Source organism: Aquimarina sp. TRL1, assembly GCF_013365535.1.
Taxonomy (GTDB): domain Bacteria; phylum Bacteroidota; class Bacteroidia; order Flavobacteriales; family Flavobacteriaceae; genus Aquimarina; species Aquimarina hainanensis.
In genome coordinates this window covers 3556073-3671415 of sequence record NZ_CP053590.1, presented here as the reverse complement: position 1 = coordinate 3671415, position 115343 = coordinate 3556073, and the positions used below count along the sequence as shown (strand labels likewise).

122 protein-coding genes (2 of these 122 running past the window's edge) are annotated in these 115343 nt (G+C 33.2%); 97 read left to right on the top strand and 25 right to left on the bottom strand.

Translation table 11 applies throughout. The features are described from left to right. From map to HN014_RS15055, 6 genes are all read left to right on the top strand, one after another. Positions 1–138, top strand: partial view of a type I methionyl aminopeptidase gene (gene map / locus HN014_RS15075; protein ID WP_176029679.1) — the end only. 627 nt of this gene lie to the left of the window's left edge; the window shows 138 of its 765 coding nt (coding positions 628–765); the start codon falls outside the window, past its left edge; its stop codon occupies positions 136–138. 68 nt (positions 139–206) lie between these two features. Then, on the top strand, positions 207–1187 hold the full coding sequence (locus HN014_RS15070) for a hypothetical protein (protein ID WP_176029678.1): 981 nt from the start codon (positions 207–209) through the stop codon (positions 1185–1187). A gap of 71 nt (positions 1188–1258) precedes the next feature. Further along, on the top strand, positions 1259–1654 hold the full coding sequence (locus HN014_RS15065; RefSeq protein WP_176029677.1) for a hypothetical protein: 396 nt from the start codon (positions 1259–1261) through the stop codon (positions 1652–1654). Between the two features lie 101 nt (positions 1655–1755). Continuing rightward, complete coding sequence (locus HN014_RS22740) at positions 1756–1878, top strand: hypothetical protein (RefSeq protein ID WP_303246383.1); 123 nt, start codon at positions 1756–1758, stop codon at positions 1876–1878. A 54-nt stretch (positions 1879–1932) separates the two neighbouring features. Further along, positions 1933–2094 carry a hypothetical protein gene (locus HN014_RS15060; protein ID WP_176029676.1) on the top strand — a complete coding sequence of 54 codons (162 nt, stop codon included), beginning with the start codon at positions 1933–1935 and terminating at the stop codon, positions 2092–2094. 264 nt (positions 2095–2358) lie between these two features. Next, on the top strand, positions 2359–2997 hold the full coding sequence (locus HN014_RS15055; RefSeq protein WP_176029675.1) for a hypothetical protein: 639 nt from the start codon (positions 2359–2361) through the stop codon (positions 2995–2997). Positions 2998–3292: 295 nt separating this feature from the next. On the opposite strand, the gene HN014_RS15050 is transcribed toward HN014_RS15055, so the two are convergent. After that, on the bottom strand, positions 3293–3922 hold the full coding sequence (locus tag HN014_RS15050) for a TetR/AcrR family transcriptional regulator (protein WP_176029674.1): 630 nt from the start codon (positions 3920–3922) through the stop codon (positions 3293–3295). Positions 3923–3976: 54 nt separating this feature from the next. Between HN014_RS15050 and HN014_RS15045 the strand changes: the two genes are divergently transcribed. From HN014_RS15045 to HN014_RS14785, 53 genes are all read left to right on the top strand, one after another. Beyond that, the gene (locus HN014_RS15045; protein WP_176029673.1) at positions 3977–4849 is read left to right on the top strand and encodes an alpha/beta fold hydrolase; all 873 of its coding nucleotides are present in this window, start codon (positions 3977–3979) and stop codon (positions 4847–4849) included. 182 nt (positions 4850–5031) lie between these two features. Further along, positions 5032–5616, top strand: a complete 585-nt coding sequence (locus HN014_RS15040) for a hypothetical protein (protein WP_176029672.1) — start codon at positions 5032–5034, stop codon at positions 5614–5616. 246 nt (positions 5617–5862) lie between these two features. Further along, positions 5863–6711, top strand: coding sequence for an AraC family transcriptional regulator (locus HN014_RS15035; RefSeq protein ID WP_176029671.1), 849 nt, complete (start codon positions 5863–5865; stop codon positions 6709–6711). Between the two features lie 149 nt (positions 6712–6860). Then, entirely contained in the window at positions 6861–7943 is a 1083-nt protein-coding gene (locus HN014_RS15030; protein ID WP_176029670.1) for a DUF4331 family protein, read from the top strand. A 152-nt stretch (positions 7944–8095) separates the two neighbouring features. After that, positions 8096–8536: a hypothetical protein gene (locus tag HN014_RS15025; RefSeq protein WP_176029669.1), complete on the top strand. Its 441-nt coding sequence runs from the start codon at positions 8096–8098 to the stop codon at positions 8534–8536. Positions 8537–8583: 47 nt separating this feature from the next. Then, positions 8584–9075, top strand: coding sequence for a hypothetical protein (locus HN014_RS15020; protein WP_176029668.1), 492 nt, complete (start codon positions 8584–8586; stop codon positions 9073–9075). A gap of 383 nt (positions 9076–9458) precedes the next feature. After that, complete coding sequence (locus HN014_RS15015; protein ID WP_176029667.1) at positions 9459–10268, top strand: AraC family transcriptional regulator; 810 nt, start codon at positions 9459–9461, stop codon at positions 10266–10268. Between the two features lie 55 nt (positions 10269–10323). After that, the gene (locus tag HN014_RS15010) at positions 10324–11424 is read left to right on the top strand and encodes a serine hydrolase (RefSeq protein ID WP_217704336.1); all 1101 of its coding nucleotides are present in this window, start codon (positions 10324–10326) and stop codon (positions 11422–11424) included. 87 nt (positions 11425–11511) lie between these two features. Further along, entirely contained in the window at positions 11512–12333 is an 822-nt protein-coding gene (locus HN014_RS15005) for a hypothetical protein (protein WP_176029666.1), read from the top strand. A gap of 404 nt (positions 12334–12737) precedes the next feature. Then, positions 12738–13460: a hypothetical protein gene (locus HN014_RS15000; RefSeq protein WP_176029665.1), complete on the top strand. Its 723-nt coding sequence runs from the start codon at positions 12738–12740 to the stop codon at positions 13458–13460. Continuing rightward, a complete protein-coding gene (locus HN014_RS14995; protein WP_176029664.1) occupies positions 13423–14523 on the top strand; it encodes a sensor histidine kinase in 1101 nt (366 codons plus the stop codon). Before HN014_RS15000 ends, HN014_RS14995 begins: the two co-directional genes overlap by 38 nt. Further along, entirely contained in the window at positions 14498–15259 is a 762-nt protein-coding gene (locus HN014_RS14990; RefSeq protein ID WP_176029663.1) for a LytTR family DNA-binding domain-containing protein, read from the top strand. The genes HN014_RS14995 and HN014_RS14990 overlap by 26 nt, the downstream gene beginning before the upstream one ends. Positions 15260–15415: 156 nt before the next feature. Further along, positions 15416–15964 (top strand): VOC family protein, encoded by a 549-nt coding sequence (locus HN014_RS14985; RefSeq protein ID WP_254884017.1) that lies wholly within the window; start codon positions 15416–15418, stop codon positions 15962–15964. Between the two features lie 394 nt (positions 15965–16358). After that, a complete protein-coding gene (locus HN014_RS22555; protein ID WP_217704335.1) occupies positions 16359–17396 on the top strand; it encodes a helix-turn-helix transcriptional regulator in 1038 nt (345 codons plus the stop codon). Positions 17397–17506: 110 nt separating this feature from the next. Continuing rightward, complete coding sequence (locus tag HN014_RS14975; protein ID WP_176029661.1) at positions 17507–18631, top strand: nuclear transport factor 2 family protein; 1125 nt, start codon at positions 17507–17509, stop codon at positions 18629–18631. 181 nt (positions 18632–18812) lie between these two features. Next, entirely contained in the window at positions 18813–19982 is a 1170-nt protein-coding gene (locus HN014_RS14970; RefSeq protein ID WP_176029660.1) for a hypothetical protein, read from the top strand. Positions 19983–20071: 89 nt separating this feature from the next. Further along, complete coding sequence (locus HN014_RS14965; RefSeq protein WP_176029659.1) at positions 20072–20650, top strand: Crp/Fnr family transcriptional regulator; 579 nt, start codon at positions 20072–20074, stop codon at positions 20648–20650. A gap of 61 nt (positions 20651–20711) precedes the next feature. Continuing rightward, a complete protein-coding gene (locus tag HN014_RS14960; RefSeq protein ID WP_176029658.1) occupies positions 20712–21482 on the top strand; it encodes an MBL fold metallo-hydrolase in 771 nt (256 codons plus the stop codon). Positions 21483–21649: 167 nt separating this feature from the next. Further along, positions 21650–22987, top strand: coding sequence for a serine hydrolase (locus HN014_RS14955; RefSeq protein ID WP_176029657.1), 1338 nt, complete (start codon positions 21650–21652; stop codon positions 22985–22987). Positions 22988–23288: 301 nt separating this feature from the next. After that, positions 23289–24401, top strand: coding sequence for a serine hydrolase (locus tag HN014_RS14950; protein WP_176029656.1), 1113 nt, complete (start codon positions 23289–23291; stop codon positions 24399–24401). Positions 24402–24514: 113 nt separating this feature from the next. Beyond that, entirely contained in the window at positions 24515–25516 is a 1002-nt protein-coding gene (locus tag HN014_RS14945; RefSeq protein WP_176029655.1) for a PQQ-binding-like beta-propeller repeat protein, read from the top strand. 20 nt (positions 25517–25536) lie between these two features. After that, a complete protein-coding gene (locus tag HN014_RS14940) occupies positions 25537–26364 on the top strand; it encodes a LytTR family DNA-binding domain-containing protein (protein ID WP_176029654.1) in 828 nt (275 codons plus the stop codon). Positions 26365–26480: 116 nt separating this feature from the next. Continuing rightward, complete coding sequence (locus HN014_RS14935) at positions 26481–27131, top strand: CPBP family intramembrane glutamic endopeptidase (protein WP_176029653.1); 651 nt, start codon at positions 26481–26483, stop codon at positions 27129–27131. A gap of 524 nt (positions 27132–27655) precedes the next feature. Continuing rightward, positions 27656–28561, top strand: coding sequence for a hypothetical protein (locus tag HN014_RS14930; RefSeq protein WP_176029652.1), 906 nt, complete (start codon positions 27656–27658; stop codon positions 28559–28561). Between the two features lie 68 nt (positions 28562–28629). Further along, positions 28630–29073, top strand: coding sequence for a DinB family protein (locus HN014_RS14925; protein WP_176029651.1), 444 nt, complete (start codon positions 28630–28632; stop codon positions 29071–29073). Positions 29074–29295: 222 nt separating this feature from the next. Next, positions 29296–29805: a DUF2975 domain-containing protein gene (locus HN014_RS22815; RefSeq protein WP_176029650.1), complete on the top strand. Its 510-nt coding sequence runs from the start codon at positions 29296–29298 to the stop codon at positions 29803–29805. Positions 29806–29808: 3 nt separating this feature from the next. Further along, entirely contained in the window at positions 29809–30012 is a 204-nt protein-coding gene (locus HN014_RS14915) for a helix-turn-helix transcriptional regulator (RefSeq protein ID WP_176029649.1), read from the top strand. A gap of 20 nt (positions 30013–30032) precedes the next feature. Continuing rightward, positions 30033–30896, top strand: coding sequence for an ABC transporter ATP-binding protein (locus HN014_RS14910; protein ID WP_176029648.1), 864 nt, complete (start codon positions 30033–30035; stop codon positions 30894–30896). Further along, positions 30893–34069: a M1 family aminopeptidase gene (locus HN014_RS14905; protein WP_176029647.1), complete on the top strand. Its 3177-nt coding sequence runs from the start codon at positions 30893–30895 to the stop codon at positions 34067–34069. The genes HN014_RS14910 and HN014_RS14905 overlap by 4 nt, the downstream gene beginning before the upstream one ends. 153 nt (positions 34070–34222) lie before the next feature. Continuing rightward, on the top strand, positions 34223–35329 hold the full coding sequence (locus HN014_RS14900) for an SMI1/KNR4 family protein (RefSeq protein ID WP_176029646.1): 1107 nt from the start codon (positions 34223–34225) through the stop codon (positions 35327–35329). Between the two features lie 40 nt (positions 35330–35369). Beyond that, positions 35370–36002, top strand: coding sequence for a LysE family translocator (locus HN014_RS14895; protein ID WP_176029645.1), 633 nt, complete (start codon positions 35370–35372; stop codon positions 36000–36002). A 120-nt stretch (positions 36003–36122) separates the two neighbouring features. Then, entirely contained in the window at positions 36123–36710 is a 588-nt protein-coding gene (locus tag HN014_RS14890; protein WP_176029644.1) for a hypothetical protein, read from the top strand. 181 nt (positions 36711–36891) lie between these two features. Next, complete coding sequence (locus tag HN014_RS14885; RefSeq protein WP_176029643.1) at positions 36892–37602, top strand: CPBP family intramembrane glutamic endopeptidase; 711 nt, start codon at positions 36892–36894, stop codon at positions 37600–37602. 133 nt (positions 37603–37735) lie between these two features. Continuing rightward, entirely contained in the window at positions 37736–38860 is a 1125-nt protein-coding gene (locus HN014_RS14880) for an alpha/beta hydrolase (protein WP_176029642.1), read from the top strand. A gap of 112 nt (positions 38861–38972) precedes the next feature. Continuing rightward, on the top strand, positions 38973–39515 hold the full coding sequence (locus HN014_RS14875; RefSeq protein WP_176029641.1) for a DUF1572 family protein: 543 nt from the start codon (positions 38973–38975) through the stop codon (positions 39513–39515). Between the two features lie 172 nt (positions 39516–39687). Continuing rightward, on the top strand, positions 39688–40179 hold the full coding sequence (locus tag HN014_RS14870; RefSeq protein ID WP_176029640.1) for a DUF1572 domain-containing protein: 492 nt from the start codon (positions 39688–39690) through the stop codon (positions 40177–40179). Between the two features lie 55 nt (positions 40180–40234). Continuing rightward, positions 40235–41434, top strand: a complete 1200-nt coding sequence (locus HN014_RS14865; RefSeq protein WP_176029639.1) for a C45 family peptidase — start codon at positions 40235–40237, stop codon at positions 41432–41434. Positions 41435–41512: 78 nt separating this feature from the next. Further along, positions 41513–41932 carry a GNAT family N-acetyltransferase gene (locus tag HN014_RS14860; RefSeq protein ID WP_176029638.1) on the top strand — a complete coding sequence of 140 codons (420 nt, stop codon included), beginning with the start codon at positions 41513–41515 and terminating at the stop codon, positions 41930–41932. A 5-nt stretch (positions 41933–41937) separates the two neighbouring features. After that, entirely contained in the window at positions 41938–42375 is a 438-nt protein-coding gene (locus HN014_RS14855) for a hypothetical protein (protein WP_176029637.1), read from the top strand. A 361-nt stretch (positions 42376–42736) separates the two neighbouring features. Beyond that, positions 42737–44146, top strand: a complete 1410-nt coding sequence (locus tag HN014_RS14850; protein WP_176029636.1) for an amidohydrolase family protein — start codon at positions 42737–42739, stop codon at positions 44144–44146. Between the two features lie 2 nt (positions 44147–44148). Continuing rightward, positions 44149–44625: a hypothetical protein gene (locus HN014_RS14845; RefSeq protein WP_176029635.1), complete on the top strand. Its 477-nt coding sequence runs from the start codon at positions 44149–44151 to the stop codon at positions 44623–44625. A gap of 49 nt (positions 44626–44674) precedes the next feature. Further along, complete coding sequence (locus HN014_RS14840) at positions 44675–45454, top strand: alpha/beta fold hydrolase (RefSeq protein WP_176029634.1); 780 nt, start codon at positions 44675–44677, stop codon at positions 45452–45454. 73 nt (positions 45455–45527) lie between these two features. After that, a complete protein-coding gene (locus HN014_RS14835; protein WP_176029633.1) occupies positions 45528–46064 on the top strand; it encodes a GNAT family N-acetyltransferase in 537 nt (178 codons plus the stop codon). Between the two features lie 339 nt (positions 46065–46403). Beyond that, positions 46404–47609, top strand: coding sequence for a GTP-binding protein (locus HN014_RS14830; protein ID WP_176029632.1), 1206 nt, complete (start codon positions 46404–46406; stop codon positions 47607–47609). Between the two features lie 39 nt (positions 47610–47648). Next, positions 47649–47870, top strand: a complete 222-nt coding sequence (locus HN014_RS14825; protein WP_176029631.1) for a hypothetical protein — start codon at positions 47649–47651, stop codon at positions 47868–47870. A 50-nt stretch (positions 47871–47920) separates the two neighbouring features. Further along, entirely contained in the window at positions 47921–48220 is a 300-nt protein-coding gene (locus HN014_RS14820; RefSeq protein ID WP_176029630.1) for a hypothetical protein, read from the top strand. Between the two features lie 56 nt (positions 48221–48276). After that, positions 48277–48654: a DUF2200 domain-containing protein gene (locus HN014_RS14815; protein ID WP_176029629.1), complete on the top strand. Its 378-nt coding sequence runs from the start codon at positions 48277–48279 to the stop codon at positions 48652–48654. A 133-nt stretch (positions 48655–48787) separates the two neighbouring features. Further along, a complete protein-coding gene (locus HN014_RS14810; RefSeq protein ID WP_176029628.1) occupies positions 48788–49243 on the top strand; it encodes a hypothetical protein in 456 nt (151 codons plus the stop codon). A gap of 75 nt (positions 49244–49318) precedes the next feature. Then, positions 49319–50323 (top strand): dienelactone hydrolase family protein, encoded by a 1005-nt coding sequence (locus HN014_RS14805; RefSeq protein ID WP_176029627.1) that lies wholly within the window; start codon positions 49319–49321, stop codon positions 50321–50323. Between the two features lie 10 nt (positions 50324–50333). Beyond that, a complete protein-coding gene (locus HN014_RS14800) occupies positions 50334–51425 on the top strand; it encodes a DUF4932 domain-containing protein (protein WP_176029626.1) in 1092 nt (363 codons plus the stop codon). A gap of 159 nt (positions 51426–51584) precedes the next feature. Next, positions 51585–52175 carry a Crp/Fnr family transcriptional regulator gene (locus HN014_RS14795; RefSeq protein WP_176029625.1) on the top strand — a complete coding sequence of 197 codons (591 nt, stop codon included), beginning with the start codon at positions 51585–51587 and terminating at the stop codon, positions 52173–52175. A 73-nt stretch (positions 52176–52248) separates the two neighbouring features. Next, positions 52249–53553, top strand: a complete 1305-nt coding sequence (locus HN014_RS14790; protein WP_176029624.1) for a M20 family metallopeptidase — start codon at positions 52249–52251, stop codon at positions 53551–53553. A gap of 156 nt (positions 53554–53709) precedes the next feature. After that, on the top strand, positions 53710–54732 hold the full coding sequence (locus tag HN014_RS14785; protein WP_176029623.1) for a DUF5684 domain-containing protein: 1023 nt from the start codon (positions 53710–53712) through the stop codon (positions 54730–54732). Positions 54733–54757: 25 nt separating this feature from the next. On the opposite strand, the gene HN014_RS14780 is transcribed toward HN014_RS14785, so the two are convergent. Together HN014_RS14780 and HN014_RS14775 are read right to left on the bottom strand one after the other, a co-directional pair. Then, a complete protein-coding gene (locus HN014_RS14780; protein WP_176029622.1) occupies positions 54758–58045 on the bottom strand; it encodes a M1 family aminopeptidase in 3288 nt (1095 codons plus the stop codon). A 10-nt stretch (positions 58046–58055) separates the two neighbouring features. Further along, positions 58056–58925 carry an ABC transporter ATP-binding protein gene (locus HN014_RS14775; protein ID WP_176029621.1) on the bottom strand — a complete coding sequence of 290 codons (870 nt, stop codon included), beginning with the start codon at positions 58923–58925 and terminating at the stop codon, positions 58056–58058. A 198-nt stretch (positions 58926–59123) separates the two neighbouring features. On the opposite strand from HN014_RS14775, the gene HN014_RS14770 reads away from it, so the two are divergent. The 4 genes from HN014_RS14770 to HN014_RS14755 all read left to right on the top strand — a co-directional run bounded on the left by HN014_RS14770 (position 59124) and on the right by HN014_RS14755 (position 62435). Beyond that, a complete protein-coding gene (locus HN014_RS14770; RefSeq protein ID WP_176029620.1) occupies positions 59124–59915 on the top strand; it encodes a sensor histidine kinase in 792 nt (263 codons plus the stop codon). After that, positions 59912–60604: a LytTR family DNA-binding domain-containing protein gene (locus HN014_RS14765; protein ID WP_176029619.1), complete on the top strand. Its 693-nt coding sequence runs from the start codon at positions 59912–59914 to the stop codon at positions 60602–60604. The genes HN014_RS14770 and HN014_RS14765 overlap by 4 nt, the downstream gene beginning before the upstream one ends. Positions 60605–60747: 143 nt before the next feature. Continuing rightward, on the top strand, positions 60748–61854 hold the full coding sequence (locus tag HN014_RS14760) for a hypothetical protein (RefSeq protein WP_176029618.1): 1107 nt from the start codon (positions 60748–60750) through the stop codon (positions 61852–61854). A 140-nt stretch (positions 61855–61994) separates the two neighbouring features. After that, entirely contained in the window at positions 61995–62435 is a 441-nt protein-coding gene (locus HN014_RS14755; RefSeq protein ID WP_176029617.1) for a hypothetical protein, read from the top strand. A 127-nt stretch (positions 62436–62562) separates the two neighbouring features. Here HN014_RS14755 and HN014_RS14750 read toward each other — a convergent pair whose 3' ends face one another. The 9 genes from HN014_RS14750 to HN014_RS14710 form a co-directional block, all read right to left on the bottom strand. Further along, positions 62563–62991 carry a M23 family metallopeptidase gene (locus tag HN014_RS14750; protein WP_176029616.1) on the bottom strand — a complete coding sequence of 143 codons (429 nt, stop codon included), beginning with the start codon at positions 62989–62991 and terminating at the stop codon, positions 62563–62565. Positions 62992–63087: 96 nt separating this feature from the next. After that, positions 63088–63660 (bottom strand): hypothetical protein, encoded by a 573-nt coding sequence (locus HN014_RS14745; RefSeq protein ID WP_176029615.1) that lies wholly within the window; start codon positions 63658–63660, stop codon positions 63088–63090. Positions 63661–63727: 67 nt separating this feature from the next. Next, positions 63728–66244, bottom strand: coding sequence for a LysM peptidoglycan-binding domain-containing M23 family metallopeptidase (locus tag HN014_RS14740; RefSeq protein ID WP_176029614.1), 2517 nt, complete (start codon positions 66242–66244; stop codon positions 63728–63730). A 32-nt stretch (positions 66245–66276) separates the two neighbouring features. Next, positions 66277–66867 (bottom strand): CHAP domain-containing protein, encoded by a 591-nt coding sequence (locus tag HN014_RS14735; protein ID WP_176029613.1) that lies wholly within the window; start codon positions 66865–66867, stop codon positions 66277–66279. Then, positions 66864–67391: a hypothetical protein gene (locus HN014_RS14730; RefSeq protein WP_176029612.1), complete on the bottom strand. Its 528-nt coding sequence runs from the start codon at positions 67389–67391 to the stop codon at positions 66864–66866. Before HN014_RS14730 ends, HN014_RS14735 begins: the two co-directional genes overlap by 4 nt. Next, on the bottom strand, positions 67388–68704 hold the full coding sequence (locus HN014_RS14725) for a hypothetical protein (protein ID WP_176029611.1): 1317 nt from the start codon (positions 68702–68704) through the stop codon (positions 67388–67390). The genes HN014_RS14730 and HN014_RS14725 overlap by 4 nt, the downstream gene beginning before the upstream one ends. After that, a complete protein-coding gene (locus tag HN014_RS14720) occupies positions 68697–69140 on the bottom strand; it encodes a DUF4280 domain-containing protein (RefSeq protein ID WP_176029610.1) in 444 nt (147 codons plus the stop codon). Before HN014_RS14720 ends, HN014_RS14725 begins: the two co-directional genes overlap by 8 nt. A gap of 2 nt (positions 69141–69142) precedes the next feature. Beyond that, positions 69143–69931, bottom strand: coding sequence for a hypothetical protein (locus HN014_RS14715; protein ID WP_176029609.1), 789 nt, complete (start codon positions 69929–69931; stop codon positions 69143–69145). Between the two features lie 5 nt (positions 69932–69936). Continuing rightward, a complete protein-coding gene (locus HN014_RS14710; RefSeq protein ID WP_176029608.1) occupies positions 69937–71706 on the bottom strand; it encodes a type VI secretion system Vgr family protein in 1770 nt (589 codons plus the stop codon). A gap of 491 nt (positions 71707–72197) precedes the next feature. On the opposite strand from HN014_RS14710, the gene HN014_RS14705 reads away from it, so the two are divergent. The 15 genes from HN014_RS14705 (at position 72198) to HN014_RS14635 (ending at position 86460) form a co-directional block, all read left to right on the top strand. Further along, entirely contained in the window at positions 72198–73091 is an 894-nt protein-coding gene (locus tag HN014_RS14705) for a 3-hydroxyacyl-CoA dehydrogenase (protein WP_176029607.1), read from the top strand. 94 nt (positions 73092–73185) lie between these two features. Further along, positions 73186–73719 carry a helix-turn-helix domain-containing protein gene (locus HN014_RS14700; protein WP_176029606.1) on the top strand — a complete coding sequence of 178 codons (534 nt, stop codon included), beginning with the start codon at positions 73186–73188 and terminating at the stop codon, positions 73717–73719. A 189-nt stretch (positions 73720–73908) separates the two neighbouring features. Continuing rightward, positions 73909–74463 (top strand): hypothetical protein, encoded by a 555-nt coding sequence (locus tag HN014_RS14695; RefSeq protein ID WP_176029605.1) that lies wholly within the window; start codon positions 73909–73911, stop codon positions 74461–74463. A 169-nt stretch (positions 74464–74632) separates the two neighbouring features. Beyond that, on the top strand, positions 74633–75763 hold the full coding sequence (locus tag HN014_RS14690) for an AraC family transcriptional regulator (protein ID WP_254884016.1): 1131 nt from the start codon (positions 74633–74635) through the stop codon (positions 75761–75763). A 104-nt stretch (positions 75764–75867) separates the two neighbouring features. Continuing rightward, on the top strand, positions 75868–76995 hold the full coding sequence (locus tag HN014_RS14685; RefSeq protein WP_176029604.1) for a serine hydrolase domain-containing protein: 1128 nt from the start codon (positions 75868–75870) through the stop codon (positions 76993–76995). Positions 76996–77485: 490 nt separating this feature from the next. Next, the gene (locus HN014_RS14680) at positions 77486–78097 is read left to right on the top strand and encodes a hypothetical protein (RefSeq protein WP_176029603.1); all 612 of its coding nucleotides are present in this window, start codon (positions 77486–77488) and stop codon (positions 78095–78097) included. A gap of 4 nt (positions 78098–78101) precedes the next feature. After that, positions 78102–79151: an alpha/beta fold hydrolase gene (locus HN014_RS14675; RefSeq protein WP_176029602.1), complete on the top strand. Its 1050-nt coding sequence runs from the start codon at positions 78102–78104 to the stop codon at positions 79149–79151. Between the two features lie 347 nt (positions 79152–79498). Next, positions 79499–80044 carry a GNAT family N-acetyltransferase gene (locus HN014_RS14670; protein WP_176029601.1) on the top strand — a complete coding sequence of 182 codons (546 nt, stop codon included), beginning with the start codon at positions 79499–79501 and terminating at the stop codon, positions 80042–80044. Positions 80045–80370: 326 nt separating this feature from the next. Beyond that, positions 80371–81207, top strand: a complete 837-nt coding sequence (locus HN014_RS14665) for a tetratricopeptide repeat protein (protein WP_176029600.1) — start codon at positions 80371–80373, stop codon at positions 81205–81207. 251 nt (positions 81208–81458) lie between these two features. After that, a complete protein-coding gene (locus HN014_RS14660) occupies positions 81459–82592 on the top strand; it encodes an FAD-dependent monooxygenase (RefSeq protein WP_176029599.1) in 1134 nt (377 codons plus the stop codon). Further along, positions 82589–83014 carry a DUF3995 domain-containing protein gene (locus HN014_RS14655; RefSeq protein WP_176029598.1) on the top strand — a complete coding sequence of 142 codons (426 nt, stop codon included), beginning with the start codon at positions 82589–82591 and terminating at the stop codon, positions 83012–83014. The genes HN014_RS14660 and HN014_RS14655 overlap by 4 nt, the downstream gene beginning before the upstream one ends. Positions 83015–83325: 311 nt before the next feature. Beyond that, positions 83326–83967 (top strand): Crp/Fnr family transcriptional regulator, encoded by a 642-nt coding sequence (locus tag HN014_RS14650; RefSeq protein ID WP_217704334.1) that lies wholly within the window; start codon positions 83326–83328, stop codon positions 83965–83967. Positions 83968–84077: 110 nt separating this feature from the next. Beyond that, positions 84078–84512, top strand: coding sequence for a hypothetical protein (locus HN014_RS14645; protein ID WP_176029597.1), 435 nt, complete (start codon positions 84078–84080; stop codon positions 84510–84512). Between the two features lie 214 nt (positions 84513–84726). After that, a complete protein-coding gene (locus HN014_RS14640; protein WP_176029596.1) occupies positions 84727–85491 on the top strand; it encodes an arylamine N-acetyltransferase in 765 nt (254 codons plus the stop codon). Between the two features lie 51 nt (positions 85492–85542). Further along, complete coding sequence (locus HN014_RS14635) at positions 85543–86460, top strand: GyrI-like domain-containing protein (protein ID WP_176029595.1); 918 nt, start codon at positions 85543–85545, stop codon at positions 86458–86460. A gap of 246 nt (positions 86461–86706) precedes the next feature. Here the strand turns inward: HN014_RS14635 and HN014_RS14630 are convergent, their stop codons facing one another. Further along, positions 86707–87381, bottom strand: coding sequence for a class I SAM-dependent methyltransferase (locus HN014_RS14630; RefSeq protein WP_176029594.1), 675 nt, complete (start codon positions 87379–87381; stop codon positions 86707–86709). Positions 87382–87598: 217 nt separating this feature from the next. Here HN014_RS14630 and HN014_RS14625 point away from each other — a divergent pair, with 217 nt between their 5' ends. From HN014_RS14625 to HN014_RS14575, 11 genes are all read left to right on the top strand, one after another. Next, positions 87599–88378 (top strand): M48 family metallopeptidase, encoded by a 780-nt coding sequence (locus HN014_RS14625; protein ID WP_176029593.1) that lies wholly within the window; start codon positions 87599–87601, stop codon positions 88376–88378. 282 nt (positions 88379–88660) lie between these two features. Beyond that, positions 88661–89626, top strand: coding sequence for an ornithine cyclodeaminase family protein (locus HN014_RS14620; protein WP_176029592.1), 966 nt, complete (start codon positions 88661–88663; stop codon positions 89624–89626). 1 nt (position 89627) lies between these two features. After that, a complete protein-coding gene (locus HN014_RS14615; RefSeq protein WP_176029591.1) occupies positions 89628–90746 on the top strand; it encodes an aminotransferase class I/II-fold pyridoxal phosphate-dependent enzyme in 1119 nt (372 codons plus the stop codon). 98 nt (positions 90747–90844) lie between these two features. Next, on the top strand, positions 90845–91333 hold the full coding sequence (locus HN014_RS14610; RefSeq protein ID WP_176029590.1) for a hypothetical protein: 489 nt from the start codon (positions 90845–90847) through the stop codon (positions 91331–91333). A 148-nt stretch (positions 91334–91481) separates the two neighbouring features. Next, positions 91482–91919 (top strand): cupin domain-containing protein, encoded by a 438-nt coding sequence (locus HN014_RS14605; RefSeq protein WP_176029589.1) that lies wholly within the window; start codon positions 91482–91484, stop codon positions 91917–91919. Between the two features lie 202 nt (positions 91920–92121). Next, positions 92122–93003, top strand: coding sequence for a pirin family protein (locus HN014_RS14600; protein ID WP_176029588.1), 882 nt, complete (start codon positions 92122–92124; stop codon positions 93001–93003). Positions 93004–93027: 24 nt separating this feature from the next. Further along, the gene (locus tag HN014_RS14595) at positions 93028–93774 is read left to right on the top strand and encodes an ion transporter (RefSeq protein WP_176029587.1); all 747 of its coding nucleotides are present in this window, start codon (positions 93028–93030) and stop codon (positions 93772–93774) included. Between the two features lie 220 nt (positions 93775–93994). Beyond that, a complete protein-coding gene (locus HN014_RS14590; RefSeq protein ID WP_176029586.1) occupies positions 93995–94576 on the top strand; it encodes a hypothetical protein in 582 nt (193 codons plus the stop codon). Positions 94577–94695: 119 nt separating this feature from the next. Next, on the top strand, positions 94696–95232 hold the full coding sequence (locus tag HN014_RS14585; protein WP_176029585.1) for a helix-turn-helix domain-containing protein: 537 nt from the start codon (positions 94696–94698) through the stop codon (positions 95230–95232). Positions 95233–95337: 105 nt separating this feature from the next. Further along, the gene (locus HN014_RS14580) at positions 95338–97014 is read left to right on the top strand and encodes a serine hydrolase (protein WP_176029584.1); all 1677 of its coding nucleotides are present in this window, start codon (positions 95338–95340) and stop codon (positions 97012–97014) included. Positions 97015–97081: 67 nt separating this feature from the next. Beyond that, the gene (locus tag HN014_RS14575; protein WP_176029583.1) at positions 97082–97804 is read left to right on the top strand and encodes a carbon-nitrogen hydrolase family protein; all 723 of its coding nucleotides are present in this window, start codon (positions 97082–97084) and stop codon (positions 97802–97804) included. An 84-nt stretch (positions 97805–97888) separates the two neighbouring features. Here the strand turns inward: HN014_RS14575 and HN014_RS14570 are convergent, their stop codons facing one another. Next, positions 97889–98581, bottom strand: a complete 693-nt coding sequence (locus HN014_RS14570) for a hypothetical protein (protein WP_176029582.1) — start codon at positions 98579–98581, stop codon at positions 97889–97891. 9 nt (positions 98582–98590) lie between these two features. Continuing rightward, positions 98591–98806, bottom strand: a complete 216-nt coding sequence (locus HN014_RS14565) for a hypothetical protein (RefSeq protein WP_176029581.1) — start codon at positions 98804–98806, stop codon at positions 98591–98593. Positions 98807–99142: 336 nt separating this feature from the next. Between HN014_RS14565 and HN014_RS14560 the strand changes: the two genes are divergently transcribed. The 7 genes from HN014_RS14560 (at position 99143) to HN014_RS14530 (ending at position 106783) form a co-directional block, all read left to right on the top strand. Further along, on the top strand, positions 99143–100027 hold the full coding sequence (locus tag HN014_RS14560) for a zinc-dependent peptidase (RefSeq protein ID WP_176029580.1): 885 nt from the start codon (positions 99143–99145) through the stop codon (positions 100025–100027). A 424-nt stretch (positions 100028–100451) separates the two neighbouring features. Then, positions 100452–101300, top strand: a complete 849-nt coding sequence (locus HN014_RS14555; protein ID WP_176029579.1) for a helix-turn-helix domain-containing protein — start codon at positions 100452–100454, stop codon at positions 101298–101300. A gap of 500 nt (positions 101301–101800) precedes the next feature. After that, complete coding sequence (locus HN014_RS14550; protein ID WP_254884014.1) at positions 101801–102547, top strand: DUF6882 domain-containing protein; 747 nt, start codon at positions 101801–101803, stop codon at positions 102545–102547. 25 nt (positions 102548–102572) lie between these two features. Further along, entirely contained in the window at positions 102573–103685 is a 1113-nt protein-coding gene (locus tag HN014_RS14545) for an AraC family transcriptional regulator (protein WP_176029578.1), read from the top strand. 85 nt (positions 103686–103770) lie between these two features. After that, entirely contained in the window at positions 103771–104604 is an 834-nt protein-coding gene (locus HN014_RS14540; protein WP_176029577.1) for a CPBP family intramembrane glutamic endopeptidase, read from the top strand. Positions 104605–104939: 335 nt separating this feature from the next. Then, positions 104940–105368 carry a DUF1801 domain-containing protein gene (locus HN014_RS14535; protein ID WP_176029576.1) on the top strand — a complete coding sequence of 143 codons (429 nt, stop codon included), beginning with the start codon at positions 104940–104942 and terminating at the stop codon, positions 105366–105368. Positions 105369–105514: 146 nt separating this feature from the next. After that, positions 105515–106783: an alpha/beta hydrolase-fold protein gene (locus HN014_RS14530; protein WP_176029575.1), complete on the top strand. Its 1269-nt coding sequence runs from the start codon at positions 105515–105517 to the stop codon at positions 106781–106783. Positions 106784–106955: 172 nt separating this feature from the next. Here HN014_RS14530 and HN014_RS14525 read toward each other — a convergent pair whose 3' ends face one another. From HN014_RS14525 to HN014_RS14500, 6 genes are all read right to left on the bottom strand, one after another. Continuing rightward, complete coding sequence (locus tag HN014_RS14525) at positions 106956–107741, bottom strand: carbonic anhydrase (protein WP_176029574.1); 786 nt, start codon at positions 107739–107741, stop codon at positions 106956–106958. A 286-nt stretch (positions 107742–108027) separates the two neighbouring features. Next, the gene (locus HN014_RS14520) at positions 108028–108336 is read right to left on the bottom strand and encodes a hypothetical protein (protein ID WP_176029573.1); all 309 of its coding nucleotides are present in this window, start codon (positions 108334–108336) and stop codon (positions 108028–108030) included. Between the two features lie 166 nt (positions 108337–108502). Next, complete coding sequence (locus tag HN014_RS14515; RefSeq protein WP_176029572.1) at positions 108503–109354, bottom strand: alpha/beta fold hydrolase; 852 nt, start codon at positions 109352–109354, stop codon at positions 108503–108505. A 137-nt stretch (positions 109355–109491) separates the two neighbouring features. Next, positions 109492–109956, bottom strand: coding sequence for a hypothetical protein (locus HN014_RS14510; protein WP_176029571.1), 465 nt, complete (start codon positions 109954–109956; stop codon positions 109492–109494). A gap of 195 nt (positions 109957–110151) precedes the next feature. Further along, a complete protein-coding gene (locus HN014_RS14505) occupies positions 110152–110955 on the bottom strand; it encodes a 1-acyl-sn-glycerol-3-phosphate acyltransferase (RefSeq protein WP_176029570.1) in 804 nt (267 codons plus the stop codon). 44 nt (positions 110956–110999) lie between these two features. Next, positions 111000–111641, bottom strand: coding sequence for a CoA pyrophosphatase (locus HN014_RS14500; RefSeq protein ID WP_176029569.1), 642 nt, complete (start codon positions 111639–111641; stop codon positions 111000–111002). Here HN014_RS14500 and HN014_RS14495 point away from each other — a divergent pair. After that, the gene (locus HN014_RS14495; RefSeq protein ID WP_176029568.1) at positions 111635–112375 is read left to right on the top strand and encodes a peptidylprolyl isomerase; all 741 of its coding nucleotides are present in this window, start codon (positions 111635–111637) and stop codon (positions 112373–112375) included. The genes HN014_RS14500 and HN014_RS14495 overlap by 7 nt on opposite strands. 49 nt (positions 112376–112424) lie before the next feature. Here the strand turns inward: HN014_RS14495 and HN014_RS14490 are convergent, their stop codons facing one another. The 4 genes in view from HN014_RS14490 to HN014_RS14475 are tightly spaced (at most 10 nt apart) and all read right to left on the bottom strand, a layout consistent with a single transcriptional unit that may run on beyond the window. Then, positions 112425–112943, bottom strand: coding sequence for a hypothetical protein (locus HN014_RS14490; RefSeq protein WP_176029567.1), 519 nt, complete (start codon positions 112941–112943; stop codon positions 112425–112427). A gap of 5 nt (positions 112944–112948) precedes the next feature. Continuing rightward, on the bottom strand, positions 112949–113275 hold the full coding sequence (locus tag HN014_RS14485) for a hypothetical protein (protein WP_176029566.1): 327 nt from the start codon (positions 113273–113275) through the stop codon (positions 112949–112951). Between the two features lie 10 nt (positions 113276–113285). After that, entirely contained in the window at positions 113286–114374 is a 1089-nt protein-coding gene (locus HN014_RS14480; protein WP_176029565.1) for a trypsin-like peptidase domain-containing protein, read from the bottom strand. A gap of 3 nt (positions 114375–114377) precedes the next feature. Continuing rightward, positions 114378–115343, bottom strand: the 3' portion of a protein-coding gene (locus tag HN014_RS14475) for a hypothetical protein (protein WP_176029564.1). The gene runs 240 nt beyond the window's last position; the window shows 966 of its 1206 coding nt (coding positions 241–1206); its start codon lies beyond the right edge, outside the window — the gene reads right to left on this strand; it ends in the stop codon at positions 114378–114380.

The following is a 115343-nucleotide window of genomic DNA, read 5'->3' as shown; positions in this document are numbered from 1 at the left end:
ACTGTTGCGGTGGAATTAAGTGATGGATGGACCTTAGTTGGTAATAAAGGTGGGTATGTAACGCAACACGAACAAACAATATTAATCACAGATTATAAACCTATAGTTTTAACCGAATCAAATGGAATTTGGGATTAAAATATATCTCCTTCGGAAAGCAAACACATCATCCAAGAAACCCTATACACAATTGAAAATAATCGATAATGAAAATATCGTTCAAATCATTCTTTTTCCTATTCTTTATCATTTTCAGTGTCAAGTCTTTTTCGCAGAAAATAATTGAAGAGTATGCACCCGCAAAAAAAGATAGTCTTAGAATCGGAACTGGAGAAAATGATTTTTTGCCTTTTATCCAAAAAGGATATACACTAATGCTTCCTGAAAATAAGAAAAGTAAAGGAGTGCTCATCTTCCTGGAGGATTCAACGTATGACAAAAAAAATATGAGCTCAAAACAGTTGTATAATCAAGCCTCTGAGAAAGGCTTTGCTGTATTGTCGGTCTCAACTGAAACCCCTCTTGATTTTTACTTTTCTAAAGAATCTATGAATTCTGTTCATAATCTGATTCAAAAAGTATTTGAAAAATATAATTTACCAAATGACAATATTTTCTTTTTAGGAGCCAGTTTAGTCGGTCATAGAGCAATGCGATATATTAAATTTATGACAGAGAGTGATTACGAGTTTCGACTCGACATAAAAGGTATTGTCATTTGCAACTTTACATTAGACTTTACAAGAAAATGGAAACAGCATAAACGAGATATAAGAATCAACCGAATTGACCTTTGGGAACCAAAATTTATAAATTATATGTTGGAAACCTATTTGAAAGGTACTCCCCTAACAAATCCAGAGAGTTATTATGATTTTTCACCCTACAGTTACTTTGATGAAAAGAATAGAAATATTAAGACTTATAAAGATTATGCTGTTAGAGCGTATGTAGAACCTGCAATAAAGTACAAGCTAAAAAATCAACTAAGGACTTTATATGAAAATAATGCGACCGATATGGTTGGTTTTTTAGCCGAATTGGAACTGATGGGTAATAAAAACACTGAATTAATTGTATTGCAACCACAAGATAATCAATCACAAAAAAAGAATACCCAGGCAACTTGGAATGCAATAAATAAAGATCAATTAATGATCTGGATCAATAATCAGGTAGAAAAGTAAACAAAATATAAACTGCATTAAAACACCATGTAATCAAAACATGAGGTATAATTCTCAGAAATAAAATACAATTGAAATCAATCCAAAATAAAGCAGACTTTTCCAAGCTCATTGAAACAGAAAATAAATGCATCGTTTTCTGCTTTTTTAATTGGTCTGGTTATTCTGTAATTTCAAAAAAGATTGTGGAGAAATGGGAAAAACAATACAAGCGGGAAATAATACTTATAGACTGTTCTGTTATTGGTCCTGAGAGTTACTATCCTGATTGGTTGCGTAAACAAGAGAATGGAGATTGGGCAAAAGAAGGAATTATGACTATCAAAAAGTTTAGCCCTAAAAACAGACTTCACGGATATGGAGAGATCTGCTGGATTCTAAATAAAAAAGTAGTCGGATTTGAAACGATTTATGATAACTTTGACCTTGAAACCCTGGAAAAAAGAACCAACACCTTATTTGAGTAGCTTTTTTATTTTAATAACCAGAAACATTGTAGAAAATAGTACGATTTGAACATATTAGTTCTTCAGATTATTTTTTGTTTCACATCTGTAATAAGTTAAAAATGAACCGCTGGCAATTCGATCATTTAACAATCGAAGAAAAGATTGTAAAATGGCAGAATCAAAACACTGAAAAAGCATTAATTATTAAGATCAATTCGGAAACTATTCTAAAAACAGATTAAAAAATTCAAATCCAGAAGCTCTTTCATCCTCTAATACAGAAATTCCTAAAGGATATGAAATTAGAATATTTCTTAATAGATGGATGTATCCCCTTTATTGTTAGAGCCCAAGAAGAAAGTAGTGCGGATAAAAAAAGCGTAACCCTGGAATCTGATGAAGAGTTCCGGAAAATTAGCATTGTTTTAAAGCCCTTGGAAAAGAAATGTCTGGTATAGATACTAGAAAAGTAAAATGACACACTTCATGGAGTATAATTAACATGGAGTTTGAGGGGGAATCCAAAGTTTAGTGTATTTTTATAGTATCCGCCGAATCGTTGATGTAGTTCGCAGAATGCCTGTTTTCAACAGTACTCATGAACTCATATTTGGCTTAAAAAAATAAAAACAACAGCAAAATTTTGGCTAACGCTAAACCAGAAATTAATTGTTTTTTAATTCCCGTACTAACCGTAACAGTTAGTAGTAAGAAAGTAAACTATGAGACGTACATTTATTGATTATTACAAAGAATACGGAAATGACCTGTTTAGTGAGTATGGAGAAGCTTTTGTTAATTGGACTAAGTTTAGTGGGTATATCCCCACAATATTTACAAACCATGTTTATTCCTTTGCTGAAAATGAATTAAAAACAACCAATGAATTATTGTATGAAAGGAGCTTCGAGAACAACGATATACATACGAAAACAAAGGAAATACTCGGTGAAATAAATACCGTCGGTTATCAAACTGAAATTTATCAAGACAACAAAGAATTGTTTAAAAATCGAGAAGATGAACTTGAAAGCTCTTTTAGCGCTAGGTTTTTAGAAATTTTATTTCCAGAGGCAACTTTTAATCCAGATTTAAAAAAAACGAATCCGGAGAATATCTGTCTAAAATTCAAAAAAATACTCCATGGAAACATGATGAGAGATAGAGTAGCTCTTCTTGATAATTTTATCGAGGATTTCAAATTATTTCTAACGAACATTCCTAATTGTGATATCGAAGAATTTGGCTTTTTCGAAATTGAAGATATAAATCATGACTTTAGAGATATTGGAATTTTAATTTATAGTAAAAGTTACCTGAGCGAAAGAATTCTTTTCTATCAAATTGGAGATAATAATTAACCAAAAAAAATCGCTATTAACAATTCCAAAGTATTATACGCTACTTGAAAAAATAATAACAGAAAAAATTGATACTGCGTTTTCTGAATTCAGAAAAGTAAACCCGGATGGTATTCTTTTTACAAAGAAAAATGCGTCATGGTATAAAAGCCTGCCAGGAAAACACGGGTAGGAAAAGATTTAGGGTTATACGGAATAGACAACGAACAAACATATTAATAAAACGACTGAATTTCGACGAAATATCTCCCTGATAACTCTATAACGAAATCACGGCTAAGACCGATATTGTATATCACTCAGAAAAATCAGGAAACAAAATATTATATTGACTTCTACCTAAATCTGTCAAATAAGGATAGAGCATCCCCAATAAATTTTCGGAAATAGATTCGATATAATCTTTATTTATTTGAACTTCATAAATGAAAGAATTGTAAAGCCAGGTATTACTATAGCCGAGCATTCTTTCAATTAAAAAATCACTTTCTTTCTCAAACTCAAAATTGCGCAAAACACCTTTTCCTTTTAAATCTTCAAATAAATATTTATATCCGTTAAATCGTTTTCTATAAACATTAAGGAAATGATTTCTTATTTTTTCATTTAACCTTACAAGGTAATATAAATCTGTCCAAAAAAAACGATTCTCAAACATTCTATTCAGACTTTCAACTACATCCTCTTTTATAGTTTGTAAGCTAATTTCTCTTGTTCCTAATTCTTTAACCCGGTTATCAAAATTTTCTACCATTTCAAAATACAAGGTTTCTAAAATATCCTCTCTTTTTTTAAAATGATAATTCAGATTCCCAGAACTCATATTAAGTTTTAATGCAATCATTCTTATTGTCACATTGCTAAACCCTTTTTCATTAAACAAATCTCTTGAAACAGATAATATTTTAGCTTTCGTATTACTCATTAGTAAACCTGTCCTATTTTATGTTTTTTAGTAAATTTGTCCTAAAAATATAAAATGAAATCATTATACAAAACAGAACAAGGCAAAACAGCTATTCTAAATCTATATAACGAAAAGTTGAAAGAACTAAATATTGAATACAAATACGAATATTTAACAACCAGTTTTGGGGAAACAAACCTGATTATTACAGGAGAAACTTCTAAGCCTCCAATTCTACTAATTCATGGTTCAAACGGCTGTTCACCTATTGCTCTTGAAACATATCCTAACTTAAGTAAACATTTCAGGGTTTATGCCATAGACGTTCTTGCCCAACCAAATAAAAGTGCAGAAAATAGACTTAGTATGAAAGATGAATCTTATGGAAAGTGGATGAACGAAATTATTGACAAATTAAAAATAGATCATGTAACAATGGCTGGTTTTTCTTTTGGAGGTTTAGTTATTCTAAAAACACTTGAATTTAATGAAAGTAAAATAAAAGAGGTGTTTTTATCTGCTCCTGCATACATTGTTAATGGAAACCCTTTTAAAGCCATGTTTAAAGTGTTTATTCCAATGAAACGATATATGAAAACTAAAAACATAAAATATGTTGAGAAGTTTTTATCTGAACTCTTTACCCAACGAGATGAATTCGCGATAAAATACCTTTCTAAAGTTTTCCTAGAATTTAATATGGATTTTACACCTCTTCCTGTTATTAGGTCTAAAAAGTCAAAAAACATAAAAACGCCTATTTCAATTTTTGGAGCAAAGAATGACATATTATTTCCCGGAAAGAAAATGATGAAACGAGCGACAAAAATATTCCCATCATTAAAGTATATCAAATTAATAGAAGATTCTAAACACGTTCAAAGCAGAAAACAAAATGAAATAATTGAACGTAAAATCATAAAAACGTGTCATAACAATATATAAGAAAACATAAAGCTTTTGATCCAAAAGAAAGTCTGTGTTTATCCCTAAAGTCTTTACTTATAAAGTTTTAGATATATCAAAAAAATGATAAAAGCAAAATATTTATATTTGACTTAATACCAACCCGGAACGTATTGCTTGTTACCAGTCTTACGTTTCTTATACATAACATTAACAGTAATATGAAACAAACAGACGAAGGACTAATAAAAAACTCTTACGAAGTAATCATTGGTGAATTACAAACCCTAATGTCGATAAGTTATATTATAACCGTTGGGATAGGAATGCTATTTTCATTTCAAAAATATCACCAATTTGGAATTAATATTTTCGATTATGCAGATATCTTTGATTTTTTAATCGCTCCGTTTTCTGACATAAAAGTGTTATTATTTTCCTTTGGTTCAATATTTTTTGGGTTCTCTTTAATCCGGTTTGATGTTTATTGGAAAAAAAAGAATCCAGAATCTTACTCAAAGATTAATATGGGAATGGATAAGAAAAAATGGTTTAACCCGGTTAGATATACCGTATACTCTATCATTCTTTTGAGCTACCTGTACATTGCCTCTGATGGATATGGGAATTCCATTAAAAAACAAATTGAAACTGAAGGCAAAACGATTGGAGTAAAATTTAATGATGGAGATATAAGAAAAGGAATACTTATTGGGAAAACCAGTGAATATCTCTTTTTGAAAACAAAAGAAAAGATCACAGCAATTCCTGTTAAGTCAATGGTAAAAGAAATTGACATAAAATAAAGCTATTAATAATTGAGTATGTAAGTGCCAATCGGAATATTCTTGCGAATATTCCTCGCTTTATTACTATTTTACTATCTTATAACTATAAGCAACTATTTATAGTCGAATCCTCGGTGGTCATAAAAAAACAAACAAAGCCCATAATTTGAAGCATTGACAAATAAATAGGTAAAACTGACAAACTAAGTTATACTAATTTAGGTGATATTATCCCCTTTATAGAACCGTACCAAAATAGCTAATATGATTTCGTCACATTACCAAACAGAGATAAATGAAGTGTTTACAATGCTAGAAGTTCAGTATCATGAGGTTGATGAATTGAATCACTTAACACAAGGGAGTTTCTGTATTGTATGGAACGTGGGAGAACCCGCTGCCTTTCATATAGATAATCAATTGGTTACCATTAAACAAAATTGTGTTCTATTCCTTACCGAAGCAAATGTAATAGAGCATACAAAATTTACTACATTACGCATCATGCATTTCAATCATGCTTTTTTTTGCAAAGACCAAAAACACTCAGAGCTTGGTTGTCAAGGCGTGTTGTTTTTTGGATCGGCTAATATTCCAAAGATTTCATTAACAAATGAAATGCTATCTTTCTGCGAATGGACATGGAATTGGTTATTTGAGGAATTGCAAAATAGAGATGCCTATAAATTACCTGTATTACAAAGTACGATTGACCTGATTATTGCAGTATCTACCAGAGCTTTCAAAGTTCAAAATATCGAATTCATTTCCACTAATTTTGAAGTAGATATCATTAAAGAGTATCATTTTTTAATTGAAAAACACTATAAAACGATTACAACTGTAGAAGCTTATGCAAAGATGCTTCATATTTCTCCAAAATCCCTTTCCAATCTTTTTAAAAAATACGATAACAGAACTCCTTTTGAAATCATAAAAGAAAGAAGACAATTGCAAGCGGTAAGACTACTAAAGCATACTTCTAAATCAATTAGTAAAATTGCCGAAGAATTGAGTTTTACAGACATTTATACATTCAGCAGATTTTTTAAAACAAATACAGGAATTTCCCCCTCACATTATAGGAAAAAGATAAAGCAATTAACAAAATAGAAAAAGCATCCCCCTCAATATCAATTACTTTTACTATCCTGCATCTCAAAACATTTTGAGATAATGCTAAATCAAAAGGGAAAAATGCTATCAACGAATCCTGCCCCCTAGCCTACCTTTACACCATTAATTCATAAAAATATTTTATCATGCTGTCTAAAATTCAAAAGTTAAGGTATATCCCGCTACTGGCATTAGGATTTATTATACTAACCGCAGGACATCACTTCGAAACCGAATTGGCTCAGAAGTACCCTATGTACGACTTAACAGATGTTTATTGCTTCCCTTCTTCCAATGAGGGCATGACCACATTTATTGTAGATTTCAACCCGCAGGCATCTACAGATTCTACATTTTATAAAAACTTTGGAGACAAAAACGGATATCGCCAACTACACATTGGCTTTGATGAAAATATGGATCGTGGTATTTCTTTCGGATTTAGTTTTTCTAATAACAATATCAGAATTTATGCCGCTCCAAGTCCCAATCCTCAATTAGGAGATAAAGGAAAAAGAATTGGCAAAGGTACTATCAATGAAACTATTCATTTAAAGAATGGGATGCGAGTATGGGCTGGTATTGTGAAAGATCCTTTTAATGGAAATGGAGAAGCATTATATGGAAAACTGAAGGCAACTGTTGAAAAAGGAGAATGGGATGAAACTGTATTTTCCTCAGACAAAGGAAATGACTTATTTAAAACGGCTAAAATTGCAACCATAGTGGTGGATGTACCAAATGAAATGTTGGGAAATAAAATTTACTACCATGCTTCTTCAGCAGCTAAAATAAAGGGGACTGAAAAAGGACATGACCACGCACACTGGCATCGAGTCAACAGAATTGGTCATGTACTATTGCCTCATCTGTATATGGAAACACAAGGAGATCGAGATAAACAAAATGCAGGGAATATACTGGATGATGATGAACGAAGAGAAAACTGTATTAGGGTAATAGAGACCTATGCGAGCTTATCAAAATCACAATCAGACCCAAAGGCTTATGCTAAAAAAATGGCAGAACTACTATTGCCGGATTATGTCCCCTATATTGTAGGTACACCTGCTTCCTATACGATGCCTGTTATAAACGGGAGAAACCTTACAGACAATGCAATGGATACTGCTCTGGAAATCCTGGTAGGTAAACCATTTCCTAACTATACTGATGTAAAAACAGCAAACTTTACCGATAGTTTCCCATATTTAGTATCAGCTGATTGACTTTCAAACTATGATGAGACCGTTGTGTCATGTTCGCTGGCACAACTTCTTTGAATAGCCAAAAGGTCAGTACATAATTTTAATTCACAAGTTATCTGCACAAAATGAAGCGACAAAGCATCATAATCACATTATGCATTTTTTTTATAAGCATGGGTAATCTGTCCTTTGCACAAGAGCATAAACATGAAAAAGAACAGGAAACAGGTGTTTACGAAATCATAACTTCCAGTATTTATGCCTATTCTTTTGAACATGACAAAGGAGTAATAGGTACAGAAATTCACTTTACTTACTGGTTTACTCATAAATGGGGAGCAGGCTTTTCTTATACTACAAAATTTGAAGAAGAGGAAACCTTGCACGATATAGCGTTACTTGGAGGTATAAATCCAGCCCCCTGGATTACTGTCAATGCAGGGGTAAACCTTGCTTTGTCAAGTGATCATAGGGATTTTAAACTTGGAGCCTATACCGAATCCGAGATCAATATCAGACCGACAGCCTGGTTTCATTTCGGTCCCGTAATCGGTACAGTTATCTCAGAGGAAGTAGAAGGAACAATGGGGTTTCATCTGGGGTTTGAATTTTAATAAATTCACCATATACATTCAATACTTGCAATAATTATATCAGTAAGATGAAAAAATCAACAACACAACACAATGAAATAAAAAGCTGGAAGTGGAATTTTGCAGCTGGTTTTATTCCTTTCATGGCAGGCTGGACAATGTTCATTACTTCGATGATGTCTAAAAGTAATCCGGACTCCACCTGGGATTTGGTTATCGCTAAGCTGGACTTTAGTTATAATGATATGATCAACGTGTCAGAGGATTCTGGTGATTTTCTTGACCTCATCTCCGCCCTAAGCTCTGTCAACATAATTATAGGGGCTTTCTCAATCATTATGATTAGTCGCTTTGCTTTAAGAGATGGTCATAAGTGGGCTTGGTGGTATATGTTGGTCGCCCTTATCTGGCTCGGTTTTCAGGATGCCTATAGTGTGTTTAGGTTTTTTACCGAGACGGGAGTACCATTCTTTATCTTCCCTTTTATGTTTTGCATATTGATGGCTATCGGTCTGGTCTTGACAAGAAAAGAAATGTTCAAGTCTGAGAAGGTACTCTAAAATTGTGCCGTACATAAATTCTACTAATACCCACAAAATATAAAATATTCATAGGAACTATGACCTCTCCTATACGTCTTATTAGTTAAAACTAGAAACGGTTAATTTATTTGAGCAGATATGTTAAGAAATGAAAAAAACTGAATTTGATTGAAGTAAAAATCTAATGTAAAATAAAAATAATATACTCTAACATCATTATTATATGTAATTATAGCAACTAAGGAATCAATCAAATGATTGCTGTATTTTTGATAAAGTACAATGTTTATTCAATGAAAATGCTAATAGCTACTGCATAGAAAAATAGAACCGTGCAGTAACATTTTGCATTACTACGATACATATAGGAAACCTTAGTATCAATTAGACCCCATCAAAAAATGATTAAACAATTAAAAGAAGGACAATATTTTGGAGAGTTAAATCATAAGCTGAGTTTTAATGGAATCACAGTAACTGATACAGAATACACACATGACTACGTGGACTGGCACTCACACGAAAACCCTTATTTTACATTTTTACTTCAGGGCAAACTAATTGAAGAAAATAAAAAAGAAAAGTATACCTTATCTCAAGGGGCTCTTTTATTTCACAACTGGCAGGATTTTCATCGAAATATAAAACCTCCCGAATTTACGAGAGGAGCTCATATAGAAATCAATAGAAATTGGGCTAAGAAGTTGAATTTTGACATCACCAATATTGAAGGGAGCATAAAAGTTCAAGATTCATACTCCAAGAATCTTGTTTTCAAAATTTTACTCGAATCAAAACAATCAGATAATTTTAATCAAGCTAGTATTGAATTGTTACTATTACAGCTATTATCAAGAATTAAGGAATCGAATGAAAAGACCGATAGAAAAAAGCCTCACTGGTTTAAAAAACTCGAAGAATTGATTTACGAAAATTCAGAAGAGAGAATCACTCTTGAGCAAATAAGCAATGAACTGAAATTACATCCAGTATATCTTTCCAGAACATTTCATAAGTTCTATGGAAAAACTTTTGGTCAATATTGCAGAGAGATTAGATTAAATAAAACACTGAATGCTATTCTTACCAAAAAACACACGCTAACAGACATTGCATATTTAATGAATTATTACGACCAAAGTCATATGATTTTAGAATTTAAAAAACACCTAAAATACACCCCGAAAGAGGTGATTAAAATTCTAGGTTAAGAATTTCCAATTTTTTACGAAATAGAATTGAGTTCTTTGCTAAAAAAACATCATAATGTACAACTTCAAGCTAACACTATTTATACTCATTTTCTCTCAAGTACTTCTTGGACAAGAAACCCCTTTCACTCCCAGACAACTAAAAGATGGCTGGAATACAAGTAATTCCTTAACTGGGAATAAGGTTTTAAAAAAAATGGATAGCCTTATCGCTTCCAGTCATTTTAAACAAATCACCAGTATTGTTATTGCCCACCAAGGAAATTTAGTGTTCGAAAAATATTATAACGGGGCTAAAGATTCAACGCTTCACAATACCCGTTCTGCTACCAAAACGATTGCCGGAACTCTAATTGGTTGTTTAATTGATGATAAGAAACTGACATCCGAAAAGGAATTTGCTTCGAAGTATTCAAAAAGAAAAAACATCTATTACCCTGATGTCAGAAAAGATAGTATTACCATCGAAGATTTGCTTACAATGTCGTCATCATTAGAATGTGATGACTGGAATCAACTATCAAGAGGAAATGAAGAACGGATGTATTTAGTAGAAGATTGGGTAAAATTCTACTGGGATTTGCCTATAAAAGGATATCCTGAATGGGTAACAAAACCAGAAAATTCTGAATACGGAAGAAGTTTTAGTTATTGTACTGCCGGAGTGGTTGTCTTGGGGGATATTATAAATCATATTTCCGGTAATTTAGACACCTATGCAAAGAAATCATTGTTTAATAAATTAGGTATATCAAATTATCATTGGCAGATGACTCCAATAAATATCCCAATGACTGGCGGTGGATTAGGGCTTCGCAGTAGGGACTTACTCAAATTCGGTCAACTCTATTTAAATCAAGGTAAATGGAAAGGAACGCAAATAATTTCTAAAGATTGGGTAACTAAATCAACAACTCCCAAAGCAAAATTCAATGTAGATAGAGAATATAAATATGGTTATTTGTGGTGGATTTCAGATTTTGGTAATGAAAAAGCATATTATATGACAGGAACAGGTGGAAATAAAGTAGTTGTTTTCCCTGATTTAGATATGGTCGTTGTTCTGACTAGTTCGTTTTACAACGGAGGAATGAAATCTCATAATCAAACATCTAAACTACTAAGCGAATATATTGTACCAGCAATTAAAAAATAAAAGCTATTGACACAATATAACAAAACATAATGCCTCTTCAGCTCAACTACGTTTGTTATATTTACTGTTATAGATAACTAAATTAATATGAATAAAACAATACTTATACTACTAAGTATAGTAATTGCCAGTTGTGGGAGCCCAAAGAAAAATATCAATAATGATTCTGAAGCCTTTAAATTAATTTGGGATTTCAGTAATAACAATACATACGTCTATTCACTAAAAGCAACGGTATCAAGTGAGTTTAAGAAGTCAGAAAACAGTCCTCTGCTAAAATCGGCAATAGTCGAAAAGAGTACTATTACTGTTCAGGCAAAGCCAAATCAACTTGCCGATTTTAGTATAAAAGACTTACAATTACAGTATAAATGGTTCAAAGAAGATGGGACTCTCAACGACTCATCTTCTTTGACTATTCCTACAAAAACTATTGCCGATATAACACCAAATGGAAACTTTGGGGAATCAGATGCTGATATGTATTTTAAACTTTTAATGCCCCTTCCCGCTTCAAATATACAAAGAGGAGAATCTTATAAAATTCCACTTAAGCTTCCTCTTGAAGAGGACCCCTCATTATATAATGAAGGATTTAACACAATAACTTTTACTAAAATTAGAACGATACAAGGTAGAAAATGTGCCATTTTGAAAGGACTATTGGATATTTCAACCCTTAAGCTAACAAAGGACCTGGAAGGACATTATACCCAAAAAATAACTGGCATCTCCACATATTATTTTGATCTGGAGAAACGTTGCTTTATTGGATCAGACATAAGTATGACAGAAAACTCATCGAATGATCTTAGCGTAAAAAGTTCTGAGTCATCCGGTTTTTACACCATGTCTAGTAACAAGGTTATAAAAATACGTTTAGATGGAATCGGTGATTCCCTAGAGTAAGATGAACATATCCTGCATAAATAAATTGGCAAAAAATATAACATTGTATGTAATCATCATCGCCCTCTACCTGGTAACAAGTGGTAGTTTACGTCCTATTTTATAGATATTATTCTATTTACAATAGCAATTTTAGAAAGCATAAAAAATTATTCCCAACATGGCGTATAAAATATAGTTAGCACTCTCCTATTTATGAAAATTCATACAGGTTTTCTATACTGTCTGTATTTACTAAATTAGTTCCGCCAATACACGACAAAATCATACACTAAAAACAGTTACCCCTGATTAAACCAAGTTAAACCTATAAATATCTAAGTTAAATGGAAAACACTTGTAATAAGAAGGTATTCAGAACAATTTTGCATCAAAATATTTTTAACTAATTAAAAAAAAGTAAAATGAATACACATTCTAATTATGATGCCATCAAACAACAAAATCGTTTGTTAAAAAGTGTGGTAACCATCATAGGTATATTCTCTATAATCCTTATTATATCCGCCTTTAAAAGCTCAGGCACCAATGTTCAGCATTTTGATGAAATCGTGGTTAAGAAACTGACAATGATCGATAGTTTAGGGACAGAAAGAATCCGAATGACAACTGATTTAACTACCGCACCTTTTGGAGGAGAAGAAATAGAAAGAAACGTGCCTCCCAATATGGCTGCCATTATATTTATAGGTCCAGACGGAGATGAAGTTGGCGGTATTGGTTACGGAGGTACCAAGGAAATGTCATTTGCTTTGAATAGTTTGGATTACACGGGTGTTCCCTTAGAGGCAATTGGTTATAATCGAATTCAAACCCCTGAAACCTCTGCTGCACATTTTGTGGTTTTAGACAGTCCAAGAAAAGATGCTGGTTTTGACAAAAAGAAGTTTCTTGAAGAAGCCAGAAACTCAAAGATTAATACGAATGAACCCGGAGAACAACTCAAAATTTTACAATCTCAGATGGTTTCCAGAGTCAATTTAGGAGTCGAAAATCATAATGCTGCATTGACACTGTATGATAGCAAACAAAATGCCCGCATTATTTTGAAAGTAGATGATAATGACGAAGCTGTATTCCAAATTTTAGATGAGAAAGGAAATGTGGTACACCAATATTCGAAATAGTAAAACCGGACAAAATATTTTAATTGGGGCGCTTCTAATTGTATATGCTATAATTTGGAGTGCCGTCAATTATTATATAAAGTATACATATACAACCGGAGGAGATGTCCAGTTTTATAGACTAGACATTCATTTAATTCTGCTATGCTATTGTATATTAACTCCAATCGTATTATTCCCGGTCATTAAGTATTTCGATACCAAAATCTATTACCCAAATATCCGGCAATACATTCTTATATTACTCTTAGCCATATTTCTTACACTAATTTGGTCTCTCATTTATTTTGTGCTTATTAGATTTATCTTTTCCGGAGGCATCGGTATCCCATTCAATTTGATATTACTTAATGCACTTGACTGGGAAATATCCTTTGGAATTCCGATTATACTTTTAATGCTCGGCTATTTTTATATGCATAAAAATGTAACACTACGAAAACAGATAGACGATCATGAAAAAGCACTATTACAAAATCAACTCGATTTGCTCAACAAAGGTTTTGAACCTCATTTTTTATTCAATAATCTAAATATATTGCATCATCTGGTAGATGTAGATAAAAACGAGGCGAAAGATTTTATAACAGACCTTGCTGTTTTATACCGTCATATCATAAAATCAAATAATCAAGCTATCATTCCGCTAAGTCAGGAAATTAGTTTCGCTAAGAAATACCTGAATATTATTAATGTAAAATTCAACAATTGCTACCAAATCAGATTTATTATTGACGATTTTAAAAACATATTTTTAGTCCCTAATACGCTCCAGGTTCTAATTGAGAATTTCGTAAAGCACAATACCTGTAAGGAGGGCGAAAAACTAGAATTGACAATTGAAAAACGAAACGAAACATTGATCATAAGCAACCCTAAGAAAGTGTCAAAGAAACCTATATCAACCTCTAATAAAACTGGATTAAAAAGCTTAGTTGAACGATATCAACTTAGTCTTGATGAACAAGTAATAATACAAGACAAAGACGATATATTTACCATCATTATTCCTTTAATTATCGAAAACTACCCCCTCAATGAAGATACTCATTATAGAAGATGAAATACAATCCCGAAAAAAGGTAGAAGATTATATAAAACGATATGATCCTTCCATAAATATAGTGTTGAGTACTGGTTCTTTTAAAGAAGCTATACATACACTTATTAATCATTCAATAGATTTAGTACTTTCGGACATTGAAATTTTAGACGGCAATGTTTTTGATTTATTAACTAAGACCCCTGTCGTTTGTCCTTTCATATTCATTTCTGCTTATGATCATTACTCATTTAACGCTCTTGAAAATCACGGTTTTGGTTATCTATTAAAACCATATACCTATGAACAATTTTCAAAAGTAATGGCAAACTACTTTACTTTAAAAACAAAAATTTCTGGCACAAATGAACGTAATATAGAAGCACTACAAATCTTTAGAGACCCCGATTATAGAAAGCGTATTGTAGTTCAGTCAGGAAAAGGAAAGGTAAGTATTCTAAAAGTAAACCTGGTTAAATTAATCGAAATTGAAGGAGGTGTTTTATTCGCGCATACTGAATCTGATAAGAAATTCATAATAAAGGAAACCTTAACGCTGAGTCATATCGAAGCAACCCTATCCCCAAAGATGTTTTTTAGAATCAATAAATCTCAACTCATCAATATTGAGTTTATCTCAATGTATGAGCAATACGGTAAGAATAAAGTGGCTATCAAATTAACTGGAAATAAAAACAGTACATTAATCACATCCGTTAATAGGACTCCCTTATTTAAAGATTGGGTTAGAAAATAATATCACCGCTTACAAAGTATAAAAATAATAGGGAGTTAAGGGATAAATCAAAAGCAGTTTTGTAATTTTAAAATCAACACCCCCTAGAATGGTAAGACATATATTACTACTATTCATATATGTAGACATTCTCTAAAGGCGAAAAAAGCACCAACTATGAAAAAAAGTATATTAATCCTATTCTTAGCTTTACTAGCATTCAATTGTACTGAAAATAAGCAAAATAATGAACAAATTGAGGAATTGAGGCAATTACGTGCTGAACTTGACAGCTTAAATAAATTAAAAAGAGAAAACTCAAATACTATGAAGGAACAAATCGCAACATTCTTAACATTCCAAAAAGAAAATGCAGAACAGGCTATGAACTTTTATATAGGACTGTTTGACAATTCCAAAATTGTTGACCTAAAACGTTGGGAAAAGGAAGGACCAGGAAAAGAAGGAACAATAATGCATGCCACATTCCATTTGAATGGAAACCTGTTTATGTGTAGTGACAGTCCGGCAATACATGATTGGGGTTTTACGCCTGCTGTTTCAAATTATGTAGAATGCGAGGATGAAAGTCAACTTCAATATTTGTTCACAAAACTATCTGAAAACGGTAATGTGATGATGCCATTGAACAATTATGGTTTCAGTCAAAAATTTGGATTTGTCGAAGACCAATTTGGGATCTCCTGGCAACTGAATTTGCAATAAAAAATTCAGGTATTCGACCTATTTCAGGAATATGGAAACTGACAATACTACCATTATCGCAGTCGACCATGATGGAAATTCATATCTTGATTGTCACTCTGGTGCTGCAAATTGACCAGGAGACACTCAATACCCCTACCCTCTGGATGAAGGAATAGGTCCCTAAAAAAAAATAACAAGAGATTGTTTTAATCACATTAACACTTACAAAGAGTTGCCTTTAAACTGTGACCATAAGAAATAAACTACGCTCAATAACGAATATAAAAAATAGCAGGTACGGACTAAAACAAAAATGAGTGCTTTTCTGTTATCTTTGTTTTTAAACAAAAAGTACTATATATCTTTTATATGTACAACCATTAGTTACAAACTAAAAAATTATACAAACCAATTGGGGCTAGACAACAAGTTAATATTCTTCTTTAGTGCTTTAGGAGCTTTTAATAGCATTATACTCAGTGTTTATTTTTTATTTTTTGTCAAATCACCTGACAAGTCAAATTATTTTTTAGGTGGTTTACTTGCAGCCTTGAGTATTCGTGTTTGGAAATCCTTGTTCTTTTTCTTTAACCCTGAGCTTTCTAAAACATACTTGCAAATCGGGTTGTCTGCTTGTTTTTTTATAGGTCCATTTTTATATTTCTACATTAAGGCTAAGATTTTAAAACCTGATGAATCAATTAAGTTTTTAAACTTTCAATTGCTTTTCCTTCTACTCCTTATATTAAGTGTAGGAATTCTATATCCATATCAAACCAATATTGACCTTTGGATTAACTATTTCTACTACATTATTAATTTTCAATGGCTAGTATACATTGTTATTTCTACATTCTTGTTAAAATCTGTCATTCGAAAATTATTCTCCAAAAAAGAGACGTTGAACTATGATGAAATTTGGCTTGTCAATGTCTTCTTCGGCGTTTTAATCATCTGGGTAGCATACAATACAGCTGCCTACACCTCATATCTTATAGGGGCATTATCATTTTCTTTTATTTTTTATTTATCAGGGTTACTGCTTTATTACAAAAGAAAAAAAGAATTCATCGTTTCTGTAAAAAAGAAAAAGTATGCCAATGTTCAAATAAAAGAAACGGAAGCGAATCAGTTATTGGAAAAAATTGAATCCATACTAATCAATGAAGAGCTGTTTAAAAACCCTAACATCACAATGCCCGGTTTGGCTAAAAAGATTAATATCCGACCGCAATTATTATCACAGTTGTTAAATAACAATTTAAACAAAAGTTTTTCTCAATTTATTAATGAATACAGAATTGAAGAAGCAAAACAACTTCTAGAAACAAAACCTCATTTAAAAATTGAAACAATTGCTGAAGCTTGTGGGTTTAATTCGAACAGCACATTCTATACTGCATTTAAAAAAGTTACTAATACCACCCCTTCTAAATACACCGGCAAATAAGTCCATTTTTGCCTTCCTAATGTATACATTAGGAGTTCTAAACTATAATTCTGTTATAGTGTAAATAACTATTTCAACTAAAATTGCGGTCAAAACAAAATACAATTTTTATGAAATATTCTTTTTTAGTAATTAGTCTTATTTTTTTTCACTTTTTTACTTTCGGACAAACTGAAGAACATGCAATTAAAAATACCCTCCTGAATTATATAAATGGTACATCTTACAATCAACCTGAACTTATTAAAAAAGCATTTTATGCAGAAGCAGATCTCTTCTTAGATAACAAAAAAGACGAATTATGGATTGTGCCCATAAAAAAATATCAAAGCTGGTATGAAAATAAAAAACATGGGGAGTTCAATGGCCGAATCGGAAATATACTATCAATAGACTACAACAATACAATTGCTAGTGCAAAGGTAGAAATACTATTTCCTGATGATAATTCAAGATATATAGATTTATTTCTTTTAAAAAAGATAGAGAAGCAATGGAAAATTATCAGTAAAACAGCTGCAAAAGATAAAAGCAGTCGTGCATCTGTAGCAGACAGGATTTTATTTATCGTATCAAATGCGGCCTATTACGGAGATTCTGATATCCCTACAGGAAATAGCTTCTCCGAACTAGTAAATGCCTATGATACTTTCAAAAATGCCGGTTTTACAGTGGATTTTGTAAGCCCGAAAGGGGGAACTATCCCACTTTCATATATTGATACATCAGATTCATTGAGCGTACAATATCTATATAATTCCGATTTTATGTATGCTTTAAAAAACACAAACAAACCTGATGAAATCATTCCTGCTAATTATAAAGCCGTGCATTACATAGGTGGCGGAGCTGCGATGTTTGGAGTTCCGGAAAACAAAGAAATTCAAACATTAGTAATGACGATCTATGAGCAACATGATGGGATTGTATCGTCTGTCTGTCATGGAACAGCGGGAATTGTAAATCTAAAAACTAGAGAGGGTAATTATCTGTTTAAGAATAAAGTCGTTAGCGGGTATCCCGATTCATTCGAGAAACAAGATGCAGAATACTTTAGGCATTTTCCATTTTTAATTCAGAAAACATTAGAAAACCGAGGTGCTGTTTTTAAATTCTCTCCCAGAAATAAAGCGCACGTAGAAGTCGATGGGAAGTTAATAACCGGGCAAAATTATTTGTCATCCAGAGAGGTCGCCCTAAAAATAATCGAGAATTTAAATGAAGGAAAAAAATAGTTAGGTTATGAGGTATTCTATTAGGCAAAACCAATAGCCAACAGCATATAAAAACAACAGCGGTTTAGGAGTGAACTTAAACCGCTGTTGTTTTTATTAAGTATCTTGTCTAACTAAAAGTATTAACAACTACTGGAGTAACAAAATAATTATTTTTTCGTCTATTAATAAAAAGTTAAGAATGAAACAACTATACATAGCACTAACGTTATTTTTTCTTGCCGTAAATACTTATGGACAGGCAGCATTAGCAAAAGTAATCAATACTAATAAAGCCACGTTCTCATACCAGCAAGGTCAGTTCAAAGGTGATGGCTGGGATAAAATTATGACGGAGATTGCATCTCATAAAAATACATTAATTGGAGAAGACCACTTTTTTAATGAGATCCCATTATTTGTTTCTGAAATCACATCCAAAATAAAATTTGATAACTTTTTCTGTGAGATCGACCCGTATTCTGGAGATTTTATTTCTCAAAAAATACATAAGCTCCCTCAGGATAAGCTGGATCAATTTATTACGGATTATAAGTACGCATTTTCTTTTTATGCATTAGCATCCGAATTCCAGTTGCTGAAAAAATTGATAAAAAAAGGTACAAACATCATTGGTACAGATCAAATAGCATTAACCGCAGATGGATTAATAGCTTCTAAATTAAAAGAAATCACACAACATAAGAAAGCCAAAGAGCTTTATTCGAATATCGCAATAAACTCTAAAAAACAGTTTGAGTTGTTTACCTCTGGAAAAGGAAGCCCATATTTATTCACTGATGAATTTGAACAAAATCTACAAGAACTTGAAAAGCTTAAATTAAGTGCCAGTGAACAGAAGATCATAGCCAGCTTAAAACTATCTCGAGAAATATATCGTGACCAAAATCATCATCTGAGAATTCAATTGATGAAAAATGAAATACTAAAGAATATTGAAGCATTCAATACTGGTAAAAACTTATTCAAGTACGGGGCTATTCACGTAAACAAGGCTCAAAGCATATTAGGTGGATATGATATCGGTAATTTCGTCTCTAATATATCTGATGCAAATTTTGAAAGTTCCCTACACATTATGATAATAGGAAAAAATGGAATACAAGGAGTCCCTTTTGAAGGGATGGAACCTCAAAAAATAAACCCATCTGGTAATGACTTAAAGCATTATGCGCCTTTCTTTGAAGCTTCAGATGCTATACATTGGAGTTTATTCGATATTTCTCAGATTCTGAAAACAATTAAATCTGATAAACTTCAAATTGAGGATGAAACCTTAAAGAAAACATTGCATGGCTTTGATTATATTATTGTGATACCCAACGTTACCCCTGCTCCGTTTATGAATTAATATCCCGTATTGAACAATATTTTATCGAAAAAAAAGAAGTGCATGAAATCACCTACTATCTACGTACAAAGCTGTTAACAACAAGCAGAATGAAACCAGATATAACCAAAATAATATCATTTTTTGAAACAGAATACCCCCTCAATAGAGAAGGCTTAAAAGAGTTATTAGATTTATTCCGCACAAAAGAGCTCAAAAAGAACACTCTGATTCTTGCTGCAAACACCGAAGAAAATCAGTTACGCTTTCTAAACAAAGGGGTTATTCGAGAATTTTATGCCTCTGCCAATAAAGAAACTAACATAAATTTTTATACAAAACCACAATTTATTACCGATTTGCCTTCGTTTATCAACGATACCAAAACAAAAAAATATCAAGAGACGTTAACCCCTGTAGAGTTGTTGGTTATTGATAAAAATTCGTTTAGAAACATCCTAAAAAAATACGAATGTGGAAAGTCATTCATTGATCTGTCTTTTCGAAAACTATTAAAGCAAAAAGAACTGTTTGAATTCAACAGAATAACCAAATCATCCGAAGAATTATATAACGAGCTTCTGATTTACAAACCAAATTGGTTACAAACGATTCCTCAGTATCACATAGCTTCTTACCTAAATATTACCCCTGAAACATTGAGCAGGATTCGCAAACGTATTTCTTGATTCAAATCAATGTAATCAGAGAATTGACACTCTAATTTTGTCGTTGAGAAAAGATAAAATTATGAAAATACATCATTTGAGAAATGCTACTATGGTTATCGAAACCCACAACAAGGTAATTTTAGTAGATCCAATGCTTGGCAAAAAAGGAACCGCCGGTCCTTCCTTCACATTATTTAGGTATAAACCCAAACGAAACCCAATACTTGACCTGCCAATTAATGCAATGGAAATAGTGAAAAAAACTACACATTGTTTAATAACTCATGTACATCCCGATCATTTAGATAAAGAAGCCGAAAAGTTTTTAAAATCAAAAAACATTCCTGTGATATGCAGCTTTAAAGATAAAAAAACACTTCTTAAACGCCGGTTAAACATAACACAAGTAATTAATTATTGGGAAACTTCTGAGTTTTTAGGAGGAACAATCGAAGGTATCCCCGCGGTTCACGGCTACGGGTTTATAGCAAAACCAATGGGAGCTGTAATGGGGTTTTATATCCGATTGCCTAACGAAAAAACCATGTACATAAGTTCCGATACAATTTATACAGATGATGTTCACAAAGTACTATCTGAATACAAACCAGAAATTAGTATTGTAGCTAGTGGACGAGCTCAATTAGACCTTTTTCAACCATTATTAATGAAGATGGAGGACATTGTGACATTTGTTAAAAACTCCCCAGGAAAAGTAATAGCGAATCATTTAGAAGCTGTTAATCATTGTCCCATTACAAGAAAACAATTAACAGATGAATTGAGCAGGCAAGGATTGATAGAAAAGACATTAATCCCAGAAGATGGGCAGGTGATGATATTTAACTAATAGTCAATTCTAATAAATCCGCTACTATACATCCCTTAGATCATTATAGCTTGCCTCCCCTATTTTTAGTAAGTATTTCTTAAAAACAACAACAATTATTTGATATATCAATTATTTTTTTAATTTTATTTGATACATCAATTAAAATCAATCAAAAAACAGTAAAAATGAATAATCAAACCTTGTTAATAGTACTCTTCACCACCCTCTTATTTTCTTGTACAGAAAACAAAAAATCTACGCAATCCACAAAACAAGTACCGACGAACTATCAAGTCAAGATCGACAGCCTATTAGAAGCTTATGACAAAAACAATAAATTTATGGGGAGTATTATACTATCTAAAAATGGAAAAATAGTGTATAAGAATGCTGTTGGTTTTAGCAATATAAAATTAAACCAGAAAGCCGGTATACATACGAAATATTGTATTGGTTCAGTTACTAAATCATTCACAGCTACTTTAGTATTTAAGGCTATTGAAGAAAATAAACTGAAGTTAAACGAAACTATAGAAAGCTATTTCCCAAATATAAAAAACGCAAAAAAGATTACCATTGCTCATTTATTACAACACAGAAGCGGAATTCCGAGCTACACAAAAGACAAATGGTTTTTTGAAAACAGAACACAATATATATCCCCCAGAAAAATGGTGTCTAAAATCTCGGCATACGAAAGTAATTTTGAACCAAATAGTAAAGGGGAATACAGTAACTCTAACTATTTTCTATTGTCTCTAATACTCGAAAAAGTCTATAATTCATCATACAACAATCTTTTACAAGAAAAAATATGCATCCCTCTTCAATTGAATAACACATATGTAGGGAAAGAAATGAATCAAAATGAATCTTATTCATATACCTACGATGATATGTGGAACGAATTCTCTAAAACTAATTTATCGACGGCTAAAGGAACCGGGGCTATTGTTTCAACTCCGAAAGATTTAAATACTTTTTTTGAAAGCCTACTTAGCGGAACAATACTCTCAGAAGAAAACCTACAGTTGATGAAGGATGTAAAAGACAGGTTTGGAATGGGTCTTTTTAGATACACAATAAATGACAGACATGGGTTTGGACATCGAGGACGTATAGATGAATTTAGAGCTACTTCAATATATTTTGCCAGAGAAAAATTAGCCTTTACATTAATTTCAAACGGTGCTACAATCGATATTAATGGGGTATATCAGGAAATTCTCAAATTGTATTTAAATGATACTCCTATAGAAATATCAGAAAATGACGTAAAAAAATTTGTAGGGGTTTATGTATCTCAAAATGAACCTGACGAAAAAACTGTTTTTATTCAAGACAAGAATGTTTTAATTAACTTTATAAAAAATGAATTTAAAGAACCTTTAGTTTATAAAGGAAATAATCGGTTTGTTTTAGAACAAATGTATGCCGAGTCGATATCATTTACTTTTTCGGCAGATGGCAAACAAATGGTTTTTGAACAAAGCGGGAATACATGGAAATATACCAAAGAGTAAGTGGGTATTGCACACCTGTCTTTTTTGGTATTATACTAAAGTCCTCAACAAAACAGCAAACAAAAAAATTTTAAAATCAATCAATTATGATTTAAAAAATAACATAAGGAAACCTTGAAACATCACATCAGAGGCAACTATAACAGCTGTATAATTAAATGACCGGATCTATCTATGGTTATACACAATACTCACCATACAGAAAATTAGCAATCCTTATACAATAAAAACGAAAAACACCGTAACATTTTACAACGTTATAACATATATTAAACGTTGTGAGTAATCAAAAAACTAACATATGAAAATCAAGTTTGAGATATTATATCTTATTTTGTTAGTACTTAACAGTTGTGCTTCACAATCCAAAACGGATACACTGACTTTAATCGTTGATAAGGAAGCTGATACATTCCTAAAAGACACTCGATTTAATGCGGTTTCTATTGCTGTCTACTATAAAGGAGAAAGTTATATAGGTCATTATGGAGAACTGGATAAAAATCAGCGTAACAAACCAACTGATGAAACCCTGTATGAGATAGCTTCTGTCACCAAAACGATGACCGGATATTTAGTCGCATGCGCAATTGAAGAAGGAAAAATAGAATTAAATACTCCTATTTATGAAATTTTGGGGAAAGATTATAGAAATCTGATTTATAAAGATGAACCGATTCGAATGATTCACCTCATCACACATACAAGTGGTATCCCGTTAAACATTGGAGAAGTAAGCGCCTTATATCAAACACCTAATTTTGATAACTATTCAAAAGCCAAAGAAATACTCTCCACCTATAAAAAACAGAAACTGTTAGCTGATTTGAAATCATTAGAGCTAACAGAACCACCTGGAAAGGTGTATAGTTATTCTAATGTTGCTCCTAATTTAGTTGCACATATGTTGGAGGTAATCTATAACAAACCTTTCGAAGAGTTGTTAAAGACGAAACTATTTGTACCTGCAAAAATGAAAAACAGCTTTATCAATTTAGACAAAGACAAACAAGGATTCTTGGCGAATGGTTACAATGAGAAGCATCAATTAATGCCTAATTTTAAAGAACCCATTAATCTTTGGGGAGCCGCAGGGAGAGTTAAATCTAATTCGTTAGATATGTTGCATTATATCAAATGGCAATTAAATGCATCCAATTCAATAGTAAAAAGATCCCATAAAAAATTATTCAAAGACGTAGATAATATTTGGCTTGCTTATTTTTGGGATGTAATTGATGATTCTAATGGAACTCATATAGAACACCATGGAGGCATTTATGGAAGTCAAAATTGGCTAATGATTTACCCAGAGCATGAATATGGAATCTCGATAATCACCAATTCGAGTTTTCCCGAAGCAAATCAAATCATCAAACAAACTGCAAATCAAATAATTGAACAACTAAAATAATACTCCTACCATAAAAATTAAAACGGCAAGTGTGGCTGCATATCACACCTGTATTAAGCCAGATTTTACTAGCAATAAATGAATGTCCAATAAAAAAACAATAACGATATAAGATGATGAAGTTGTTAAACTCAATAGATATTATTGACGTCGCTTTTAATGAAGTAAACGATTCTAATCATGTCTATTTCAGGATGGACAGTACTATTCTGGCTATTGAAAAACTATCAGGAATATTGTTATGGGAACATGAAATTGAGTATTCAAGTCCTATAGGTACACATAGTATTTGGGTAACTGATGCCTATGTTATTTATGGAGCTGTTGATATCTCTACAAAAAAACAAATTTTAGGAGTTTTAGATAAAGAAGGAGAATTATTAAAGGTCATTGAAACTCCATACAGGATCTACAGTGATGGAATACATCCTAAACGGAAATTTCATTTAGAATTCTTATCAATTTCTATTGAAAATAATAAGAATTATTACTGCAGATTAAACTTAGCATTATTAGAAATAAGTGAAACAATAGAATTAGACAATCTTGTAGATACTGTTTTTATTGAGGAAGATATGATCTTTTTAAGTGGAGCTGACGGTGTTTTCCTATTAACTGATAATGAGACTAAAAAAGTTTATGATAAATCAATAATAAGAGTTATAAACTCTAAAAACAGTAATTGGCTCATAGAAGAATCAAACAAATCGAAAATGATTTCCATCAAAAAATGGAATAGCACAAGCGATTTATTACTTTCATTTGATGCTGAAGAGCTTAAAAAAGTTACATGGCAGTGCAAGACTATTTTTGATAATAATTTATTTGTTGTGGTTGAAGATATTCCAGGCATTAGCTGTTATAATCTAAAAACAGGGAGTTTGTCATGGGAATTTGGAAAGAACAGCTTTATGATTAATTCATATACTGTAGCTGAAGGCAAAGTATATATGATAGCGCAAGATCCAGAATTGGAAACACACGTATATGTACTGGACTCCTTGAATGGAGATTTAATAGAAAAAATAGAATCAAATGTAGAACCAGAATACATTACATTTATAGAAGAATCGTTATATATATCAGGCTTACTGGGGATAGAAATTTATAAATAAGAAAACAGATTACAATTTCAATGAAAAAAATGATCATTTTCTTTAAGCAAAAAGATAATTTTTTATTTTTTTGGGTTAGAAGTGCTTTGGTACTTGTAATACTATCTATAGTAGTCAATCACCTTACAGCACCTGAAAACTTTCCTCTAAATGAATCCTATAAATTCCCTTGGTTTCCCATCGTTATCTCAATCCTTCTCGGAAGTATCATTATAAGCATTGCTTATTTCAATTTTAACTATTTCAAAAAAACTCACTTCGTAGAAAAAATTAATACTCGCATACTTTTGCGCTTTTTATTCACGACTTTGGGATATATTTCAATCGTCTATACTATATTTTATTTTACATTAAATGGATTGATCCATGGTATCAAATCATATAATTTTTATCATCTGTTGACCGGGTTTTCTATTACACTTCTATTAAGTATCCTCGGAATTACTATTTTATTCGCATCTGATGTATATAAGCTGTTGAAGCTTGCATCTATAAAAGGAAAGCTTAAAGTTGAACACGCGGGCAAAATTACTTTGATCGGGTATAATGAAATTGCATTTTTTTTCACTGAAAATAAAATAGTATATCTCGTTAAAACAAATGGGACAACCATTAGCACAGATTTTACGTTAAATGAAGTAGAAGACAAAATCAATATGCACAGTTTTTTCAGAGCTAATAGGCAAACAATTCTTCACGCTCGTTCTATAGAACAAATACAACCCATAGCAAATGGAAAATTATTGTTATTGCTCAAACCAACAATTGCTAATCAAAAAGTCTTTCAGGTAAATATCAGTAGGTATAAAAAGCAGGCGTTTAAAGATTGGTTTGGAAATAAAATATAAATCAAGCTGATTATTCAGGTTCTTTTTTGATACCATTCAGTAAAAGTTACTGTTTTTCAACGGTTTTTCTTCCCGGATCGTTGTTATTTCGTTTTCAATTCTAAACGAATAAAAATATGAACAACACCTTTTTAACTACAAAATTAACCCCTATAGTAACTATCGCTCTTTGTTATATCTTATACCTATCAGGGTATTTTCAAATGACCATAGCAGCTGTATTACTATTAATCGCAAGTGCAATAGAATACAAAAAAGACCTTTTTAAATCTTTAGGTTTTCGGTGGAACAAGTCTAGCGCAAAAAATTTACTCCTAACAGCTCCATTACTTGGCACCTTGTTATTTCTATTCTATTACTACGTTTTAGTACCCGTGGTAACTCATTTTACTGGACATCCCATAGATTTTTCTGTATTCGAAGTTTACACTGGGAACTTGCCAGAAATACTCAAAATTCTAGTGTATGTTTGGATATCAGCTGCCTTTGCCGAAGAAATTGTATTTAGAGGCTATTTAATGAGCCAGTTTACGAAGTTTTTCGGTTCCAGCAACATAAGTCTTGTTTGTAATATTTTACTCTTTGGGCTTATTTTTGGTTGGGTACACGCCTATCAAGGAATTAGTGGGCAGATCGTGGCCGGCATTACCGGGATGCTGTTGGCTGTTATTTTTCATATCCGAAAGAATGACCTATGGTTCAACATTTCTATTCATGGTTTCCTTGACACCGTTTTTTTAATTTTCGTATATAATGGATGGTTATAACATCTAAGTAGAAATAAACGTATCTATAAGAAGACACTATACGATATTTGGCTTGCTCCAAACATTAAGAACTAGATTTGCTGCTTTATAAATTCATAAAAATCAAGGATACAGGTCATTTGATTAAAAAAGTTAGCGAATGTTAATACAATTAATAATCTGTACAAATAATTAAATGTGTTACTAATACAATATAAACTATAGTAAGGCGATAGATAACGCAAAATACCAGGTCATATATTAATGTTTAGCCTTCTTTTTTCTAAACACCATACACAGATGTGGTCCTTATCATAGAAATATGAACCACATTTAAGGAATAAACCGATACGAAGTTCTAAATATCAGTTTTCAATGATTTTCTGGCAATAGCTGCTATTACATATAGAATTAAATTGATTCATATATCCACTAAATGTTGAGAAGTTTGGGTTTTCTTATTGCTATTCTGTACATTTAAATCCATAATCAATTTGTATTACTACGCAAACTCACAATACCAAACATTTTGAAATCATTAAACAATGAATAAATACAGCTTTGTATCTTCTATACTTTTATTGATCCTGTTTTTAAATGCTTGCAAGACGAAGAATAAGAATGAAAATAACGTTGAAACACCCCTTATAGAAAGTGCTTATTTTGGTGAAGAACCACCTACATTAACTCCTACTCTTTTTGATCCCAAAATAGTATCTCCAGAAGGGAGGTTCGAAGGAGGAATATTTTCACCTGATATGAAGGAATTTTATTTTACCAGAAAAAACGGAAGATATAAAAAACGAACATTTTTTGTTATTCGATATGAAGACAATGGTTGGGGGCAAGAATCTGAAACCGATATAAAATGGCCACAATTCTCCGCTGATGGCAGTACAATGTATGTTGGAAAAAAGTATAGAAAACGAATTGATTCGGGTTGGTCAGCCCCCGAAAGCATGGGAACCTTCTTAGAAGAACAGGCACATGGTATGTCGGTTTCATCGAATGGAACTTATTATTTTCCTTTTTTTAAAAAAGAAGATAACGGTCATGGTAATCTTGGTTATTCACGCCTGATAAATGGCAAATATGAAGCCCCTGTAAAAATGAATGCCGAAATTAATACAGGAGAATACATCGCTCATCCTTATATTGCACCAGATGAATCCTACTTAATGTGGGATGTAGAACGAGAAGACGGCTATGGACAATCAGATATCTATATCAGTTTTAAGCATAAAGATGGTTCTTGGTTAACACCAATAAATATGGGACCAATAATAAATACAAAACTCCAGGAGAGCTCTCCACATGTGACCTATGACGGGAAATATCTATTCTTTACCAGAGGAGAATGGAAAGTAAAAAAAGATGGAACTCGTACTTATATAGGAAAAAGGTATTGGGTAAATGCTCAGGTAATAGAGAACCTCAGACCAAAAAAATAAATACATACCACAGCATCATAAATACATGGAGACGACAGTTGATATAAAATGCTAACTACTCTTGAGAAATGACTGAAACAATTAATAAACTTGAACAATTACTAAAAAAAGGAAGCGCCTATCTAGTACAATCTTCTGAATTGGAAATGAGTCGGAAAGGAGCTACTGAAAAATGGTCAAAGAAAGAGATCTTAGGACATTTAATTGACTCTGGGATTAACAACCTTCAAAGATTTACAGAAATTCAGTTTGAAAACAAACCCTATCGGATCAGAGGATATAATCAAGATGAGTTAGTCAAAGCAAATGATTATCAAAATTCTGACACCAAAGAGATTGTCGAGTGCTGGAATGCAATCAATAACCGAATTCTTAATTTAATTACGAAACAAACAGAAAAAACGCTGAATTATAAAATTGAATTCGAAAAAAATAAGGTCTCTGACTTGAGATTTCTGATGAACGATTATGTAACACATTTAGAACATCACCTGGAACAAATAATGAAATAAATATAATTTCCAATAGTATATAGCCCATCACATAATGAATTCACTTCGATGATACCCTTTCGATATTTTATAGAAAGTCCCTCAACGGCTTTCTCATAATGTATACACAAAACGTCTGCACGAATTTAGTATCAATGCATGTTTTAATATTTTTTTTTAAAAAATTATCGTTTTACAATAATTTTTTGTTCTTTTGAGGTAAATTATTATTCATCATCGATAATGAAGAAGACAAAATTTATTTCAAAAACACTCTATGTAGTGACCTCACTATTGGCATTTCTCTATTTTGTAACAACAGCATATGCTATAGGTTGTAAAACATTAGGCATAAACATTCATCACACTCAAAAACAGGAAGTTATTGAATACCCGTTTACTGATATCCCTTTTCTTCTTTTGCATGATACCTGGAGGTACTGGATATTTTCATTCTTAATTCCGTTACTATTCTATACACTGTTTTTTTTCTTTTTATCTAATGTTTTTAAAGTGTTTTTCCAGCCAAGGATTTTTACCAAATCAAATATTATACATCTAAAACGTTTCTATTGGCACAACTTATTTGCCTCAATTATTTTGATGTTTATCGCCTATCTTTTTGTAGAATTGGAAACACCCGTTTTTATAATTGTTTCATTACATATATTTCTCGGTATTTTCGTGTTTATTCTATCGGAAATATTTAATCAAGGGCTTCATCTTCAAAACGAACAAGACTTATATATATAAAGTATGGCAATTATTATAAATATAGACGTTATGCTTGCCAAACGTAAAATGAAAAGCAAAAATTTGGCACAACAAATTGGTATTACTCCTGCCAATTTATCGATTCTAAAAACAGGAAGAGCAAAAGGGATTCGATTTGAGACCCTGGATGCTATCTGTAAAGTACTGGAATGTAAACCTGGTGATATTATTGATTATATAGAATAGTTCCTCCAAAATAAAATAACATGAATACATTAAATATCCACAATGTATCCCTTGTCTACAGCAACGGGTACCAGGCGCTTAATGCCTTAACTATAGAAATAAAGAATGGAATTTTCGGGCTGTTGGGTCCCAATGGAGCAGGCAAATCCTCATTAATGAAAACCATTGTAGGACTACAAAAACCTTCAGAAGGGACAATAACGTTTAATAACCAGGATATTGTTGAAAATCCAATTGAGATTCAAAAACACCTGGGGTTTTTACCGCAATATTTTGGGGTATATCCAAAGATATCTGCCTACAATTTACTGGAACATTTAGCCAAGTTAAAAGGTATAAATCATCCACAAAAAAGGAAAAAGCAAATTATAACCCTATTAGAAAAGGTAAACCTTTTAGATGCTAAGGACAAAGCCGTACATACATTTTCGGGAGGAATGAAACAACGCTTTGGTGTAGCACAGGCATTATTGGGGAGTCCTAAAATTGTTATTGTAGATGAACCCACCGCAGGTTTAGACCCCGAAGAGCGAAACCGTTTTAACACATTATTAAGTGATCTCAGCGAAGACATCATTATTATACTATCCACTCATCTAGTAGAAGATGTTCGGAATTTATGCTCTACCATGGGAATTATGAAGCGGGGAAAACTTATTGTACAAGGAAAGCCGAAAGATTTTATCAAACAACTACAAGGAAAATTATGGAGTAAGGAAACTGAAAAAAACGATATATCAGCTATCGAAACAAATTATAAGGTTATCAATACCCAATTAGTAGAACGCGTGATGAATGTCACAGTAGTTGCCGACGAACAACCCGATAGCTTTCAAGCGATAAATCCAACTTTAGAACATGTTTATTTTAATTATTTGTCATGATGGTAAAAGCAGTTATTAACAACGATGTATTCAGTGTTTTTCATCAAAAATTTGCCTATATTGGAGTACTACTTTTATTGAGCATAGGCTATTTTGTAGGGTTTCAATTCAAAATCTCATTAGGAAAACACCTTGCTATAAACGCACCTTATAACCTTGGATATATCATAGGTTTATTGAGTCTATTACTTATTTTTATTGCTACGATTCTGGTGTTCCTTGTATTATTTAAGGAGAAAGATGCTAATTTTGGTTTCATTGTATTTACAACTCCTGTCCGGAAAAAAGCTTTTGCCTTCTCTCGATTTTTCTCCTTTTATGCATTAACTGTTTTAGCTTTTCTTACTATTAGTATCGGATTCACTATCGGGCTTCAAATAAAACTAGCTCATACTGAGAACAGTGGTTTTTATTTGTGGCATTTTGTGTATCCTTTTATCGTCTTTGGGTGCCTTAACGCACTACTTGTCTGCTCATTACTTTTTTGGGTTGCTCAAAAATTTCAGAATAAACTATTGGTTGCCTTATGCGGATTGACATTGTATATACTCTACATGATTATCATGCTATTTTCTAATGCTCCTTTTATGGCACAGGCATTACCACAATCGCTACTTGCGCAAAAGATTTCAGCCTTTACAGATCCCTTTGGACTATCTGCCTATTTTATGGAAAGTAAAGATCTTACCATTGCACAGCGAAGTACAATGGTAGTTCCTTTTACTCATTACTTTGCAATAAACCGTTTACTATACCTAACATTTTCTTTTATCGGTATTTACTTTAGTTGCAGAACATTTTCTTTTGTTCCTAAGTCAACAAGAAAAAACAAGGTATCTAGAAAAATGAGAAGAGCAGTACTATCACATATCCATTCTTCTTTTACTCCTATAAACCCCATTTTCAGTATCAAATCAACCTGGCAATCCATAGGTTCTTTTTTTAAGATAGACATCTTATACTTATTCAAAAGTACAGCATTGATAGTCGTTTCGGTACTCCTACTCTTCTATCTTGGAATAGAATTATATTCCGATATTGATATGGGGATTCGATTTCCCGAGAACTATGCCTCTTCAGGGCTTTTGGCGCAAACCATTAATGGCATTTTTTATCCAGTTGGTGCTTTGGTCTTGGTGTATTTTGTAAATGATACCTATTGGTGTAGTGAAGCCTCGGGGTTCTCTATTATTCAGGATACCACCTATTATTCCAATCAAAAATTGATAGGGCATTTTGGTAGCCTCACCCTATTAGTTACTTTTTTGACTGTTTTACTTTTAGCTGAAGCCATCCTATTTCAATTCATTTACAACTACCCTGTTTTTGATTGGAATGCCTATTGGGGTGTGATTGTATATAATACATTTCCACTTTTATTACTGCTTGGTTTTTTACTATTCATCAACAATTTGGCTACTACAAAAACGTTGGCATTAGTCATTTCTATACTATTCTTTTTCTTCTTTGCTACGCCTATCTCAAACTACATCCTCCATAACTCGTTATTTCGATTCCTATCAGGTTATCTCGGTACGTATAGTGATTTTATAGGATACGGTCCGTATTTACCTGTTTTTGGATTGCGTTTGATCTTTGGTTTTTCAATGCTCAGTGTTCTATTTATAACTCATTTTCTTATACAACATACAGGAAAAAAATGGATTGGATTACTCCTTCTTTCTCTCATGCTTTGTATAGGTCTTGTGTCTTCAAAATCCTATTTGAACGGCTACAATTTACAGGATAAGGAAACTCTTTTATCTGAAATGGCAAACTATGAAAAATTGTACAGAAAATTTGAAACTATACCACAACCAACCATTAAAAATGTTATCACTGAAATTGATTTATTTCCAGAAAAAAAATCCTATACCATCAAGGGACAGTATCTGATTAAAAATCTACATGCTGTTCCGCTGGATTCCTTGTTGATTTCTATCCCAAAGGATTTCGAGATTCAATCTATGATCTTCCAAACCAAAAATCGAACACTTCGGTTAAAAAACTCGGATAATCTACTGATACTAGAACAACCGATACAACCAAATGATTCCACTCAACTTTCGTTTACACTTCATTATCAATGGCTGCCAGTTAACGGGCACCAGCCTTTTAATGCAATTATTGATAATGGTTCATTTATGCGGATCAGTCAATATTTTCCCTTTTTCGGCTATGATGCAGACCGTGAAATTAAAGACGAAGATACCCGTAAAAAATATGGTTTAGGAAAAGTGACTGATATAAACCCCTTGGAAGCCGAAAGAACTTATATAGATACGTTTATCGATCTGAAAATGCAAATTTCTGTGGATGACAGCCAAATTGCTATCGGTACAGGAATGCTTCATAAAAAATGGCACGAAAACGGAAGATCCTATGTTCAATATGAAGCCGAGAATATTCCATTTCGCTTTGCGTTGTCTTCTGCCGGATATAATGTAAAAAAAGCAATATATAAAGGAGTTTCTATTGAGGTCTATTATAATCCTCTACACGATCAGAATGTAGATGAACTGATCAAGAACGCTATGCTTACCTTAGCGTATTGCAACAAAAACTTTGGTTTATATCCGTTTGATTCAATTGTTTTTGCTGAAATTTCTTCTTTTTCTCAGGGATTTAATGGAACTGCTTATCCCGGAGTTGTTTTTATGACAGAGAATATGGCATTTCACGCCCATGTAAAAGCAGGTGATAATCAAGACGTGATTAATGAATTAGCGGGTCATGAAGTTGCTCATTTTTGGTGGGGAAACAATCAAATTGCCCCTGACTACCGAGAAGGATATGCCATGCTTACCGAAAGTTTGGCTATGTACACCGAAATGATGATTTATAAACAAATGCATGGAAATGATAAGATGATAGAACGTCTTGCTGTACAAAAGCAGATTTACGAGGCTCAGAAAGGTTTTCATGCGCCTACTCCCCTAATAAAAGCTACAAAAAAACATACCGATATTGCTTATAATAAAGGAGCTATTGTCTTTGTAGAACTAAGTCAACTCATTGGAGAAAACACGCTGAACCTTGCGTTAAAAAACTTTTTAAACAACTTTAAATATCCAAACTCTAAACCGATTTCAACAGATTTGTTAGAAGAGATTCTAAAAATTTCAGATGTGAAATATCATCAACAGATCAATGATTTGTTTTGGAAACCCTAAACCTACAACCATTACACATATAAAAAATAAGACGATACCTACTTCAATAAAAATGAGTTTTATAAATTTAAGGTCAGTATTGATCAGAAAAATAAGTCCCTAAAAATTCACTGCTTTTCATACTAAAGACTGTTAACCTTCATCATGTTGAAAATGAAAGAAATTAAAATATTCAAAGAGGAGTCAACCATTTCCCTTCGGGAAATTAAAGATGCAGAAGAATTATGGAATAAAAAATTCCCAAGTGATTTTAAATCCTTTTTACTTAAATATAATGGAGGAATCCCCTACCCTAACCATCCTACAATACATTCGGAAAACGATGCTGAACTATGGTCCATTGAACGATTTCTAAGCATTGGAGATATAATCATTCAGAAAAAACATCCAATGACCTATACCCTTCATGACATTGAAGCAGAAGACTTTGTTCCTCATAACCTCAACAATGACGAAATATTGGTTTTTGCTTTTGGCGATCGAGGGATCTATTTCATGAGTCTGCAACAGCATCAATACGGTCAGATCTATTTTGCAAACTATTCTGGAGGAGATGGCATCGTAAAAATCAATACCAATTCATTTACTGAGTTTTTCAACTCACTCACCATTGCTTCCTGGTATGAAGAAGAATATGATCCTGATTTTGATTTTAAAGAACTTCATTATTCTGATAATAAGATATTTCAATATTACTTTTACTACACTCCAAATGATCCTGATTTGGGATTACAAAGATTTAAAGAAGTCTTTGCCATTTATGGAGATATACAACCGCCAGAAGATGGATATCCTAATATTCCACAAAAATATGTTGATGATAGACTAAAGCTAGATTTTCTATTGAAACAAGGTTGTAGTACGGATGGACTACTTCTCTATGCAAAAAAAGCCTCAACTATTCACTACTTAGTTGAAGAGTTACGATTAGATATTAATAAGATGTATAAGGGTCGATATCCTTTACAAAATTATCTAACAACAACATATCAGGCAGAAATTAAATCTAATTATGAATTAATAAGCGAATTACTGGAAATGGGAATTGAAATGGATTGGTCTATTTCCGGAACTAAAATTGATCAAAGTGTGGATGCGACGATGACAGAAAAGTTACGACTACTGAATGATGAATACTTGAACTATGAAATCCAAGATAAGGAATGGTGGGCTAAAAATGGAAAACCTAGTGGTCATATTCCTTTTAAAAAGAGTAAATATATTGCTGACAAATTGAATACCTACAAATCTAAAACGTAGATGTATCCTGTTTAAAAAAACTGAAATAAATAAAAATAATATGATCCCGTTTAATGACCTTCTTTTATTTGGATTCGCAGCCTTACTAATGGTACTTTCGCCTGGACCAAATATGATTTACTTGATCTCAAGATCCCTATCCCAGGGCAAAAATGCTGGAATAGTATCTCTTTTGGGAGTCATGAGTGGATTCCTGTTTCATATTCTGATGGTTTCATTTGGTTTAACTGCTATATTTTTTGCAATTCCTTATGCTTTTATTGTGGTAAAATTTCTCGGTGTTGGGTATCTTCTTTACTTAGCGTATAATTCAATAAAATCTGAAAATAAAATCTTTGACGTTCATCAGCACTTAAAAGCTGACAAACCAATTAAACTGTTTAATATTGGTTTTATGACCAATGTTCTAAATCCTAAAATGGCTGTATTTTATCTGTCGTTTTTTCCACAGTTTATAAAACCTGAAAATGGGACTATTTTGAGTCAGAGCTTTCAATTAGGCATTATTCAAATACTTATAAGTTTCACAGTAAATCTATTGATTGTTATTTCTGCCGCTAGAATGGCAACCTGGTTTTCGAAAAAGCCTATTTGGTTGCGGATTCAAAAATGGTTTATGGCATCAATATTAACCGGACTTGCTGTAAAAATGGCACTGACAAAAGCAAAATAATATCATAAGCAACTCTCCGAAGGAAGTCCACAAAGCATTCAAGGGAAACTATTATAAAATATTTCGACACAACAAATATCGTAGCATTTGCATCTCACTTGGTGAGTAAAACTAAACTTTATGAAATTTAAAACAATATTAATTCCTATAGCAATCACAATTTTTATAAGTTGTTCAAAAGAAAATAAAACCTTCACAACTCCTGAAATAGGCTGGACTATGGCTTTTATAGATAATTGGGAAATTGAAAGTTCCAGAAATTTAGATAAAGACATAAAAGAAGGAATAGAAAAGATAAAAGAATCAGGAATCACTCCTAATATTACAGGAAAGGAAATTAAATTAATAACATTTCGCAAAAACACTATTTCAAAATTTCAATCAACTATTATTCCCTTTAAGGAAAGTTATAAAAACGAGTGGCACGATAAGTACCCCTTGATTAAAAAGCATATCTATGATATTTTCAATGCACAAGAGGTAACAGTTGATTCTACCTCTAATAAAGAAACCATCGACGGGGTTCCTTTTGAAGTATTCACGCTTAAAATCTATCAAAATAACAAACAAATAATGGAGCAAAATATGTATCGGACATATTTAAACGGATATGATTTTATAATAAATATGACGAATGACAGACCCCTATATAAAAGACAGATGCTAAGAACATTTAGAAAATCAAAATTTAGCAAACTTGACGAATAATATTTATTCCCATATTAGGCTACATTTCCGTGAAGATTACTACAATAGTCATAATGTATAAAGCTACCTTATCAAACTGTTTTTACACTTCACAGCCTGCATGTTAATCTGCATTAAATTTAGAATTGTAACAATTTGAAAAAACGTTGTCTAATAAAGAACCAACAGATGAAACAGCAAAATGAATCTCAATACTATCAATACTGAAACAAAATCAACCGATTACAAAGGGTTTCTTTTTGATCTGGTAGTATACATTTCTATAATGTTTTTGGTTAGAGAAATCTATCTCCCACAGGTCGGGTTTATAGCCAATGGTCTTTTTTGGTCATTCATTACCCTAGCGGTAGCAACATGGAGAATGAAAGCAAGAAATGTTACCTGGAAAGAATTAGGCTTGCGAAAACCAAATAACTTATGGGGTGTATTAGGAATTGTAATTTTAATTCTTGCGACTACAATGATTTCATTAATCGCATTTAATATTTTAATAGACCATTTACCGTTTTCCTTAGGAGCAGATACCTCATCAGAAAGTGCTGTTTCTAAATTTGGGAATCTCAAAGGAAATTGGTCGCATTTTTTTCTCATCATCCCTTTTATCCTACTGGAGTCAATGTTAGAAGAATTGTTAGACAGAGGCTTTTTAATGAACTGGATTGAAAAATTGTTTTCTGCGAAATCTATCGCTACTGTAATTGCTGTGGTACTACAAGCTGCAATTTTTGGTTTTAGACATTCTAATGATTTTTCTGAAAGATCAATTACCGTTGGTATAATTGGTCTAATTATGGGAATAGCCTATGTAAAATTTGGTCGAAACTTATGGCCACTAATTATTGCTCATTGCATACTTAATGCCGGCTCTATGATGGGAAGGGTTTTGGAATAAAAGAACAGACCGCAATACGATAAAAACATAAAAACCAATGCTTTTTACGCTCAAAAAAGAACAACGGATCAGCTATACAAAACCATTACTTATATTTACCCAAACCTATGAACAAAATAAAACAGTAAAGGGCATGAAACATTCATTAATTTTTATCATTTATTGCTTTATATATATAATAGGTAGTGCACAGGAAAATTCACCAATTACAATCGGAATTAATCATACCATTAAATCTACTGTCTTAAATGAGGATAGAACAATTCAAATTTACACCCCTGACGGATATTTGAATTCAAAAAAGAAATATCCCGTATTTTATATCTTAGATGGACAGTGGTATTTTTTTAGCGGAGTATCAATTCAAAAAGCATTGCGCACCCCCGGAGCAATTCCAGAAATGATTATTGTAGGTATTCACGATAATGATTCATCCAGATGGTCATTATTTGGAGAGGATAGTGAAAAGTTTACTAACTTTTTAGTGAATGAAGTTATTCGCTTTATCGATTCTAATTATAGGACAACTAATGAGCGGCTCATTTTTGGTTGGGAAGCTGCTGCTTATTATACAAGTGAATTGATTTTAAAAAAGAATGATATCTTCAATGGAGCAATTATAACTGATGGAGGCTATGCTTCAGAAGAAGTAGTCAAAAAAATTACCTCAGATAGAGATACTTATCTATATATGGCGAATTCCAGAAAAGATATCTATTATATCAATTCAACTGAAGCATTCCATAAAATATTAAAAAAGAGTGCTCCTAAAAATCTTATTTGGAAATACAGCTTGTTTAACGATGAAGTACATGAAACTTTGGCACATTTAGCAATGTACAAAGGGTTGAAATATTATTATCACAATTATGACTCACTGGTTTTTGAGAGCATTCAGCAGTATGTAGATCTAGGAGGAATGGATTACCTGACTACTTATTTTATCGAACGCGCTAAAAGATTTGGGGGGGATAAAAAAATCGATGATAACACCAAAAATGGATTGATCTGGTTAGCCTGGAATAGAGATAATTTTAAATATTTTAATGTTTTCATGACTGAATTCAAAGATGTATTAACTACTGAAAGATATGCTTCGGCATATTGGCAGCATCGTTTCGGGCAATTTTATTTAAAGCACCAAGACTATGAAAATGCAATTAAATATTTTAACCAGGGACTTACTAAATATCCAAACGCTAACTTTGATCAAAAAATGAAACAAGGGCTACTGAAGGCAAAAAACAAGAAAAAATAATCTATTAAAACAAAACAGAAACAATTCTATAACGCTGTATATGGAAGTATAATTCCTTTGGATCTCCTCAATTTATATACTCTCCGTTATAGCGAAGTAAAACATACAAAAAGTGGTAGAGGAATACTTAGAAAACATAAAAAAACAATTTAGATCTTATAAAGAAGTAGCGGATAAAACAATTTTGCAATTGACAGAAAAAGATTTGTACTGGAAATACAATGAAGAAAGTAATGATATAGCATGCATCATACTCCACATGTCGGAAAACATGCTATCACGATGGACCGATTTTTTTGAAAGCGATGGAGAAAAAGAGTGGAGAGATCGTGAACGTGAATTTTCAAGCCAGCACTTGCACTATTCAGAATTAATTGAACGATGGGAAAAAGGGTGGGATTGTCTTTTTAATGCCCTAAACAGTATTAATAAAACCAATTTCCACACACCAATTGTAATTAGAAATAAAAAAGTTAAATTAATCGAGAGCATAACACGGCAAATCGCTCATTATCCATATCATATTGGTCAAATTGCTTTTATTGGAAAAATGATTTTGAATGAAAAATGGCATTCTCCGTCAATCCCTAAGGGGAAATCAGATGAATATATTAAATTAGAGTTTGAACAAAACGCTAAACAAAATAAGTTATAATACTATTATAAATAATTACTGGTTCTTATCTACTTAGAAAATTATCATCACACGAATGATTATTGTATTTTTATAAAGACTCAAGACCTACACAAAAGAAAATCAGAAAACCGGGTAACATTTTACCTGTTGCGTAACATATAGTAAACGTTGGTAGTAATCAAGTAAACACATGAAGACTTCAGAGTATTTAGCAAATCGTCTACGAGAAGTTTTAACTGATGGAAAATGGGTAACAGGAACAAACTTCAAAGAACAAATCTTGAATATCGACTGGAAAGATGCAATAGAAACTGTTTATGATTTAAACTCTATAGCCAAACTCACTTTCCATATCCATTACTATATTGATGGAGTAACAAAAGTATTACAAGGAGGTCCTCTAGAAATAAGGGATGCCTTTAGTTTTGATGATCCTCCTATTACATCCGAAGAAGATTGGAATAAGTTGACACATCGATTTTGTACTGATGCTGAAAAATTAATCTCCATAGTGGGAGAAATGACAGAGGATAAACTCTCAGAATGTTTTGTTTATGAGAAATATGGAACCTATAAACGCAATATTGACGTAATGATAGAACACACCAATTATCACTTAGGTCAAATTCTGATAATTAAAAAACTAATCAACAAGAAAAAAACGAGTCCAAACACTATGTAAAAAAGTATTAAAACACTTTTACATAGCCGCTAACACTAATACATATACAATTAACATGAATAAAATAATCTTTCTGGTTTTTATCCTTTTAGCTTCTTGTCAATGCCAGGATAAGAAAGATAATAAACCAAAACAGAAAACCACAGCAGAAACAGTTGCCCCGTTAGAGATTGTTGCTGATGGCAAATTAAAAATCTTACATCTTTCGGGTACTCCATATGAAAGGGGGGTTCAGCACGGTCGTTTACTAAAAGATGAAATAAAGACAGTAACCGATTCATTATTAGCAGACATTGGAAGAACAACCAAGGAGGAACCATTAACCTTTATAAAAAGATTTTTAAGTAAAACGAATTTTGTCTCCTCTATGAAGAAATGGACTCCAAACCTTCTAGAAGAAATTAAAGGAATCTCTGATGGATCTGGGATTCCTCATGAAATTATTTTTATGCACCAACTTGGAGATGAATTCTTTTTTAGTACGAAATATCTCTTTGCTCATAAATGTAGTTCAATCGGAATTAATAAAAGTAATAGCCATCCAACTCTTGCTGCTCAAAATATGGACATTCCTACTTATTTTCACGGGTATCAAACAGTTATGAATTTTACCGATGAAACTGGCAAGGAATTAATGATATTAACAATTCCCGGGCATATCGGTATCACAGGTATGAATAATTCTAATGTCTCTATAAACTGTAATATTCTGATGCAGTTAAATTCTCAATCAAAAGGATTGCCTGTTAGTTCAATTGTAAGAGGTGTTCTGGATAAAAATGAATATTCAGAAGCTATCAATTGGATAAAGACAGTTAAACATGCCTCAGGTCAAAATTATCTTATTGGAGGATTGCATCAGGTAACGTCTTTAGAATCTTCAGCAAATTCCATCGAAGAATTCAAACCATATGAAGAAGCTAATTTCACATATCACACCAATCATCCTCTTAGTAATAATGATTATAGTAATTGGTACCTGGAAGCTTTGGAAGAAAATGGTTTTACTCTTTTCGATACAAAAGGGTTCTGTCAGAGATTACCATCATTTGAAAAACGATTTAATAAAGAAAATAATGAGTTCGGTATTGAAGAAATAAAAGAAGTGCTCAGTTCCAAAGATCATGATGGATATGATGTATTAAGCAACACATACACCTATGCAAGTGTCATTTATGTACTATCAGAAAACCCTCAATTTTTAATTGCACCGGGAAAACCCCATGAAACAGCATACATAGAATTAAAATTTTAAACCAATTAAAAAAACAACTAAAAATTGACACAATTAGATATACACATTAGACCTTTAACAATTTCAGAAAAAATCCCGATGGACCTACTTGAATTAGCAGACCCATCGAGAATTCAAATCGAATCTTACCTAGCTTCTGGAACTTGTTATATTGCTGTGTCTAATATGGAAACCATTGGAGTTATTGTACTTCATAAAATAAATGCGACTACCATTGAAATAAAAAATATAGCGATTAAGGAATCTCAACAAAAAAAAGGATACGGAAAAGCACTATTGGCGTATGCCGAAAAAATAAGTCGTGACTCAGGCTTTAAAAAATTGATAATAGGAACAGGAAACTCTAGCATCGGACAGCTGACACTTTATCAGAAAGTTGGATTTGAAATAGATAGAATTCTGAAAAACTTTTTTGTCGAGAAGTATCCCAACCCAATTTTCGAAAACGAAATACAATGCAAACACATGCTCATTTTGGAAAAAGATTTAATCAAATAAAAAACATGAAAAAAGTATTTCTATCAGCTCTTATTATTACCATAGTACATCCGCTTTTGGGACAAGAAAAAACTGCTTTTTTCACAGGCGAATGGGTTACAGAGCCAAGCCTCTCTGGTTGGGTCTTTTCTATCAAATTGAATATGGATGGAACAGGAATCATAGGATCTGGAAAATACGTAGATAAAAAGCTTCAATTGTTTGATAACATGAAAGAAGATTTAGAGAACTGGTATATAAAAAATGATACATTAACACTAAGAGCAAAACCTGTTATCCCCGGATATACTTCTGAGCCCAGGAATACAATCTATAGATATCTGATCATCGAAAAGAAAAAAGGTCAATTCTCAGCATACCATTTCCCTCCCGTATGGAATGAAAAAAATCTAAAAAATTCAAAAGCAAGCACCGTAAAAGTAGTATTAAAAAAACTAGAGTAGATACTTGCTAATAAAAGGATACAATTCATTAATACAACCATTTTACGACTCCTGGATGACACTCCTCAAACTGATTTCGAAAATTGATTCAGAAATAACAATCCGTATCTCCTCGTTTCTCCTCTCATAACTATGTTGAAGACGAAGGGATGGAAAAAGGGAGATCATATGCAAATAGGAATATGAGAAAGAAATCGACCCTTTCAATCAATTCAAAGAAAAGAGCAAAGGATCAACAATTACAATTAAAACCTAAACAACATTAAAAAGCACTGAAGTACTAAATACTTTCGTCTTTTATAGTGTAACCAAAATAAGAATTCCCCGTCTCATTGATATGATCATCAATCAAAAAATCAAAATGAAATATTTAAATCTCCTAATCTTAGCATTTCTCATTACTAATGTAAATGCACAGTACAAATCACCATCAGAGAATCCTGCTTATGTCATAAAAAATGTGAATATAATTCCTATGACAACTGACCATAAAATCATCCAGAATGCAACTATTGTAATTCACAATCAAAAAATACAGTCAATCAACGGGACTATTCCTGCAAATTCGCAAATAATTGACGGAACAGGAAAGTGGCTTATTCCCGGGTTGATCGATATGCATGTACATTCTCTGGCTGATGGAAGTCCTTTTGTATTATACCCAACAAAAGGACCATTAGTAAGCTATGACACTCAAAATAATATGACTCCGTACATTGCTAATGGTGTTACAACAGTGTTTGATTTAGGTGCAAGACCAGAACATATAGGGCAACGTAATGAAATTATACGAGGTAATGTAATCGGTCCGAGAATAGCCCTGGCCAAAGTAATTGGCGGAAGAAAATCAAATACAACAGCTAATACCCCTTCTGATGGAAGAAATGCAGTACGCATTGCTAAAGAAGAGCAATATGAATTCATCAAAGTATATACCTGGCTCAATGAAGAAACCTTTAAAGCAGTTATAGATGAAGCCAAAAAGCAAGACATGAAAGTTGTGGGACATATTCCAGTGGCATTTGAAGGAAAACCAGCTGAAGATTTTTTTATTCCGCACTTTGGTCTGATCGCTCATGCTGAAGAATTGTCTAAACAAACTGATGATTATAGTTATAAAAAGGCTCAAGAATTTGCTCGACTGGCTAAAGAAAATGGCACCTGGCTAATTCCTAATTTAATCAATATGGAATCTATTATTGCACAGGCAAAATCCCTGAACAATGTCGCATCTTTAACTAGTTTAAAATATGTACACCCATTAATGCAAAGTAAATGGTTGACTGCAAATCAATTTGAAGGAGCTTCTGCAAAATTAATTGAACACTTCCAAAAACAAGCTGACTTTCATAAACTTATCATCAAAGCCTTTAAAGAATCAGCTGTGCCTATGGTAACAGGAACTGATGCCGGTATTTCGGGAATTGTTTGGGGCTTTTCTCTTCATGATGAACTCAAATTCTTAGTAAAAGCAGGATTAACCAATGAAGAAGCGTTAGTTTCTGCAACAAGGTTAGGTGCAGAATGGCTTGGGATTGAAGATAAAATAGGAACCATAGAAATTGCTAAGTTCGCTGATTTAGTTTTACTTGATAAAAACCCTTTAAAAGATATTAGTCATACCCGTACAATTTCAGGAGTCTTTGTCAATGGCCAATGGATTAGTAAAAATAAAATTGATACAATGCTTTCTGATCTGGAACAATGGAATAATGCTAATAAAGAAAAATACAACTGGAAAAAACTGTTGAATAGTTTAAAAAATAATTAAAAATGCATCAAGTCATCTTCAAAAAAACAGAGGCATTCTTAAAAAAGCATCTGGGTGACAAGTTAAATATAACTATTGAGGAATATGATGACGGATATAAAGAAACCTGTATTTCTATAACAGGCACTAATTTTTGGTTTTCTTGTGATGATAGAGAGTTAACTATTGGGAATGGAGTTTCTCATCGGCATTTTAATCCAGAATTTCATGATATTAATGAAATTATAGACCTATTATTAAATTCGCTCACAAAAAGAAAGAGAATCACAGAATATTACAAAGGTAAATTCCATTATAAGACCAAAACTGAAATCGAAAGTAAAAATGGAGAGTTTTCTGAATTAAGTATTTCATTTAACGGCATATTTCCTTTTTGGAAAAAAACGAAACAAAAAGTGATAATTGAGAAAAGCATAATTAACCAAAAATTGATTGAAAAGGAAATTGATGAAATAAAAGCTATGGGTAACAAGAAATAAATTCGTTACTACTTTTATATAAGATCAATATATCCAGAAGACTATAAAAATGAAAAGACACCTGATACAGTTTGCCCATTCAAATGGTTTTCCTGCCAAATGCTTTAATTGCCTTTTCAATTCGATTGAAAGTGCCGATATACATTATGTTGACCTCATGGGACATAACCAATTTAAGTTAGATGAAAACCTCGAGAATCTAGCCTTAGAATTAATTGATTCAATCGAAAAAAAGTATAACGAACCTATTATTGGTATTGGACATTCTACAGGGGGTGTTCTTATGCTCATTGCTGCGTCTTTAAAGCCCCATCTTTTCAAAAAAATAATCGTCTTAGAACCTATTCTCTATCACCCCTGGAAGAGACGATTAATAGTCATTATCAAAAAAATAGGGTTATCCAGCTACATCGGTCCTGCAAAACGAACTTTAAAGAGAAAATCTGTTTTTCGATCAAGAGATGAAGCCAAAGAGTATTTTGAATCTAAAAGTATATTTCAGGGGTTCCATAAAAATTGCCTGGCTGACTATATTCAATATGGGTTTAAAAAAACAGAAAATGGAGTTGAGCTGGCTTTTTCGAAAGAAATAGAATCAGCAATATATCGAAGTACATACACCAAACTTCCTGCAGGGATAGAAAAACTAAATGGAACAATTATTTATGGAAGCAAAAGCAATATGTTTAGAAAATCAGATGCCAAATGGTGGAAAAGAAAGTTCCCGAATTTTAATATGATTACACTTGACGAAGGGCATTTATTTCCATTGGAAAAACCAGTACAAGCTGCAAAAATCATAAACCATATACTAAAGAACTCTGTATAATAAGATAATCCATGCTAAGAAAATAATTATTAATTTATGTCCTCATACGCATATACCCCACTTAAATAATAAAATGAGCGTTTTAATAGAAACAGAAAGGTTAGTATTAAGAGAGATTACACTTGATGATAAGGAAGCCTTATTCAGGCTACATGCTGATCCAATTGTACAACAGTATACGGGAGAACCTGTAGTACAGTCTGTGGAAGAAATCGTACAAGCAATAAAGGGAAGAATTAGTAACTATAAAAGATATGGATTTGGCAGGTGGGCTACTATCCTGAAAAGTGAACAACAATGTGTCGGTTGGGCAGGATTAGCATACCTGCCAGAGTTTGACGAAATTGACCTCGGTTATAGGTTTTTACCCGAATATTGGGGATTAGGAATAGCGACAGAGGCAGCTCGTGCCATTCTACAATATGGGTTTGATACTCTTAAATTAGAAAAGATTATTGCAATAGCGATGAAAGAAAATGTAGCTTCGATCAACGTAATGAAAAAAATTGGAATGAAATTCGATAGGCTTGCTCCTTATGAACCTGGAAGCAAAGATGCAATTTGGTATTCCTGTACTAATAAGCTTATAGCAAGAGATAAATCACTTTAAACACATTTCTTCTCTCTTTCAAAAGTTAAAAACCAAAAGCAGTGCTGTAAAATCCAGGGAGAATACTTCTCTTAGGTATTTGCTAGAATTCTTTAGCCTCTGATTTATTTAATAGAAGATGATTCGACTACTTTTATTCATAAATTTTAAGTCCTTGTATAAAATATGCCTATTTTTAGCAACACTTTTGCAATAAGCACAATTTGTGTATTTCATAGGCTCCTTTCATAAAACAAATGCAACAGACAAAAAAGGTTCCGTATTATTAAAAAATAGCAACTGCTATATATAAAGAATTAGAAAAAATAAATTAGCTATCAACACTCTAAACAAAAATCAATGAGCACATCTGAAAAAGTACCAGTCGTCATCCTTAATGGATTCCTTGGATCAGGTAAAACAACACTTTTTAGAAGCTTGCTATCGCAATCAAAAAAAAAGAACATAGCTGCTTGTGCTATTGTAAATGACATGAGTGAATTAGATGTGGATGGAGAGTTGCTAGGATATACAGATCTCGTAGAAGATGATAGCAGCACCTTAGAATCTATCCATTCTTGTGTTCTTAGTAGCAAAACAGGAATCAAAAAACTTGATCAGGCAATCCACAAATTGCTATCAAAACAAAATCCAGAACTAATCATTATTGAAACCTCTGGAAGTTGTCACCCAATGCCACTTATTAAATATTTCAAGGGGCAAACGAAAGTTAGGTTGACAGGAGTATTCGCACTTGTTGATAGCTTAATGCTGGCACATGATTTTAATTATGGAGCAACTCTGATTCCTCAGATGCAGCAGAATTTAATGGAAGGCAAAAGAGACCCCATAAATTTATTGGTTGAACAAATCTTGTTTTGCAGTCATTTAATCCTGACTAAAGCCGATAGAATCGAAAAAAACAAGCTACAGGATATCGCCACATATATTCAGGAAATTAATCCGTTGGCTTCAACACATTCCGTACTCTTTGGTAAACTCGCTATCGAATCTCTGTTTGAGCTTGAGCCCTACAATTATTTTCAGGTAGCTCAGTTAATTGAGGAGATAACTCCTATATTAGAATCCGAAGAGCAAGCCGATCGACCTTATGATTTAGTGACAAAAGTTATCAGGGATGATCGTCCATTTCACCCCAAACGCCTTTGGGACATCTGCCATCAATACCTCGATAAGCGGATTTATCGCAGTAAAGGTTTTTTCTGGCTCGCCAGTCGTGATAAGCACTCGCTGTTATGGAATCAGGCAGCAGGAGGAATTAGTTTGGAATTAATTGGCTCATGGCGATCAGGAGTTGTTGAAGATGAGAATCACGGTCTTTCCGAAATGGAGATAAAACTACTAAAAGAAAAGCTTGCCAAAGAACCAGGTCGTTTTGGTGATAGACACTGTGACCTGACCGTTATTGGAAATAAGACACAGGTAAATCAGTTTACCGATAAACTAAAATCTTGCTTTCTTACGGATAAAGAAATTGCACTTTGGAGAGATGGTTATGAATTCGAAGACCCATGGCCTACAAACATAGTCAAAATGGTGAATTAATCTAAAGAGTAAAAAAAGGAACCCTTATATAGCCTTGTTTTGGGATCGACATTGTTATATGGTACCTATAGAGTACCGTTTCAAAAATCTAATTCCGAAACTGTTCGGATTGCTTCTATTTCTGCATTAGATAATCTTAAAGGATTAAACAACAAAGAAACCGAAAATGATGTTATAACAGAAACCAGAAAAAACACTTCGAAATTAAATCAATATTTATTTGATAAAAGTATCGCAGAAGCAAAAGCCGGTGCAAAATAGTTTTTTAGGCAGAAGGGAATAGTACGATACTAAAAGAGGATGAAAATAAATTGTATGAAAAAGCCCGTAAAGTAGTCGCTAGTCAACAAATATATTCAGGCTTGGGGCTAGCGGTAATAGCTCCTTCAAATAGTAAGTTCCTTGAGAATAAGTTTGTTTTATTTGACAATACTGGTGCTAAGGTTATTGACTATTGGAAAGGTATATCAGTACCAGGTGCAGAGATTTCTATCAGTAATAATAAAACTAACGGTATTTCTAAAATAGAAACTGAATACGGAACCATAATTCAGAAAGTGTTTTTTTATCACCTTACTCCAAAACTAACTGAAAAAATACTAACTTATTAGCCCTAACTGACGTGTATAAAATAACGTCAGCAGCAATGAACTCAAAATCAAACAAAATGAAAGTTACAGCTGAAAAAAATGAAAAAGTAGCTAATATGATATTTGCTTCGATCTATCCTCATTATGTAAGCAGGTTAGAAAAGAATGGCAGAACCAAAGAAGAACTCCATCAGGTTATAGAATGGTTAACTGGTTTTGATAAAAATACATTACAAATACTTATCGAAGAAAAAGTGACATTTAGAACATTTTTTGAAAAAGCAAACATACATCCCAATGCACACTTGATTAAAGGGGTTATTTGTGGGTATCGAATAGAGGAAATAGAAGATGAGTTTGAATTGTATAGACAATGCAGATATTTAGATAAGCTAGTGGATGAACTAGCAAAAGGGCGTAAAATGGAAAAAATTATGCGAAAAGAAAAGAAATGATATATTTATAGTCCCCATATGTAGGTTCTTTATAACTCCTTACTATTCAAAAAAAAGATCCATTAAAAAATCATACTACATCAAACAGGTACAAAACTTTATTCAATACCTAATTACTAATAAACCAATCGATATGTTAAAAACAATATCAATCATACTCTTTACGCTTATGCAAATTACATCTTCAGCCCAATCTGATCCTCAGCTTATTGAGGTAGAAACAAAAAATGATGCTACTTATAAATATCATCAAATAGAAGTGAGAACAGTCTCAGGGCTTGTGGGAACCCTTAAACTTAATGGGACCGTCATTCATGAATTCGACAATGAAACAACACGGCTTGGTAGAAATCTGGAATTAAAACAATTAAAATCTGGCATCAACACATTAGAACTAATAATATCAAAGGCTCCCGATACTATCGAACTAGGGTATTTTGATAAGGCAGCAATCACCATGATTTATCATTGTACCAATGAACGGGTATTTCCTTCAAAAGAAACGGAATTCTTTACAATTCTCTGGAATCCATCACAAAAACAAACAGAGACAGTGTTCAACTATCAGTTTAATTTAAATCTGGAATAAAAAACAGCTATAAAAAAAGGTAACATTTTGTCTAGTCAGGACAGATATAGTAGACATTAGCATACCTTTTTGAGAATGAAACAAACATTAATACTGGCTATAATGCTTATGGCTAACAATATAACACTGTTAGCACAAAAACATAGTATATTAGATAGCTATAAGCATTATTCTATACATACCGAGAATGATACAATACATTATCACACCTACTCAACACAACATACAGACTCCATAAATACCATCTTTTTATACCTACAAGGATCAAGTGCAAAATCCTTATATCAAATCAAAAAGAGAAATGGAAAAACTGCGATTGGAACCACAATACCGTTTGACTTTGCTACAATCCCGAAGGATTATTTATTCGTTGTTATCTCTCGTAAAGGATTCCCTTTTTTAACCCAAAAAGATCCTCCTTTTTCCATTCCCAAATCATATTTTGAAAATCAAACACTCGAGTACCGAACAAATCAAGCTGATTTAGTAATCAATGACTTATATAAAACATATAGCAAACAAATAGAAAAAATAATCGTGCTTGGTCATTCAGAAGGAAGTGATGTTACGGCCAAATTAGGGACTATTAATAAAAAAATCACCCATTTTGGATATTGGTCTGGAGGGGGAAATACACAGTTTATTGACTTTGTAACTTTCATACGAAAAGACGTTGACAAAGGAAATTTGACAGAAGAACAAGCCATCACAAAAATAGATTCATTATTCAATGATTTAAAAGATATCATGTCAAACCCAAATGCAACGGATAAATTCTGGCAGGGAAAAGATAATAGTTACAAACGATGGAGTCATTTTTCAGAACCCCCGGTTGAAAATTTATTGCGTATAGAGAAACCAATATTTGCCGCTATCGGAACAAAAGATCAAGCTGTTGCTATAGAATCTGCATACTTAATTCCAATCGAATTTATAAGACACCAGAAAAACAATCTTACTTTTAAAGTATACCCTGGTCTGGACCATGCATTTGGATTAGAAATAGAGCATGGTCGATTTAAAGACTATTGGAATGATGTTTTCCTGGATTTTCTAAGTTGGGTAAACAAAACAAAATAAAAGCTTAAGAATGAAAAAAATATACGTACAACTCCACTTTTTAATTGTTTTATTCCTCTTTGGTTGCAAAGAGAAAAAAATAAACAATACAATACCAACAGAAACTGATACAGAGAACAAAGTGGTTTTCAAAATAGACGAGCGAACTGAATTTTTTAGAACAATATTCAACATTGCTGTTCAGGATGATCTGTCAGAAGATATTCGACCTTGTCACACAGCATATTTAAAAAGAGTCAATGCGCAATTTCTCCCCTTTAAGGAACACCCTATAATAAATTGGATCTATGAAGATGAAACAATAGGAATTGATTTCTCTGCTATCGGTTTGATGTTTAACGACCTAAAACAATTTGAGTTTAACCCTGTCTATAACAAAGAGTTACAATCTATCGGGCTAAGCAAAGAAACTCTGGATTCCATAACACCGTTCATGATCGATTTCTATCAAAAATCAAACTTTAATAAGTTCTTTAACGACAATAAGAGTTATTACGCTAAGGCGCTATCAAAAATTCAAAAACAGGTCTCCGAAGAAAAAATTTTTGATAAAGTAATGCACTTTTACCAACAAAATGGCACCGGATTAGAATTGCATGTCTTTGTAGAATTAACCAACAATGCCAATAACAGAGCAACTTCATTCTATGACAAATACAACTCTAAAAAAAGAGCATATATTTTAGGAAATATTTGCGAAATGCCCGAAAAATCAAATATGGGTAATGAGTTTCTGGAATTAAATAACGATAGACGTGGTATTTTATATCACGAAACCTCTCACCTTTTTACGGATAAACTACTCAACAAACATATTGGTGATTTAGCACAATACAAGGTAATCTGTTCGGACTGCAGTGATATTCAAATTATGGATAAGGTCGATCATATGATTGTTGGTCCCATCCAGGCGATAATGATGAAAAAATTTGATCAAAACAACGCAGGTAACGATTTCTTTCTCGAGAGATGCAAAGATATCAGAAAAGAAGTTTATAAGCGATTGTTTGAATATGACCCCAAAGGTGATATCCCATTTGAAAAAGTGTATATTGACTGTATCAATCTCATAAAAAATTCAACGAAAAAAAGCAATCAATAACATTGTATTTTACATGGTCAATATAAAGGAGAAAAGAAACTGAAATTCGCTTTAAGACTCTTCTAAAGCTTCTGTAAAGTTTTTAGTTTCATTTATATTTGCATACGCGCTCACAACAGACTATAAACAACTATATATAAAACAACTAACACAAACTACATGCAAGAAGAGTTCGACCAGTATATAGTTTCATTTCTCCAATCATTTCCAGATTTAAATTCGGAAGAATTGGCTTTCATGCGTTCATATTTAACGGTAGAAACCTATGCAAAAAAAGCTTTTTTGTTTAAATGTGGAGAAGTTCAAAAAGAAATTGGTTTTGTATGTAAAGGGCTCTTGAGAAGATATTATATCAACGAAAAAGGTAATAAAATAACAACAGGTTTTGTCAATGAAAACAAATACGCAACAGACTATCCTGCTTTTATAAGACAGCAACCTTCTAAGTATTATATCGAATGCCTGGAGCCTTCCATTATCATAAAACTACCTTATGAAAAAATTCAGGAAGGGTATCGCAAATTCAAAAGAAGTGAAATGTACGGCAGGCTCATCGCTGAATATGTATTGACCGTACAAACGGACAGGGTCGAAAGCTTTTTATTCAAAAACGCCGAAGAACGCTACTTAGATTTTATTGCACAGAATCAAGATATTATCAACCGAATTAGCCTATCACACTTAGCATCTCATCTCGGGATAGAGAGACAATCATTGAGTAGAATCAGGAGCAAAATTTCAAAAAGATAATTTTGTCACAAATGTGTCAGGTAGTAACTTTCTGTATTTCACATCTTTGCTTTAGTAATCAAAAAAAGTAAAAATGATATTAAGTAAAACCTTACGCAACTTCGTTGTAACAATTCAATTCTTGTTTTTGGGGGTTCTCTCATTTGGTCAACATATAGCTACTCCCTCATCTATCCATAATCAGATACAAGAAAAAACAGATGAAATTTTTGAGCAACTAGTCAATATCCGAAATGATTTTTACACACATCCTGAACCTTCCGGAAACGAAAAGAGAACTTCTCAAAAAATCGCGGAACATTTACAATCACTAGGGCTTGAAGTTAAAACTGATATCGGAGGTCATGGAGTCGTTGGAATACTATCAACTGGTAAAAAAGGAAAACACATTTCATGGAGAGCGGATATAGATGCCCTCCCAGCACATATCCATGAGAAAACAGGACATCCATCAACTAATAAAAAAGCCAGCCATGTTTGCGGACATGATGTGAATACAACGGTTGCATTAGGTATTGCAAACGTACTAACCAGTATTAAATCCCAATTAACAGGGACTATCTCCTTTATTTTTCAACCTGCAGAAGAAACTTATAAGGGAGCTAAAGCTATGATTGATGATGGGCTTTTCGAACTAATTAGCCCGGATGAAATCTACGGTGCTCATTTAGCTCCTATGGAAACAACAATGATCGCAACCAAACCTGAATGGTTATTTGCAGATTATAAAACCATCAAAGTTTCTTTTCGGAATTCGGAAGAAAACGATGCCATTATCGCTTTCAGTAAAAAAATTATTTCCACCCTCCAAAATGTAGCTCCTGACGATAAATTCTGGAATCCGAAAAGCATATCTGACCCTACTATTGGTCTTGCTAACCCTAATACGATATTCACAAACTATCGCTTTGTTAATCCAAAAAGCTTTGAAGTAACCAAGACTGATAAAGTAATCTCTATAGAAGCCTATATCGGTGCTAGTGATGCAACCTTATTAACAAATGCTATACAGGAAGTTACATCAAAAATCCGTATTTCTAAATTTGCCAAACATCTAATAGATGTATCTTTTTCTTATGAAAGGGCTACTGTCAATAATGATACGCTACTTACACAAAAATCTCTAGCTAGTATCGCTCAACGGTATGGAGCTGAAAATATAATTCGTTTATATGGAGAAATGCCAGATTATCGGGGTGATGACTTTGCTTATTTCCAGCAACATGTCCCTGGCGTATATTTCTATTTAGGAGGTTCTAATTTTGCCAAAGGAATCATCTCAATGCCACACATTCCTAGTTTCTCCGTTGATCTCAATTGTATTAGAACAGGAGTCAATTATTTCTCATCCATGATTATTGACAGATTAGCCGAATAAGAAAATGCTTTGGATTTTCCTATTTTGAAAGAAAAATCGCTCTTTTTTCTGGTAATTAAAGTATCTTGTACAACCATACTGGCTCCTAATAACTTAAGATCCTATTCATAAACGAAAAAGGAACATACTCTTAAAAGTTATAAAAAAACAAAAACAATGAATGGTACGAACATACTGAGATACAGCCTTATTTTTATTACAATCATAGCGTTGATAAAAAAAATATACAATTGGGTTTTTATCTACATACTGGAAAATGCTCAATATGTCGATTTCATCATACTGGAGATTATAGCGATTATCTTCTTGATTTTTTTGCTTTCGAAAAGCAAAAAAATTGAAGCCGCTTTACAGATCAACTTGAATATCATTCTGAAATACAGTTTGATTTTTATTATACTCACCTCATTTTTACAAAAATGTTGTTACCTCCTCTTTAATATCCAAAACGCTGGAGATGCGGGATACTTTCAACTATTATTTAATCCCTTTACCTCTGCAATTATCTTTATAGGTTGTTTGGTTATGCTAATTCGCAAAATCAGGGAAACCAAACAGCCTTTCAAGGCTTTTTTAATCTCCCTGTTATCCTTTATAGTTATAAACTATGTATTGAAATATGGTAATGACTTGCTTTTTCATTACCTGAACAACATCATACATCCAGCTAGTCCATCACAGGAAACCAGGGGTTTGGCAAGCCTTATGGATTTCAGCATGTTAGGACATCCTTCATTTAATATTATAGATGATGTATTCTTATCACCTATCGATAGCATCTGGTATCTGTTCGAAAGTATTTTCTATGGACTACATTTTGATTTCTTTGTATACGCTTTCCTAGGCTCACAGTGTATGTTATCGATGTTGGTTATCTTTTATTATAGCTCGTACGTTTTATTTGAGCACTATAACAAAAAAGGAGTGTATTCCTTAATTCCAATTTTAAAAGACCTCGTCTTTCTAGATATTACCAAAAAACCTAGCTGGTGGATTATTGTATTACTCATTCCATTTATCAGAATGATTCCCAGATTCTTTATCAATGTCGAATTGTGCAAACAACATCAAAAAAAGAAGGCATATGCTTATGGAATGACATTCCTTCCCTGGTTATTCTATGGTATGTTCGTATTGGATGATACATCAATGATCAGCAAAACAGGAACCAACGTATAAGCTTATACCTCAATATATAAGATATCTAATTAACATCTATAGTAAGTGCATTTGTCGTTTCAAACAATTCATAAACAAGATAAGATAGTGAAATTGGTGTTGCTTCTCTAAGATACTCCAGTAATTCATAAGTAGTGGCATACTGAGAACTACACTGCTTGATATTCCCGGTATGGCTACGCCAGTCTTGAATAAAGTTTCGCAATGCCAGGTTTACATGAGCTTCTCCTATTTTTTCCTGTAATATATACATCGCTATAGCTCCTTTATTATAATAGAGATACTCCTGATTTTCTACTAAACTCAAGGGCAGCTCCTTCTCTTTCTCTTTTAATTGTCCTTTGTGATATTGTTCTAATTGCTGAGATAAAAACTGCTGTACTTTTTCTTTAGGGTATTGTTCTTTTAATACCATTAATGCCGAATACTGAGCCAGGGTTTCCAAAATCATATTTTTTCCCTGAACATTGGCTGCCTCTACCTGCATCCCCCACCATTGATGGGCAATCTCATGAGCTGTAATATAAAATACCATATCTACGTCTTTTGTATCATCTATATCCAACATGAAACCAATCGCTTCTGAAAACGGAATAGTTCCGGGGAATGACTGCGCAAATTTTTCATAACGCGGAAACTCCATAATACGTAAATGATTGTATTGATACGGGCTAAAATGAGTACTAAAGTAATCTAATGATTTTTTCATGGAGAGCATCATCCTGTCTAAATTGTATGCATGTGCCTGATGATAATAGATTTCCAAATCCACTTCTGTATCATCTGACATCCATACATCCCTAACGACTTCATACCTGGCAGAAAGCAAACTATAAAAATTAATAATTCGCTCCGCTGTCTTATACTGATAATAGTTTCTATTTCCTTTTTTCCACTCCCGGAGCAAATCTCCCGGAGCAATTGCAATCTGATCAGCAGATGTTCCTACAATGACTTCTAAATGCATCCCCTTAGAATCTCCTCCCGTTCTGGCATTTTTCAACTCGTATATATGATCCCTTTTCGCTTTGCTACGAATCGGATATAATCCCAGTTCTTTTCGAATATCATTATCCTGTATTTCATATTTTCTATTGTAACCTAAGGTTGGGATATGAGTATTTCTAAAAAAGATTCCATTATGAACCACACTGGTATTAGCTTCTTCTGCCTTAAAACCTCTGGGGAGATACGTTTGTGTAAAAGTCATACAAACCGTATCATTCGGCTGCATCGGTCTTGTCAATTCATAGATATAGTACCCATACGCTTCATATGTACTAGATACATGGCGCGTTCCATCAATTACAATGTTATCAACTGCGACATTTGCTGCAATTAATTTCTGAACATGAATGCTTTTGATTGGCGTATCATTCGCATTTACCAACATGTATTGCCCTTCGATAGAATAACGTCTCGTTTCCGGGAATAGCTCGACTTCTAAATGTACATCAACGATAGTAGGTTGTTCTATATATTCAAACGTTTTGAGCGTCCTTTCATACCCTACTCTAAATGCCTGCTCTTCATCATCTGTCCAGTATTCATTTAGCATATTAGTATTATAATATATATACCCTCCTAGACATATAAAAACAAAAGTACTCCCTACAAAAAACTGCAAAAGAGGTTTCGTGATTTGTGCTTTCCCTACTTTTATTCGTTTTCGCAAACTGCTTTCTCCTCCCCTTACCAATATAACAGAAGTTATAATAAGTAGCAGCAACCCGAATACTAACCAATATGCTTTTATCCACAGATATGGGGTCAAAAAATGCCCATAACCGTTCATATCCGAATAAGAAGGTAAAGGGCTTCCTCCAAATTTGTATAGATCATGTGTAAACCCGAAATATGTAGAAGAGATATTTAAAATAAAAAAGAGCAATACGGCAACAATTGCAACAAATTTTTTATTGATCAATACCTGAAAGAAAAAAGCCATACATGTATAAAGTGCTAAAAAAGGAAAAACCTCAATAAAAAAACCATAGAAGTAAACTTCTAATTGAAAATGAAAATACCCTCTGGAAACCTGAAAAATAATTCCCGAAATAATAAGAGACCATATAATAATCGTATAAAGAGATAAAAGAGCGAGGTATTTTCCTGCTAATAAGACAATATTCGCTACAGGTGTCGCATCACATATCAGATTGATCTTGTTGCTCCGCTCTTTCCAAATCAATTCTCCCGAATAAAATACCAGCATAATTACAAAAAAGTAGATCGACATCTCCAGTAATTCTTCTACAATAAAATAGGTTGCCGGGTAGCTATCTACTTCATATACGGTTCCCAGGCTAATGGAATTAATCAAAATGATGACCATTCCGCAAATAACAATGGTCCAAAATGACGTTTCTTTTAGAATGGACCTGCTATAAAACCAGGTACTCTCCAGCAACTGTATCCATAGGCTCTTTCCTCCTTGCTCAATTTCAACTTGCGGAATGATCGTACTGGAGAAATCTTTATGCACTTGTTTGATATCTACCTCTTTTTTCTTTTTGCTACTTCTTCTTTCTTTTACTAGATTATAATTGAAGACACGATATCCTACTACAAAAATGACAACTCCCAGACATCCCCACAGCAATTTATTGTATAACATCACTCCTGTAAGTGGAATCAATGTGGTATTTCGTTCTGAAACACTCCAGAATGCTGTTATTTTTGTTAACGTTGTTAAGGAAAAAGGGTCTAAGATCGCTTGCAGATCTTCATTAGTAATCGCTTTTGTAAGCATAAACAAGACAAAAAAAACAACTCCCTGAGTATACACCACCAATAATTTTTTGCTCAAAGCTCCACTAATAAAAAATAAAGACGCTCCAAAACATATCATTGGTAGCGCTACTACTACATAAGATTGCCAATACGAAATAAACTGGAATGGCAACAAGTCTTCTTCGCGATGCCAGGGTGCATATTCCCCCAGTGCCATTCCAAAAGGCATTCCACTAAATATAAATAATAATACAGCAAGGGAACCTAAAAATCTTCCCAACAGATAATCGCGCTTTGTAATGGGATTGGTGTATAGTATCGCTTCTGTATTATATTGATAATCCCTAATGACAGAAACCCCTGTAATCATAGAAGTAACAATCATTAAAAGTCCTGTGATTGCCCCCATCGTTTTGGCTATAACCAATGGGGCATTTTTCTTAACTCCTCCTAGTTCTACTCCTTGAAAAACAAAATCAACCCCAACAAGTGATAAGAGAAAAACAAACGCAAAAAAGATATACGTATCTGCTCTTTTTATTCGGTATTTTATTTCGAATTTGAATATTTCGTATAACATAGCCAATCGTTTAATAATTAATTTTAGAGAAATACACATCTTCTAAAGCCGCTTCTACAGCCGTAAAGCCATTATTAGGGTGTTGATTACTAACGATATGAATAATTGGTTTTCCTAAAAACAACCGCTCACTTAGTACCTGATATTCTTGCCTATACTGTACCAGTTCTTGCTTTTCTATCGATTTCTGATAAACCATCCCCTCTAACTCTTTGATAATCGCTATGGGATTCCCTTTTAGTAAAACCTGACCCTGGTTAATAATTGCCATCTGATTGCACAATTCTTTTACATCATCAACAATATGAGTAGAAAGAATCACAACAGTATCTTCTCCTACTTCACTCAATAGATTATAGAAACGATTTCTTTCGACAGGATCCAATCCGGCAGTGGGTTCATCTACAATCAACAATTGAGGGTTATTCAATAATGCTTGTGCAATTCCGAAACGTTGCTTCATTCCGCCAGAATAGCCACTGAGGTTTTGTTTTCTTACCTCATAAAGATTGGTTTTATTCAGAAGAGCATCTACCATCTCTTTTCGTGCACTTCTATTTGTAATTCCCTTCAGCACTGCCAAATGATTTAATAATGTTTCGGCACTTATTCTAGGATACAACCCGAATTGCTGGGGTAAATAGCCTAGAATTTTTCTGATCTCATTTTTTTGCCTGAGAACATCTATTCCTCCCAGAGTAATAGTACCTTGATCAGCCTCCTGAAGCGTTGCAATAGTTCGCATCAAAGTAGATTTTCCCGCACCATTAGGTCCCAAGAGTCCAAACATCCCTTTGGGAATTTCTAATGAAATATCCTGCAAAGCCTTAATTCCATTTGGATATGTTTTAGATAGTTTAGAAATAATAAGTTCACTCATATTAATTGATTTTTTGTCGAACTTACCCCATACATCTCCCCTCCTCAACTAATTGTGATCAACGTCTTTTCTAAGACGATATACATCTCTTCAGCGTGTTTAAAAAACCTTGATAATTCTTCTGATGACGTTGATCCCTGAAAATGATATGTTCATCAACTAATTTGTTAAGCGTTCTTTTATTGGCTAATATTGAAGATGAATTTTTCTATTACGAATATCTGGCAATCGATTCCGAAATGGGTCACCAGAACATTGCTGATACTTACAGCTTTGCTCATCCTTATTTTTAATGATGCCTTTGGCGATAATGAGCAATTTGTTCTATTTAGTTTTTTATATTTTATTCTTTTATGTTTTTTAAGCTGTCGTTGGCTATTCAAACAAATAAAAAGTATTATCAAACTCAAACATGAAAAGAAAAAAACAGAATTACTTCATTTAAAAAGCCAGGTAAATCCACATTTTTTCTTTAATACCCTCAACAACCTATACGGAATAATGGATAAAAATTCTCAAGCACGGATGATGGTATTAAAACTATCCGATATGATGCGATATAGTATTTACGAAGGTCAAAAAGAATGGGTAACCCTAGAGGAAGAAATCGTATACCTAGAAAATTACATCGACCTTCAGGAAATCCGGTATCATAAAAAAACGGATGTCCGGTTTCATCATAAAGTAATTAATCAGGAATCCCGAATCATGCCTTTATTGTTTATTATCCTTTTAGAAAATGCATATAAACATGGATTGGAGACTCTGGAAAAAGATGCCTATATTTATGTACAACTAACCGCTGATGAGAAAGAGATTATCTTTGATATCGAAAATAATTTTGATCTTTCAGAGGCAACACAAGAACAAGGTATCGGACTAAAAAATCTAAAACGAAGATTGGAGCTGGTCTACCCGAATAAACATATGCTAGCGATTGCCACAACCAAAAATAAATATACAGTAAAACTCTCCTTGGCAGTAATATGATACGATACCTCATCATAGACGACGAACATATAGCGCATAAAATTATTATGGAGTATTGCGATATGTTGCCCAATATGCAATTACAGAAAAACTGTTACAGTGCTCTGGAAGCACTACAGTATTTAAACGGGCATACGGTAGATTTAATTTTTCTGGATTTAAATATGCCCAAACTAAAGGGGTTTGATTTTTTAAAAACCTTATCAACTCCTCCCAAAATTATTGTAACTACTGCCTATTCTGAGTTTGCTCTAGAAGGATATGAACTAAATATAGTAGATTATTTGCTAAAACCTTTCAGTTTTGAACGCTTTCTAAAAGCTGTAAATAAAATGATTCCCCCCCTGGTAAATGAACACTCAAAAAATCATACTGAAAAAACAAATGAACGTATTTTTCTTCGTAGTAGTAAAAAACATACACAAGTAACTATTGATAGTATTTTATACATAGAAGCAGCAGGAAATTATACCAAAGTAATTACTCGTCATGACCAGATCACAGTGAGAGAAAAAATCTCTGATGTGATTTTATCATTACCAAAAGGTCATTTCCTACAGGTACATAAGTCCTTTGCTGTTGCTATTAAACATATCAAAAGTGTTGAAGGAAACAGAATTTTTATTGGTGAACACATCATCCCTATAGGAAAAATGTACAAATTGAATGTAAATAAACTGTTTGACTAAGCAATGTATACAACAAATGATGTATTTTATAAATGAATTTATCAACTAAATAAGAAAAAGATAAGAGCGTAAATCAATAACAATTCCTCCTATGTAACCAACAGATTGCAAAAACACCACTAAAAACACCTTTCATATACAAAATGAACCTGTTCAGAATCACAATTATTTCCTTTATTCTCAGCACTCATGTTTTTGCTCAAAAAGTGACCTATAATCATATTGTAGATAGTACTGATACAGAAACAAAAGAAGTCATTTCTTTAATTGAAAACTACCTGAATTCGACTTCTAAAGACCAAAAAGAAAACCCGTTTTGGAATACAGAAGAACAACTGAATCATAAAAATTTTGACTTTTTAGAAAGTGAATTTACCCCTTCGCTTTATATGGGATTTCCTGTACATGTTCTGAGCATAAAATTCAAAAATGATGTCTGTCAGATTAAAGTGCAATTTTCTTATTACAAAGAGGATGGAACTCCATATATTCTGGCAATAGTAAACTACATCGCTAAAAAAGAAAACGGAAGGTACAAACTTTACAATGCACTCTCTCATAACAAGCAACAATGGAATTGTACAACTGTTGGGGTTGTCGATTTTTATTACCCCAAATACCACTCATTTAATTACCAAAAAGCCCAAAAATTAACAAATTTCATCACTGCTATTTGTAAGCATTTTGCTGTTCCCATAAAACCTTTCGAATATTTTTTCGCAGATGATTATGACGAAATCCAGGTATTAAAAGGAATCGATTATTACCTTGGCATGGGGGGAAAATCAATTCCCGGAGGAAAAGCTACTGATGACAAGGTATATTGTGGTGGTTTGGGAGAATACTATGTACACGTAGTTTTTCATCTTCAAATTGGCCAGCATTTTCCTGATAAGCATTTCTGGACCTCTGAAGGTATTGCTACTTTTCTGGGAGGTAGTCGTGGAAAAGACTTGAGCTGGCATATAAAACGTACGAATCGCTATCTGCAACAACATCCGGAAATAGACCTGAAAGAAATGCTTAAGTTGACAAATCTGGATCATCAAACCTCTTACCATTACGTTCTGGGAGGGCTTATTGCAAAAAAGATATGGGAAAAAGGAGGATGGGATTCATTAAAAGATCTAATGTCTAGCGGAGTAACTGATGACAATTATTATAGGGCTATCGAAAAAAATCTTGGGGTTAAAAGAACCGATCTGAATGCATACATCCGAGCGCAGTTAGCATACGAATCGAAAAAATAAAAGCAACGCACCCCAGACGATAAACGTTTTTATTTTATTAGCATAGAAAACACAAAATTAATAATTCCCACTTCTTCTTTCGACACTATTAACGCAACCATTTCGCGTTTTACCCATCTTTAGAATAAATACTATAAACCATGATTAAATTACCTAAACTATTTATTGTTGTACTATGCTCACTAAGTATCCTTTCTCAATTTTCCTGTAATAACGATGATGATGATGATGATGCCAATACTAATTGTGAAAACATAGCCTGTACTGCTATATTTATACGAATTAATGTATCCATCACAGATGAACATCAAAATCCTGTAGCCCTGGATAGTTTTAAGGTTATCAATAGAATCGATGGAACAGACATGACTTTATCTCTTTCTCCTTCTGAGCTCTCAGCGGCAAAGGAACTGGGACAATATCCACTAGTAGAAGACGGAGTTCTCGGAGTACATCAACAACGACACCTTCAATTCAAAGGATTTATTAACAACCAAGAAGTTATTTATAGTAACTATACCGTAGGAATGGATTGCTGTCATGTGAGTTTGGTTTCAGGAAGTCTTCAACTTACACTTTAAACCACCTATAAAACAAAGCCCCATATTTTTTACTCTCTTCTTTTGAGAATCTATACTACTATCAACCACATTTTTTAGTACTTCTGGTCTATTTTTATATAAGAATTTTTCATCATATCAAAAATTATTACCATTTACTACTTGGGGTAACCCCGTCTTGCTTTTTACTGGTTTCTCCTCCTGAAATATCTAAACCAAAGTATTCTTTAAATTCCTCATAAGGCAATACACTTTTGTTATTGATATAGGTATTAAAATGCAAGTGATTCGCTTTTTTGCCCTGATAAGAATTTCCTGTAGAACCTGTATACCCTATGATTTGACCTTTTTTCATATCTAAATCTCTTGTAACTTTTAAAGCTAATTCTACATCAATCTCATTTTGATCAATTTTTAGTATTCCATTATCATAATGTATGGTATAGGTTTCTTTTTTATTTGGGTCTGTAAATTGTTTTACCGTAGCAAAATCATTATAATTTAACCATCCATGATCTCCAAGTTTTCCGTTACTGTTTTGATTGTAAAATCTAAATCTAGTTCTCTCAAACTGCATTAAATGGATACAGTTAAAACGAATATGCTCTCCCTTAAACTTACCTACCAACTTTATCTTAAAACCTGCGCAAATTAGATAGCTTGATTTAAGTTTTTAATAATCCTCATTAACAACTGTAATACCAGATATGTCCTTTACTTCTTCAAATTTACCTGTCTTACGATTAGCACGCCAAACCTTATACACATTGGTCATTATATCTGTTTCCTCATATTCTGCTAAAGCGAGTAATTCTGGAGCTCTATTGCCATTGAGTAAAACATCTGAAAAAATATCGATATCCTTGTTAGGAAACTTTTTAAATACATCGGTTTCTTTATCTAATTCTAACAAGTCTAAAATCTTAAAATATGATTTACCATCATCACTTCTTTTATAAACCTCTTCTAATACCAAAATTTTTGTTTTTTGATCTTTTCCTCTTAATCTACATATAGAATATTCTTTATTATTAATAGTATTTTCATTATTATGTATACCTTCAAGTGAAAAACCGCCAGAAATATTATATTTACTAAACTCTTTTATTTCAAATGCTTTTCTATAAGTTTTTCCAACAAGTTTTTCTTTTAATGTCTTTGGTATTTGTTGTTCCTGTAATTGAGGAGTAATTGAATCTATTTCTACAGATTCAGCTAAACTATTTGATGTTTGCTTTCTATCCATTTTGCAGCTACTAGCAAGAAAGATGAATATGATATATAAGAAAAAATGCTTCATAAGATTATTATTATTACCATTTACTACTTGGGGTAACCCCGTCTTGTTTTTTACTGGTTTCAACCCCCGAGATGTCTAAATCAAAATACTCCTTAAACTGCTCATAAGGCAGTACACTTTTGTAATTAATATAGGTGTTAAAATGTAGGTGATTCGCTTTTTTACCCTGATAAGAATTTCCCGTAGAACCTGTATACCCGATAATTTGACCTTTTTTCACTATATCATTTCTATTAATATCTAGAACTAACTCTACGTCAATTTCATTTTGATCAATTTTTAAGATTCCATTGTCATAGTGTATTGTATAGGTTTCCTTTTTCTTTGGATCTGTAAATTGTTTTGCCGTAGCAAAATCATTATAATTTAACCATCCATGATCTCCAAGTTTTCCGTTACTATTTTGATTGTAAAATCTAAATCTAGTTTTCTCAAACTGCATTAAATGAATATAATTAAAACGAATATGCTCTTCCTTATATTTACCTACCAACTTTATCTTAAAACCTGCTGATCGAGATGTCATTTCATACATTGTTATTTTTCCATCCACACAAGCGTATACAGGAGTACCTACTGGTGCATAAATATCCAATCCCTGATGTCCTCTTCCTCCTCGCTGAGGGTCTCCATACATTCTTACTTTTTTGTTTTCTATTTTATCCGCATGCTTATGCATTTTCATAGAAGCATACGGATTCCATCCTTTTATACTAGAATTTTTATTAAAAGTAGAACTAGGATTATACCAGCCTCGTACTTGCGGATTTATTATGGGATCATGATAATCTCCATGATCCCCTGTGTTTAAAGAAACCTCTAATTTATTTTTATGTAAGAATTTCTCATCAAAATCTAGTTGATCACCCTCGCAAACTACTTGCAACCAAAGTTGTGTTTTTTTGGCAGGAATAGTTTCTGTAGCTGGTGTATATCGATCTGGATGTGTTACTAATCGCAGATCAAAAGGTTGCATAAAAACACTTTGTTTTTTTTCTGTATCTAAGTAAATATTATCGAGCTGTTTTTCTTGCGGACTTAGTTTTTCTTTCCATTCATCGTGTATACAGTCATCCCTACGTTTTAGAGCTACTTTTACCTGAGCTTTGCCATCTTGTACGGTGGTTTCTATTTCTGTTTTTTCTTCATTATTAATTAATAGTGGTATAGGAGTGTCTTTCTGATCAAGTAAAGTAGGTTCTTTTTCAAACACTTTAAAGGTAACTGTCTTGCCTTCCAGATTTTGGGTCTCGGCTATCAGGTGTACTTCACTTCCTAAACTGGCACTATCGATCTTTTGGTAATAGGTTATAGTTTTGGTGTCTTTTTCTTTCTCTTTGGGTTTTGCTTCTTCTTTTTTTGGGGGTATGGTTAGTATTGTTTTTTTAGGAATCATTTCACCCCAATTCATTCCTGGATTTGCATTAAAAATATCAATCCATGGTATCCCCAATTTATCTGCTATAATGCCTAGGTCATGATCTCCACTCACTACGGTATATGTTGTTGACTCTTTTGGAGTTTCCTTTTTAGGTTTTGGTTTTGGTTTTTCTTCTCCTTTTTGTACTTCCTTTTTTAATTCTTCTGCAAAGTAAGCGGTGATGATTTTTTCATTGGGATTCAAATCAAGATAGGTAGCGTATTTATCTTTGCAGTTTTCTAAAGGTTCACTACTACTAACCACAACATACAAGTCTAATCCCGGCTTATTTTCATCTTGCTGTTGTAATCCATAATCCGCTTTCTTTTTTATAGGAAATTGCTTTAACGTAGTACGACCATTAATCTTGATACTATTAGCCCCCCAATCTAGTTGATCGTCTTCTGCTCCTTTGTCATGATCCCAAACCTGTAGTGTGAGTTCTTTGCCTTTCATACCAAGGGTTTCTACTTCTAAAAACACATCCTGATCATAGCCCGAAGTTGTTATTTTTTGCTCTTTGGCATTAATCCAATTGATTGATAATACTTCTGGTTTTGCGGTAACTTTGGTGTTTTGCTGGCAATTTGTATCGCCATATGTGTATTTATAGGCTTCAACGGTTACTGTTTTGCCATCGAGCCATTTTGAGAATTTAAGAGTAGCTTTGTCTGCTTCGATTTTGCAATAGAGTATTGCTTCTCTATATCTGGTTTTATTAACTAATGGGTCATTTTTAGGGTCTTCTCTTTCTTCTATATTGGTTAATGATATCCATCTTCCTTTTATAAACACACACCATTTTACTTTTAATTTTTGTTCTTCTGTCGGTTCTCCTGTATAACTCTCGATAGTATAAGTAGTTTGTTCTGCAGATTGAATCTCTGTAGAACCACACATTGACGCCACAGAAAAACTTGTTTTCTTAGCTACCGAAGTTTTTTCTACAGCATTGGTCACAAACGTATTAAAATTAGGGGCTACACCGCGATCATTTTTTCTGTCCTGCATACGTTGATACCGTTCAGCAAACTTAGATTTCATCGCAGCTTTATTTTTCTGGACGGCTTCGCTCTCGTAATTACTTATTTTTTCTGCTTCTTGACTCATTTCTATAATACATTTATAAACAGGTATGTTTTCTATCTATCCAATGTCAACCATCCTAAAACACGATCATTATCAATATAATATTTTTTTTCTTCATACTTTAACACTAATTGCTCTCTACTTTCTCCAAAAGGTCCCGGGTTTTGTTGGATTATAGTAACACTATCTTTGGTTACTTCTGCAATGATTGCTACATGACCATATGGATTCCAGAAACTGCTACTAAAAACAATAATATCATTTGCTTTTGGTTTTATAATAGCTCCATTATGATATTGCCATAAATTCCGTTGTTTGTTTAAAGTACCGTTCTCTAATGCTTCATCAAAAAAATCTTTGGCATTACCATAGGTATCGGGCATTTTATGATCTAAGTGCTCATAATAATATCTTTTTACAAACTCTACACATTGGTACTTAATCCCCAAATTATATCCATCTGGTGATAGGTTTCTTCCATCAGTATGTGATACTCCTCCATTATAATACACCTTTACATTATGTAGGCTGTCGATCACTTGCCCTACCTGATATTTGGTATTAACGTTAATTTTTTTAATCATCTTAATCCCCAAAAAGATCAAGACTAAAACACCAAATACTATCAATAATTTATACTTCATTCTATTGGAGTTATTTGGTATGGCTTACTTGGATGTATAGAGAACCAATCAATTTTTATTTCTACTTCATCGTATTGAAGAAAAGGATACCCCTTACCTCCAGTATCTGCGTAAAACCAACAAACGGTTTCTTTATCACTAAATCTGAATTCTAGTCCTTTATATAGACTAGCCTCATCATCTACTGAATAACAAAGATTTTTAATAGTAATTTTGTTTTTGTATTTACCTGAGAACAAAATTTTTCCTTCGGGGTTGTTAATAGTGTCGTTTCTGTCAATCACTTCTAGTTTTCCTTTAAAACGAACAAGGGGATATTTATAGGAAAACTTGATTTTTAGATCTTTACTTTGCTGATTTTTTCTTGAGCAATTTTCATATTGTATTTTTTCATATACCGAAGGATCTCCTGATACTTCCATTTGAGAAGAAAAGGTAATACTCGTAAAAAAGACAGATACTCCCCAATATAATAGAACCAAAAAAATTAAACCTATAAATGATATTAATGTTATCTTTTTCATTGAGGTACGGGTTTTGAGTTTTTTGTAAATAAGTATAGTTTTCTGGGTAATCCTTTTGGTGTTTCTCCCGCTTTAACAGGTCCATAAGCTCCCTTTGGATTCCATATTACCTCATCCCAACCTCCTGATTTATATGCTCTATACCAATCTTTTGGATTGATCGGATTATGAGCATCTTCATCTTCATAATGTTCGTATTGATCACGATATTTTTGATCATCCCCTTCGTTCCAAGTATTACTATAATTTGATCGTACAAGGTAAGTATAGACTTTAATATCTAAATGATTGGCGATGTCTTGTGCTAAACTTTCTTGTGGTTTTGCTTGTTCAAAGGGTGTTGGAACAGTTTCTATCCTAATAGCTTTGTTAATCATGCCAGAATTCTTACTGTCAAAAAAGCGTTGTGCTTCAGTTCTGGTTTCAAAAAACTTAGTTGTAGTTACTAAAGATCTAGGGTTTATAGGATAATATACTACATTGTATCCAGGACCGATAAAAGACTGTTGTGTACTATTGTTTCCTGATCGACAGGCAAACGAATATAATTTTGCTTCGGCAATAAAGGCTTCTTTTTGTAATAAAGAAACGTGAGTTTTATTAAATTCCTGATCCACATTGTTTATTTCAACGGGTACCAAAGGCCACCCCAACCCAAACGTAAAACGACTTGGCATACCGTGGGAGAAAATTTTAATCGTATCAATCTTTACAAGATCATTATTATCATTAGGAAGTTCCCGGTCATTTTTACTTGCATCAATAGTTTTGGTATTAATATAATCAATCATTTTCTGACGAGTGTCAATTTCTATAATTTCAGTCTTATCATTGAAACTTAAAATTGCTTTTTTAAATGCATCAATCTGCTCATTAGAGTAATCATCCGGGTAATATAAAACAGTAAGGTATTTTTGATTAGAATAATTTACTCTTACTTCTCTTACTGTTTGCGCCATAAACATCAGTTTATTACCAAATGTTTCGGATTCTTTCTCTGTTCCTGTAATGATAATAATTTCTTTTGCTAAAACGGGTGTCAGTACTTGGACAATTACACTAACCGATGGATCGGGCTCTTCTAAAAAAGGCATGATATATATTTTTTCTCCTGCCAGATTCTTATCAAATGATATTTTTTTTGAAACATTTCCCTTATCATCTATATACCCTTGTTTTTCGAAGTATTGTATTTCTCCTCCTTCTTTTTTCCAAGCCCATTCTACTTTTTCTTTGTCTGCATTACTTAGATCTTTATTGAACTTTGCAACACTGAAAACATACTCTTTACCAATTATTACTTCTTTACTCATTGTCCTCTTTATTTTCTTCGACAATAAAAGGACCATCAACTCCAACGACCAGTTTTACATCTTCCAATGGAGCCAGTGGCGGAATATTTGTTGGGGTATCCTTTTGAGCAGTATCCTCGATTGTAATCGGTACACCACCTGTAGCGCACATTATGGTAGAACTTTCTAGCAATGCTTTTTTTCCATCAACTGTGATTCCCATAGCAGTGTTTTGCCATTGAATGGGTGCAATTACTCCTGCACAAGGAGGAGGATTGTTACTGAATTTAGTACAGTTGCCCTGAAACATTAGATTTGGTTTTCCTTTATCTGCCTCAGTAGCCCATAGCTTGTCTTGTAACTTAATTTGATTCGAAGTCACCATTAACTTACCTTCTGGCTTAGTGCATAATGAGCACTTAATCTTTGCCCCGTCAATTACATATTTTTCTGCCATAGCTATTTCTTTTGTTCTAAATAAAATTCGCTAAAAAATTCTATCCCATTATAAAACTCTGTAGTAGTAATCGATGCTTTTTCTATCCATTGACTCGTATTATTTATTTGATATACTCCTGAATAGGTTAACTCATTGGTCGTATTTATATTTCCTTTTAGTGTAATAATTATACTGGTATCATTAATTTCTGTAAGCGTACTATCTTCTTGGATAGAAAAAAGTTTTTTAATCCCGAGATATTTAATATTTCGATTAACGGGAGATAGGTTATCATACTTACCATAAATCCCATAAAACAACAAACCGAAGTTCTCATAACTAGAAATATCTGTTATCATTTTTTCTTCTGTTTCTAATCTATTATCCACAGAACGAATAAATCGCCTTATACTACTTCCTTTATAATTTTCTTCGACTTCTTCTTTTAGTATTTCCCAATTTTCCTTGATTTTTAAATAATTTTCTATCCCAATAATTGTCCCGTCAAATTTTACTTTTAATGTACTATTGTTATAAATAGAAAAGAACTTGTTCAACAGGATACTTGTAGAAGAAGTTTTTGAGCCTGCCTCTATAGTAAGAGTAGCTGTTTTTATTTTTACTGTTCTGGAGAATCCATTATCATCATTTGATTCACAAAAAACAGTACATTCTCTTTTGATTTTTTTAGTAATACCCGAATTACTTTCTTTATCAATGGTAGCAGAAAAAACAAAACTGGATTCACCTTTTTCAGGGAAATAGCCTTGCCATTCTTTTATTGTAAAATCAAATAATCGCCTAGACATACCTTTTATCCTTTACTGATTTTCACATCACTTCCTCCATTGAAGGAAGCTGATCCTCCCCCTGATATCGTAAGATCTCCATCACTCTGTATCTCTGTTTCTGCTGATAATTGTGTTAAAGCGCCTCCTACCTGAGTATGTTTTTCTCCTTCTATTATTTCATTTGTGTTTTTTGAAGAAACATCTAAGTTTTCTGTTGTGTGAATTTCTGTGTTTTTTCCAATATTGAATGTAGCATTCTCTTGAACATTTAATTCAAAATTTTTAGCATTCAACGTCATTTTCTCCATTGCAGAAACCTCGATATTATTATTCGCTGTATCAATAGTGATCATATTACTGTTTTTGTCTGTTATAGTAATCATCTCCCGGTTTTTAGTATCATTGAGTTCGATGGTATGACCGCTACGGGTTCTGATGGCTTTGATATTATTAGCATCACTCTGATAACTGCCAGGTTGGGCCTGACCATGATAGATACTTCCTGTTACATAAGGACGTTCTGCACAGTTGTTTTCAAACTGACATACAACAGTTTCTCCAATTTCTGGAATAAAGTGAAATCCTTTATCAGCTCCTGCATAAGGAGTAACTACCGGAATCCATGGAGTGCTACTCCCTTGCTGTTGAAAGGGGAACCGTACCTTTACTCTACTTAACCCCTGTGGATCAACATTGTCAATTACTTCTCCCATTTCGATCGTACTTGCTGGCATATCAAATATATTCATCAGTGGATATACATCAATATCCGCAGCAATAGCTTCAAAACTATTCCTATATTTACCTCCTTCTATATTGTTATGGGTAAGACTAATAACTCTAAAGCGTCCATATCCTTCCACATTGATAATACTACCTAATTGTACTCCCGGGTTATCACTTACTCCACTAGCAATTACCTGTCTGGCTGTAATGGCATGACTATGATTTTCTACCTGATTGTCAAATCGTTGTTGTAATCGATCATCAGTATATAGATGATGGTATCGTTTTGTTACTTTGGGATAAAGCGCAGTAGCCTTATTAGTGGTCAGGGAGTGATACCCAGAAGGGAGATTCGTAGATTCGCTGCTATTTTTTTGATAATATTCACCTGTTAGATAATCATAAGTCTGATAACTAAATGAATTGGGTAAGGGTTCTAAGCTGATCCCGAAATGTGCTAAGTCCTGTCCGTAAATCAAATGGGTTTCTTCATTAGAAGGCTCTCCAAAAACCAGCTTTACCCCATCATAATAGAACCAGTTATTAGTAGTTGCTGCTAATCGTGCAGCATAAGCAAAGTTACTTTCATTTTTTTGCACACTATAATGAACAGTATCCGATTGTCTGGGAGCAAACGCCGTTTCGAGTTTACCGACATCATAACCGCTAAAGGTAGTGTCAAGAATCGCTGTCAATCCCAACTCTAAATACGATGTCGTATGTTGTCCATCTTCTGCCAGAATCGAGGTACTCATGGCGGTAAGGGATATATGATTGCCAGATTGGTGGTGTTGTTTTAGGGTTTCTACTCTTGTGATTACCCCTTTAAAAAGAAATTCTCTATACCGGCGATAATTTTCTGATGCTGCAATACGAACTGTAATCACTTCTCCTAGAAAATCCTTACTCCCTCCAATAAGTTCTTCTGAGAGTTGTTCTAATACATCTGTTCTACATGAGAGAGTGAGCTGATGATGCGCCCCTAGTGATTGATGAATTGTTAATTCCTTATAGGAAGTAATAATGCTACCCCCTATAGAGATGTCAGTTGTGGTAAGTGTAGCCATATTTTTTTGGTTATATCAATAATTACTCGATCACTGAATGCTATATACTCCAGGGATACTATTCGCCGGAATTACAAATCATTTTTTATATAATGTATCTTCCGAAGTGGTTTAGACGCTATGCTAAAAAAATGAGTATTCTCCTCCTTATTTTCAAAAAGGTACTACAAAGTTATCAGTTATTTACAGCTTGTCAATCGGGATTTTTCCCCTTTTTTCTATCTTTTCCCTCGATAATCGAGGTTACATACTTCGGGGCTTATCTCAAGGTTACATTCATCGCCTATTAACCACTCATACAAGATCTTATACAAAAACAGTAGGTTACTTTCCTTTAGTAATTGTCATAATCTGTTAAATGAAATAGAGGTATTAGCTAAACTTATTTCTAAAATACAATTGTTATGATGATAACAATGAAAAATTTTATATTTTAGAATCTTACCAATCTAACATCGGTTCTTACTGATATTAATACTAAAACGACCTAAATGCAAATTAAGAATATAACTGTTTGTGGAGCGGGTGTTCTGGGAGGACAAATTGCTTTTCAAATTGCTTTTCATAAATTTAATGTTACACTGTATGACATTAATGAAAAAATAATAAAAAGAGCAACTACCAGGTTCAAGGTATTGGGAAAATCATATAAGACGGATCTAAATGCTACTCAGCAAGAAATAGAACAATCTATTACCCGAATAAAAGGCACAACCAATCTTAAAGAAGCAACTAAAAATGCAGACCTCATTATAGAAGCAATCCCTGAAGATATTGGCCTTAAGAAAGAATTTTATACTCAATTAGGAGAGGTAGCTCCAGCAAAAAGTATTTTTTGTACAAATTCATCAACCTTACTTCCCAGTGCTCTTGCAGAATCTACAGGACGTCCTGAACGCTTTCTCGCCCTTCACTTTGCTAATATGATCTGGAAACGCAATACTGCAGAAATCATGGGACATGAAACTACGGATCAAAATATTTTTGATACAGTTATTTCATTTGCCAAAGCAATAGGCATGATTACCCTTCCTATCTACAAAGAGCAATCGGGATATATTCTTAATTCTTTATTGGTTCCTTTTCTTAAAAGCGCCTTAGCACTATATGTCGATGAGATAGCTGATCCTGCAACCATTGATAAGACATGGATGAAAGCTACTGATACTTCAATGGGTCCCTTCGGTATTTGTGATGTAATCGGTATTAATACTATATATAACATCAATAAGATCGCTGCACGAACAGGAGATAAACATGCTCAAAAAGTGGCAAAAGTGCTTAAAGAGAACTTTATAGATCAGGAAAAATTAGGAACTCACAACGGAAAAGGATTTTATACCTACCCTGACCCTGCTTATGAACAAGCTGACTTTATGGAATAAAAGCATACCGTTCAACACCTGTAATGGGTAAGCTTCCATAAACTATGATATCCATATAAACCATCGTATACCAAACGATATAAAACCTTATGATTTGAATCCCCTTTTGAAATACAGAAAAAAACGAAATCTTACACAAGAGGAATTGGCTGAAAAAGCAAATGTATCTGTCAGAACTATCCAACGGATCGAGAAAGGAACTGTTCCCAAAGGACATACCTTGCGAATATTAGCTCAGACATTAGAAATTTCAGAAAGTAATTTACTAGAACATGAAGCTGAAGTCATAAATTACGAAACAGTTAAAAGAATTAATCTTTCCTCCTTACTTGGAGTAATATTTCCTCCCATAAATATACTTCTTCCCTGGATTCTTATAAAATACCTAAAACAAGAGAATAAAGTAACTAAACAGATTATTTCCATTCAGATTCTTTATACCATCATTGCTATTGTCTGTATCGGGCTAAGCCCTTTTATAAGTAAATGGTTTGGTCTCACCCGACAGTTGATACTGATATCTATGCTTATTTCGGTACTTACCAACATATTTATTATCATTAGAAATACCATCTCATTAGACAGAAATAAAAAATTACACATCAGTTTAAATTTCAGTCTTATATAAGCCATGTTGCAATTATTGTTGGTACATTGTACCGTTTGCTTATCAAGATGCTCCTTTAGTATATAGAAAAGTTAAAAAAAACTGTAACATATTACGCCAAAAGGAATCCTATATAGTATACAACATCAAACCAACAGAAACACAACTAACTAGTTTACTACACTTTACACCTTAAAAAACTGCACCAACATGGCTTATAAAATATTTTTTATTCTCGGACTCGTTCTTTTTCTGGTTGGTCAAATCATACTGGCACAAGGAAATGATTTTGTATATAATCAGGAACCTATTGATTTTGCCCATTGGTTTTTACTTATCGGAGCTGTTTTTCTAATTCCACAAGTGGTATCTTTTCCTAAAAAAAAGGTTAGCTACATTGGAATTCCTCTAACGCTTATTGGAATTACCTGTATTATTGGAATGTGTGTACTGGATTTTATTTGGTGGAGTTTCCCTAATGATGAAGCCCGAGCCGAATTTACCAATCACATTACCAACGTTCCATCTATATGGAAACCATTTATAACAATTGGTCCTAGTTCTAAGGTCTTTAATCTCGGATTACTGATCCTAAGCTTACTCTATCTAAAAAAAGAGAAAATAGCCGTTCTTATTATTGTAATCGCCACACTTATATTATGGCATATTATCCCATTACCTTTTAGACTTGTCTCCGGATATTTATTAACTTTAATAGGATTCAGTATGATTTTGTTAAAAAAAGACTCTTTTAAAATCTCATGATGTAAGAAAACTGTTATAAAATATTTCAGCATAAGTATCGGAGTATCCACAACATAATTGCCTGATAACAAACTAATTTTATATAAAAAAGAAAAAATAACGTAACATTTTATTTGATAAGAACATAGTATACCGTGCAGTATAATTCATTGAATAAACTTTTGAACCCTTGCTATTTATCTTCATAACCCTTCTCAATATAGCCGTATTCCAAGGAATCGTTTTAGGGATGATTATTTTTAAGTCTCCTTTGTTTAAAAGTAGTGCGAACAGCTATCTTGCCTATGCTATTTTTGCCCTTTCTGTTTTGTTATTAAATTTAGTTTTTGAGTTAACTTATATCTATGATACAATTCCGTATATACGATTTCTTGATAATGTAGGACTGGAACTGACATTTCCTCTATGCATCTATTTATTTATTGCACATCAAGTCAATCATCCTATAAAAAAAACACATTGGTTATTTATGCCTTTTTTGTGTATTGCACTCATCAATATATGTAGTGATCTGGACACAATTGCTCACCTATATAAACTCCCTTCTATTCTCTGGCAAATAATTGAAATACTTAAACTTATAGAAATTTTAGTCATACTCATATTTATACCCGGAATATTATTATGTGCGCTTCCTTTGATTTCTTTATCAGATACTCCCGAAGAAAAAAAGTGGCTATTACATTTATGGAGTATTACATTTACACTGTTGGGGTCTTTTGTATTGACTATCATTTTAGCACTTCTTTTTGATTTTGACATCAGTCCGATTATGAGAGTTCTCGCATTGCTAGCTACATTTTTGATCCATTGGATCGTATATACAGGCATTTTTAAATTTAAACTGGCACAAGACCAAAAAGAGATTAAAGTACTACTAAAAATAGACACTCCAATAGCTGTTACAGAAATAATTCCTTCCAAAGTATCTAATGAAAAAAAAGAAGAAACCTTCACTAAAGAAAACAGCTATTTTCTAAAACTCGAAGATCTTTGTAAAAACCATCACATATACAGGGATAGTACCTTGGATCGGGAAAAAGTAGCTTCAATGTTAGGCATTAGCAGTGGATATGTATCCCAACTAATAAATACAATTACAGGAAATAATTTTACCACCTATATTAATCACTATCGTGTTGAAGCTGTAAAAGATATTATCCTCACCGATGAATTCAATAATTATAGTCTTTTAGCTATAGGATTAGAATGTGGCTTTTCTTCAAAGTCAACTTTTCATAACGCCTTTAAAAAAGTAACTGGTATTACCCCCAATTCATATCGAAAACAGTACAAATAAGTTCGGATTTATTCAATTTTAAGATATTGAAACCCTATAAACCCCTGCATATTATAGGTTTGTATTTAAATAATTATAAATGTACTTCTTTAAAATCACAAGATATGAATATCCCAAAAATAACTACGATTGCCTCAATATGCTTTTTAATCTTATCAAGTTGCAGTAAAGACGATACCCCAACTAATTCACCTCAATCTCTTAAAGATGAAATAGAAAATCAGGAGTTTGTAAAAATCATAGAAGAACATGTTTCTGACATCCCTAAAAATGTTCAAATTGCTATTGCTGTTATTGACCAGGAAAATACTGAATATATTGGTATCCATAAAAAAAACAATGTACTAAGAAGAACAGATAATGCCGATAGAATTTTTGAAATCGGATCTATCACCAAAATATTTACAGGAATTTGTCTATCTAAGTTAGTTGCTATGGGACAAGCCTCTCTAACAGAAACCATACAGGATCAATTTGATTTTTCGTTATTAGCCGGAGGGGATATTACCTTATTACAATTAGCGAATCATACATCTGGATTATCCAGACACCCTACCAATATTGATGAAGTTCAAGATTTTGACATCAATAATCCATTTGCTCATTATGATATCAATCATTTAAAAAGCTACTTGCAAAATCATATCGTTTTGAATGCTGAAAGCGGTACACAATATCAATATTCGAATTTAGGAATGGGAATGCTCAGTTATATCCTATCTAAAAAAATGATGACTTCCTATGAAGAACTCGTACAGGAATATATTTTTAAGCCTCTTGAAATGACAAACTCTACCACTATCATGGCTAATGTAAACACAGAAAAGCTGGCTCCTGGACACAATGAAAATGGCAATCCGGTTCAAAACTGGGATTATACAGAAATATGGACAGGAACAGGAGCTATTAAGTCTTCTATACTTGATATGGAGAAATTTGTGCATAAAAACTTTAAGGATGATATGATCTATAACCTGCCACAAAAAACAACCTTTAAAACTGAAGGAGAGTCTATAGGTTTAGGATGGCACATTCTAGAAAGTGACGGTTTTAGAATATTAAATCACACCGGAGGATCTAGTGGGTATGCTTCTTATATAGGAATGGACAAACATAACAAAAGAGCGATCATTGTACTATCCAATGTTTCAGGTCTTACTGAAAGTATCTATGCTTATAAAATAAACGAATTGGGTGCTGACTTGTTAGAACAGATATCTCTTCTTCGATAAATAAGTGCGGATTTGTTCAAATTAAAGGTATTGAAACCTTAAAAATGGGAAAAACCTATACGTTTGCTTTAAATCAAACAATATACTACAATACGTAAAAACCCCTTATCAATATGTTTCCTTACTACACTAAACGACATAGTAAAATACCTTAGTCCAGATACATGAGACATTCAAAAGAAAGCACTATGAAAGGTTTATATACAAATACCCTAGCCTTTAATTTTTATTTAGTAAACAAAATCCCTCAATCAAAATACACAGAGAATTATATAGGAAATGGATGTTAATTCGAGGGAGGCACCGAAGTATTTATAGCTCGATTATCGAGTAAAATCCGTACCAAAGGAGCTCTAGCTTATAAAACATTTTATGACAACCCATAAACTAACTCAAAAAAATAATTAGCAAAAAAATGAAATAGTACCTCAATCATACACAAAAACAATAGGTACATTTCATATCCCCCTCTAAACAACATGATATACTTATGAAAATACATTATTTTATTTTTCTGCTATTGACCGCTGTAAGTCTACAGGCACAAAGTCAATCCGATAGTTCTTCTTTTTTAGACAGAACCGAATTTAAAATAGGTTATTACGGAAATATCCTTTGGGATAACGGTCTTTCGGTAGGTGCTGAATACCAATGGAAAGAAAAAGTAAAAATCAAAGAACGAAACAAAGGACAAAAAAGGATTACCAAGCAACTTTTATTTCATGGAAACCTTGGTTATTCCACAAACTTCGCTACTCAAACAGATAATGGATTATCTACTTACTACGGTCTTATCTGGAGAAGAACAAATACCAAGGGGAGACAACTTAATTTAGTAATAAATCCATTAGGGTACTATCGTTCTTTCTTACCCGAAACCTACGAGGTAAAAGGAGATCACGTATCCAAAGTTTCTTTACCCGGGAGAGGCTACTATACTCCTTCTATTGCAATAGGAATAGGAAAGCTTCGCAAAGACAAAAAACGTTCGGGATGGTATCTGAATTTGCAATGCAGCCTGCGAACAAATTACAATGCAGGTAGCTTAGCTATTGTGTCATTACACTATGGACATCGATTCAATTTTAAAAGAAAAAAATAAACAAATGAAAAAAATAATTATTTATACCTTAAAAACAATAGTCCTCATAGGTCTGCTTATGAGCAGTTATGCCTGCTCTAAAGGAGATGATAACATCAACGATCTAAGTGAAACTATATATGTACGACATAAACAAGCAGATATGCCTGCTTACATTCATGGTAATGCTTCAGAAAAAGTATTCTTAATCATACTACATGGAGGTCCTGGAGGAACTGGATGGGGAGAAAGAAAAAATACTGTAAAAAGTAAAATAGAAAAAAACAATGCCGTTGTCTATTTTGATCAGCGAGGTTCCGGAAATTCGCAAGGTAGCTATTCTGAAAACGACGTTAGTGTTGATCTAATGGCAGAAGATGTACTAGCGTTGGTAAAAGTTCTAAAAGCAAAGTATGGAAATGATGCCCGCTTCTTTTTAATGGGTCATAGTTGGGGAGGTACTTTGGGACCTGCTACTTTACTAAAAGATCAAAGTGACTTTATGGGGTGGATTGACGTTGATGGTAGCCATGACCCAAAAGGAAGTTACAATACTTATAAAATAGCATTAACTCAGATGGCTGATACACAAATCGCATTAGGGAATAGTGTATCGTATTGGAAAGATGTTAAAAATTTGGTTCAAAACGTGGGAGCTAATTATAGCGATGACGATTTTTATAAACTAAATAGAGAGACACATAATGGCGAACAAAAACTAGTTGATGATAAAATAATTAATAAACTACAAAACGATGGTATTGAAGGAGTACAATATAACTTATTTACTACGCTTTGGAACGGTAGTAAAATACAATCCATTCTAGTAAAAAAAGGTCTTTTCTCCAAAGTATCATTTACCAATAGACTAGATGAGATTACAATCCCATCACTAGTACTATGGGGTAAACATGACCTCATTGTACCCGCTGTATACGCACAGGAAGCTTATGATTTACTAGGTTCTGACCAAAAAGAACTCTTTATTTTTGAAAAATCGGGTCATAGCCCCATGGATAGTGAACCAGATCTTTTTGCCGAAAAAGTCATTAATTTTATCAATCGGCATAAGTAAACCGATTCAGGATAGATCCACGAGGCATGCGTTGGAAACAAATTTTATATTTCAAGGCAAGCCTCGGGATATTATATCTTCTGGTAGCTTCAATAAAAGAGACTCTATCTCTTTTTATAACAAATAAGAAAATAAAGGCTCAACTCCGGATTTAGTCCTTTATAAAATATAACTGGATACCCCTTTAAAAACAGCGAATTAATTCGCCTTTTTTACCCCTACATATGAAATAAAAAACAGCAGTTGAGCAATGTACTTAACCGCTGTTTTTTTATATAATAAGTATCTTGCATCCCGAAATTAAAAACATACTTTTTACCAGCAATCTCAATACAAGCTATAAGCCAATGAAGTACCTCCTAGAAAATCAAGAAACTGAACGGATATTATTCAGAAAAATAAAGCGATCGGATTATACAGATTGGTTGGAATTTCATAAAAACCCCATTACCTCTCAGTATTGGATTTCTGAATTAAAAAGCCCGGAAGTAGCCTGTAAAAATTGGTATACAAAACAATTTCATCGGTATGAAAATAATCTGGGAGGAATGAATGCTTTAATTGAAAAACAAACAGGGAAACTAATCGGTCATTGTGGTCTTCTAGTACAAACGGTAGATGATATTACAGAACTGGAAATTGGATATTCGCTTTTGCCTGAATTTTGGAGTAAAGGATTTGCTACAGAAGCAGCAAAAAAATGCAGAGATTTTTCTTTTAGAAATAATTTTTCGGACTCTTTAATTTCTATTATTAGTTTGACTAATAAACCTTCAGAAAAAGTAGCAATCAAAAATGGGATGAGCATCGATAAAGTTACAGAATACAATAAAAACAACGTAAATATTTTCCGAATATATACATCGGAATGGAATACCCTAAACTTACCATAAAATCGCTTGTAAAACCATTTATTCACCAGACATTAAAACCTATTATTGAATAGATTATCACGAAACAAATACACAAACCCTAATAAATAGGAAATAAGTTCTAATACCGATACGGCTTTCATTACTTTTAAATCCCATTCATTTAGTAACATTTTTCAGTATTTAGAGACATATACTTCTAAATGAATAATAAACCTATTAAAGAAACAAAAGTACCAAAAGTAATTATGCCAGTATATAATAACGTAACCCTCTTAGGCAAACTTTTATGCATAAGCACTATACTTTTAATTAATAATAACTGTCAATCCCAATCTATAAGTGATATGACCCATTTTGAAAAAGCTCAGAAAATACAACAAAAAATTCTCAGAGGAGATCTGGAAGTAGGAATACTTAATCCCAAAGAAATCGAAACCATGGTTACCCTATATACCAAAGCAAAAGATGCTAAAAGTTGGTATGAGCTTGGAATGATATATTATAAAGGGATTGGAGTAGAACAAGATGCTGAGAAAGCAGTGTACTTTTTCGAATTGGCAGCAACATCCGGTTACGGTATAGATGCCTGGATAAAATATATCAAAATAGCCTACTTTGCCAAACTCGACAGCATTCCCCCTGATAAAATTATTAAATTGATTGAGCAATTAAAAGATAAGGATCCTACCGGAGAAATCTATCTCCTAAAAGGGTATATGCTATATATGGGATATGTATATGAAGATAATGAAAAAGTTTCTTATTTAATGCATCAAAAATCTGCTGAAAAAGGAAATGCAGAAGCGATGTTCGAGTTATTCATTTATTATTCGCAAGGGATAGGAGTCGAAGTCAATTTAGAAAAAGCCATAGAATGGTGTAGGAAAGCTTCGGAGCATAATAACCCCAGGGCTATGTACAATCTGGGAGCGTATTATGCAACAGGCTACCAAAGTATCCCTGTAGATATTCAAAAAACGATAAGCTTTTACACCAAAGCTGCAAATTTAGGTCATGGAAAGGCAGCTGGGCAATTAGCTGCTATGTATGTGACGGGAGAAGAAGTTGACAAAGATGATACTCTGGCAAAAAAGTTTTACCTACTGGCACTGGAAAATGGCTATGAAGTTGATTTTTTATTCGAAGATCTGGGATTAAAAACAATTAATATTGATGATTAATAACCTCGTCCTCCTTTAAAAAAAAGCGTACCACAGATAGTGTTTATAACTAATAATCAAGAGTAAAAAATCAACGTAGCACCTAAAGCCTTTAACGAGGAGTATTAACAACTAGGAATTAATCTCCTGTAAGCTCGATACAATTCATTGAAGTTCTCCTTTATTTCTATAGAACTGCTTCTATTTTAGTACACATGCACTAATTTTGATTTATATTTAGTACATTTGTACTAAATATAAATATTATCATTATGGTTATCGATATTATAGGTGCTGGAATCGGAGGATTAACAACGGCTATTGCTCTTAACCAAAAGGGAATTAGTACGAGAATCTTTGAACAAACAAACAAAATAAAACCGGTAGGGGCTGGGATTATCTTAGCCAATAATGCCATGCAGGTTTATGAAAAATTAGGGCTGCGAAAGGAAATTGAAGAACAAGGAAATTCTATTTCCTCTATGAGTATTACAAAAGCAAACCTATCTCCTTTATCCAAAGTAGATTTATCTTTTTTTGAAAAAAAATATCAGGTAAAAAATATTGCAATTCACCGCGCTGCTTTGCAGCAAATTTTACTAAACAATTTACCTAAAAACACAATATACCTAAATCATCACCTAACTAAGATTGAATCCAATAATCTCGGTAATGTATTGACTTTTGCCAATGGGATAAAAACCCAATCTTCTGTTCTCATTGGAGCAGATGGGTTACAATCTGTAGTACGACAAAATTTATTCCCTGATTACAAGCTGAGGAATGCTAAGCAGATCTGTTGGAGAGGAATAACTACCTATACTCTACCCCATAAATACAGACATGAATTAAATGAAGCTTGGGGAAAAAACAGTCGGTTCGGATTTGTACAAATAGCAAAAAATAAGGTCTACTGGTATGCATTAAAATCATTTAAACACGATAAAAACGAGTTCGCTAAACAACATATTGAGACATATTTTGAGGCATATTCACCTGTAATTAAAGATATTATTTTCGCTACGGATAAAGAGCAATTACACACTGCAGAAATAGCTGATTTACCCCCTATACATACCTGGTATCAGGAAAATACCTGCCTTATTGGTGATGCAGCTCATGCCATGACACCAAATATGGGACAAGGAGCTTGTCAGGCAATAGAAGATGCCTATATCTTATCTAATTGCCTGGACACTTATGAAGTACACACAGCTTTTAAAGAGTTTCAGCGAGTGAGGCTTCCCAAAGCACATCAGGTTGTAAAAGCAAGTTGGATACTCGGAAAAATCGCACATGCCTCCCACCCCATTGTTAGAGGTATTCGAAATCAATTATTGCGAATAACACCATCATCTTTTAGCCAAAAACAATCTGAACAACTTTTTCAACTTCCCAGTCTATGATAAGTACTATTCTATCCCTTCTTTTATGTGTTATTTTTACTATACTGAGCTTATTTCACTTTTATTGGCTTTTTGGTGGAGTTTGGGGGGTACATAAAGTGATTCCCACAAAAGATCCACAAGTGCCTCCGCTTTCAGTTCCTAAATTTGGGACCTTAGTTGTCGCGATAACACTGCTTTTATTTGGAATTCTATACCTTCTTAAAACTGGATTCATCCAAATTGAAATTCCTCATTGGCTTACTTATACATATTACGCAATCCCTTTTATTTTCATTCTTCGTGCAATTGGAGAATTTAGATATGTCGGTTTTTTTAAGAAAATAAAAAACACAGAATTTGCCCAGGCAGATTCTCTAATATTTGCACCGCTATGTTTATGGATTGGAGGCACAGCTTACATAGTATTACTGCTATCATAGCATGATATGCTTTTACTTCAATAAAGGTATATATCTCTATAAAATGTTTATAACAAGTCACCTCACATAAGCAAACAAAATCTTACTTAGAAAACAAATGTTGATTTTGAATTACTCAGAGGACATATATCCATTATCGAATAAGACATCTAAGTCAACAAGAGCTAATATCTACACATTAGCTCTTGTTACATAAACCACAGGGCTTCCAGGAAACTTACTCAATTATTCCTATTCCTTATCTTTATTTATTAAATTACAAGGCAATAAGTAATCCCCTACTACTCCATAGCCTGCAAAAAAATAATACAATGAACCTAAGAAATAATTCGACCCTTAATTGCCAGTTACTACAGAGCCCTGACGAAATTTCAAAAATGTTTCACGGGTTATTTGATTTTATCAATCTTTTAATGCCTATCTCTGAGCATGATCAAAAACTTTGCAAAAAATATTTCAAACCGTATACTGTCAAAAAAGGAACACTCCTGGAAGTGGAGGGAACAACTCATACACATCATAATTTTATAGTCTCCGGGTATATGCGCAATTTTCATCATGATGAAAAAGGAAAAGAAATAACAACGGATATCAATGATGGTCCCAGATTTTTTACTTCCTATTACAGTTTTATTCAGCAAACCATTTCTAATGAAAACCTACATTGCATCACAGATTGTAAACTACTGCGAATTAACCGAAAAGACAATGAGATCATTACACGTCAAGGGCAAAATTCACAGAAATATGTAGAAAAAATATTACAATATAATTTGGAATCCAGTAGACAACGAGTTATTGATTCCAATACCTTAACAGCAAAAGAACGATACCTAAAAATGCTAAAAAATCATCCTGCTATCCTAAGAAACGTACCTATTAATTATATCGCTTCTTATCTGGGAATCAATGCTGGAAGTCTTAGTAGAATCCGCCAGGAAATATCTCTCTAAAGTGATTTTCTAACAAATGTGAAGTGTTTCCAGAAAATAGTACCACATATTTGTTAACCACATACGTACTTCAAAAAGTGGTATGCAAAAACTTATAAACTCGCATAACAATGGATTCAACAGTATCCCCTTTAAAAAAAACAAAACCTCGCAATTGGAGACTTCACCTTATGAGAGGGCTTTTCTTCCTCAATTTTATTAGTCTTGCCTATGATAATTGGTCAACAATTCTATTTCCAAAAGAACAGATGGGCGTATTAAGTGGTGTCGCCATTAGCTTTTGGGCAGGATTTTCCTTACTTAATTTTTTAGGTATACGTTTCCCGCTAAAAATGATCCCGATACTCTTATTACAATTGTTGTATAAGTCTGCCTGGATTATAGGTACTTACCTACCTGCCCACGCATCAGGAACTCCGGATGCAGGAATTCAAGAGTTTTTTTGGATCTGTATCGCCGGAATACTATTGAACTTGGTCATAATCCCATGGAAATATACCTATCAGGAATTCTTCAAAGACTTATTCAAATTTGGATCTCCCTAAAAAATGATCCTATATTACAAATCTTTACATCCCTAAAACTAAATTGAGATAAGCAGCAATACAGTATCAAAAACAAACATAAAATCACTTTTTATTAAGCATAGAATATAATAATGTCAGTATCAATATAACATCTCAAATCATTAGCATATAATTAAAGAGATAAACATATATTTATAGCATCAAATATCTTACAAATTCTCCTATACTTTATATGAAAATAACAGATTATCTAGATAGAATTAATTATAACGGAGCACTTGCTCCCAGTCTGGAGGTATTAAGAGCTCTTCAAAAAGCACATATTATACACATTCCCTTTGAAAACCTCGATATCCATTATAACAACCAGATTAATCTGGATATTGATAAAATATATCACAAAGTCATCTCTCAAAAAAGAGGAGGTTTCTGCTACGAACTAAATGGACTATTTCATACCCTACTAAATAAAATAGGTTTTAATGCTCATATAATATCTGGTCGCGTATATGACCATAAAAAACAAACATTTGGAAAAGAATTTGACCATCTGATCATATTAGTTTCCCTGAATCAAAAAAAATATCTGGTAGATGTAGGTTTTGGGGAATTTGTCTTTTACCCTTTGGAGCTAACCTTGGATAAAATACAAACAGACCCCAGAGGCGATTTCATCATCGAAAAAGCTCACCCTCCATATTATAAAGTTTCTCAAAAGAAAAAAACAGTACAATACATTTTTACGCTTCAGAAAAGAGAATTACATGATTTTTCTGAAATGTGCATCTATCATCAAACTGATACTAACTCTAATTTTACTCAAAAAAAACTAATTACTAGACCACACGAATCAGGACGGGTCACTCTGAGTGGAAACATGTTAAAAATAACTGAAAAAGATACGGTTATACAGACAATGACATTTCTTCCTGAAACATTTGGTAAATACCTAAAGGATTGGTTTGGAATTGATGAAGCTGCATTAATTAGAGAGTAACAATCACGAAACAATGTGATTTCACATAATTTTTTTGTATCATTCAGAGTGATGGCAACAGATAAAGAAATACAGCAGGCGGATTATATAAACCGAATCAACCGGGTTTTTGAATTTATTGATCAAAATTTAGACACAACACTTTCATTAACAATTGTTTCAGAAATAGCATCGTTCTCTCCATTTCACTTCCATCGAATTTTCAAAATGCTTACTAATGAAACCTTGCACCAATATATAAGCAGACGAAGAATTGAAAAAGCCGCATTAGATTTATTACATAAAAATGTCAAAACTACAGTAATCGCACATCAATACGGATTCAGTGATAATACTTCATTTTCCAGAGCTTTTAAAAAATATTTTGGTATGAGTCCAATGGAGTTTAAAAAACAAAACCCAAATAAACATAGCAAGATTCGTCAACTAGAAAGCAAGAATGGACAAGAATATCCTTCTTCCAAAAAATACATTTGCATCATTGAAAACCTTAAAAACTGGATTACAATGAAAGCAGTAATTACAATTAAAACAATACCAGATATGGAAGTCGCTTATATTTCTAGTATCGGCGCTCAAAATCTCTCTCTTGCATATCAAAAATTAATACGATGGGCTACTCCAAAAGGGTTGATTAATGAACAAACAAAAATGCTTACAGTATATTTTGATAGTTTTAAAGTCACTGCTTCTCATAAAGTACGAATGCATGCATCTATCTTACTTACAACACCTGCAGAGACATCAGGAGAGATTGGAAAAACAACTGTTGAGGCTGGAAAATGCATTGTCGGACATTTTGAAATCACCCCTGAAGAATTCGAAAAATCGTGGACCGGGTTATTTTTATGGATGAATGAAAATGGCTATAAAAAATCCGATAGAAATCCTTTTGAAATATACTATAATGACTTCACAGAACATCCTGAAAATAAATGCATTGTCGATTTTTGCATTCCCATTATGTAAGAAAATTAACTAGTTCAGAAGTTTATAAAACATTTATAAGAAGCCTACTACATAATCGTTCGACACAAGTGTCGGAGTATTCAAATATCACCTGATGAGTAACATCAATGCTATTTCTATGAACGTGTGTATCTAAAGTGCATCTATATAATACCTGCCACTCACTATAAGAGAGTGGCTGTATCTTTTGATCTATCTTTTTTTGGCACTGTTGCTAATTAAAGTTATTAGCCATCATATCTCCACTTAAAACAATTGATAACAATGTGTTACAATAACTCCTTTATGGGTGGGGGAAGCAACCGAAACCAATTCTTTCTTTTCTTTTACCTTCATAGTAAAAGGAGGAGCTAATACATTTACTCCACTTTGTTTCTTTAATCGTATCCCCTGTCCGGAAATAATATCTTTGTTGGGTTCTATATTCTCTTCGGGAAGATGTTCCGTAATAATAACATACTTATAGGCATATAGCTTCTCTAGGATCTGCTGTATTTCTGTATTAGATAAGTGCTGTAATACCTGGCGCAATATGGCACAATCACCAGCAGGTAACTCATCTAGTGCAATGTCCATACAATAAAATGTCACATTCTCATCTGCAAACTCTCTTTTATTTCGTTCTATAAGATCCGGTACAATATCCACTGCGATATATTGCTTTGTAAACGGGACCAACATTTTTCCTACATTAAAATCACCACATCCCAGATCACATAGGGTTATGGGAGTATCAAAACCCTTCAAAAACGAAGTAATCGCCTCAATATATGGAGTAATAATTATCGGGGCATGAGACCCGATGCCAGAATAAAATTCAGTACGCTTCCCTCCCCAAAGGTTCATTTCATAAATCTGCTGCATAGCATCCTTAGTTGGCCAGGGTTTCTTTATTTTTTTTGTACTGAGATTTTTATTCATAACGGTTAATTTTTAGTCTCCTTCCTCTCAGAATCACTTTTCAATCCGCAATAGAGGTTCTCTCACTATATTAAACAAACCTACGAATTATACGAAAATTTCCTTCTTATCAACCTGACATGATTGGAAAACTCAAAAAAAGTCATTTATTTATTACTTTAGTGCAGTAATCTTAAGCGAAGATACTATAGTAATTGATAATAATACCATATCTAAAATGAGAGTATTCACCTTACTACTTATGGCATTACTGCTATCTTGTAAAAACAATCAAATGGACAAAAAAGGTATTCATTCTGGCATCATCCCTATTACAACTTCTTCTAAAGAAGCGAAAAAGCATTTTGAAAAAGCACAATTTTTAGTGCAAAATGGAATTGACGGAAACCCAACAGAAAGCTATAAAAAAGCATTGGAATATGACAGTAGTTTTGTTAGAATGCACAATTTTATCTCCATATACGCTCCTGATGATACATTAAAAAAACATCATCATGAACTCGCTAAAAAATTTAGACATTTAGCTTCTAAAGAGGAGCAATTATTAATTGATGCCACAGAATTCAGAATAAACAATCCGGATGATATGTATGAAAAAAAATTATTTGAACTAGCAGAAGCTTGTCCTAATGATAAATACCTGTTCCATACAATCTGCTTTTTACTGTTTAGAAAAAATCCAGCACTGGCAATCGAAGCAGGAAAAAAATCAGTGGTATTAGATAGCAACTACGGTTCTGGCTACAATATTCTGGGATATGCATACCTTAATAATAAAGAACTGGAGAAAGCTAAAAGTGCTTTTGACAATTTTATCAGGTGTGAACCTGAAAACGGGAATCCATATGACTCGAAAGCAGATGTAATGCTACAATTAGGAAATTATAAAGAGGCCCTGACATTAAAACAAAAAGCCTATGAATTAAATCCCACTTTTGACTGGATTCCTGAAGAAATAAAAGAAATCAAAGCCACAATAGATACATTAGAAAATTGAATAGCCCTAATCAAATCCATGGAAGGTAAAACTGTCTCCTATTACTCAACTAAACACTATATATCAACAATATACACCTAATAAAAAGGGTATTAAACTAAGAGATCTGAAAAAAATCTTTTAATCTAATAAAGAAATTTCTTAGTTTTGTCTTAGGAGAATTTAAGATACATAAATTTTGTGTCGTACTTATTTCTAACATTAGAGAAGATATAGGGAAATAAGTTTCATTCTTGTACAGTTCTACTGTGCTACTCTAATAAAAATGTAATTTTTATTAGAATGAATACGACAGTACCTATTATTTTATCCGCTCCAAAAATCATTGATCTTCTAAAGAAAATTGACCTTATTTCTGTTATAGAAGAAGGCTTTATTTCCTTATCATCCGATAAAGCGATCATCCCACCTGTAGGAGAATTACTATTTGACAACCCCAAAGGAGAAACACATATTAAATATGGATACATTCTTCAGCAACCGTATTTTGTAATCAAGATAGCCTCCGGGTTTTATGACAATCCCAAATTAGGAATAAAATCCAGTCAAGGAGTCATGCTTGCTTTTAGCCAGCAAACCGGAGAGATTGTTGCCGTCTTATTAGATGAAGGATATCTTACTGATATTCGTACTGTGATTGCTAGTATGATTACGATAAAACATCTCGCTCCCAAAAAGATAACATGTATTGGAATTATAGGAACTGGTATTCAGGCAAAACTTCAATTAGAGTACTTACGCCAAGTGACTAATTGCAAAAATATAATGATATGGGGACGGAATCAGGAAAAAGCAATTGCATTAAAAGAAGGGTTTCTAAACCCTGAGTACACCATTACAGTTACCTCTTCCCTGGATATACTAGCAGATACCTGCAATGTGATCATAACTACGACGCCTTCTGAAGAACCTCTATTAACATGGAGGCAAGTAAAAAAAGGAACCCATATTACTGCCATTGGTTCAGATACTCCAAAAAAAATAGAACTCGAAACGGACATAATAAAACATGCTGACCTGATTGTTGCCGACAGCATAAATCAGTCTAAAACCAGAGGAGAAATTTATAACGCTCGATTAGATAATTGCTTAGACGAAAAGAAACTTATAGAGCTGGGGACTTTATTAACCAACAACACCTTGGGAAGACAAAATGATCAACAGATTACAGTTGCAGACCTAACAGGAGTCGCTGTACAAGATATAATGATTACCTCAGCTATAATTAATACGTATAAATCTCAATAATATGAACATTCGAATTTTTGACCTGGAACGCATTCAGTCGCTATATGAAAATACCGTTCCTATAAACCTTACAGAAAGTGGCTTTCACCCTTATACATTAGAAGAGTTACTTTCTGAAGAGCAACTAAAGATGCTGACAAGTACTGTATTAGGGTACGGACAAACTAACGGTTCTATTCCGCTACGCCAGACCATAGCAAACCTGTATAAACATTGTAATGAAGAAAATGTTCTCGTTACGAATGGATCTGCTGAGGCTAATTTTATTGCCTGTCATACCTTACTATCGCCAGGAGATGAAGTCGTAATGATGGTTCCTAACTATATGCAGATCTGGGGAATTGTCGAAGAAATGGGGTGCGTTCCAAAAAAGTTTCACCTAAAAGAAGAAGATGAATGGAAACCAGATTTAGAAGAGTTAGCCTCATTAATGACAGTAAAAACCAAAATGATTGCTTTATGCAATCCTAATAACCCTACAGGGTATGTATTGTCAGATGAAGAGATGAGAGCAATCGTTGAAATTGCCAGAAAATATGATGCTTGGATATATTGTGATGAAGTTTATAAAGGAGCTGATCTAGACGGCATCGAAAAACCGAGTTTTTATGGTATGTATGATAAAGTAATGGTTAATGGGGGACTTTCCAAAGCCTATGCGCTGCCAGGATTACGCTTAGGATGGCTTATCGGTCCGGAAAAATGTATTGCTGATACATGGGCATATCATGATTACACCTCTATTACAGCAGGAATTTTAAGCCATAAAATAGGGGAAATCGTTTTACAGCCCAACATGCGAAAAACAATATTATCACGAAATATTACCATGCTCAATGAAAACCTGCAAGCAACAATAGATTGGGCAAATCAATACGGAGACCTCGTAGAGTTTACCCCTCCAAAAGCGGGAGGTATGGTGTTTATCAAATATAAGTTTCCTATTAATTCTACAGAATTATCCGATTGGTTACGTATCGAAAAAGGAGTTTTTATTCTGGCAGGAGATGTCTATGGAATGGATCATCATTTTAGAATAGGTATTGGAGCAGAAAAGAAAGACCTTCTCAAAGGATATAAAATACTTACCCAAGCCCTGAAAGAACGGTTTGATATTTAATAAATAGTTCTTAGTTTCATTAGGTAATTAGAAGGTCGTTTTAATCCTGGGAAACCACCCAGAACAAACGACCTTACACCTATCATAAAGGCTTAAAAATGAAAGAACTACAACAACACATCGCAGAATACAACAAACAAATGAAATTGGGAAGCATCCCTAAAACCTATCAAAAATTGATGAAATACCTGATGGGATTACGAGCTTATTTTATACGTCAATATGCGAATGAGTTTGTTATTGGTAGTTTTTATCAAGGGTATATGGATATTTCTTATTTTCCAATAACCCCAAAAGTGCTAAAAGCTCAGCAACTAAAAATAGGTCTTATATTTAACCATGAAAAGATGCAATTCGAAAATTGGTTGGTCGGGCAAAACAAACAGGTACAAAAAGAATATTGGCTCCTATGTAAAGAACAACAATGGGATCAATATCCACTTTCTTCTACTGCTCAGAATTCAATCATCAAACATCCGATTATTAAAAATCCTGATTTCGAGCAATTGGATATTTTGACAAAGACCATTGAAAAAGAAACATTACAATTTATTACCGCTATTACCAATACATTCCCTAACAGATAAAGATTAAAAATACCTAAATATAATATCAGAAAAAGGATCTTAATGTCGAGCTTAGCTCCTTAAAGTCTATAAAACTTCATTATAAAGCAGAGCAGGTTTCATTATTTTTATAAAACAAAATTCACACATTTCGCTAAAAAACCTATCAATGAAAAAAATATACCTTATCGGTAGTTTAATCTCCGTACTCATCTCTGGATGTTATAAAGATAAAACGACAACTACTCAGGTAATTTCTCTTATTAAAACAACCAAAAGCTGGAATGGGAGTCCACTTCCTCAATACCCGGAAGGAACTCCAGAGGTAACCATTCTAAAAATTACCATTCCCCCTAAAACGAAACTACCATTGCATCGACATCCGGAAATTAATGCTGGAGTTTTACTCAAAGGAGCATTAACCGTCATCAGTGAAGCAAATGACACACTCTATCTCAAAGAAGGAGATCCCATTGTCGAACTAGTTAATTCTTGGCACTTTGGAAAAAACGAAGGAAATAAACCTGCAGAAATCGTCGTATTCTATGCAGGAGTTCAGGGTAGTCCTATAACAATTCTTAAAGATAAAGATGGTCATAGTCATTAAAAAAAACACCTGTAAAAAACCTCTTTTTGATTTTTTTAGAGATCAAAGCAATCTTATTATCAGAGATTTTATATTTGTATTGGTATATGAAAATAACATACATTAAAAATATAAACAAATCATAAGGGGATATGAAATTCAGAGTATACCCCTCTTAACAAAAGAGGGAACCGCTGTCCTTTGTTTTTAAATTTTAATACCTATGGCAACAAATAAGCTTATAGTAGACGAACGACAAACCGACTTGGGCAATTTTATGGTTGGAAGGTTATTACCTTTTAGAAAAAAGCGACAGGTAGGTCCTTTTACTTTTATAGATCATATGGGACCTGCTAAAATGGGAAATGGAAAATACATAGATGTGGATCAACATCCTCATATTGGTTTGAGTACACTTACATATCTTTTTGAAGGAGAAATCGAGCATAGAGATAGTATTGGTAATACACAAATCATATCCCCCGGAGATGTAGGCTTCATGACATCTGGAAGCGGAGTAACGCATACAGAAAGAACTCCTGCCGCTAAAAGAAGTAAGCAAGAATTTCTTATGCATGGATATCAAATATGGGTAGCACTACCGAAAGATAAAGAAGAGATGCCTCCTCAATTTGACTTCTATCCCAGTAGAGATATCCCAAACTGGACATCCGGTTCTCTTAAACTAAAACTTATAGCGGGAAATGCTTTTGGAAAATCTGCACCACTACAGGGATATTCTCCTTTATTTATGGTAGATATTTCCGCTTCTCAACCGACAACACTGAATCTAAGAGGGCAATTAGAAGGCGAAGTCGCTTTTGTGATTGTCAAGGGATCCATTACAGATCAGGAGCATCGCATTACTGCCGGACAAATGCTTATTAGTAAAACTGATGATCAATGCGAAATCTGCCTCGCAGCAGATACACAAATCCTGTTATTTGGAGGGTTACCATTGGCAGAAGAACGATTCCTTTCCTGGAATTTCGTCTCTCATAGTAAAGAGCGTTTGCAGCAAGCAACTGAAGACTGGAAAAATAAAAAGTTCCCACAAGTCCCCTTTGATAATACATATATCCCTCTTCCCTCCTATAAAAAGTAAGAACACAATACACCTAAACAAACAATGAAAGAGAAAATTGATCGCATCGTTGAATCAAGAGAAACCAAAGCAGGACTTTATTTTGATTACACCATCCAAGTATTAATTTTACTTTCTATTCTGGGGTTTACGATTGAAACCCTCCCAAATCTATCTCCTCAGTTAGTTGATTTTCTAGAAGATTTCGAGATTTTCTGCATTGTTATTTTCTCTATAGAATATCTCATCCGAATATATATTGCACGAAAAAAACTTAAATTTATCTTTAGTTTCTATGGAATCATTGACCTGGTAGCCATCTTACCCTTCTACCTATCGTTTGGTCTTGATCTCAGATCTGCACGAGTATTCCGTTTTCTCAGATTATTTCGATTGATCAAACTGATTCGGTACAACCGTGCTATTCGAAGGTTTTCGATTGCATTCCATATGATCCGGGAAGAACTTATCATATTTAGTGTTGTTTCTCTGATACTGATCTATCTTTCTGCCGTAGGAATTTATTATTTTGAAAATGCAGCACAACCCGAAGTATTTTCTTCCATTTTTTCCAGCCTATGGTGGTCGGTAGTTACCCTAACTACCGTTGGTTATGGAGATGTTGTTCCCATTACCATCGGAGGTAGGATATTTACATTCATTATTTTGATGATTGGATTAGGAATCATAGCTATTCCATCAGGAATGATCTCTTCAGCACTAACAGAAGCCAGAAGTATTGAAAAAAAGAAAAACATACAAGAAACAACGAAAGCTACACTACCCGAATAATGATATTGAAAAATAACTAATGAATAAGGAAGCCTCTTCTTATTGTATATGTAACATTTCATACCCTTGTAACACATACATATAACCATCCCTAATATGTATCATATGATTTTCAGCTTTGGAAACTATACAATAAAAACGTATATAAATAAAGATGTAGCTCTAAATGAACGATATCAACACAACACATTAGACACCTTATCATATAAGTAATAAACAAATGACAGAACCATTAACTATTCAGGAAAAAATCAAGTTACGAGCCTATAAAGATAAAATTGCAAACCTTATCGTAATGTGGGGAGTCGGAGTTTTTGTTTTTTTATTAATTGTTTGTTTTATTCCTATGGGGTTACTTCCCAAAAAAAGACGAGTAGAGATCTCAAATCCTGATCTCAGTATTTTTGATTCTATGGGAGTATTCCCTACCCTTGCTATGCTACTCATTATTGCCGGAGGTCTTGCCGCATATTTATATTTCTCATATAAATACCCAAAACTGGTCAAAGACCTATCGGAACAGAAAAAAGTAATCCTGGATGTTACCGTAAGAAATATTATCTATAAACAAGGAGGCGGCCCACAAGAAATAGCATTATACTTTAGTCCTGCGTATCAATCTATTAATAAAATAGACTTCATCGGAGAAAAACAACTCCCTCCTATGTATAAAAACCAGGAAATACAATTAATAATCACCAAAAATGCGCTGTATCCATTACAGGTAAAACCTAAAAATGACATCAATGAAATTATGAATGTACTGTCTAAGATACAGCAAGAAAGTAAACAGAAGCCTTGAGATTACGATTGATAAAAGGTTTCTTTAGGGAGAATCCGAAAGAAAAATAATCTTGACCTCTAATTAAAAAATTAGTAGTATTACTCTGATTAAATAAGGGAAGATAACAACATTATCACATGGCACGTTTACAAGAACATAGAGAAAAACTTAACTTAACTCAAAAAGAACTATCAAACATCTCTGGTATTTCGATACGAACCATTCAGCGCATCGAATCAGGGGTTCCTCCAAAAGGATACACTTTAAAAACCTTAGCCAAAACCCTGGCTATTAATGAAAATGACCTATTAGAAGAAAAAGAGGTTACGGAGCAAATCGATTATACACTTCTAAATATAATTAACCTTTCCTCTCTATTGGTATCCTTTATTCCAATTATTAATTTTCTCACTCCACTTACCATTGCTATTTTAAAAAAACAATACAACCTCCAAACTAAGCAAATTATAAACATTCAGGTACTATGGACAATCTTATTCCTGGTTATTCTTGCTTTAGGAACTTTCATAAATGCAGGAAATCTAATTCGAGATTTTTTTATAGCCATCTTGTTTTTACTAATACTAGCCAATCTTTTTATCATTCTTAGAAATAGTATTGAAATCAATAAAAACAACAAACTATATTTCTCTCTTAAGATTAGAATTCTATAGCATTCATAATACGTGGCGGCTTTATGGCGCTTTATTGGCGGCTTTTTTTTATACTTTTTTTTCTCCTCTTACTGACCTTTGTTTCATAAACAAAAAAGAAAAATCATGAAAAAAAACACCCCTATAATGATGTTTCTAATCATCATTACTGCTACTCTCTCTTTCTGTTATGGTCAAAACACTCAACATAAGATAAAAAAAATCGACACCCTTTTTTCCCGCTGGAACGAACCTCATCACCCCGGAGGTGTTGTGACTATTTTTAGAAAAGACACCCTGCTTTTTTCTAAAGAATATGGAATGGCCTCTATCGAATATTCTGTACCTAATAAAATCAATACTATTTTTAATATAGGATCTATCGCTAAACAATTTACTGCCCTCGGAATTATCCTTCTCGAAAAGCAAAAAAAACTTAACATCAATGATGACATCAGAAAGCACCTTCCTGATTTTCCAGATATGGGCACAACCATTACAATCAAACATCTGCTATATCATACGAGCGGTATTAGAGACCTGCACGGATTACTTGCATTAGCCGGATGGAGAAAAAATGATGTTATGAATACTCATGATATATATCGGATTATAAAAAAACAAAAAACTCTTAATTATCTACCTGGAGAAGAGTTTTCATATTGTAATACCGGTTATATATTATTAGCAAAAATCATTGAAAATATCAGCCATTCTACTTTTAGTACATGGATGAAAAAAAATATCTTTACCCCACTTGGAATGCAGAATACTTATATCAAAGATTCGCATGATGCACTATGTACTAATACTGCTACCTCTTATTATGGAAATAAAGATTTCAAACAAGCATTAGACTATTGGGCATATTACGGATCTGGGAATATATACTCAACTACCAATGATCTTATTACATGGCTGAAAAATTTTACATCTTCTTCTTCCCGGTGGAAAAATTCCTTTACTAAACTCCTAGTAACAGGAGTTCTAAACAATGGAACCTCTACTAACTATGGTTTTGGAATTCGAGTAGAAAATCATCTGAACAGAAAAGTGATTCAGCATGGAGGTCTTGTTGGTGGTTACAGGGCTATCATTCGTTCTTATCCTGAAGAAGACATTCATATCGTTATTCTTTCTAACTATAGCGGTAGTGACATTCTATCAAAAACAGATATAATCTCCCAATTACTGTTAGATACTAAAAAACACCCTGTAATCGAGAATAAAAAAGCAGTAACCTCTCCCGAGTTTACCTCTCTCTCTAAAAAACAACTATCAAAATTCGAAGGAATTTACTGGAACCCCACAGAAAAATACGGTCGAACTATTTATATAAAAAATGATACATTGAGATACCACAGATCAGCAAATAATGAACATTCTTTGCTCCCCCTGAATACACATACTTTCCTAATGGAAAATACTGAAAATGTCCAGGTTCAGTTCGAAATGACAAACAAACATGATCAAAAAATGATTGTAATCATTCCTAATGAACCTGCTACAGTTTTTACTTATCATTCAAAAAAACTAAAAACCAATTCCCTCGCTCAATATATCGGATCATATTATAGTGAAGAACTAAAAACCACCTATTCTATCTCGCTAGAAGACAACACCTTATATATCGAACATATTCGACATGGAAAAATAAAATTAATGCTTTTATATAATGATATTTTTTCTGCCGACTGGCCTATAAATTGCTTAGAAGTAAAACGAAACAAAAAAGGAATAATTGAAGGTATAAAAATATCAAATGGCCGAACCAGAAATGTTTGGTTCAAAAAAATAAAATAGAAGAATCGGTTATTTTTCTATTCAAAAAATGATTTACATTTATACTCGTACTAGCCAAAATATACTAATGAGAATTTGTATTGCACAAACCAAAGCTAAAAAAGGAGATATCGCTTATAACATAGAGAATCATAAAAAATGGATTCGTATCGCTATCTCAGAAAAAGCAGATTGTATTTTCTTTCCAGAACTATCTCTTACCGGTTATGAACCAGATCTAGCACAAGAACTTGCCGGAGATCAGAATGATTCCAGGCTAACAGTTTTTCAAGAATTAAGTGATATGAATGCTATTGTCATAGGTGTTGGGTTCCCTATTCGTTCTGAAACAGGCATTTATATAGGGATGATCTGCATACAACCACATACTCCTAAACAGACTTATAAAAAACAATTATTGCACAGTGATGAACTCCCTTTCTTTGTTCCGGGAGAAAAACAACTTATACTGACTATAAAAGGTGTAAGAGTAGCTCCTGCAATCTGCTTTGAGTCTTTGCAAACAAGTCACGCCATCAATGTAACTTCACTACATGCAGATATCTATATGGCTAGTGTTGCCAAATCGCAATCTGGACTAGAGAAAGCATATATTCATTATCCAACAATTGCTACTCAATATTCGATGCCTGTATTAATGGTTAATGCTATTGGACGTTGTGATACTTTTGATAGCGTAGGGCAAAGTGCTGTCTGGGACACTTATGGAAATAGAAAAGAAGAGCTAAGCAGTGATACGGAAGGACTTTTGATATTTGATACGAATACTCTGGAACTCATCAAAAAATAAAATTACCTCTTAAGACTATATAAAAAAGGAGGGAATCCCTCCTTTTTATATATTATTTATACATCAAATCGACATCGGTTCTTCTTAATCCGCCTTTTTTTCTTCTTTTGGAGCAGCCAGTTTTACCAGCTTTTCTTCACTCTTTTTAAGACTCGTCTTCACCTTGGTTACTTTTTCCTCATGTTTTTTAACACGTGCTTCAACCTGGGCTACCTTTGCCATTTTTTCGTTGTATTCTTCTTCTGTAATTTCACCCGCTTCCTTTTGAGTAGCCAGACGCTCCCGGGTTTTCTGAATCTTATCTTTCCCTTTAGCACTTTGTGCTTCTAAAAAAGCTAATTTTTCTTTCTTCCCATCAATACTACTCTGTACTACTTTTGCTTTTTCATTCTTAAATGCAACCCGCTTTTCTTTTATTTTTTCTCTTTTTTCTTTGGTCGCTTCTTTGTATTCTGAGAGTTTTGCTTTTAACTCAGGATTAGCCGCTATATAAGCCTTTCTTTCTTCTGGAGACATTCCTTTCATTTTTTCTTTATGTTCTCCTAAAATTGCTTTTCTTCCTTCTCTCAGTTCTTTTTTTGCCTCTTTTATCTCTCCCTTTTTTTCTTTTAATTCTTGCTTTTTCTGCTTCACCTCTTTACGGTGCGCTTTCATTTCTTCTCGTTGTTTTTTGACTTTTTCTTTCTGCTCTTTTATCACTGTTTCCGACTTTTGAGCATAGGTAGTTCCAACGAATGTTACTAATAGTACTATAAGGAAATATTTTGACAGTTTCATACGTATTGTTTATAGGTTATCTAGTTCATTAATGGCATTATCAATATCTTGTGTTTCTTTCTCCAGGGATTCTAGTTCCTGATTTACCTGATCCGCTTCTTGGTTAATGGTCTCGATTTGCTGATTTAACTCTGCAGCCTTCTTTTTTTCTTCCTCTGCTTTCTTGTCTACACAAGCAACAAAAAGGAAACTCATGGCTAATAGTGTGAAAAGTGTTTTTCTCATAATAAAAAATATTCATAGATTGAGTTATTAAGATACTCATTTTTAAAATCATACAACCAATGAACGTTTAATTTTATTCCTAAAAATCGTTATAAGTACCAATCATATCGATATTCGATAACAACAGATAATACATTTACTCATTAATAAGCTTGTAAATGTTTTAGAACTTATTTCTAAAATATAAGTGATCTTCTTCAGAATATTCATAGAGTTGCCCAAGAGTGTTTCTTCCTTTCACTTAAAATTTTGACATGATAAATCTTCTTAAGAATAAGTAACCTTTTAGGACTTTTGTATACATACATATAAACATTTATAATTTTATACCTGCGAATGACCCATTTTATATTCATTAGTATCATTGTTGCTGCTGGGAGTTATTTTATTTTTCGCCCTAAAAAAAAGATCAAATGGGTGCTTCCTGAAACGGCGTTTCCGGATGCATGGAGAAAGATATTAATCGAATACGTTTCTTTTTATTCCTCATTATCTCCTAGTGAACAGCAGCGATTCGAATATAAAGTTCAGGAATTTTTATTAAACTGTCAGATTATAGGAGTTCGTACCTCAATTGATACCACCGATAAAGTATTGGTAGCCTCCAGTGCTATTATTCCTATTTTTGGTTTTGATGACTGGAGATATCCTAATATCAATGAAGTTTTGATATACCCCACTGCTTTTTCCAGAGACTTTGCTACCGAAGGAAGTGGTAGAAATATTCTGGGAATGGTCGGTACCGGTTATATGGAAGGGAAAATGATTCTATCTCAGGAAGCATTAAAACACGGGTTCAAAAACGAATCAGATAAAAAGAATACCGCAATTCATGAATTTGTTCATTTAATTGATAAGACAGATGGGATAATTGATGGAATCCCTTCTCTGTTACTGGAAAAACAATATTCAATTCCCTGGATAGACCTCATTACTAAAAAAATCGACGAAATCTATGAAGGTACGTCCGATATCAACCCTTATGGAGGAACCAACCGGGCAGAGTTTTTCTCCGTAGCAAGTGAGTATTTTTTTGAAAGACCTAAATTATTATCAAAAAAACATCCTGATTTATACCGTTTATTAGAACAAGTATTTAATCAGGATATGAGTACCCGGAATCTGAATAAAAAAAAGGTAAAAACCGGTCGCAATAGTGATTGCCCCTGTAATAGTGGAAAGAAGTTTAAGAAATGTTGTGGAATGTATCATATTTTATAAAAACGACCACCGTTTTTTATTAGAAGTGATATAAGGTCTGTAAGGTTACTCTAAAAATAAAAAATGAGATCTTTTTTAAAAAAAACACTGAAATACAAGCATATAAAAACAAAATGACGGGTGAATGACGGGTAAAATTCCATATAAAGACGGTATAGAATAGCGAACTAAAAAGTAGTTTTGCTCGGAACAATTAACAAAAAACGAACAGCAAAATTATTATTTGTTGTAAGAGGTAAAATTTCTGAATACTGATTCGTATTCGTACTTTTAAAAATGAATTCTACTATCATATGGATTCATCGGTAAGCGATTCATCCCACACTGAGTCTCAAAAAATTGATATCTCAGTAATTCCTCGCACTTATACCGTCAGTGACAAGAGTAAAAATAATAGCCTCTGAGTAAAAAAACAAGGCGACAAATGGAACAACCAGCATTAGGAAAAAAAATATCCGAATTAAGAAAATCAAAAGGATTAACTCAGGAAGAGTTGGTCGAAAAATGTAATATTAGTGTCAGAACGATCCAGCGAATAGAAAATGGAGAGGTCACTCCCCGATCCTATACCGTAAAAGCTATTTTAGCCGCTTTAGAACAGGATATGAGTACTTTTGTTGAAAATTTCACAAAAAATGCCAAAGACACAATTGGTATTTCATCTCCCTTGCAAGAAAGGAATACACTCCTTCATACTCCTATTTCTGATCATCAGACCAAACAATTACACATCGCCTGGTTTGCCGGTATCGTCTATTTTATCTGTTCCTTCTTTGAGGTAGCTGCAGAATATATGACCTTTGACGGAAGTCAATCCTTGCTTGGAACGACCTTCTATATTCTTATAAAAATAATCTTACTCATTTCTCTATTACTTTTTATACGTGGTTTTATTGTTATAGGAGAATTATTTAATCATCAATGGTTAAAAACAATTAGCTATATCTATGCCGGATGTACTATCTGTCTAATCGGGTATGAAATGCTAACCGTATATCACCCTTCAGAATTGGATAAAGTCACCTATGTTGCTGCTGCAATCATTTTTGGAGGAATCAAAATTTTCTTTGGAGCTTCTCTTCTCAAACTTCAAAATGACATTAGTAGCATTGCCAAATACGCAGGAATTTTGGAGATAATAGCTGGAGTTCTCTTAATGACGGTTATTTTATTTTTTATTGCAGATATCATCCTTATGTTTGCAGAGATTATAGAGATCCTATTAATCTATCTTGTCATCAAAAAAAAGGAAAAATCTGATATAAACTTATGAGATTTTTTATAAGAAATGGATATTACTTCCAGGGCAAGTCTTAAAATATTTATATCTGGGCAATCAGGTAATAAAAACTAATTATAGATACAGAAAGGGAAGGGAATATATTTGTTATCTTAATAACAACTCAAAGCAACACACTTACAATCAATCATTTTCCCTTTTCTTTCTGTTATAAACTCTTTCTATTTTTAGTAAACAAAATTGAGAAAACATTCTTCTGAAATACAGTACCTCAATCTAATCTTTAGTATATATCCAGATAATCTGATTATTCTTTACTGTCTAAGGTAAGTTTAGTATATAAAAGCTTCCTTATTAGTCGATAACTTTTTTATCTTCGTAACTAATTGTAGTAACAAATCATTCTAAGTATTCCTTGGAAATACATCAATGTAAAGAACTACTCCTATGTAACTATTCTGGGGTTCAAAAAAGATAATTTTAATTCGGGAGCGACTTCGAAATATGTAAACCCCAATGATTAAACACTTATAATGAGCATCTTCAAAAAATTGTTTGGAAAAAATGCATCAAAAGATCGTATTCCTGATCAGGATACAGAATTTCGACAGGTGCTAAAGAAAGATTTCAAAAATGTTAACGAGTTACTGGAACAGCATGCCGGGCTATCCTATGAAAAACAAACTATTTTTAATGATCTTACCGGAGGAAGTGCCTGGAACATCGACATGAATACAGCATCCATTTCCTTCGGTTCTCTTAGCTATCCAATTCAGGTAATCGGTTCTTTATCATTTAATGATTATTCCTGGATGTGGGGATGGGCTAATACAAAAAGTGGGATTCCTCAGCACCTTTTGACAAATGCATTACAATTACAACGATTTGGAGAACAACACCAAGTAGAAGAATTCACTAAAGGACATTTTTATGCAGAGGAAGGGTTCGAACATACTATGGGACTGATCGCTAGTGGGCTCTCAAATGCCAATGCATATTTTTGTGCAAATTACGGACAGGGAACAATGGTGGTTACAATACAAAGCCCTGATATTCCTCCTGTAGATACAAATTCACTGGAAAAAATGATAACTGTATTCCCACAACTCATTAGTGCCATGGATATACATCATAAAAATGCGCTTCTCCATTATATGATAGATAAAGAAATTCCTGTCAAAATAAGTGACACAAAAATAGAAGGTCAGAAAAACGGGAAATATATAAATGCTGAATTTGATGAAATGGGAAGAATGCTGAAAATTGACGGAACTCTATAATCTAACATGACAAAAACTTCTTTTTTTGGAAGAAATTATTACGTTTTTAATTTACTCAGGTATTAGCGTTACGCTATTTTTAGTATTACTCTTAAGTAGAAAATGGAAGAGCGGAACTCCTCCCAAAGTACTTAGTTATTTCCTTATTAGTTACCTGATCTTATTTCTCACACTCAGCAGTTCTTATCTAGAAAATGATACTATTTCCTTCTTTATTTTCCCCATAGGAATTGTGATTCCTTTTGCTATGGGAACATTGTTATTTTTCTATATCAAAGCAATCTATTATCATAAATTAGTTAGCGCAAAAGTTATTTTAGCTCATCTTATCCCCTTTTTTCTAGCCATACTCCTATGTAGTATTCCTGCGTATCATATGAACAATATGGGACAAAATATTAAATACAATATTTCTTATAGTATCCCATGCATCGGTCTTATCCATTTTGGTTTTTATATTTTCAAAAGTTACAAGCTTCTCCGAGAATCCAGATCGGAAGTAAAACAATACTACGCATCACTTTATAAAAATGATTTGAAATGGTTAGCTATTTGGGTAAAAGGTTTTTTTCTTTTTTTTATCATTGATCTTATCTCTGGGCTACTTATCAGTATTTTTACCTCTTCATTGGAATTCGTTATTTACTTTCAGATTTTATACCTCGTTTCTCTGATATGGTATTTAGGCTACTACGGCATCCACCAAACTACAGTATTTCTTCCTTCTTCTATACTGTCAGAAGAAGATACTTCTCCCCCTTCTTCTACTTCTATCGTACATATCGATTGCCAATCCGAAGAGTTAATACTAGCACGAAAAAAATTAGAAACAATATTTACTGATCAGGAATTGTTCAAAAAACAAGATTTGTCACTTCGAGAAACTGCTGTCACTCTAGAATTATCTAATAAAAAATTATCCCATATATTAAATGAATGCCTGCAAACTAATTTTTATGAATATGTCAATACACACCGAGTACGGTACTTTTGTAAAAAAGTCAAGGAAGGAGATGCTGAAAAATTAACTCTTCTGGCTATAGCATATGAAGCAGGCTTTAATTCTAAAGCTACATTTAACCGAGTTTTCAAAAAACAAACTGGAATGACTCCTATTCAATTCAAAAAACAAGTGTAGAAAGGTCTCACTGCTTTCCATGAGACGACTCAGCTGTTGTTTATCAGTTTATTTGCACATCGTAAAACTGAAAAACAACTTATTTATGAGTACGACAACTGTTCAAAAACAGCAGGCATTTCAAAAAGGAAAAACGTACATTTTCTGGTTACTATTAATCTCCTGGGGAGGTGGCTTTGCTTCATTGGCTGCTATTGAATCAGATAACCTTATTGCTACATCTGTCATTCATTTTATCTACGGAATCCTACCTGCAACCATCGCCTTTATCTTTACTAAAAAAGGAAAAGAAAAATGGAAACAACTAAAATTTTTCAAACCAAAATTAAAAAATGTCTTTCTGGCTTTTCTAATACCTATTCTTTATTTTGGGGGTATAACCTGGGTACAAATTGCACTGGATGCCAAAAGCTCCCCCGATTGGTCTACTGTTAATCCTCTATTAGTCATCATTGGATACCCTGTTACCGTCTTTCTGGTACTGGGAGAAGAAATTGGCTGGAGAGGTTATTTACAACAACATTTATTTGATGCACTTGGGGCTCTAAAAGGTTCTTTATCTCTGGGACTTGTATGGGGATTATGGCATTTGCCCATCGCTCTGAATGGCTTTGTCTTCCCAGAACATCCCTACACAGAAGCTTTTATTATATTTCCTTTAGCTGCAATCTGTCAATCCATACTTATTGCTTATTTGGGGTATAACAAATATTCCATCTTTATAGGAGCCATTCTCCACGCAAGTAATAATCATTTTGGTAGTCTTTTTGTATTAATTCCCGAAACGAATAACGAATCTCTTAGTATCACGATCTATGTAATTTTTTATCTCTTTCTTATCGGTGTGTTTGGATATCTCTTATACAAAAAGACCCAACAGAAAAAGGCTAAAACCCCGATACCAGCTTCCATAAATTAATAATTACTTAACCTTAAAAACAGGTATATTTTTAATTTTGGAAAAAATTTAATAATTTATAACGAGAAAACAATATTCAATACTTCCTGGTTGCATATAACTAACGAATGTATTCAATACACTATATCGTGACAAACCAGAGGCATCTGTCCAGAAACAGTTTTTGATTTTGAGCAGATGCCTTTCGGTAGTTCCTTTTAATGTGTAGACTATCAAGCTTAAACACAAGGAATCATTATCTAAAAATACGTTTTTAATTTCCTAGTTTCCTTTGAAGTAATAAAATATTGGATTGTCTAGAAATTCAACGATACTAATCTCTTTTTTTTAAAATAATGAAAAATGTACAACTAATAACCTCCCCTCAAGTAGCAGCTGTTTTTGATGCCTATCCCGATAACATTCGTCCGAAAATTGAGAATCTGCGAAACCTTATCTTGGAAACTGCTAATGAATTAACAATGATTACACAACTGGAAGAAACCCTAAAGTGGGGAGAACCTAGTTATATAACCAAAACAGGAAGTACCATTCGGATAAACTGGAAAGCAAAAAAACCAGATCAGTATGCCATGTATTTTCAATGTACCAGTAAACTCGTTCCTACCTTCAAACTGGTGTATAAAAATACATTTTCGTTTGAAGGAAATCGAGCACTTGTTTTTGCTCTTCATACTCCTATTCCTGTAACCGCATTAAAAAAATGTATCGGAGCTGCTCTTACCTATCACAAAGTAAAACAACTACCTTTATTAGGTATGTAAAATTTTACTTTCTATGAAAATTTTCTATGCTTTAGGGATAGATTCATCCCAGAACCTGTTTAAGAATCGTTAAACTTTTCTTATAAGTTCTTCGCTTCTCCATCAATATGTATCTTTATCAATCATATTAAATAATACATTATTCAATGGGGAATAAAATACTCTTACTAATAACGATTCTAAGTACTTGCTTTGTTTTTGCACAGCAAAAAGATACTGATCTTAAAACGCATCAACGAAAGACTATCCAATCTGATATATTAAACGAAGCAAGAGAGTTTCAAGTATATCTCCCACCTAGCTACTATTTTAACAATCAAGGGAGTTTTCCTGTTATATATCTTATGGATGGGGACTATAATTATGGATATGTTACCAACCTTGTAGAATTATTATCCAGTGTCAGCGGAAAAATTCCTGAGTTTATTATAGTGGGAATTGCCGATAAAGGAAAGCTTCGTTACAGAGCCAATTGTACTCCTGCTTCAGTTTCCGGAAAAAATGGAAATGCAACCAATTTTATGCAGTTTATTGAAAAAGAATTACAACCCTATATTCATAACAACTACAGAGCATCAACATACGATATTCTTATCGGTCAATCAATAGGGGGGTTATTCGTTACTAATTACCTATTGGAACGCCCTGAAACGTTTAATACCTACATTGCTATTGACCCGGCATTGTGGCTTGGCAACTATGAAATTATCAATCGCGCGGACAAACATTTTGAAAGCACAAAAAAACTAGATGCTTCCTATTTTGTCTCGCTGGCAGATACAAAACAGATGGGAGTACGACAGATGGTAGGAATACTAGACAAGCATTTTCCTTCAGAAAAGAATTGGCATTTTATGCATTTCGAAAATGAAAATCACAATTCAGTAGGACTTTTAACAATTAAACAAACACTGGAACAACTATTCAAGAACTGGGAAATCACCAGATCACAGTTTTATACCTTCAAAAGTGCTCAGGAAATCATTGATCATTATCATCAATTATCTACAGATTTTGATACTTCTTTTTCCATTCCTTCCTATTTTCTAGGCAATGTAATTTATTATTACTTTAATCATAAGAAAGAGCAAGATCTATCAATCCTGGAGAATGAGATTACTGATAAATTACCTGGATCACTTGAGGATTTCTATATACAATTAGCGACCAACTATCTGGAAACTAAGCAGTATAAAAAGGCATTGGAAATCTATCAAAAACGCATCAAACAAAACCCTACTTCGTATGCATCTTATGAAGGTATTTCTAAAGTATATCTGGCACAAGGAAAACAAAAAGAAGCCTTGGAAATGAGTAAAAAATCAATAGAAATAGCAAAAAAGGGAGATGCCAGACAATGGATGCTTAATGAACTTATGGCTAATACAGTACAAATAAAGAATTCTAAAAAATAAGGTTATATCAGAGATTCTCTCTGATTACATTATATTAAGTACAAAAAACACTCCTGAACAAGCCTTTTTGAAAGAACTTGTTCAGGAGTTAATCAGCAGATTGTCAATAAAAACAAAATATAAACTCCATTCGTCGTTTCGGAACAACTTGAAGAGTTGTGTGTTTGAATCTCTAAAAAGAATGTCGAATCGTACGACCGTTTAACTGCTGTTCATTTCTGTAATTATGCAAAGGCATTAACTTTTGTAATGCTACTACTTGCGCTACTGATATAGTAATTGGTTCTTCCATAATGTACCACTGTACTCCTTCTGTACAAGGAGGAGTTGTCAAGGATCCTGTATAATGATAATAATTGGTTTGTTGTGGCAAAGCACTATTGATGTCAAATGAAGTATCTATTTCTTTTCGTTCTCCCTCTCTTACTGGCAGGTAGTTTTCTAAAAATTCAAAAGCAGGACTACTTTCTCCCTCTTTTACCATAACAGCAATCACTGCATAGGCTCCTTCTTCACTCCTATGGACAAAGTGAATCACCATAGGATATCTGATTCCCTGAATCGTATGCTCTGCAGGTTCGTGAAAATGAAATTGTAATAGTTCATACCTGATTGTATCTATCTGTATATAATCTCCTTTTTCAAAATCATATTGAATAGAATGCCCATTGTTTACTACCGCATCAATATCCGTATCATCATCATAATGAAACTCGATTGGTTGTAAACTGCTATCATCGATTGCTGCTACAATATTTATTGGAGATTGGTATCGTCCTCCACAATCAGCTCCTTTCTCTACTTCTTCCCAATGTTCAGGACTTGTTTCTCCATGGTAGCTCCAATGCTTATTTTTGGATGTATGGCTTCTTTTTTTTGAAGAAGATGTATCTATGTGGCAGCATCCTTTGCCCAGGAGACTTCCTAGTATTATAAAAAAAATAATGGTATTTTTCATCTGTTTTATTTGTGATTATTACGACCATAGAGAGTTGACCGAATACGCGTTCTGTTAGCTATCAATATCATCTTCTATGGACTGTTTATGAATTGACTTTGGAGAGTCCCTCCCTTACACCTTCTTATCCAGTATCCCCTTACATTTATTATTATCAAATATGAATGTATTGTCTTTATAAAAAGAGGTCATGTCTGTAAACAATGTGTCTTATTTCTCAGAATAATAGCATGTACACATATTCTTTATCAAACATGATAAGACAAAAGATAGGAGGTAATATTTATTAATGAGGTGTAATTTTTAAACAGCAATAAATAAGATATAAGCTATCAGTATTATAAAAAATATCTGAAAAAACTGAGAAAGACCTTCTTATTCTTATATGATTAGTTCCTTTACAGAGGGCAGCTACAAAAGAATTGGTATCACTATCTTCTTTCGTATCTGTATTGCTCTCTGCATTACTATAGACATTACTTGATAAAAGATAATCTATTGATTCCTTACCTTCTTTATTTTCTACCGTTGTCAATAGGGGATCAGAAACTGAAGAAGCTGCTGATAGTTCTTGTACTGATAAGGATATCAGCAAAAACAGAAAAAAAGTCTTACAAAGATAATATGATTTAATGCAGCATAATTTCATTACAGAATACAAAGGTAAACGGATCTCCTGAAGAGCATTCACATTTTTCCATATTTTAACACTGTATTTAACACCTCATAACAATATTGATATTCAATATATTACAGGTTTTTCACAACTCTGTTACGAGTTTCTTCCATAAATTGTCTTTAAATTTTCTGGAGAAATAGCCCGTATGCCCTATTTTCTGTACTCCCATTTCTGCCGGGATTATTCGTTGTATTTGTATCTGTGCATTTTTATAATACTTTAATAACTTAGTCGCTGTAGTTTGATTAGCTAAAGGATCATCTGCCACCTGAATAGATAATAATGGGATTTTTATTTTATCAAAAAATAAAGATTGGTTAGTGTCTCTAAAATCATCTTCAAAATAGGTTGGATTAGTACACCATTTTCTCCATTCCAACGCCACTCCTCTAGGCAGGTTTTCTCCTTGTTTTACTTTTCTGGCATTAACATACCCGAATATTTTTGTGTGAACCGGAATCATTATATACCAAAAAAAAGCCGGAAGCCATTTATACGGACTATCCATATCTTTCCAATACCCTGTAGAAGATGCAATTAAAACCAACTGATCAATTTGATCACAATTTTTCATCAATCCGATCATCTGTCCCCCCATACTATGCGCTACAATAATTTTTTTATCCTCAGGAAAATGAGTCAATACCCAATTAAAAACTGCTGTCATATCTAACATCCCCCAGTCTCGGATTGTAGCTTTGAATCCTTTTAAAGATGCCGGAGCAGACTCAGCAATTCCTCTATAGTCAAATGTAAGAGTTGCATAACCTTTTTCTGTAAGGTAGGAGGCGAAATTCGCATATAATTGTTGAGGAATTCCTGTGCCACTATGTATCTGAACAATTCCTTTTCGATCACGTGTAGGAACCCTTAAGATTGCAGACAGTTCATAACCATCCTCTGCTATAATTATTATTGATTGTTCTTCTATCATACCAATCTGGTATTAAATACTAGTTACCAAATGCTATTTCATAAATATACATAGAAAAAAGCTATGCATAAGTCCCCCAACCTAATACATAGCTTTTAATAGAGAAAACAATACTTGAATAGTATAATTTCTGGGTATTAGAGTAATCGTTTAAAAATATATCTGGTGATAAAAATTCCACGTCCGTCTTGCTCTCCCGCATCACTTTCTACAGCACTCACTACAAAGGCTAAATCCCATCCTTTTGCTACCATATCAGTAATTTTAGAAGAAATAACCGCATCATTTGCTGCTATATTCTGAAATCGAATTCCTCCCAGATTGTAGAAATTAAGAAGTTTGGTTTCTTCAAAATCCTTAACTCTTATGTTCTTTCTTTTAGAGGTATTTCTACCATTATCTTCTTTGGTTCTGCTAGAAGTAAATTCTTGGAAATCCCGTTCTTCATTAGAAGAAATTAAGCGGGAACGACCTAATCCATTTTCTACAATAGATTCTATACTCGTTATTACTTTCACTTCATACTTTGGTGCATTTTCCTGTGCCTGGCTTTGTGCAGCTATAAACAAGCTGATAATTGCAATTAAAATTCCATTTTTCATAATATTCTATCTAATTTTTAATACAATAAATATGATAGATTGACATTCCCCACTAGAATATCTCCCTATCTATTTAGATGTCGATAGAAATATCATCTCCCCCTATTTTAATTTCAAAAAAAATAAAACTAAAAAAAAACTCCTTACTTTATAAAGCAAGGAGTTGTTTATCTTAGACACTGTACTAACATAAATTTAGTATTCCCACTGTCGTTTTTTATTTAATTCTTCTTGTGCTGCAATTTCTTCTTTTGGAATTACTTTTAAAAACGAAGGATGTTGTTCTATAGCGTATTCCAGTTTTTCTACAATCTCATCAATCGATTCATTATCATAATCGATATCCAGTGGTTCTTTGATAACCATTGATTGTAGAATACCTCTTTTCTTTATTCGTATTCCTTTTTTATCAAAAGATCTTCTGAATCCGTCAATAACAATCGGAATTACTATTGGTTTATACCGTTTAATGATATGAGCTGTTCCTTTTCGGATGGGTTTAAAGGGTTTGGTTGTTCCCTGCGGAAAAGTAATTACCCATCCATCCTCTAATGCGTGGGATATATTGGTAATATCACTCATTTTTACCTGTCGGTTGATATCTTTTCCTTTTTCTCTCCAGGTGCGTTCTACAGTTATTGCTCCTGCATATGCTAATATCCTGGCTAGCAATCCATCTCTCATCGTTTCTTTTGCTGCTACATAATACAGGTTTAGTTTGGGTTGCCAAAGATATCCTACATTTTTAATAGAGTCTACACGTCCGCTTAAACTTGCATTAAAAACATGAAACATCGCTACTACATCTGCAAAATAGGTTTGATGGTTCGACACAAACAATACATTATTATCACGAAGGTTTTTAATCACTTCGCTTCCTTCTATTTGTAGTTCGTTAAACCCCCGATAACGTCTGTGCGTTATCGTTCCCATTATGCGGATCAGCCATTTCTTTAGAAACAAAATATGTCCAAAACGATTTCTTTTAAAGAATTTCATAAATCTAGTGGGTCTTATAAAAATCGGTCAAAGATACAAAATCATTATACTATAGCCCGCTTTAAAAGCATTTTAAGCTCACTCAACATCATTGCAGTTGCTCCCCAGACATCATAACTGTTTAATTCAAAGATCGGTACTTCTATATTCGTAGCATAAGAAGTAGTTAATTTTTTACTGTTTACATTTTTTTCGTCAAGTAATTCTGTCAGTGGTACCTCGATAATCTCTTCTACTTCTTCTTCCTGAGCAATAAAGTCTGGGCGATGATCGATTGTTCCCATATAAGGATGCACCCAGAAATTAGACGGCGGGATATATACTTTGGTCATTTTTTTTAGCATACGAACACCTGCCGTATGTACTCCTACTTCTTCATTAGTTTCCCGTAGCGCTGTCGCTAGATAATCCTTGTCACCCAATTCTGCCTTGCCTCCCGGCAGTGCGATCTGCCCGGAATGTACTCCTTCATATGTGGGACGTAAAATCAAAACTAAATGCATATGGTTATTTTTGGGGTATAGCAACATCATAACCGCTGCATTTCTAGGATTCTTACTTTCTATATGGATACTTTTTAATGCTCTTTCTCTGTCTCCTGGGGTCATAAGTCTGTGAGAAACTTCTCCCGGCACTGACATTTTCTGTATTTTTGGGACTAACTTATTAAATGTATCAAATGTCATTCGTTAGAATCTTTTATATAATTAGCTGTGCAACTGTATTCTTCTTGTCTAGTTGTGAAGATAAACAATCTAAACAGAAAATACCTCCTATTAAAAATATAAAAAAAACTACCACTTCTTCTAAATCTGCAACTGATACGGCCTCTTCTACTCCTAAAGAAGAAAAGAAAGAAGACATCGAAGCTTTCAGGCTATCTAATGACAACCTCCATGCTTTTTTTGAAGATTACGGTAAAAAGCATCCGGAATCACTGGTGAAGGTGACAACTAAGTTTGGAGATATCCATATAAAACTCTACAAAGAAACCCCACTACACAGAGCTAACTTTATCTATCTGGTCAAGGAAAAATATTTTGATGAAACCTTTTTTTACCGAGTAGCTAAAGGATTTGTTATCCAAGGTGGGAACAGTGACCGTCAACAAATGGCTCAAAGACGCTTTGAAATTGGGGATTATACCTTACCTCAGGAGCCTATTAAACGATTAAAACATGTTCGCGGTGCTGTAGCCCTGTCTAAACAATGGGTTGATAACCCGTCAAACCGTTCTACCCCATTTGAATTTTTTATCGTAGCTGCCAGAAAAGGAGCTCCTCATCTTGATGGAGAGCATACCATCTTTGGGAAAGTTATCAAGGGGATGTCTGTGGTGGATAAAATCTCTAATGTTCCAGTTGACGGCAGTGAATGGCCAATAGAAAATATTTTTATTAAAGCCACTGTAATTAAATAGTATTCTTCTTAAATTGCTATGTAAGCACTTTTATTTTCCTGGATGTAACCTATTCATCATGTTCTATCGGATCAATTCTTAATTGCTTAAACCTCCAGACATATTCATTCGTCTTAGGGTTTTTCTCTGGGATAGCATTTGTTATCCGCTCTAATGTGAATGACACCATGACATTTTCATCATATTTATGTAAGACACCTTCATTATCATATAGAACTAAATCTTGTGGAGTAAATGAATTTGGTAGATAACATGAATTTTTATCTTCTTTTCCAAAATGAAAAGGAAGATGCTCTATAAAAGTACCATCTGGAGCGCTGAATATTAGGTTGAGAGGTGCTCCAATTCTTCTTGTAATATTAGCATTTGAAACAGATGCTCTGCCTATAAGTGCAATACGCTTACCATCACTCGATGTTTTCTTTCTTAACTCTTTATAGGTTTCAATAGTTATAATTTTTCCTTTCTCTCCAGATCCTTGAAATACATCTCCTCCGTTTTGAAAAAGAAAAAACAGGACTACTGCTATACCCCCTCCTATGTATTGTATGGTTTTGCTAATTTTCATAAGTTTTAATTTTTATTTAGTTTCTTCGTTTCTCTACCGATTCTCTTAAACATTTCTTTTCGCTTTTCTTCTGCTTCATTTTTCTTTCTTTTGCTTTCCTTTTCTATTTCTTCTCTTGCTTCCTTATCAAAAGCAAGTAATAATTGTTCTAAATGTTCATTATCAACTATTCTCATTTTTTGTAGAAAAACACCTCCACCTAAAAAAATGAGCATTACTGTGACTATGAGTTTTTTCAAACTAATAGTTTGTCCTTTTTTATAAGCTTTTATAGTAAGGTAAAGCCCTAGTGAACCTATCAATAGTATAACTGATGGGAATATAAACCACATGATTTTTGTTTTAAAAGTTCTGTAGTTGTTTACTATACTGTGTCATTTTTGCACCGAAATTAGTTACGAACATATCATCTAAATCATCTGCCTTTAAAGCCAGTTGAGCGATATCTTCGAGAAATTCTTCTTTGTTCTCTGAATACAAATCACTTATATGAATGCGGTAGGAAAGAAATATCTGATTGTTAGAAATGGATAATCTATGCTTTCCTATATCAGCAGTTAAAATATATTCATATACTTCTGCTAAATTTTTTCGGGGTAAATCATTTAATGGAGAGGTCGCAAATAAATAATTATTATCATACACAAACATTCGTATTTCTGCACTCCCTTGATGAAAATACCACCGTTCCCGACCTGATCTTGTCAAAACGGGATCTAAATCTAATTTGGTAATGGCTTCTTCTACTTTTAAACTAAAATCTGAAAGCGGATTTTCTTCAAATAGTTTTTCATCAATATCGTTTCCACAATTAAGGCAATATTCTGTTTTTTCTTCAATTAAGCCATTACAACTAGGACAGCCTAAAGTAAACTTACCAGATAACTCACTAACAATTTCCAATTCTTCACGGAGCGTTTCCATCGGGATAGCAAATCCCATATTATCCGCATCTGAAAACTTAGAGGTTACAATACCTACTAATTCCCCTTTTTCATTAATTACGGGACCACCACTATTTCCCGGATTAATCGCAGCATCTGTTTGTATAAAGTTCCTGCCGTCAATAACCTGTCTGGGATTAGACACAATCCCTTCTGTAACAGTAAATGGCATACCATATGGATATCCCAACACCAACACTTTATCTCTGGAAATGGTTTCGTTATTGTGCTTGATATGTATGGTTTCGACAGGTTTTGGTAAGTTTTCTACTTGTAAAAAAGCAATGTCTTTTCCTTGATTTATATACACAACCTTTGCTAAATATCTATTCCTGTCCTGCCCTTCTACACTTACTGATAAACAGCCAGATACTACGTGATAATTAGTTACAACAACATGATCTTGCAGGCTATAAAATCCTGTTCCAGATCCATTTGCCGTATTGATTCTATACACAGATTTTTCTATATTTTTAATGATATTCATAGATTAGCTTACTTTAAAATTAGTCATCATTTGCTGGATTGCTGCCATTGATTGTTTCATTTGTTCTCCCATTATTTTTGATAAATCCATACCAAAATCATTATCAAATAGAAAGTCCTCCATAATGGTTTCCATTCCTTTCATTAAAACCGGTGCTGCCTGGTTCCAATTCTGTCCATCAGCTTGAGCTAAAGCATTTATAATGGGTTCACCAATGCTTTCGTCAACCAGATTATAGTAGAACAATCCGTAAAAACAGGATTGTAATACATTCGAAGCATCTTCAAACCTGGCATTGGCTATCATTTCTTGCACATCAGTATAACTATCTGCCCAGTTTTCTCTAATATTTTCCTTTTTACCACTATACTTATAAGGTATAAATGTTTCTACCTGATATAGATCTGCTGAAAACTTATCTATAGAATAGTTTTGCAACTTTTTTAAACTTGCTTTTCCCTGTAGCAACCGATTCTGAAAAGGAGTATTTCTGTCAAAAATATCATCTATAGCATTCTCTAATACAGTACGTAAATACCCCTGCGGCTCTGCATAAAATTCAATCTTTTTTAAAGTGATATTTAACGTATACCAAGCATTGTTTTCATGGCGATTTTCCATATAATGATCAAAACGCTGTAAACCTTCTTCTATAATTTTTTGATAATTAGCATATGCTGCTTTCTTTATATCATCTGATAAAGGTGTTATATTTGGTTCTTGAAGATGTGCTGCATTAAACTTTTCTATAAACTCATCGTCGTAACTATCTGCATAATAACAAATTTCTCTAAGTACTCCGTAGATTTTATAGGGTTCGCATACATTTATAGGGCAAGAAAAAGAAAAGTAAACCAACTCATTCTCCAATGCGACATTGGTAAGATTAAGCGGAGACATACGTATTTCTGCTAATCTGCGCATTAGCGGTACTCTTTTAGCATTCGCTATGTTTAGAAAAGGACATTT

Excerpts from the sequence above, each read along its gene's own strand:
- HN014_RS15070 (WP_176029678.1), top strand. The coding sequence starts at position 207 with ATGAAAATATCGTTCAAATCATTCTTTTTCCTATTCTTTATCATTTTC.
- HN014_RS22740 (WP_303246383.1), top strand. The coding sequence starts at position 1,756 with ATGAACCGCTGGCAATTCGATCATTTAACAATCGAAGAAAAGATTGTA.
- HN014_RS15060 (WP_176029676.1), top strand. The coding sequence starts at position 1,933 with ATGAAATTAGAATATTTCTTAATAGATGGATGTATCCCCTTTATTGTT.
- HN014_RS15055 (WP_176029675.1), top strand. The coding sequence starts at position 2,359 with ATGAGACGTACATTTATTGATTATTACAAAGAATACGGAAATGACCTG.
- HN014_RS15050 (WP_176029674.1), bottom strand. The coding sequence starts at position 3,922 with ATGAGTAATACGAAAGCTAAAATATTATCTGTTTCAAGAGATTTGTTT.
- HN014_RS15045 (WP_176029673.1), top strand. The coding sequence starts at position 3,977 with ATGAAATCATTATACAAAACAGAACAAGGCAAAACAGCTATTCTAAAT.
- HN014_RS15040 (WP_176029672.1), top strand. The coding sequence starts at position 5,032 with ATGAAACAAACAGACGAAGGACTAATAAAAAACTCTTACGAAGTAATC.
- HN014_RS15035 (WP_176029671.1), top strand. The coding sequence starts at position 5,863 with ATGATTTCGTCACATTACCAAACAGAGATAAATGAAGTGTTTACAATG.
- HN014_RS15030 (WP_176029670.1), top strand. The coding sequence starts at position 6,861 with ATGCTGTCTAAAATTCAAAAGTTAAGGTATATCCCGCTACTGGCATTA.
- HN014_RS15025 (WP_176029669.1), top strand. The coding sequence starts at position 8,096 with ATGGGTAATCTGTCCTTTGCACAAGAGCATAAACATGAAAAAGAACAG.
- HN014_RS15020 (WP_176029668.1), top strand. The coding sequence starts at position 8,584 with ATGAAAAAATCAACAACACAACACAATGAAATAAAAAGCTGGAAGTGG.
- HN014_RS15015 (WP_176029667.1), top strand. The coding sequence starts at position 9,459 with ATGATTAAACAATTAAAAGAAGGACAATATTTTGGAGAGTTAAATCAT.
- HN014_RS15010 (WP_217704336.1), top strand. The coding sequence starts at position 10,324 with ATGTACAACTTCAAGCTAACACTATTTATACTCATTTTCTCTCAAGTA.
- HN014_RS15005 (WP_176029666.1), top strand. The coding sequence starts at position 11,512 with ATGAATAAAACAATACTTATACTACTAAGTATAGTAATTGCCAGTTGT.
- HN014_RS15000 (WP_176029665.1), top strand. The coding sequence starts at position 12,738 with ATGAATACACATTCTAATTATGATGCCATCAAACAACAAAATCGTTTG.
- HN014_RS14995 (WP_176029664.1), top strand. The coding sequence starts at position 13,423 with ATGAGAAAGGAAATGTGGTACACCAATATTCGAAATAGTAAAACCGGA.
- HN014_RS14990 (WP_176029663.1), top strand. The coding sequence starts at position 14,498 with ATGAAGATACTCATTATAGAAGATGAAATACAATCCCGAAAAAAGGTA.
- HN014_RS14985 (WP_254884017.1), top strand. The coding sequence starts at position 15,416 with ATGAAAAAAAGTATATTAATCCTATTCTTAGCTTTACTAGCATTCAAT.
- HN014_RS14975 (WP_176029661.1), top strand. The coding sequence starts at position 17,507 with ATGAAATATTCTTTTTTAGTAATTAGTCTTATTTTTTTTCACTTTTTT.
- HN014_RS14970 (WP_176029660.1), top strand. The coding sequence starts at position 18,813 with ATGAAACAACTATACATAGCACTAACGTTATTTTTTCTTGCCGTAAAT.
- HN014_RS14965 (WP_176029659.1), top strand. The coding sequence starts at position 20,072 with ATGAAACCAGATATAACCAAAATAATATCATTTTTTGAAACAGAATAC.
- HN014_RS14960 (WP_176029658.1), top strand. The coding sequence starts at position 20,712 with ATGAAAATACATCATTTGAGAAATGCTACTATGGTTATCGAAACCCAC.
- HN014_RS14955 (WP_176029657.1), top strand. The coding sequence starts at position 21,650 with ATGAATAATCAAACCTTGTTAATAGTACTCTTCACCACCCTCTTATTT.
- HN014_RS14950 (WP_176029656.1), top strand. The coding sequence starts at position 23,289 with ATGAAAATCAAGTTTGAGATATTATATCTTATTTTGTTAGTACTTAAC.
- HN014_RS14945 (WP_176029655.1), top strand. The coding sequence starts at position 24,515 with ATGATGAAGTTGTTAAACTCAATAGATATTATTGACGTCGCTTTTAAT.
- HN014_RS14940 (WP_176029654.1), top strand. The coding sequence starts at position 25,537 with ATGAAAAAAATGATCATTTTCTTTAAGCAAAAAGATAATTTTTTATTT.
- HN014_RS14935 (WP_176029653.1), top strand. The coding sequence starts at position 26,481 with ATGAACAACACCTTTTTAACTACAAAATTAACCCCTATAGTAACTATC.
- HN014_RS14930 (WP_176029652.1), top strand. The coding sequence starts at position 27,656 with ATGAATAAATACAGCTTTGTATCTTCTATACTTTTATTGATCCTGTTT.
- HN014_RS14925 (WP_176029651.1), top strand. The coding sequence starts at position 28,630 with ATGACTGAAACAATTAATAAACTTGAACAATTACTAAAAAAAGGAAGC.
- HN014_RS22815 (WP_176029650.1), top strand. The coding sequence starts at position 29,296 with ATGAAGAAGACAAAATTTATTTCAAAAACACTCTATGTAGTGACCTCA.
- HN014_RS14915 (WP_176029649.1), top strand. The coding sequence starts at position 29,809 with ATGGCAATTATTATAAATATAGACGTTATGCTTGCCAAACGTAAAATG.
- HN014_RS14910 (WP_176029648.1), top strand. The coding sequence starts at position 30,033 with ATGAATACATTAAATATCCACAATGTATCCCTTGTCTACAGCAACGGG.
- HN014_RS14905 (WP_176029647.1), top strand. The coding sequence starts at position 30,893 with ATGATGGTAAAAGCAGTTATTAACAACGATGTATTCAGTGTTTTTCAT.
- HN014_RS14900 (WP_176029646.1), top strand. The coding sequence starts at position 34,223 with ATGAAAGAAATTAAAATATTCAAAGAGGAGTCAACCATTTCCCTTCGG.
- HN014_RS14895 (WP_176029645.1), top strand. The coding sequence starts at position 35,370 with ATGATCCCGTTTAATGACCTTCTTTTATTTGGATTCGCAGCCTTACTA.
- HN014_RS14890 (WP_176029644.1), top strand. The coding sequence starts at position 36,123 with ATGAAATTTAAAACAATATTAATTCCTATAGCAATCACAATTTTTATA.
- HN014_RS14885 (WP_176029643.1), top strand. The coding sequence starts at position 36,892 with ATGAATCTCAATACTATCAATACTGAAACAAAATCAACCGATTACAAA.
- HN014_RS14880 (WP_176029642.1), top strand. The coding sequence starts at position 37,736 with ATGAAACATTCATTAATTTTTATCATTTATTGCTTTATATATATAATA.
- HN014_RS14870 (WP_176029640.1), top strand. The coding sequence starts at position 39,688 with ATGAAGACTTCAGAGTATTTAGCAAATCGTCTACGAGAAGTTTTAACT.
- HN014_RS14865 (WP_176029639.1), top strand. The coding sequence starts at position 40,235 with ATGAATAAAATAATCTTTCTGGTTTTTATCCTTTTAGCTTCTTGTCAA.
- HN014_RS14860 (WP_176029638.1), top strand. The coding sequence starts at position 41,513 with ATGGACCTACTTGAATTAGCAGACCCATCGAGAATTCAAATCGAATCT.
- HN014_RS14855 (WP_176029637.1), top strand. The coding sequence starts at position 41,938 with ATGAAAAAAGTATTTCTATCAGCTCTTATTATTACCATAGTACATCCG.
- HN014_RS14850 (WP_176029636.1), top strand. The coding sequence starts at position 42,737 with ATGAAATATTTAAATCTCCTAATCTTAGCATTTCTCATTACTAATGTA.
- HN014_RS14845 (WP_176029635.1), top strand. The coding sequence starts at position 44,149 with ATGCATCAAGTCATCTTCAAAAAAACAGAGGCATTCTTAAAAAAGCAT.
- HN014_RS14840 (WP_176029634.1), top strand. The coding sequence starts at position 44,675 with ATGAAAAGACACCTGATACAGTTTGCCCATTCAAATGGTTTTCCTGCC.
- HN014_RS14835 (WP_176029633.1), top strand. The coding sequence starts at position 45,528 with ATGAGCGTTTTAATAGAAACAGAAAGGTTAGTATTAAGAGAGATTACA.
- HN014_RS14830 (WP_176029632.1), top strand. The coding sequence starts at position 46,404 with ATGAGCACATCTGAAAAAGTACCAGTCGTCATCCTTAATGGATTCCTT.
- HN014_RS14815 (WP_176029629.1), top strand. The coding sequence starts at position 48,277 with ATGAAAGTTACAGCTGAAAAAAATGAAAAAGTAGCTAATATGATATTT.
- HN014_RS14810 (WP_176029628.1), top strand. The coding sequence starts at position 48,788 with ATGTTAAAAACAATATCAATCATACTCTTTACGCTTATGCAAATTACA.
- HN014_RS14805 (WP_176029627.1), top strand. The coding sequence starts at position 49,319 with ATGAAACAAACATTAATACTGGCTATAATGCTTATGGCTAACAATATA.
- HN014_RS14800 (WP_176029626.1), top strand. The coding sequence starts at position 50,334 with ATGAAAAAAATATACGTACAACTCCACTTTTTAATTGTTTTATTCCTC.
- HN014_RS14795 (WP_176029625.1), top strand. The coding sequence starts at position 51,585 with ATGCAAGAAGAGTTCGACCAGTATATAGTTTCATTTCTCCAATCATTT.
- HN014_RS14790 (WP_176029624.1), top strand. The coding sequence starts at position 52,249 with ATGATATTAAGTAAAACCTTACGCAACTTCGTTGTAACAATTCAATTC.
- HN014_RS14785 (WP_176029623.1), top strand. The coding sequence starts at position 53,710 with ATGAATGGTACGAACATACTGAGATACAGCCTTATTTTTATTACAATC.
- HN014_RS14780 (WP_176029622.1), bottom strand. The coding sequence starts at position 58,045 with ATGTTATACGAAATATTCAAATTCGAAATAAAATACCGAATAAAAAGA.
- HN014_RS14775 (WP_176029621.1), bottom strand. The coding sequence starts at position 58,925 with ATGAGTGAACTTATTATTTCTAAACTATCTAAAACATATCCAAATGGA.
- HN014_RS14770 (WP_176029620.1), top strand. The coding sequence starts at position 59,124 with ATGAATTTTTCTATTACGAATATCTGGCAATCGATTCCGAAATGGGTC.
- HN014_RS14765 (WP_176029619.1), top strand. The coding sequence starts at position 59,912 with ATGATACGATACCTCATCATAGACGACGAACATATAGCGCATAAAATT.
- HN014_RS14760 (WP_176029618.1), top strand. The coding sequence starts at position 60,748 with ATGAACCTGTTCAGAATCACAATTATTTCCTTTATTCTCAGCACTCAT.
- HN014_RS14755 (WP_176029617.1), top strand. The coding sequence starts at position 61,995 with ATGATTAAATTACCTAAACTATTTATTGTTGTACTATGCTCACTAAGT.
- HN014_RS14750 (WP_176029616.1), bottom strand. The coding sequence starts at position 62,991 with ATGCAGTTTGAGAGAACTAGATTTAGATTTTACAATCAAAACAGTAAC.
- HN014_RS14745 (WP_176029615.1), bottom strand. The coding sequence starts at position 63,660 with ATGGATAGAAAGCAAACATCAAATAGTTTAGCTGAATCTGTAGAAATA.
- HN014_RS14740 (WP_176029614.1), bottom strand. The coding sequence starts at position 66,244 with ATGAGTCAAGAAGCAGAAAAAATAAGTAATTACGAGAGCGAAGCCGTC.
- HN014_RS14735 (WP_176029613.1), bottom strand. The coding sequence starts at position 66,867 with ATGAAGTATAAATTATTGATAGTATTTGGTGTTTTAGTCTTGATCTTT.
- HN014_RS14730 (WP_176029612.1), bottom strand. The coding sequence starts at position 67,391 with ATGAAAAAGATAACATTAATATCATTTATAGGTTTAATTTTTTTGGTT.
- HN014_RS14725 (WP_176029611.1), bottom strand. The coding sequence starts at position 68,704 with ATGAGTAAAGAAGTAATAATTGGTAAAGAGTATGTTTTCAGTGTTGCA.
- HN014_RS14720 (WP_176029610.1), bottom strand. The coding sequence starts at position 69,140 with ATGGCAGAAAAATATGTAATTGACGGGGCAAAGATTAAGTGCTCATTA.
- HN014_RS14715 (WP_176029609.1), bottom strand. The coding sequence starts at position 69,931 with ATGTCTAGGCGATTATTTGATTTTACAATAAAAGAATGGCAAGGCTAT.
- HN014_RS14710 (WP_176029608.1), bottom strand. The coding sequence starts at position 71,706 with ATGGCTACACTTACCACAACTGACATCTCTATAGGGGGTAGCATTATT.
- HN014_RS14705 (WP_176029607.1), top strand. The coding sequence starts at position 72,198 with ATGCAAATTAAGAATATAACTGTTTGTGGAGCGGGTGTTCTGGGAGGA.
- HN014_RS14695 (WP_176029605.1), top strand. The coding sequence starts at position 73,909 with ATGGCTTATAAAATATTTTTTATTCTCGGACTCGTTCTTTTTCTGGTT.
- HN014_RS14685 (WP_176029604.1), top strand. The coding sequence starts at position 75,868 with ATGAATATCCCAAAAATAACTACGATTGCCTCAATATGCTTTTTAATC.
- HN014_RS14680 (WP_176029603.1), top strand. The coding sequence starts at position 77,486 with ATGAAAATACATTATTTTATTTTTCTGCTATTGACCGCTGTAAGTCTA.
- HN014_RS14675 (WP_176029602.1), top strand. The coding sequence starts at position 78,102 with ATGAAAAAAATAATTATTTATACCTTAAAAACAATAGTCCTCATAGGT.
- HN014_RS14670 (WP_176029601.1), top strand. The coding sequence starts at position 79,499 with ATGAAGTACCTCCTAGAAAATCAAGAAACTGAACGGATATTATTCAGA.
- HN014_RS14665 (WP_176029600.1), top strand. The coding sequence starts at position 80,371 with ATGACCCATTTTGAAAAAGCTCAGAAAATACAACAAAAAATTCTCAGA.
- HN014_RS14660 (WP_176029599.1), top strand. The coding sequence starts at position 81,459 with ATGGTTATCGATATTATAGGTGCTGGAATCGGAGGATTAACAACGGCT.
- HN014_RS14655 (WP_176029598.1), top strand. The coding sequence starts at position 82,589 with ATGATAAGTACTATTCTATCCCTTCTTTTATGTGTTATTTTTACTATA.
- HN014_RS14650 (WP_217704334.1), top strand. The coding sequence starts at position 83,326 with ATGAACCTAAGAAATAATTCGACCCTTAATTGCCAGTTACTACAGAGC.
- HN014_RS14645 (WP_176029597.1), top strand. The coding sequence starts at position 84,078 with ATGGATTCAACAGTATCCCCTTTAAAAAAAACAAAACCTCGCAATTGG.
- HN014_RS14640 (WP_176029596.1), top strand. The coding sequence starts at position 84,727 with ATGAAAATAACAGATTATCTAGATAGAATTAATTATAACGGAGCACTT.
- HN014_RS14635 (WP_176029595.1), top strand. The coding sequence starts at position 85,543 with ATGGCAACAGATAAAGAAATACAGCAGGCGGATTATATAAACCGAATC.
- HN014_RS14630 (WP_176029594.1), bottom strand. The coding sequence starts at position 87,381 with ATGAATAAAAATCTCAGTACAAAAAAAATAAAGAAACCCTGGCCAACT.
- HN014_RS14625 (WP_176029593.1), top strand. The coding sequence starts at position 87,599 with ATGAGAGTATTCACCTTACTACTTATGGCATTACTGCTATCTTGTAAA.
- HN014_RS14620 (WP_176029592.1), top strand. The coding sequence starts at position 88,661 with ATGAATACGACAGTACCTATTATTTTATCCGCTCCAAAAATCATTGAT.
- HN014_RS14615 (WP_176029591.1), top strand. The coding sequence starts at position 89,628 with ATGAACATTCGAATTTTTGACCTGGAACGCATTCAGTCGCTATATGAA.
- HN014_RS14610 (WP_176029590.1), top strand. The coding sequence starts at position 90,845 with ATGAAAGAACTACAACAACACATCGCAGAATACAACAAACAAATGAAA.
- HN014_RS14605 (WP_176029589.1), top strand. The coding sequence starts at position 91,482 with ATGAAAAAAATATACCTTATCGGTAGTTTAATCTCCGTACTCATCTCT.
- HN014_RS14600 (WP_176029588.1), top strand. The coding sequence starts at position 92,122 with ATGGCAACAAATAAGCTTATAGTAGACGAACGACAAACCGACTTGGGC.
- HN014_RS14595 (WP_176029587.1), top strand. The coding sequence starts at position 93,028 with ATGAAAGAGAAAATTGATCGCATCGTTGAATCAAGAGAAACCAAAGCA.
- HN014_RS14590 (WP_176029586.1), top strand. The coding sequence starts at position 93,995 with ATGACAGAACCATTAACTATTCAGGAAAAAATCAAGTTACGAGCCTAT.
- HN014_RS14585 (WP_176029585.1), top strand. The coding sequence starts at position 94,696 with ATGGCACGTTTACAAGAACATAGAGAAAAACTTAACTTAACTCAAAAA.
- HN014_RS14580 (WP_176029584.1), top strand. The coding sequence starts at position 95,338 with ATGAAAAAAAACACCCCTATAATGATGTTTCTAATCATCATTACTGCT.
- HN014_RS14575 (WP_176029583.1), top strand. The coding sequence starts at position 97,082 with ATGAGAATTTGTATTGCACAAACCAAAGCTAAAAAAGGAGATATCGCT.
- HN014_RS14570 (WP_176029582.1), bottom strand. The coding sequence starts at position 98,581 with ATGAAACTGTCAAAATATTTCCTTATAGTACTATTAGTAACATTCGTT.
- HN014_RS14565 (WP_176029581.1), bottom strand. The coding sequence starts at position 98,806 with ATGAGAAAAACACTTTTCACACTATTAGCCATGAGTTTCCTTTTTGTT.
- HN014_RS14560 (WP_176029580.1), top strand. The coding sequence starts at position 99,143 with ATGACCCATTTTATATTCATTAGTATCATTGTTGCTGCTGGGAGTTAT.
- HN014_RS14555 (WP_176029579.1), top strand. The coding sequence starts at position 100,452 with ATGGAACAACCAGCATTAGGAAAAAAAATATCCGAATTAAGAAAATCA.
- HN014_RS14550 (WP_254884014.1), top strand. The coding sequence starts at position 101,801 with ATGAGCATCTTCAAAAAATTGTTTGGAAAAAATGCATCAAAAGATCGT.
- HN014_RS14540 (WP_176029577.1), top strand. The coding sequence starts at position 103,771 with ATGAGTACGACAACTGTTCAAAAACAGCAGGCATTTCAAAAAGGAAAA.
- HN014_RS14535 (WP_176029576.1), top strand. The coding sequence starts at position 104,940 with ATGAAAAATGTACAACTAATAACCTCCCCTCAAGTAGCAGCTGTTTTT.
- HN014_RS14530 (WP_176029575.1), top strand. The coding sequence starts at position 105,515 with ATGGGGAATAAAATACTCTTACTAATAACGATTCTAAGTACTTGCTTT.
- HN014_RS14525 (WP_176029574.1), bottom strand. The coding sequence starts at position 107,741 with ATGAAAAATACCATTATTTTTTTTATAATACTAGGAAGTCTCCTGGGC.
- HN014_RS14515 (WP_176029572.1), bottom strand. The coding sequence starts at position 109,354 with ATGATAGAAGAACAATCAATAATAATTATAGCAGAGGATGGTTATGAA.
- HN014_RS14510 (WP_176029571.1), bottom strand. The coding sequence starts at position 109,956 with ATGAAAAATGGAATTTTAATTGCAATTATCAGCTTGTTTATAGCTGCA.
- HN014_RS14505 (WP_176029570.1), bottom strand. The coding sequence starts at position 110,955 with ATGAAATTCTTTAAAAGAAATCGTTTTGGACATATTTTGTTTCTAAAG.
- HN014_RS14495 (WP_176029568.1), top strand. The coding sequence starts at position 111,635 with ATGTCATTCGTTAGAATCTTTTATATAATTAGCTGTGCAACTGTATTC.
- HN014_RS14500 (WP_176029569.1), bottom strand. The coding sequence starts at position 111,641 with ATGACATTTGATACATTTAATAAGTTAGTCCCAAAAATACAGAAAATG.
- HN014_RS14490 (WP_176029567.1), bottom strand. The coding sequence starts at position 112,943 with ATGAAAATTAGCAAAACCATACAATACATAGGAGGGGGTATAGCAGTA.
- HN014_RS14485 (WP_176029566.1), bottom strand. The coding sequence starts at position 113,275 with ATGTGGTTTATATTCCCATCAGTTATACTATTGATAGGTTCACTAGGG.
- HN014_RS14480 (WP_176029565.1), bottom strand. The coding sequence starts at position 114,374 with ATGAATATCATTAAAAATATAGAAAAATCTGTGTATAGAATCAATACG.